Below are 115,343 nucleotides of genomic sequence, written 5' to 3'. Positions count from 1 at the left end.
GATCGAAACGCTGCACATCGCCACGCTGGGCACCATCCTGTCCGTGGTGATGGCGGTGCCGGTGGGCCTGCTGGCGGCCAACAACCTCACGCCCAGCAAGACCGTCAACATGCTGGCCAGGCTGATCCTGGTGTCCAGCCGTTCGGTCAATTCGCTGGTGTGGGCGCTGCTGTTCATCGCCATCTTCGGGCCCGGCGCGCTGGCCGGCACGCTGGCCATTGCGTTCCGCTCCATCGGCTTCGTCGGCAAGCTGGTGGGCGAAGCCATCGAGGAAGCGCAGCGCGGCCCGATCGAGGCCGTCACCGCCACCGGCGCCAGCAAGGCATCCGTGATCTGGTACGCCTACTGGCCGCAGATCCGCCCCGCCTTCTGGTCCATCGTGCTGCTGCGCTGGGACATCAACGTGCGCGAATCGGCGGTACTTGGCCTGGTGGGCGCCGGCGGCATCGGCATGGCACTGGACACGGCTCTGAACCTGTTCCAGTGGGACCGCGTGGCGCTGGTGCTGGCTGCCATCTTCGCGGTGGTGGTCGTGGCCGAAATCATCATCACCCAGGTCCGCAAACGCATCCTCTGACGCGTCCGCGGATCCCTACAGCGTTCCTTTGCTCCGCCCGGAAACGGGCGGTTTTTTTTCGCCCACATATCAGAACCGCACGCTCACCCCTGCCCTGACGCCGTGATCTTGCGCCCCGCTGGCGAGCTGTCCTTGGTAGGACAGATCGAACGACACCTTGCGCGACACCTGCACGTCCAGCCCCGCTTCCAGCACCGCGCTGTTCTTCGCGATGGGCACGCCGGCCACGGTAAAGGCATCGCCCGCCGCGAAAGCCTGGGTGGCGGTGGGCTTCAAGTCGCCAAAGGCGTAGCGCCAGCCCAGCGATCCGCGAGCCGTGGCTTGCGCGCCGCCCAGTTCGAAGCTGGACATGAGCCGCGAACCCAGTGTCGTGTACGTGGTCTCGGTGGTCTGGCTGTTCGCGCGCAGCGCCGCCGCGCCGCCGCTCTCGCTGTAGCCGTCGGTCTTGAGGTTGACGTAGGCCAGGTTGGCGAACGGCTCCAGCGCAGCGATGCGCGTGTCGATGCGATAGCTGAGGTCGGCAAACGCCTGGACGGTGCGGCCGTCGTAGTTGGCCTTGAGGCTGTCGGAGTAGCCGGGCATGGATACCGAGCGCCGAGTCGCGATGTCGTGCCAGCTGTAGGCCAGCCCGCCGCGCAGGCCCACCGCGCCCCACTGGCCGCCGCCGTAGGCCCCGAGATGGTAGTTGTCGCTGTCGCCCGATGACGCGCGATCGCGCACGTCGAAATCCGTGCGGGTGTAGCCCGCCATCAGGCCCAGCCGCCAGGCATCGGACACCGGCGCATCCACGCCCAGCAGAAAGCCGCCGGTCGAGCTCTTGACCTGGGCAGCATTGCCGTCGCCGTCGGTCTGGCGCCAGGAACCCAGGCCCTGTATCCAGCTGGCGGGCCCCATCGCCGTTGCCGGAGCCAGGCGGGCGCCGCCCCCTGCGGACGCCAGCACCGGCGTCGCCGACGCGCCGACCGCGCCCGCGGCCGAGCGCAGGCGCTCGCTGGCGGCGTCGCGCACATAGCGGCTGTCTTCGAGCAGCACGGTCTTGGCCGACGCGTGGATTTCGCCGGATAGCTGGTCGAAGCTGGAACGCAGCAAGCCCTTGTCGTCCGGTAGCACGGCGAACGCGTCGTAAAGCCCATTGCCCGCCGCCATGCCGATGCTGTCGATGGCGCCCGCCGCCGCGCGCTGGTTGCGCGTGTCGGCGGCCGTGGCCATCGCGGTGCCGTTGCGCGCCAATTCCAGCGACACTCGGCCCGCGCCGTAGTCGTAGCCGAGTTTCGGCGTCAGGAAGGCATAGTCGGACGTCACCGTATCGAACCGGCCGGACAAGGCGCCGTCGGCCGCCAGTATCGTGTAGACGGAACGCAGCCCGTAGTCGCCGTCGATACCGATATGCGCGACCGAGCCGCCATTGATCGTGGCATTGCCCGTGACATGGATAAGGTCGGCATCGGCGCCCTGCGGATTGGTTTCCACGGCGTAGCGCGCGCCGCTCTCGATGACGAGATCGCCGTCGACGGTCAGCGTGCCGATGGAATTCCCTGGCGCCAGCGTGCCGCCGGCCGCCACGGTCACCACCGAGCCAGCGCCCGAGCCCACTGTGCCGCGGCCTCCGAGCACGCCGCCCTGGCCGATATTGAGCGCGCCGCCAAGTTTGCCGTTCAAGGCCAGCCGGCCGCCCTGAATCGTGGTGCTGCCGGTAAAGCCCGAGCTGTCACCGCTCAGCGCCAGCGTCCCCGCGCCGCTCTTGACCAGCGCGCCGCCACCGGAGATGGCGCCGCCGAACGTTGCGTTCGCGCCTTGTTCGAACACCAAGGAGCCATTGTTGTCGACATTGCCCCGGATCGACCCGACATCGCCGATCAGCGTGCCTTCCCGGATGACGGTATTGCCGTAGGCGTTGCCCGCGTTGTCCAGTCGTAGCGTGCCGGCTCCGGTCTTGATCAGGTCGGCGTTGCCCAAGACTGTGCCGACCAGCCCCAGCGTTGCGCCGCCAGCCACCTCGAAGCGCCCGGCCTGGGTCAGCGTCATGGCACGCGCGGTATCGAAGGACGCCGATGCCGCCAGCGTGCCGCCATTGAATGCCACGCCGCCAGAAGCCGCGCCCAGGTTCGCATCGCTTGCAACCTGCAACGTGCCCCCGGCTATCGTGGTGCCGCCGCTATAGGTGTTGTTGCCGCTCAGGACCAACGTGCCGGCGCCGGCCTTGAGCAGCGATCGTCCGCTCCAGGCCGTCGCGGCGTTGGCCGCCTGGTCTGCCAGATCCGCGCCGACTACGAACCGGTTGGCGGCATCGCTCAACGTGAACGTGCCGTGCGCCAGATTGTTGTTGGCGGTCCAGCTCAGGTCGTAGCTGGCGAGATATTGCAGGCCGTCGGCCGACTTGCGCGTGTTGACCGTGAGGTAGTCCACCGCGCCGCTGAAGCCGCCCACGCGCACCGATCCGAAGTCGCCGCGAATGCCGCCGCGGGTGTCGATCAGCACCTTGTCGAGCTGGCTGGCGTTGCCTATGCCGCTGAGGGTGAAGGCGACGCCCTCGCCCAGCGTCAGCCCGCCCGCCTTCAAGGACGGGCCGCCCGCGCCGGCTGCGATATCCAGGGCTGTGCCATCCGCCAGATTGACATTGCCCGCCACCGCCAGCGACGCCGGCCCCTGCACCGACAAGGCGCTGCCCGCTGCGCCGACGTTCAAGTCCCCTGTCAGACTATTGGCTGCGCCGGCTGCGCCGTCGCCATATTGCAGGACGCCGCCCGTGACTTCGGCCGAGCCGCCCAGCGAACCTTGCACCACGAGCCTTCCGCCGGACACCGTGGTCTTGCCGAAGTAGGAGGAACTGTTGCCAGCCAGGCTCAGCGTGCCCGCGCCCTTCTTTACGAGCGCGCCGTCGCCCGAGATGGCGCCGGCAAAGCGCGCATCGGCGGTCTGCTCGAACACCAGCCTGCCGATGCTGTTGATGTCGACGTTGCCCGAGATCGAACCGGCATGGCCGACCAGCGTGCCAGCGCGCACCCAGGTATTGCCGTAGGCGTTGGCCCCGTTGTCCAGACGCAGCGTGCCGGCGCCGGACATGAACAGATCGCCGCTGCCCGTGACGGCGCCGACCAGCCCCAGCGTCGTGCCGGCGGCCACGTCAAAACTGTTTGCCTGCGTCAGCGCGACCGCCCGCGCGGTATCGAAGCTGCCCATGGTCGCCAAGGCGCCGCCGTTCAAACTCAGGCCGCCGGACGCGGCGCCGAGATTCGCATCGCTCGACACCTGCAAGCGGCCGCCCGAAATCTGCGTGCCGCCGCCATAGCTGTTGTTGCCGCTCAAGACCAGCGTGCCGCCGCCGCTCTTGGCCAGCGCGCCTGCGCCCGACACCGAGCCGGCCAGGCCCAGCGTGGCGCCCGTGGTCACCTCGAATCGCCCCGACTGCGCCAGGGCGACCCCGCGCGCGATGTCGAAGGTGGTCGTCACCGCAAGCGTGCCGTCACCGAAGGCCAGGCCGCCAGCCGTCGCCCCCAGGTTGGCATCGCGGTCGATCTGCAGCGTGCCGCTGGCGATCATCGTCCCCCCGCCGTGGCTATTGCTGCCGCTCAACACCATCGTGCCCGCGCCGCTCTTGACCAGGGCTCCCGCACCCGACACCGCGCCGGTCAGGCCCAGCGTGGTGTCTGCCGCCACGTCGAAACGTCCGCTCTGCGCCAGCGTGACGGCGCGCGCGGTGTCGAAGCTGGCGGTGGTCGCCAGCGTACCGTCGCCAAACCGCAGTCCCCCGGCGGCAGCGCCCAGGTTGGCATCGCTATCGACCTGCAACGTGCCGCCCAGGATGGCCGTGCCGCCGCTGTACGTGTTGGCGCCTTGCAGCACCAGCGTGCCCGCGCCGGCCTTGGTCAAGCTCTTGCCGTCCCAACCGGCGGCGGCATTGGCGGCCTGGTCGGAAAGCGGCACCCCCAGCGTGAACCGGTTCGACGCATCGGCCAGCGTGAAAGTGCCATGGGCCAGGTTGTTGTTGGCGGTCCAGCTCAGGCCGTAGGTGGCGAGGTACTGCTTGTTGTCCGCGGACTTGCGTGTGTTGACGGTGAGATAGTCGACCTCTCCGGTAAAGCCGCCCACGTTGACGGCGCCGAAATCACCGTCGATGCCGCCTGTGGGCGCCTCGATCAACACGGTATCGAGCGCGTTCTTGTCGCCGATGCCGCTCAGCCTGAACACCACGCCATCGCCCAGCGTGACCTTGTTTGCCTGCAACAGCGGGCTGCCCGTGCCGGCCATCAAGTCCAGCACGGTGTCATCGGCCATTTCCATGTCGCCCGTGACCGCCAGCGTGGCGCCCCGATGCACCGCCAGCGTGCTGCCGGTGCCTGAGACATTCAGGTTGCCGCTCAGGGTGTTGGCCGCGCCCGTGGCGCCGTCTCCGTACTGCAAGACCCCGCCCGTGACGGCGGCCGAACCTCCCAACTGGCCCAGCACCACCAGCTTGCCGCCCGACACCGTGGTCCTGCCCTTGAATGCGCTATTCGCGCCCGTCAGCAAGGTGGTGCCGGCGATCTGGTTCAGACTATGTGAACCGGCGCCTGTGCTCAACAGCGGCGTCGAAAACGTGTAGGCGGACTCGGTATGGTTGAAGTTCACGGTGGCAATGCCGGCGCCGAACTGGATCGCGCTGGCGTTGAGCGTGCCGGCGCCCACGGCCGGCTGCCCCGCCGCCGCGCCGATATTGATCGTGCCGGTGGTGGGAAAGAAAAGAAACCGGTCCTGCGCCAGGGACACGGCCCCTCCGCCGCTCGCGCCAACGCTCACTGTGCCGCCTTGCGCGATCGTCAGGCTGCCCGCCCCCGTTCCCACGCCAAATCCCAGGGTCATCGCGCCGCTGTTGTCCCAGATGGAGCCGGCGCCGCGGACAACAACGTTGCCGCTACCGCTCATGCTGCCCACATAGCTGTCTTTGTTCGAGACGAAGCCCCCCGATTCGATGGTCAGTGTGCCCTGACCGGACACATCGCCCACCCTGAGCTCGCCGTTATTGATCCAGGTTGAACCGCGCCCCGACACCAGGAAGGCGCCATTGCCGTTCTGGATGCGCCCGACAACGCCATCGACGCTGGTCGCATATCCCCCCGCCAGGATCGACACGCTGCCCCTCCCGCCTTCCGAACCAACCAGCAGCACCGCGCGATTGCTCCAGAGCGACCCGACATCGGAAACCGTCACTTTCGCCGCGTCGTTCTGCCGGGCATCCACCGTCGCAAACTGGTTCGAGACCGTGCCGCTACTGAAGATGCTCAGCTCTCCGGGTCCGGCGCCGCCGACAAAAAGGTTGTCCGTCAGTGCCCAGGTCGAGCCGGGGCTGAACACGCTGACCCGGGCCGTGGCGCCGGGAGCTTGCCCGGCATCGATACGTCCTTCCGCGGTACCCAGAACGTTGAGGATCTGCAGGTTCCCGCCCGTGACGGTGGTGTTGCCGACGAAGCCTGAACTATTACCGGACAGCCGCGTGGAGCCGGCATAGTGATTGAGCTGGTGCGTGCCCGCCGCGCTGCTGACCAGCGCCGCGCCGAAGTCGTAGAGGTTGTTGGTGTTGAAATTCAGCGTGCCGGTACCCGCGCCGAACGCGAGTCGCTGCGTTACCAGGAAACCAGCGCCCGCGGGCGCGGCGCCGGGAGCCGCGCCGATGTTGATCGTGCCGTCCGCCGAGGCCGAGTCGGCCAGAGACACTGTGTTGCCGAGCGACATCAACAGCTCGCCGCCATCGGCGATAGTCACTGTTCCCACGCCGAATATACCCACGGAGAGCGGGACGAAGACCGTAATCTTCGGGCTTGACATGGATCCGACCGTGGTATCGCCCGTGAAGGAGACCAGCGGCCCCGCTTGTGTTTCGCTGGCCGTGCCCAGGGCAACCAGCAACATCGCCATCAACGGCAGGCTTCCGCGCGCGGATCGCCCCCTGCGGCAACCGCCCTTGCCCTGCCCGCGAGCATGTTCACTTACCACTTTCCACAAGCCTGCGCTGCGGTTGAAGACGATGCGATACGTATGATTCATTGGGCTCTTATGTAATCGGGGCCCGCACGAACAGTTGCCGGGCAGACGCGGGTAGAAGCCGGGGCCGCGAAGCGCGTTACCCGCCAATTACAATTAGAAAAGCGATTCGTAACATTGCATATCACTGAAACTTGGTAATTGAACGAAGCCGGCCAACGCTTCGGCATGCGGCTGCCAGCGTCTCCCCCTGGCTTGCGGGCAAGGCTGCTCACCCGGTTGTTGATGCGCCGCAAACACGTTTATGCTCCATGTGAAATAAATATGACCGGTCATCAAATCGCCCGCCCCGTTTGATTAAGATCTCGGCTTTTGCCGTTGGACGCCCGCCGCCATGTCGGAACAGGAATTGAAACTGCACGTGCCTGCGGCCTCGCGCCAGGCGGTGCTCCGAGAGGTCAAGCAGCGCGAGGCGACCCGCATCCGCCTGCACGCCATGTATTTCGATACGCCGGAACGCGAACTTGCGCGGGCGCGCATCGCCATCCGGCTGCGCCAGGAAGGCCGCGACTGGGTGCAGACGCTGAAGATGCCTGGCATCAATGCCATCACGCGCATCGAACTCAATCACCCGCGGCCGGGCCCGGTGCTGGACCTGTCGGTGTATGCCGGCACCGAGGTCGAAGCCGCGCTGGCAGCCATCAAGGGCGAACTGGGCCTGCGTTATGAAACCGATGTGCAGCGGCTCCTGCGCAAGGTCCGCACGCGCTACGGCACGGTGGAACTGGCCTATGACACCGGCATCCTGCGCGCCGGCGCGCTGGAGCTGCCCATCTCCGAACTGGAATTCGAACTGGTGTCGGGCCGCCCCGCCGCTATCTTCGCGGCGGCTCGCGGCTGGCAGCAGCGCCACAGCCTGGTGCTGGACCCGCGCAGCAAGTCCGAACGCGGCGATGCGCTGGCCCAGTTGGCTCAGCGCCTGGCAGATGCAGACGCCATTCCGGGCGATGACCTCGAAGCCCGCCGCGCCCAAGCCATCGCCCAGTTCTGGGCGCCGCGCGGCGCCGCATCGGTCAAGCTGCGCGAAGACATGACGGCGCCCCAGGCCATGGCGCGCATCGCGGCGGAATGCCTGGACCAGATCGCGCGCAACGCCTCGGTGCTGGCCGAGGTCGACACCGAGGGCGTCTACCGCGCCGGCAACTCCGAACACGTGCATCAGCTGCGCGTGGGCGTGCGCCGGCTGCGTTCGGCCTGGAAGCTGTTCGACGGCTGGATCGCGCCGATTCCAGACACTCTGCTGCAAGGCGTGCGCACGCACTTCGCCGCCTTCGGCGCCAACCGCGACCAGGACGTGCTGAACGAAACCGTGGCGCCCGCGCTGATGCGCGCAGGCATGCCGGTCATCCCTATGGAAGCCGCGCCCCCGGAACAGGACGCGCGCAGCATCGCCGGCGGCAAGGCCTTCCAGGCCTGGATGCTGGAGCTGCTGGAATGGAGCCTGGACGTGCCGCCGGCCCTGCCGTCCGCGGAAGGCCAGACGATAGCCAACGGCACCCCCAGCGACGCCGCGCCCGAGCCCGCCATCCGGCTGGAAGGCGGCGTGGCGGCGCCCAGCGTCAAACCCACCATCATTCCGATGCTGGCGCCCGAACCCGATCCGCAGCGCCTGCACAAGCAGCTTGCGCGGCGCCTGCACCGCTGGCATAGCAAGGTGGCTGACCAGGGCACGCAATTCGCGACGCTCGACATTCCCACGCGCCACGAACTGCGCAAGCGCGGCAAACGGCTGCGGTACAGCCTGGCATTCGCCGAATCGCTGCTGCCCGCGGGCAAACTGCGCGGCTATCGCAAGCTGCTGTCGCGCGTGCAGGACGTGCTGGGCGAAATCAACGACCTGGCAGTGGCCAAGGACTACTACGAGTCGTGTACCGCCACCCATCCGCAAGCCTGGTTCGCCCTGGGCTGGATCAGCGCGCGCCTGGAAGAACTGGCGGACGACGCGCAGCAAGCGTTCGACGATCTGGCCGCCAGCAAGCCATTCTGGAAGTGACGCGGGCTTGAACGCAAAAGGGACGGCATGCGCCGTCCCTTTGTTTTTTCCGGCGCATGCGCGCCGGACCCACGGACCTCAATCCGCCAGCAAAGCCCCGGCGAACTCGTCGGCCACGAAAGGCTGCAGGTCTTCCAGGCTTTCGCCCACGCCGATCCAGTACACCGGGATCGGGCGCACGCCCTGGCTGCCCGCGGCCACGGCTGCCAGCGTGCCGCCCTTGGCGGTGCCGTCCAGCTTGGTCACGACCAGGCCGGTCAGATTGATGGCGGCATCGAAGGCGCGGATCTGCGCCAGGGCGTTCTGGCCGGTATTGCCGTCCACCACCAGCAGCACTTCGTGCGGCGCGGCGGCGTCCGCCTTGCCGATGACGCGGCGGATCTTCTTCAGCTCTTCCATCAGGTGCAGCTGCGTGGGCAGGCGGCCCGCGGTATCCACCATCACCACGCCCATGCCGCGCGCGCGGCCGGCGTTGACCGCATCGAACGCCACAGCCGCCGGATCGCCGCCGTCCTGCGAGATCACCGTCACGTTGTTGCGGCTGCCCCATTCGATGAGCTGCTCGCGCGCGGCGGCGCGGAACGTGTCGCCCGCAGCCAGCAGCACGCTGGCGCCCTGGCGCTGGAAGGTGTGGGCCAGCTTGCCGATGGAAGTGGTCTTGCCGGCGCCGTTGACGCCGGCGATCATGACGACCAGGGGTTGCGTGCGCTTCAGGTCGAAGGCGCGCTCCAGCGGGCGCAGGTGGTCGGCCAGCAGTTGGCGCAAGGCCGCCTTGACCTTGGCGGGGTCCTCGATGCGTTCCTTCTTGACCCGCGCGCGCAGCGCCGTCAGGAGCTTTTCCGTGGCCTCCAGGCCCGCATCGGCCATAATGAGCGCCGATTCGAGTTCCTCGAATAGGTTCTCGTCGACCTTCACGCCGATGAAGATCCCGCCGATGCTCTGGCCCGTACGCGACAGGCCTTGCTTCAAGCGGGACAGCCAGGAAGCCTTCTTGGGGGCTTCAGCGGCGGGCTCGGGGGCTGGGGCTGGCGCCGCAGCCGCAGCCACCGGAGCCGCAACCGGCGCGGGAGCGGCGATCGGAGCTTGCGTTGCCACCACCGGCGCGGGCGCCGCGACAGGAGCGGGGGCCAATGCCGGGGCCGGCGCTGGCGCCGGAACAGGCGCTGGCGCCGATACCGTAGCGGGTGCCGGCGCAACCGGCGCGGGCGTCACGGCCGGCGCCTCATGCGGCGCAGCAACAGGCGCCACAACGGGCGGTGCCGCCGGTGCGGCGACGCCCGGGTCAATGCTCGGTTCGCGGCGCGGTTCGGCGGCCACAGGCGCCGGCGGCGCGGGAGTGACCGGGACGGCGGCGGGCTCGGCAGGCGCGGCTACGGCGTCTGCAGCCTCCGGCGGCGGCGCGGGTTGAACCGGCGCGGCGGGCGGAGGGGATTTTTTCTTGAAGAAGCGGCTAAACATGGGTAACAAGTATATTCGTATCGTCGGGGGCCAATACAGACGCACCCCCATTGCCGTGCCCGACGTGGAGACGCTGCGCCCCACGCCCGACCGGGTGCGCGAGACGCTGTTCAACTGGCTCAATCACCTGTGGGGCGGCGAGTTCGCCGACAAGCAGGTGCTGGATCTATTCGCCGGCAGCGGCGCCTTGGGCTTCGAGGCGGCCTCGCGCGGCGTGGCGCATGTACAGATGGTCGAGCGGGACAAGACCGCCGCGTCCGCGCTGCGGACACTGCGCGACAAGCTCAAAGCCGACATGATACGCATCCACGTGGGCGACGCCATGCAGGTCGCCGAGCGCATGGATGCGTCCCGATTTGACCTGATCCTGCTGGATCCGCCTTTCGGCCAGGGCTGGCTGCCGCGCCTGTGGCCGATTCTGCCAGGCATTCTGACCGAGCATGGGCTAGTCTACGTAGAGGCGGAAAGCCCCATCGAAGCCCCCGAGGGATTCACGATCTTGCGGCAGGACAAGGCAGGCGCGGTCCACTACCACCTGCTGGAATTTGCTGCATTGCGCAAATAGGTCAATAATCCGAGCTTCGGAGGATGGTGTAAACCACAAATAACGGTACGGAGCTCGTATGATCACCGCTGTATATCCCGGCACTTTCGACCCGCTGACCAGAGGCCACGAGGATCTGGTCCGCCGTGCCGCCACGCTTTTCGACAAAGTCGTGGTCGGGATCGCCATTAGCCGCAACAAGAAGCCCTTCTTCAGCATCGACGAGCGCGTGGAAATCGCGCGCGAAGTGCTGGGACACTATCCCAACGTGGAAGTGCAAAGCTTCGGCGGCCTGCTCAAGGACTTTGTGCGCGACCAGGGCGGGCGCGTGATCGTGCGCGGCCTGCGCGCCGTGTCCGACTTCGAGTACGAATTCCAGATGGCCGGCATGAACCGCCATCTGCTGCCCGACGTCGAAACGCTCTTCATGACGCCCTCGGACCAGTACCAATTCATCTCCGGCACCATCGTGCGCGAGATCGCGCAGTTGGGCGGCGACGTGAGCAAGTTCGTGTTCCCGTCCGTCGAGCGCTGGCTCCAGGAAAAAGCCAAGGAACGCCGCGAACAGTCCTGGCCGGGCTGAGCCCCGCCGCAGGTATTGCTCCACCCTCGAAGGGCGCGCAAAGCGCCCTTCTTGCGCTGCGCGGCCCGGGCGCGCGGCGGCGGTACAATGCGCTTAGCCCTACCCGCCCCATACCGCAGCCCGCCATGGCCCTGACCATCACCGAAGAATGCATCAATTGCGACGTTTGCGAGCCCCAGTGCCCGAACGAAGCAATCTCCATGGGCGAGGACTATTACGTCATCGACCCTGACCGGTGCACCGAATGCGTGGGCCATCACGACGAGCCGCAATGCAAGGTCGTGTGCCCCGTGGAGTGCATCGAGCTGCACCCGCAATGGAATGAAGGCCAGGAACAGCTCATGGCCAAATACCGTCGCCTGACCGGTGCCGCATGAGCGACGCCGCGCAGTCCAGCATCAACCTCCCTCCTTCCCGCCACCACGCCCGCCGCGACCTGTCCGCATCGGCCATCGCCGCCGGCCTCGTCGCCGTGCTGGTCAGTTTCGGCGGCACCGCCGTGCTGATGGTGCAGGCAGGCCATACCGCGGGCCTGGATTCGGCGCACATCGGCTCCTGGATCGGCTCGCTCAGCCTGGCGTTCGGTCTGGGCGGCGCCTTGTACAGCCTGCGCACGGGCCTGCCCATCGTCATGGCCTGGTCCACGCCTGGCGCGGCGCTGCTGGTCACCGCGCTGGCCGGCGTTCCCTTCAATGAGGCAATCGGCGCCTTCATCCTGGCCGCCGCGCTGACGTTGGCCTGCGGCCTGTTCGGCTGGATCGATCCCATCCTGCGCCGCATCCCCGGCGAAATCGCCGCGGCCATGCTGGCGGGCGTGCTGCTCAACTTCGGCATGGGCGTCTTCAGCAACATCAAGCAGCAGCCCGCGCTGGTGCTGGCGATGTGCGTCGCCTATCTGCTGTGCCGGCGCTGGGCGCCGCGCTACGCGGTGCTGGTCGTCATGCTGGTGGCCATCGCCATCGCCTTCGGCCTGAACCTGATCCAGCTGGACCTGCTGGACTGGCGCCTCACCGAATTCGTCTGGACCACGCCCGCCTTCAGCGCGCAGGCCGCGGTCAGCCTGGGCATTCCGCTTTTCGTGGTCGCGATGGCCTCGCAGAACCTTCCCGGCCTGGCCATCCTGCAAGCGGCGGGCTACCAGCCGCCCGCCTCGCGCCTGGTGGCGGCCACCGGCCTGCTGGGCCTGCTGGCCGCGCCCTTCGGCGCGCACAGCGTCACGATGGGCGCCATCAGCGCGGCCATCTGCACCGGTCCCGAAGCGCATCCGGACCCGTCCAAGCGCTACATCGCCGCGGCCACCTACGGCCTGGGCTACGTCGTGCTGAGCGTCGTAGCCGGCGCCGTGGCCGTGTTCTTCCAGGCCTTGCCCGCCGCCCTGCTGGCCGCGCTGGCCGGGCTGGCGCTGCTGGGCACCATCATGGGCGGCATGGCCGCGGCCATGGCCAACCCGCAACGCCGCGAAGCCGCGCTCATCACGCTGCTGGCCACGGCATCTGGCTTCAGTTTCTGGGGTATCGGATCGGCCTTCTGGGGCCTTCTGGCAGGCCTGCTGGCCCACGCGGCTTTCGAATTCAAGCGCTCTGGCGCTCAGGCTTGAACGGCCCTTGCGCCCGGCCCGCTCAGGCCGGCCAGGCGGCCACGGGCGTATCGGGATGCACCTTCATGATGCGGCAAGGCACCTGGACGAAGTTGGAAATCCAGGCCGCGGCCAGTTCCCCTTCGTCGATCACGTCCACCACCTGCTCGCCCACCTTCATGCTGTAGCGCACGCTGTCGTCGTCTTCGATGACGTCCAGCGGAATGTCCATGCGCAGCATGCCAGGCGCCTTCAGCACCAGGTAGCCCAGCCGCAGCTCGACCGAAACGTCGGCCAGCCGCGGACACAGGGCGCGGTTCAGCCACTGCCCGGAATCGTTGGCGACCAGCCATTGCCGGTGATAGCCCGCGGCCTCGGCCTGCGTGGTGACGCCGCACTCGGCCACGGGTTGGAAGTTCTCGGCGTTCATTTGCCCAGCAGTCCCTTCAAAGCTTTGTCGACGGCAGCGCCGCCCTTGCCCTTGCCCGTCACCGCTTCGCGAAGCTTGTTTTCCAGGCTGCGCTGGAGAATGCCGCCGATGGCGTCCTTCCAGAGCACGGTATAGGTCGGCTTGTCGAACGGTCCCTTGACGTGCACGGGGATGGTCACGTCCTTCAGGTCTAGCAGTTCCTTGCCTTCCGGATCGGCTGCCGGATTGACGACGCGGGCTCGCGCCACCAGGTCCAATTCGCTCTTGACGAAGTCAATGGTGGCCGGATCGCCCTGCGTCACGCGCAACAGGGGCGACACCACGTTCAGGCGCTTGACCGCGGCCACGCCCTTGGTGAAGGCCAGGTCGGCGTCCATCTCGGAGAATTCCGTCTGCTTGCTGGTGTCGGACGCGACGGTTTCGTTCTGCGATTCCGGTTTGAAGGCGGCCTTCAGTTCGCGCAGCGTCTGCGTCAGGTTGATGCCCTTGACCGCGCCATCGCGCAGGCGCAATTGCATGGTGCCGCCCAGGCCGCTCTTCATGGCGTAGGCATTGGCGCCGGCTGTCTTCAGGTCCAGCGCAAGGCTGCCCGTACCGCTCAGCACGTTCTGGCGCGCCAGGTCCATCAGGAACGGTTCGATGGCGATACCGGCCAGCGACATCTTGGTGGCCAGCTGGTTACCCTGCGCGGCGTCCACCGACAAAGTGCCCGCCAGCTTGCCGCCGTACAGGCCGGCAGTCAGGCTGGAGATATCCAGCTTGCCCTTGTCCAGCTTGACCGCGGCGCCGACGTCGTCGGCCTTCAGGCCGCGCACGACCAGCTTGCCAACCTTGATCGTGCCATTGACGCTGGGACCGATCAGCGCAGACAGGTCGATCGTGTCGTCGGCAGGTTTGGCAGGCGCCGCAGGGGCTGCAGGCTGCGCGGGCTTGCCGTCTTCCTTCTTGGCTTCGGCCGGCTGCTTGGGCGCCGGCTGCGCGGGCGTTGCCGCAACCGGCGGCACCAGCTTGTCCAGGTCCAGCGTATCCACCACCAGCGCGAAATTCACCTTGGGCGCATCGCTCAGCTTGGTAATGTCCGCGCTCAAATCGAACTTGCCGCCTTCCAGCACGGCGTTGATCTTGCTCGTGGCCTGATCCTTCAGCAGATCCGCGGTCACGCTGCCGATCACGGGGATCTGCAGGCTGCCCTTGGGCAGTCCGGGATCGGTGATGTTGACGTCGCCCCGCAAGCCAGACAGGCCGCCGCTGCGCTGCAACAGGTTCAAGGACAGCGGCGAGGCGAAGTTCAGCTTGACGATCCGTTCGCCATTCTTGGACGTGCTGTCCAGCTTGGCTTCCTTGATCTCCAGCTCACCGGCGTTGCCGCTGATGCCGTTCAAGCCGAAACTCGCGTCCAGGCCGCTGATGCGCACGCGGCCCGTCAGCGCCTCACCCGTGGCCGACGCCGGAGAGATATTGAGCGCGGGCGCGTCCACGGCGAATTCGAAGGGACCATCGGCCACGCCGCCCTTGGCGCGTATCGCCAGTTTCTCGATCTGCAGCTGGCTCTTATGCGGGTCGATCGCCAGCTTGGGGATGGCCACGCTGGCATCCACATTGGTCGCGCGCGCAGCGGGATCGGTGACGTCGCCCTGGAACACGACTTCCAGGCCGGCGATGTCCAACGCCGACTTCTGGCCGTTGAAGGCCAGATTGCCGCGCATGGCCAGGCTCTTGGCTTCGGCCCCCGGCAGCTTGCCGTCCATGCGCAGGTCCAGCTTCTGCGCAGCGTAGCGCTTGGCCGACGGATCCAGCGTAAGCAGGGCCTGGCCGGTCAAATTGGCGTCCACGCGCGGATCGCCACCCTCGACGCGTGCGGTCATGCGCACATCGAACGGTTGATTGAAGGTGACGCGGCCGGTGTTGGCGTTGATCTTGGTGACCGCCACCGCCATGCCCGTGATCTCGTCCTGCAGCTGCACCTGGCCGTCCTTCAGGTCCAGCCCGGCGATGTCGATCTGCATGTTGTTGCGCGGCTGCGGCAGGTTGCCGTTGGCGATGGCCTGCACCGCGCTCTGCGCCGCGCCCGCCAAGGCTTCAGCCGGATTGGCCGGCGCCGCCGTGATCGGCGCGGTGCCGCCCACGAGATTGCTGAAATTGAAATGGCCCTGCTTGTCCCGCACCACACGGGCCTTGAAACCGGTGATCGCGACGTGGTCCACCACGAAGCTGTTGGACAGCAGCGGCCACACCGCGACCGCCAGACGGGTGCTATCGATGGAGGCGAAGGTTTCGGAGCTGTCCGGCTCGGACAGCGACACGCCCTGCACCGACAGCCCGATGCGCGGGAAGAGCGACAGCTCGATCTCGCCGTCTATCGTCAGCGTGCGTTGGTAGCGTTGCTGGACAAGCTCTTCCAGCTTGTACTTGTACGCGTTGGGGTCGAATGTCAGCAAGAAGATGGCCAGGCCAACGACGGCCACGACAACCAACACTACCAGGCCTATCAAAATGCGCTTGAACCACGTTTTCATTGCTGCCCCGTCGGTACCTCGACTGGAAATCCTTGAATGCCGTCCGCTGCGCCGGGCGCGCGGAAGGTGCTTTAGCTGCGGAAAAACCGCCAGGCCCATGTAGCCACGGCCTTTCAGGGCGTGCCCGCTCTCTTGCCGAGCCTGGGGCTGCGGCGCCGAAAATGGAATCTGCCAAGGAAAGCCTGATGAAGACGCCAGCCGAGCCAGCGTACAGATAGCGCTATCGTAACAAATCGGGCCGACTTCGCGCGGATGGCCGGGCGCGGCCGCGCAAAATCAACACTATCGGTATCGATGCGGAGTCTCGAAATCCGGCCTCGGACCTGACAACTTTCTGTCTCGCGGATTGTAGGGCTAGAATGATTGATACATCAATCATTGATAGATCCAACAATGTCCGCCCCCGCTACAGGCACCCCGCACTCGCCCGGCCAAGTGCTTCCTTTCCGCCAAACCCTGCTTGCCATGCTGGGCATGTGCTTCGTCATGATGATGGTCGCCATCGATCAGACCGTGGTCGGCACCGCGCTGCCGACCATTGTGGCCGAACTCAAAGGCTTCGAACTGTATGCATGGGTAGCGACGTCTTACCTGCTTACCTCCGTCATCACCGTGCCTATCTTCGGCCGCCTGGGCGACTACTACGGGCGCAAGCCGTTCGTAGTGGCAGCCATCGTATTGTTCACCCTGGCCTCGGCGCTATGCGGCGCGGCCGACAGCATGTTCACGCTGGTCCTGGCGCGGGCGCTGCAAGGCATAGGCGGCGGCATGCTGGTAGGCACGGCGTTCGCGTCCATCCCCGACCTGTTTCCCGATCCCCACGTGCGGTTGCGGTGGCAAGTCATGCTCAGTTCCGCCTTCGGCATCGCCAACGCCATCGGCCCGACCCTGGGCGGCGCGCTGACCGAGCACTATGGCTGGCGCTCGGTGTTCTACGTCAACCTGCCCATTGGCCTCCTCGGACTCTGGTTCGTCGCCCGCTATCTGCCGCATCTGCGCAACCACACGACCGGCCGCGTGCGGCTGGACTGGCAGGGTGCGCTGCTCATCGCCGTGGCGCTGGGCAGCCTGCAACTGCTGGTCGAACTGTTGCCCAAGGAAGGGCTTAGCGCATCCATCCTGCTGCTGGGCGCGGGCAGCGCGGTAGCCTTCGCCCTGCTGTTCTGGTGGGAACGGCGCTGCCCCCACCCGCTGCTGCCGCTGGACATGTTCCGCAACCGCGGCCTCGCCATGCTCTTCACGCTGGCCCTGCTGGTGGGCGTGACCATGTACTCGCTGCTGTTCTACGCGCCGCTGCTGCTGCAAGGCGGCTTCGGGCTGTCGCCCCAGGACGCCGGCCTGCTGATCACGCCAATGGTGGTTTTCATCACGGTGGGCAGCATCGTCAACGGCCGCATCATCACCCGCATCCGCAATCCCAACCGCATGCTGTATGCGGGCTTCATCCTGATGGCGCTCTCGTGCCTGGGCATTGTTACCACCCATAGCTATACGTCACATGCGCTCATAGCCGCATACATGCTGATGGCCGGGCTGGGCATGGGTTTCATCATGCCCAACCTGACGGTCTTCGCGCAGCAGACCGCCGGCCGCAGCCACCTGGGCATCGCCACGGCGCTGCTGCAATCCCTGCGCATGATCGGCGGCATGTTGGGCACGGCGATCGTCGGCACCATGATCAACCACAGCTATTTCAGCGGCGTCGAATCCACGCTGCGCGGCGCTTCCGCCCGCTGGCTGCCAGAGCTGAATGATCCCCAGATGCTCGTCAATCCCGAGGCCCAGACGCAGTTCCTGGCACAATTGGCGCATCAAGGCCAGGACGGAACCTCGCTGATCGAGATCGCGCGCGTCGCGCTCGTTGGCGCCATCCACGAAGGGCAACTCATAGCCCTGGCGGTCGCGGTGTTCGCGCTCTGGTGCGTGCGGCGCGTGCCGCCGGTCCAGTTGATCCGCCCTTCCACACCAGAGCCGGCCGGCGTCGGAGAATAGCTTTTGCCCAAACAACAACAAGGCTTGCAGGTCATCCAGCACATGGGACAGGCCTACCGCGGCATGCAGAGCGCGTTCAGCAGCACCGTCGGCCACGCCCTGCCCCGTTGGCGCATTTTGCTGGCGCTGCATGAGTGCGGCCAATGTTCGCAGAAGCATCTGGCCGAACGCTGCCGGCTCGATCCCGCGTCGCTCACACGGCAGCTGCAGGCCATGGAAAAAATGGGCTGGATCGCGCGCGCAGTGGATTCGCAGGACAACCGCCTGACCAACGCCAGTCTCACGCCGGCCGGCCAGGCCGTGGTGGATGAAGCCCTGCCCAAGCGGGCGGCGTTCTTCGAGGAGTCGCTCAAGGGGTTGTCGGCCGCGGATATCGACACTTTGAATCGCGTGCTGAGCGTGCTGGAAGCGAATTTCCTGCGGGCGGCGGACAAGGCGCCAAGCTAGCACAGGCTCCGCCGCCATAAGAAGTACGGTATCGGCCCATAGCAAAACACGATTCGCGAGCCATAAGGATCATCCAGAATACAAACCGACTCCCCCACATAAGAACAAAGAGGCGGCAATGGATTCGGTGTATTTGGTGGTGACGCTGGGCGCGGTCATCGCGGGCTTCGTGCAGGGCCTGTCAGGCTTTGCCTTCGGCCTGGTGGCGATGTCGTTCTGGGCCTGGGTGCTGGACCCGCGCCTGGCCGCGACGCTCGCGGTCTTCGGCGCCCTGGTCGGGCAGATCCTCGCCGCCATCACCGTGCGCCGCGGCTTCGATCTGCGGCGATTGCTGCCCTTCGTGATCGGCGGCCTGTTCGGCATTCCGCTGGGCGTGGCGCTGCTGCCGCGCCTGGACATGGACTGGTTCAAGACCATACTCGGCATCCTGCTTGTGATCTGGTGTCCCGCCATGTTGTTGGCCAAGAACCTGCCGAAGATCGCCGCAGGCGGGCGCGCCGCCGATGCGGCCGTCGGCATGGCCGGCGGCGTGCTGGGCGGCATAGGCGGCTTCACAGGCACGCTGCCCACCTTGTGGTGCACCCTGCGCGGATTCGACAAGGACGCGCAACGCGCCATCATCCAGAACTTCAACCTGTCCATGCTGCTGGTGACCATGGGCACATATCTGGCCAGCGGCATCGTCACCCGCGCCATGCTGCCCATGTTCGCCATCGTCGCCGCCGCCATGCTGGTGCCGGTATTGCTGGGCGCGAAGCTTTACATAGGCATCAGCGAGGCGCGCTTCCGGCAGATCGTGCTGGGGCTGCTGACGGCTTCCGGAGTCGCGTTGCTGGCCTCGGCGGTGCCGAGGCTGCTGGAGCGCATGGCATAGTTCCGTCCGTGACCGCAATACGGACAATCAATGCCCATGAATTCCGACCGCCGCTACCTCGTCATCCAGGCCCACGCCAGCGAGTTCCCCGAACCCATGCTGGTGCGCAAGGGAGATCGCGTCACCGTCGGCGAACGGTACGATGGCCCCGAGGGCTGGCCCGACTGGTATCTGTGCACGCCAGCAGGCCAACAAGCCGGCTTCGTCCCGGCGCAATTCCTGGACCGCCACGCCGACGGCAGCGCCACGATGCTGGAGGCTTTCACCAACAAGGAGCTGGATGTCGCGCAAGGCGAAATGCTGCGCGGAGAGCGCGAACTGAATGGGTGGGTGTGGGCGGTCAGGCTTGCGGATGGAGAGACGGGCTGGGTGCCGCTTGAAAACCTGCGTCTGTGCGATCACACCATCTGCTGATGCGGTCCAACCCGGCCGCTGCCAGTCATCCCGCTATTCGCCGCAACCGATTGTTTCTCATCCCTCATACCGTTCTCGCAAAGCCCTTCCTGGAGCGGCGCGCATCGCTGTTGACGCCTCACCAAAAAAAACACCCCAAAGATCGGACACAGGTCTGATCTTTGGGGTGCTTCGGGGGATATGCTGTTTCGCTTAGACGTTGAACAAGAAGTTCATCACGTCCCCATCCTGCACGATGTATTCCTTGCCTTCCGCGCGCATCTTGCCCGCTTCCTTGGCGCCCTGCTCACCCTTGTAGGTGATGTAGTCGTCATAGGAGATGGTCTGGGCGCGGATGAAGCCGCGTTCGAAGTCGGTGTGGATGACGCCAGCGGCCTGGGGCGCGGTGGCACCGATCGGCACGGTCCAGGCGCGCACTTCCTTAACGCCGGCGGTGAAGTAGGTCTGCAGGCCCAGCAGCTTGAAGGCGGCGCGGATCAGGCGGTTCAGGCCGGGCTCTTCCATGCCCATGTCCGACAGGAAAGCCTGGCGGTCGGCGTCGTCGAGGTCGACGATCTCGGATTCAATGGCGGCGCAGATGGCGACCACGGGCGCGTTGCGCGCGGCGGCGAATTCGGTCAGGCGGTCGAGCAGCGGATTGTTGGTGAAGCCGTCGTCCGCCACGTTGCCCACGTACATCGCGCGCTTGGCGGTGATGAAGCAGAGCTGGGCGATGTCGGCCTTTTCCTCGGTGGAGAGGTCCAGCGCACGGATCGGCTTGGCTTCGTTCAGCTGGGCCACGCACTTTTCCAGCACGGCCACGATGCGCTGCGATTCCTTGTCGCCCGAACGCGCGGTCTTCTGGTGGCGTTGCAGGGCCTTTTCAGCGGTCTGCAGGTCGGCCAGGGCCAGTTCGGTTTCGATGACTTCGATGTCGGCGATGGGATCGACCTTGCCGGCCACGTGGATCACGTTGGGATCTTCGAAGCAGCGCACCACGTTGACGATGGCGTCGGTTTCGCGGATGTGCGAGAGGAACTGGTTGCCCAGGCCTTCGCCCTTGCTCGCGCCGGCGACCAGGCCCGCGATGTCGACGAATTCGACGGTGGCGGAAAGGATGCGTTCGGGCTTGACGATTTCAGCCAGCTTCTGCAGACGCTGATCCGGCACTTCGACCACACCGACGTTGGGTTCGATGGTGCAGAACGGATAGTTCTCGGCGGCGATGCCGGCGCGGGTCAGAGCGTTGAAGAGGGTCGATTTGCCTACGTTGGGCAGGCCGACGATGCCGCATTGCAGAGCCATGGGAATCCTGTGTAAGTACGGTATTGATCGTTAACGTTCTAGTTTACCCCGGCTGGGCGCTCAGGCCCCGCCGGCCGGGCCGCCGTTGCGGCCCCGGTCAGGCTGCGGCGGCGGGAACCCAGCGCATGATGATCCAGATCATCAAAATGGGGCCAGCGTTGAAAGCGGAATGCAGCAATATGGCTGCGCCGATTCCGCGACGCACGCGCATCCAGCCCAGCACGAGGCCCGTGAGCCATTGCGGCAGCACCAGCAGGGGCAGCAGCCAGTATGGCGTCTTGCCGTAGACGAAGTTGGTCAGGTGCACCGCGGCAAAGGTCAGCGCGACCAGGTGGAACACCAGGCCGAAATGCTGCAAGTAATAGCGCCGCCAGGTGGTGTCCCAGCCTCGTAGCGGTTCGGGGCGCTGGCGCGCGCCCCAGCAGGCCAGGATGACGAATGCAGCCAGCAGCAGGCCGGTCCAGACCTTGGGCCCCCACAGCACCACGGGCACCATCGCCGGGATCAGCCATAGCGCCTGTCTTGGACGGCGCAGGCCATAGCGGAACAGTATCTCTTCCACCAGCGGCGCCCAGATGACGGCGGTCAGCCAGGGGATGTTGGCGGGATCGAGCCGATGCGTAACGCCGCCGAGCCCGGCGGCGGCCACCGCCACCGGCCCCAGTGCGAACAGGTTCACGGCCCACAGCAGCGCGGCCCAGGCCAGCAGGCGTCCAGGCCCCAGGCCCGGCCACCAGTCGGCCACCAGCCCGCTCGCGGACGCGCGGCCCGGCAGGCGCGAAGCCGGATGCGGGTGCCGGATGAAGCGCCAGAAATCCGCAACTTCGCTGCGAAAGCGAAGTTTTCCGCCAGATAGCGAAGCCGATTGCCGCTGGTCCGTCATCAGGCCTCGTTGCCGCTGTGGAGCTGGCGTGTCGCCAGGGGAAAATCTCCGGCCAGCATCGCCGGCACGACCGCGCGACACCGGTCGATCACCGCTTCGATCTCTTTCTGTTCCTCGCGGCGCGGCGGATGCAGCACGAAGTCCGCCACCTGCTGGGCCAGGCCCAGCGTGCGGGGATGGCCGATGCCGATGCGCAGGCGCCAGAAGTTGGGGCTGCCCAAGGCCGCCTGGATGTCCTTCAAGCCATTGTGGCCGGCGTGCCCGCCGCCCTGCTTCAGTTTCACCTGACCGGGCATCAGGTCCAACTCGTCGTGCAGCACCAGCACCTGCTCGGGCACAAGCTTGTAGAAACGAGCCAACGCGCCCACCGCCTGGCCGGAACGATTCATGTAGGTATTGGGCTTCAACAGCAGCACGTTGTCGGCGCCCAGACGGGACTTGGCCACCATTCCGAAAAAGGACTTCTCCAGCGCAAAAGAAGCGCGCAAGTCGTCCGCCAGATGGTCGGCCAGCCAGAAGCCGGCGTTATGCCGGGTCGTTTCGTAGTCAGGGCCGGGATTACCCAGTCCGACGATGAGGCGTATAGGAGTAGACATGATGGGGGTGTTTAAACCAAAAAACCCTGCGCATGCAAATGCACACGCAGGGTTTCGGGTACCAGCCGTGGAAAGCCCGAGGACTTTCCGGCAGAACTTAGGCGGCCGGAGCTTCGGCAGCGCCTTCGTCGGCGGCAGCGCCGCCCTTGACCACGGCCGTGGCGGCCAGCAGCGGGTTGGCGTCACCGCCGTGGGGCACGTACGTCACGCCCTTGGGCAGCTTGATGTCGGCCAGGTGGACCGAAGCGCCAGGCAGCAGGTCCTTCAGGTCCACTTCGATGAACTGGGGCAGCGCTGCCGGCAGGCAGGTGATTTCCAGTTCGGTCAGGACGTGGCTGATGATGGCGCCGCCCAGCTTCACGGCCGGCGAGACTTCAGCGTTGATGAAGTGGAACGGGACCTTGGTGTGCAGGGCCTGGTTGGCGTCCACGCGCTGGAAGTCCACGTGCAGGACTTGCGGCTTGTAGGCGTGCCATTGAACCGAACGCAGCAGGACTTGCTCTTCCTTGGCTGCGCCTTCCAGCGCCATTTGCAGGATCGACGCGTGGAATTCTTCCTTGCGCAGGGCGTGGTAGATCTCGTTGTGGTCGAGTTCGATGTTCAGGGGGGCAGCCGTACCGCCATAAACGATGGCGGGAACGCGGCCCGCGCGGCGCAGGCGGCGGCTCGCACTCGAACCCTGGACGCTACGCGCAGTGGCATTGAATTTCATGGAAAACTCCAAAAACAATAAATGGCGAAGAGACTTCGCCGATTAGTGCACGGCACGCGAAATGCGCGCCGTGTTTGTTGCGCCTTGCCGCGACCAGCAAGGCGCAAAACTCTGTATCCGGACTACCCGTCCGAGGGCCGCTACGTCTTAATCGACGAACAGCGAGCTGACCGATTCCGCGTTCGAGATACGCAGGATGGTCTCGCCCAGCAGCGCGGCGCACGACAGCTGGCGGATCTTGCCGCTGGCCTGGCCTTGCTCGGAGAGCGGAATGGTGTCGGTGACGACCAGTTCGTCCAGTTCCGACGCTTCGATGCGGTCGATGGCGCCGCCCGACAGCACGGGGTGCGTGCAATAGGCGTAAACGGCGCCGGCGCCGCGGTCCTTCAGGGCCTGGGCCGCCTTGCACAGCGTGCCGGCGGTGTCGACCATGTCGTCCATGATGATGCAGGTGCGGCCGTCGACTTCACCGATGATGTTCATCACTTCCGACACGTTGGCGCGCGGACGGCGCTTGTCGATGATGGCCAGATCGGCTTCCAGCTGTTTGGCCAGCGCGCGGGCCCGCACCACGCCGCCGATGTCCGGGGACACGACGACCAGGTTCGAGAAATTGCGGCGCCAGATGTCGCCCAGCAGGATCGGACCCGCGTAGATGTTGTCCACGGGGATATCGAAGAAACCCTGGATCTGGTCGGCGTGCAGGTCCATCGTCAGGACGCGGTCGACGCCAGCCACTTGCAGCATGTTGGCCACGACCTTCGCCGAGATGGCCACGCGCGCCGAGCGCGGGCGGCGGTCCTGGCGGGCATAGCCGAAATAGGGAATGGCGGCGGTGATGCGGCCAGCGGAAGCGCGGCGCAAGGCATCGACCATCACCATGATTTCCATCAGGTTGTCGTTGGTGGGGGCACAGGTGGGCTGCAGGACGAAGACGTCCTTGCCGCGCACATTCTCGTTGATCTCGACCATCACTTCGCCGTCCGAGAAGCGACCGACGGTCATCTTGCCCAGGGACATATCGAGGTGGTTGACTACGTCCACGGCCAGCCGAGTATTGGCGGTGCCCGTGAAAATCATGAAGCTATCGTTTGCCATGATGGATGATGCGATGGTCGTTTTAAGACACTAACGAGATGATGCGAGGTAATGCACCAGCGGACCCGGAAAATAAAAAAGCTGCTGAACCCGGGCCAGTGTCTTACAGGCGTGTTCAACAGCTTTTTTATGTATTCGGTTGGCTGGGGAGGAAGGATTCGAACCTTCGCATGCCGGAATCAAAATCCGGTGCCTTAACCAGCTTGGCGACTCCCCAACTATCTTGCAATCCAATTCCGCAACGGATGTTCAGCTAACCCAGTACATGCCTGCACTAACCGAAACCGTGGATGCGTTTGGCTGAATGTTTTATCAGCGCCGCGCATTATAGCGGATATTTCTGCTTCTGCCAAAACGGCTTCGGAGAGTTCGGAAAATTCGGCGAATAAACACGCGCCAGATCCCGACATGCGAACTGGAGTTCCACGAAGGACCTCCTGCTCAGCAAGCCACCGCGATGCCCCAAGCACTTCTGGGTAAAGGCGGTAGACCACCGGCTCCAAATCATTCCTGCCGAAGCGGGAAGTAGGCGAAGCAAGAAAGACCGCTATTGTGATGGAAGAAGAATCTCTTGTCAAATCAGGTGCGGAAAATATTTGTGGCGTGGGCACGCTGGCGTCCGGCTGCGCCACCAGATATGCACGATCCGGCAGCGTCACCGCCGTCAGGTCTTCGCCTACACCCTGGGCGAATGCGGATTGACCGAAGACAAACACGGGCACATCGGCGCCCAGAGGCAAGGCCAGCTCCATGAGTTCGCGCCGCGACAGCCCGGTATTCCACAACTTGTTCAGCGCGATCAGCACGGATGCCGCATCGCTGGAGCCGCCGCCCAGGCCGCCGCCTTGCGGGATGCGCTTTTCCAGGCCGATCTGCACGCCCTGCTTCGTACCCGTGGCCCGCTGCAGCGCATGCGCCGCGCGCAGGGTCAGGTCCTGCTCTTCGGGCACGCCAGGCAGCTCCGTGGCGCGGCTGATGACGCCGTCGGCGCGCACATCGAAATGCAAGGTGTCGCACAGGTCGATAAAGCGGAAGGCGGTTTGCAGCAGGTGATAGCCGTCGGCGCGCCGGCCTACGACGTGCAGGAACAGATTGAGCTTGGCGGGAGCGGGTACGTCGTAGAGAGTCACGGCTGAACAAACAAAAAAAAGCGGTCGCCCGATTTTACCGGGCGACCACTGATTCCGGGCCAAGACGGCCCGCCATTCAAGGCTGATTGACGACCAGACGCAGCATGATGCGCCGGCCCGGCTCCTGGCGTTCCAACACCAGCAACTGGGGACCTAGCGTGTCGTAACGTGAGAGCCGCGCGCGCCAGCCGCCCTGCTCAAAAGCCGCCAGGCGACCCAGTTCGTCGCGCGACACTTCGGTCGCTTCGGGCGTGGCCGCCAGCTTGCCACGCAGCCAGTCACGCAGCCCGGACACGGGCATGCTGCTGCCCAGCGCTTCCGCGGCCAGGGCATCGGGATTGTCGGCGACCAGGCGGGTGCCGTCGGCCTTGGTCAGGCTGGCCGCGCCGGGCCGTCCTTCCACCCGAGCCTCGGTCGAACCCAGCGGGTTGGTCAGGTCCAGCACATAGTGGCGGCCATCGTCCGACCACGAGAAGCCGCCCTGCACGGCGTTCTGCTTGCCGCTTTCCTCGTTGACGGTAATGGCGAAGCGGCCGATGCGCGAGAACGCGTCGGCGCTGGCGCCTTCGATCGGTTTGGGCGTGGTGCAGGCCGCCAGCGTCGCCGCCAGCATTGCCATCAGGAACCAGCGCAGCGGCGCGGCGGCGCCGAGCGCACGTTGAAACACTGCGGTCACAGGCTGATCCCCAGGCGCTTGGCCACGTCCTGAACGGTCTTGTTCTTGGGATCCTTGGCCACCGCGGCGCGCAGCAACTCGACGGCCTGGTCGCGCTTGCCCTGGGTCCAGAGAACCTCGGCCAGGTGGGCTGCGATATCTGCTTCCGGACGCACGCTGTAGGCGCGCCGCAGGTAGTCGGCGGCAGCTGCGGAATCGCCCATGCGGTACTTGACCCAGCCCATGCTGTCGAGGATGAACGGATCGTTGGGCGCGAGCTCCAGCGCTTGCGTGATCAGATCCAGGGCCTCGGGCAGGCGCTGGTTGTGATCGGCCAGCGTGTAGCCCAGCGCGTTGTAGGCATGCGCATGATCAGGGTCCAGCGCGATGACCTGGCGCAGCATGCGTTCGAGGTCGGCCAGACGGTTCTGGCGTTCGTACAGCATGGCCAGTTCGTACTTGATCTCGACCGTGTCGGGCAGCGCCTGATCGGCCGCTTCCAATACCGACACCGCCTGCTGCACGCGGTCGGCGTCGCGCAGGATTTGGGCCTTGGTCAATACGCCCAGCGTACGCTCTTCCTCGTCCTGCGGGCCGGCGGCGTCGATCATGGCCAGCGCGTCGTCAATGCGACCGCTCTTGGCGCGCAAGGCGGCCTGGCGCATGCGCACCGAGTAGCGCAGCGTCGGATCGTCGATACGGCCCAGTTCAGCAATGGCGTCGTCGTAATGGCCCTGGTCTTCGGCGATGCGGGCCAGCAAGACATGGGCGTCGGCCGCGGCGGCGCCGGCATCGGTTGCGCCCGGGACGGTCGCGCGCTGGCGTTGCTGCTGCACGTCCAGATACTGTTGCAACAGGCTCTTGGCCTGCGGCAATTGCCCGGCCTTGTAGGCCAGTTGCGCCTGCATGAACAGAAGGTCGAAATCTTCCGGCGAACGGCGCGACATGGCCTGCAATTCAGCCAGCGCGCCGTTGTAGTCGCCGCTGTCGGCCAACTGGCCGGCCAGCATCAGGCGCACCTTGCGGGCGTTGGGATTGCGGGCGATATAGGCGCGCGCCTCGGTCTGCGCGCGCTGCGGGTCCACTTTGTAGCCGTATTCCAGCACGCGCAGGGCCGCGGGTTCCGACTTGGGATCCGCCGCCAGGGCCGCGCGCGACTCCTGCGCGGCACGGGTGTAGTCGCCCGAGGCGGAAGCCACGTCAGCCAGCGCCAGGTGCGCTGCCGGCAGCTTGCGCACGCTGTCGCTCAGGGATTCGTCGAGGATGCGCAGGGCCAGGCGGCGGTCGTTCAGGCGGCTCAGCACGGCCAGGGCCTGGCCGATGGCGGCCGGCTTGTCGCGCGAGGAATCGATGCGGTTGCGCAGGGCCTGCGACAGGCCCTTGGTCTGGCCGTTGGCGGCGGCCAGCGCCAGCTCGGTGGAACTGGCCTCGACGTCGTTGGGAGACAGGCGCGCCCAGACCCGCGCGGCGTCCAGGGCGCCGGGCAGGTTGCCGCCGGCCAGTTGGAATTCGAGGGCGCGGCGAGCCAGGCGTGGATCGCCGGTATCCCGCGCCAGGCCCAGCATGGTGGTAGCCGCGGAACCGTACATGCCGCGCTGCGCGGCGATCTCGGAGGCGAGCACGCGATAAAAAATGTCCGCGGTCAGCGAGACATAGGGCAACTGCCCGGGGCGCAGCCGTATGACTTCGGTTTCAGGGTGGCGGCTCTGGGGCGCCATCCTGGGCCCGGTCGCATCGCGCGTCCGGCTGTCGGCGGCCTGGGCCGGCGGGGTCAGTATTGCTGCCAGCGCAAGCGCTAGCGCGGCGATCCCGATGTTTATAGGTTTGAAAGACGACTTCACGCGGCCCGTCCGGTTGATGGCACAATCTTCGTACACGCAATTAATGATCTTACACTGGCTCATGCCGGAACTGCCTGAAGTCGAAACCACGCGTCGGGGAATCGACGCCGTCATCACCGGCCGGACGCTCACGCGCCTGGTCATCCACGAATCCCGCATGCGCTGGCCGATCCCGCAGGATCTGCCGTCGCTGGTCGCTGGCCGCGCCGTGCTGGAATGCGCGCGCCGCGGCAAGTACCTGCTGCTGCGATTCGAACACGGCACCCAGATCGTGCATCTGGGCATGTCGGGGTCGCTGCGCAGCGTCGCGCCTGGTGAATTCCTGCGCAAGCACGACCATGTCGAATGGATCTTCGAACAGGCCGTGCTGCGCCTGCATGACCCGCGGCGCTTTGGCGCGGTGCTGTGGCACCCCGAATCCGACGGCCCCATCGAAGCCCACCCCCTGCTGGCCAAGCTGGGCATCGAACCCTTCGATCCACGGTTCGACGGCGCCTGGCTGCACCGCCATTTCAAGAACCACAGCGCCGCCATCAAGCAGGTGCTGCTGGCCGGCATGGCGGTGGTGGGCGTGGGCAATATCTATGCGTCGGAAAGCCTGTTCCGCGCCCGCATCAATCCCAAGACGCCAGCCAACAAACTGTCGCCCGCCCGCTGCGAGCGCCTGGCCGACATGGTGCGCGCCACCCTGGCCGATGCCCTGACCTCCGGCGGCAGCACGCTGCGGGACTACGTCGGAGCCACCGGCGAACCAGGCGCCTACTTCGAGATCCACGCCGCCGTCTACGAACGCGAGGGTCTGCCCTGCCGCGTCTGCGCCACCCCGATACGGCGCATCGTCCAAGGCCAGCGCGCCACCTACTATTGCCCGAAATGCCAAAGGAATTGACCACTGCCGCCCCGGAAATCCGCGGGAAATCCCTGTAAAAACAAGACCATTTGTTTATAGCAAACGTATTGCACGAAAACTAACGTCAAGCTATATTCCTTCCACACACCCTATTCCTATAAAAGTGGAAGGAGCCTCCATGAGCAAGCAATTCGCCTCGCACGCCGACCTGGACGACAAGGTCGTCTCGTTCGAAAAACTGTCCGACAACGCCTATGCCTACACGGCCGAAGGCGATCCCAATACGGGCGTGATCATCGGCGACGAGGCCGTCATGGTGGTCGACACCCAGGCCACCCCTGTCATGGCACAGGACGTGATCCGCCGCATCCGCGAAGTCACGGACAAGCCCATCAAGTACATCCTGCTGTCGCATTACCACGCCGTGCGCGTGTTCGGCGCGTCGGCCTATAACGCCCAGGAAATCCTGGCCAGCCGCGACACCTACGACCTGATCGCCGAACGCGGCGAACAGGACAAGGCCAGCGAAATCGGCCGTTTCCCCCGCCTGTTCCGCAACGCCGAATCGATTCCGCCGGGCCTGGTCTGGCCGACGATGACGTTCAAGGGCGAAATGACGGTCAACCTGGGCAACCTGGAAGTCAAGCTGCTGCAAGTGGGCCGCGGCCACACCAAGGGCGACACCATCGCCTGGTTGCCCGAGCAGAAGATCCTGTTCGCTGGCGACCTGGTCGAATACCAGTCCACCCCCTACTGCGGCGACGCCTACTTCCGCGACTGGCCCAGCACGCTGGACGCGCTGTCTGGCTTCGAAGCCGAAAAAATGGTCCCGGGCCGCGGCCCCGCGCTGAAGAACGCCACCGAAGTCCGCCAGGGCCTGGCCGGCACGCGCGCCTTCCTGACCGACCTGTACGGCGCGGTGAACCGCGGCGTGGCCGAGGGCAAGGACCTGAAGACCATCTACCGCGAGGTCTACGACTTCATGAAGCCGCGCTACAGCGACTGGGTGATCTTCGACCACTGCATGCCGTTCGACGTGTCGCGCGCCTATGACGAGGCCACCGGCTACACCCACCCGCGCATCTGGACCGACAAGCGCGATCTGGAGATGTGGGCGCAGCTGGAAGGCTGATCCCGGCGGGCCGCCAACGGCCCATCCGAGCACCAACCGGAATCGCGCGCCGCAAGGCGGCGCGCGGCTTCGTGACATAAAAACAATATGACCCACACAGGAGACAACCGTGGGAGACATCGACTTTCAGGCGATGGAATTCGCCTATGAAAAACACGCCGACCAGGCCGCCAGCGAGCTGGCGCGCCATCAGGTGGTGGTGGTGGGAGCCGGCCCGGTCGGTCTGACCACGGCGCTGGACCTGGCGCGCCAGGGCGTGCGCGTGGTGGTGCTGGACGACGACTTCCGCCTGTCGACCGGCTCCCGCGCCATCTGTTTCTCCAAGCGCACGCTGGAGATCTGGGACCGCCTGGGCGTGGGTCAACGCATGATCGACAAGGGCGTGTCCTGGAACGTGGGCAAGGTCTTCTTCCGTGAGCAGGAAGTCTGGCGCTTCGACCTGCTGCCCGAACCCGGCCATCGCCGCCCGGCCTTCATCAACCTGCAGCAGTACTACGCCGAAGGCTATCTGTACGAGCAGGCGCGCCAGGAGCCCAACATCGATCTGCGCTGGAAGAACAAAGTTGTCGGCCTGGAGCAGCGCGATGACGGCGTGGTCCTGAACGTGGAAACCCCGGACGGCGCGTATGCCTTGCATGCCGACTGGCTGATCGCCTGCGACGGCGCGCGTTCGCCGGTGCGCAAGCTGATCGGCCAGGAAAGCCACGGCCGCATCTTCCGCGACCGCTTCCTCATCGCCGACGTCAAGATGCAGGCGGACTTCCCGACCGAGCGCTGGTTCTGGTTCGACCCGCCCTTCCATCCCAACCAGTCCGTGCTCTTGCACCGCCAGCCCGACAATGTCTGGCGCATCGACTTCCAGCTGGGCTGGAACGCCGACCCGGTCGAGGCCGTCAAGCCTGAAAACGTGCTGCCGCGCATCCGCGCACTGCTGGGCCCCGACGCTCGCTTCGAGCTGGAATGGGTCAGCGTCTATACCTTCGCGTGCGAACGCATGGACAAGTTCCGCCACGGCCGCGTCGTCTTCGCCGGCGACTCCGCGCACCGCGTATCGCCGTTCGGCGCCCGCGGCGCCAACAGCGGCGTGCAGGACGCGGAGAACCTGGCCTGGAAACTGAAGCTGGTGCTGGCCGGCCAGGCGCCCGAGACACTGATCGACAGTTACGCCGTCGAACGCGAATACGCCGCCGACGAGAACATCCTGAATTCATCGCGCGCCACCGACTTCATCACGCCCAAGAGCGACATCAGCCGCAATTTCCGCAACGCGGTGCTGAACCTGGCCAAGACCCATCCGTTCGCGCGCTCGCTGGTCAACAGCGGCCGCCTGTCGCTGCCCGCGACCTACGCCGGTTCGCCGCTGAACACGCCGGACACCGACGCCTTCAGCGGCCGCATGGTGCCGGGCGCGGTGGCGCTGGACGCGCCGGTGAACGCGCAGGATTGGTGGCTGGCGCAATTGGACGGTGAATTCGTGCTGGCGTTCTTCTGTGGCGACGCCCTGCCCGACCGCAACACGCTGCTTGCCCTCCAGGCGCTGCGCATGGCGCCTGTGCCGGTCAAGGCCGTGCTGGTCGCCAGCCCGCAATGCGATCTGTCCGCGCTGCCCAAGGAGCTGGCGTCCGTCACGGACCGCGAAGGCTGCCTGGGCAAGCGCTATGACGCGCAAGCCGGCACGGCCTACCTGATCCGCCCCGACCAGCACATTACCGCCCGCTGGCGCGCCTTCGACGCCGGCGCCGTCACCGCGGCCGTCAGCCGCGCCACGGGCCGGGCCTGAACTTCGAGATCACTCCATCATGCTGATTACCGAAACCAACCTGGTCTCGCCTGACGACTTCTACGAAGCGCTGATCGAGACCCACCGCGACCTCACCAACGAGCAAAGCCAGGAGCTCAACGCGGCGCTGATCCTGTTGCTGGCCAACCACTTGGGCGACATGGAAGTGCTGCGCGAGGCGCTGCGGCAAGCGCGGGCGTCCGTGGCGCCGTAGTTCCCTTCACGCCCCGACCGCGAACGCATTGACGATCAACGCGCGCAGCCATTGGTTGCCGCTGTCGCGGTCCACCCGGCGCTGCCAGTACATGTTGGTCTGCAGCGCCGGCACTCTTATCGGCGGCGTCATGTAGCGCAGGCCGAATGGCGGCGCGGCGCTGGCGGCAAGTTTTTCGGGCACGGTGGCCAGCAGGTCGGTCGCGCTGACGATGTAGGGCACGGCCGAAAAATGCGGCACGCTGAAATGCTCGGCCAGATCGACGCCGGCGCGTTCCATGGACTGGTTGACCTGCCCATAGGGCGCCGCGCGCGACACGATGAGGTGGCGCTCGGCCCGGAAGGCCTTGAGGCTCATGCCGGCGTGCGCCGTCGGATGCGCCTGCCGGAACAGGGTCGCATAGCCCTGGCGGAACAGCATGCGCTGTAGCGTACCCGCCCCCATTTCATCGAATGCGCCGATCGCCAGATCCACCCGCCCCGCCTCCATTTCCCGAGGCAGATCCGGTCCCTGCACCCGCACCGAATCGATGCGCACCTGCGGCGCCACCTGCACGCAGACTTCCATCAGGCGCGGCATGAAGTGGATCTCGCCCACGTCCGTCATCGCCACCCGGAAGCGGCGGGTGCTGGTGGCGGCATCGAAGACGTCCTGGTCTTTCAGGGCCTGCGACAACATGGTCAACGCCTCGCTGACTGGGCCCGCCAGGCGCTGCGCGCGCGGCGTGGGCAGCATGCCCTGCGCCGTGCGCACGAACAGATCGTCGCCGAATGCTTCGCGCAGGCGGCGCAGCGCGTTGCTGACCGCGGGTTGCGACAGGTCCATGCGCCGCGCCACGGCCGACAGATTGCGGTCCTCCAGCAGATGCTGGAACAACAGCAGCAGATTCAGATCGACATCGCGCAGCTCGGCCATACGCCCCCTACTATTCACAAAATTTATAGTCTCTATTTTTGCATTCCCATAGCCGTAGCGGGGATTTTTTCCGACAATGCCATATGGGCTCCGGAAACCTTCCGCACGAGCCACCCGCACCAGGCCGCGCGGCCAAGCACCGCGCCGCCGCTCAGGAGGAATCCATGGAACTGCAATACCAGACCGGCTTCGGCAACAGTTGCGCTACCGAAGCCCTGCCCGGCGCGCTGCCGCTGGGCCGCAATTCGCCGCAGCAATGCCCCTACGGCCTGTACGCCGAGCAGTTGTCCGGCACCGCCTTCACCGCGCCGCGCAGCGAAAACCGCCGCTCCTGGCTCTACCGCATCCGTCCCGGCGCGCAGCACAAGCCGTTCGAGGCCTTTGACGGCGCCGCCGGCTGGCAAAGCACCTTCGGCCAAGGTCCCGTCACGCCCAATCAGTTGCGCTGGAGCCCGTTGCCCATCCCCGCCGCCCCCACCGACTTCCTGGAAGGCGTGAAGACCTGGGGCGGCAACGGCGGCCCCGACGAACTCAGCGGCGTAGGCATCCACCTGTATGCGGCCAACCGTTCGATGCAAGGGCGCTACTTCTACAACGCCGACGGCGAACTGCTGCTGGTGCCGCAGGAAGGCCGCCTGCGCCTGGCCACGGAGCTGGGCCTGATCGACCTGGAACCGCTGGAAATCGCCGTCATCCCGCGCGGTGTGCGCTTCCGCGTTGAACTGCTGGACGGCAACGCGCGCGGCTACATGCTGGAAAACTTCGGCGCGGCCATGCGCCTGCCGGAGCTGGGCCCCATCGGCTCGAACTGCCTGGCCAATGCCCGCGACTTCAAGACCCCGGTGGCCTGGTACGAAGACCTCGAAGGCGACTTCGAACTCATCGCCAAGTTCACGGGCGGCTTCTGGCGCGCTTCCATCGACCATTCGCCGTTGAACGTGGTGGCCTGGCACGGCACGCACGCGCCGTACAAGTACGACCTGCGCAACTTCAACACCGTCGGCTCCATCAGCTACGACCATCCGGATCCCTCGATCTTCACGGTGCTGACCGCGCCGTCGGACACCCCGGGAACGGCCAACATGGATTTTGCGATCTTCCCGCCGCGCATCCTGGCCATGGAGAACACCTTCCGTCCGCCCTGGTTCCACCGCAACATCGCCAGCGAATTCATGGGTCTGATCCAAGGCGTCTACGACGCCAAGGCCGACGGTTTCGCGCCGGGCGGCGCCAGCCTGCACAACTGCATGAGCGGCCACGGCCCCGACGCCGAGACTTTCGAAAAGGCCTCGCACGCCGATACCAGCAAGGCCCACTACATCCGCGACACGATGGCCTTCATGTTCGAGACGCGGCGCGTCATCCGCCCCACGGAGCAGGCGCTGGCCTCGGTAGAATTGCAAGGCGACTACTACCGGTGCTGGCAGGGCATCGCCAAGCATTTCGACCCCAGCAAGGCGTGACGCGCAGGCCTTCTGCCATCCACGCCCGCGGCGATGAGCGCAAGCTCATCGCCGTTTGGCATTTGTAATTTCCGGCGCCTGACGCCCGGCCACCGCATAACCACACTGAAAGAGACACGCAGCCATGACCACCATCAACGAAACCCACGACCCGTCCCTGAAGAGCTGGATCGCCAGCGCCAACACCGGCGAGTCGGATTTCCCGGTGCAGAACCTGCCCTATGCCACCTTCCGCCGCAAGGGTTCGACGGAGTCGTTCCGCCCCGGCGTGGCCATCGGCGACCAGATCCTGGACCTGGCCGCGCTGGCCGCCAAACAGCCCTTCGAGGGCCTGGCAGCAGAAGCCCTGGCCGCGTGCGCCACGGACAGCCTGAACGCCCTGATGGCCCTGGGCCAGGCCCACTGGAGCGCCCTGCGCCTGGCGCTGTCGCGCGCATTGCGCGAAGGCGCTGCCCTGCGCGGCACGGTCGAGCCCCTGCTCGTCGCGCAAGCCGACGCCGAATACACCACGCCCGCCCGCATCGGCGACTACACCGACTTCTACATCTCGGTGCACCACGCCACCGCCGTGGGCAAGCAATTCCGCCCCGACAATCCCCTGTTGCCGAACTACAAGTGGGTGCCCATCGGCTACCACGGCCGCGCCTCCAGCATCGGCGTGGACCAGAAGTTCCCCCGCCCCGTCGGCCAGACCCGTCCCGCCAATGAAGGCGAAGCGCCGCAGTTCGGCCCCTGCGCCCGCCTGGATTACGAACTGGAACTGGGCATCTTCGTCGGCACCGGCAACGCCCAGGGCGACCGCATCCCCCTGGCCGACGCCGAATCGCACGTATTCGGCCTGTGCATCCTGAACGACTGGTCGGCACGCGACATCCAGGCCTGGGAATACCAGCCCCTGGGCCCCTTCCTGGCCAAGAACTTCGCCTCCACGATCTCGCCCTGGGTCGTCACCATGGAAGCGCTGGAACCGTTCCGCACGCAGTGGATGCGCGGCCCGTCCGAACCGCAGCCCCTGCCCTACCTGGCATCCGATGCGAACCGCGCCAAGGGCGCCTTCGACGTGCAGATGGAAGTCCTGTTGACCACCGAAAAGTCGCGCGCCGACAAGCAGCCGCCGGCCTTCCTGTCGCGCAGCAACTTCCGCGATGCCTACTGGAACGTGGCGCAGCTGATCACCCACCACACCGTCAACGGCTGCAACCTGCAACCCGGCGACATGCTGGGCACCGGCACCCTGTCCGGCCCGCAACCTTCGGAAGCCGGCTCGCTGCTGGAACTGTGCAACGGCGGCAAGAATCCCATCGACCTGCCTTGGGGCGAAAAGCGCACCTTCCTGCAGGATGGCGACCAGGTCATCATCCGCGCCGAATGCGTGAAGGCAGGCTATCCGCGCATAGGCTTCGGCGCCTGCTCCGGCACCGTGCTGCCCGCCCGCGCCTGATCCGCGCCTAGTCCGCGCCGGCGCCCGCCCTGGCGGGCGCCGTCAACGCCTCGATCTCATCGTCCTTGGCCTGCCACTGCTGGCCCAGCCAGTGGTGAAAGGTCGTACGGAACGTCTTGTCGCCGGAATAGTTGCCTTCGCAAAACTCCGGCGGCACCGGCAACTGCCGCATGCGCACCAGCACCTGCCCCGCACGACCGCAGGCCAGATCCCAGAAGCTGGGCGCACCATCCGGATAGACGATCGTCACGTCTATCATCGAACGAAACCGCTTGCCCATCGCATTCAACGCCACCGCCAGTCCGCCCGCCTTGGGCTTGAGCAGATGCCGATACGGCGATCCTTGCGCATCGCGCTTGGCAGGACTGAAACGCGTCCCTTCAGCAAATACCATCACGCTGGTCGGCACCAGCGAGAACTTCGCGCAGGCCCGCCGCGCAGTCTCCTGGTCCTGCCGCCCCAAATCCGGATTGCGGCGCAACGCCGCCTTGCCGTGGCGCTTCATGAACGGAAAATCCAGCGCCCACCACGCCAGCCCGATCACCGGCACATAGATCAGCTGCTGCTTCAGGAAGAACTTCAGCAACGGAATACGCCGGTTCAGCGACTGCTGCAACACGAAGATATCCACCCAGGACTGGTGATTGCAGTTCACCAGATACCAGTCCGCATAGCGCAGGCCGTCATTGCCCTGCACATCCCAGGGCACATCCTGGATCCGCGCCAGCCATCCGGCGTTGCAGGACACCCAGGCCGTGGCAATGCCGTTGAGCACGGGATCGACACCCCGCCTGACCGCCGCGAATGGCAGCAGCAGCTTCAACAAGGCCAGCGGGAACAGCAGCAGGCACCAGAACACCGTGTTGAGCGCCAGCCAGACGGTGCTGATAACGCCCGTCATCCAGGCGAAACGTCCGCGCGGCAATGGCAGCACGCGACGGCGCGCAGGCGCGCGAGCACTGGATTTGTTTGATTGGGCAGGCGCAGCGCGGCCAGCCCCGGAAGACGATTCAGGAAAAGTCATGCGCCAGTTTCCTACCTTCAGCAAAAACTCGACTTGCGCAGAATCAAGCCACGATCAGCGCGCAGCGCACAGCGCACAGGGCCACCACCCACGGCAACACAGCGCAAGACACCGCGTATGCTCGATCAGGCCGCCCGGGCGGCCTGATCGAGCGGGCACCGCAAAATCTTCCACCGCCCCGCCGCCCGCGGCAAGCACGCCAAGCAAACCACCCACCCCCGCGACGGTAAAGTTTCAAAAACCGAAGCTTGGGGCGTTGGGGGCCTGGGGCGCGCGGGGCGTCGATAAGCCCGAGGGAATCTGAAGGAAAGGCCGAAGGCCTTGACGAAGATGACGACGGGGAAGTCCGGAGCGAAGGCTCCGGACCGCAATCGTTGCCCCGCGCGCCCCAGGCCCCCAACGCCCCAAGCGTCTTAAGAACCAACAACACCACAAAAGAACTCAAGGCAACCGATACCGCTCTTCCCGATAAGCCCAACTAGCCCACAAAGCATGCGCCAAAGCCTCTTCCGAGAGCCGAGGATCCAAAGGTTCCACCGGCGCATAAACCTCATCCCGCCCCACAGGCGCAGCCTCATACCTGAACTGCCGCGGCGCCTTCGAAGGCTCCAACACCAGCAGCTGATCCCCCCGCAGATACCCGAAATTATCCGCGTACTGCATCATCGCCCGATCAGGATCTCGCTGCGTCAGGTCCACGCCCAGCATCGGATTCACGTTGTCCAGGCCCATCAAGGACAGCATGGTAGGCGCCATATCGATCTGGCTGACCAACCGTTCATCCTGCCGAGGCGCAATCCCCGCCCCCAGAATCAGCGCAGGAATCTGGAAATGCCGCACCGGCACCGGAATGGAACCGTAAACACGCGAATCGTGATCTGCAATCACCAGGAACACCGTGTTGTCCCAGTACGGCGCCTTGCGCGCCTTGTCGAAGAACTGCCCCAGCGCCCAGTCCGCATAGCGCACAGTGTTATCCACCGTCGCCGGATCGCCCACCGGCTTGATGCGCCCTTCCGGATACTCCCACGGCGAATGGTTCGTCACCGAGAATGCCAGCGTGAACACCGGCTTGTCGCCATCCGCGCGCAGCAGCCGGTCCACCTGATTGAACATGTCCTCGTCCGACGCTCCCCACGACCCCTCGAACACCGGATTCACGAACTTGGGACGATCCACGATTTCGTCGAAACCGTTGCCCAGGAAAAAGGCCCGCATATTGTCGAAGTGCGACTCGCCCCCGTACACGAAACGCGAATGGTAGCCATGCTTGCCCAACACCTGCGCCAGCGTGAAGAAACCCGTCTGCGAACGCGGCAGCTTCACCACCGCGTCGGCCACGCTGGGCAGGAACCCCGCCGTCACCGCCTCGATGCCCCGCACCGAACGCGTGCCCGTCGCATAGGCACGGTGGAACATCCAGCCTTCCTTGCCCAGCCGGTCGATATTGGGCGTCAGGTCACGCCCGCCCAGGCTGCCCACATACTGCGCGCCCAGGCTTTCCTGCAGGATGATGACCAGATTCAGCGGCTTGTCCCGGCGCACCGTCGCCTTCTGCTCATGCAGGCTGGGATAGCGCGCATCCAGCGGCGCCCCCGTCAGTCCCGCCTTCTCACGCACAATGGCATTCATTTCGTCCACAGCCATCCTGGGATACATCGCGGCCGAGGAACGCTCATCGCGCATGCGGTAGGCGGCATCGAACACGCTATACAGCGAATTCAGCGCCAGCGCGTTGACCATGGCGTCCGAACTGTAGGCAACCTTGGCCGGATTGATCGGACGATGCTCCAGCGTGCCGCGCGCGCCCAGGAACACCAGCGCCAGGATCACGAATGAAGCCACCGGCCGTTTCCACCACGACATGAAGGGATCGCGCGTGCGGGTCGGAAACAGGCGGACCGACAGCCAGGCCGCCAGCACCAGCACCACAAAGGCCGCCAGCAGCACGCCCTTGTAGCCCTGCCACAGCATCGAACCGACTTCCTTCGGATTGAGCAGATAGATGAAATAAAGCCGGTTTGGCCGCGTATCGTATTCCGCGATGAACTGCGGCGTGGAAACCTCCAGCAGCACGAACAGCATCCACCAGGCGCGGAACCACCAGGCGGTGATGCGGGCGGCCAGCGGCCGATGCCCGAACCAGGGCGAAAACACCGCCGGCAGCGCGATCACCATGGACATCAGGCAGACGTCGATGCGCAGGCCGCCCAGCAGCAGCGGCCCCAGCCCCCCTGCCGCCTCCACCCGGTCCCACATCCAGAAGGCCAGCCCCAGCCGCGACAGCGTCAGCAGCGCCAGGACCGCAATGATGAACCGCAGAGTCAGACGGCGCATGCGAGCACCTCCCCCTGGCGCCGCAACGCCTGCTCAGATGAAAGAATGCCGCTGTATATGCCGAGCAGAGCCATGCCGCCTCGTGGTTCGAAATTGGAAAACGCGCAAAGGTTAACGCGGTTTGGGACGATCCCGCGGCCGCTCTTACTGGGCGCGCCGCAGCCGCTCGCGGCTGTTGCTCAGATGCGTGCGCATGGCTGCGCGCGCGGCCTCCGCGTCCTGGCGCTGGATCGCACTGTAGATGTCTTCGTGCTCGAGGTTCACTCGCGCCAGGTAGGCGGCGCGGTCCTCGTGTGCGAACTTCGCCGAATTGATCCGCGTGCGTGGAATGATGGCCGAACCCAGATGCGACATCAGATCCGCGAAATAGCGGTTGTCCGTGGCTTGCGCGACCAGCAGATGGAACTGGAAGTCCGGCGTGACGGTGTCCCCGTCGTTTTCCAGCGCGCTCTTGAAGGCCTCCAGCGCGCGCCGCATCTCATGCAACTGCTCCGGGCTGCGCCTGGCCGCAGCCAGGCCGGCAGCCTCGCTTTCCAGGCAGATGCGCAGCTCCAACAGCACCAGCACATCGCGCACCGTGGCGATGTCGGCAGGATCCACGCGGAAATCCCCGCCGCCGCTGGGCTCCAGCGCATATGTCCCCACGCCGTGATGCGTCTCTACCAGGCCCGAAGCCTGCAGTCGCGACAGGGCTTCGCGCACCACCGTACGGCTGACGCCGAACTGGCGCATGATCTCGGATTCCGTCGGCAATTTTTCGCCGGGCCGGATGTCCCCGCCACGGATACGTTCCGTGATGCTCTCGACCAGCCCCTGAGCCAGGTTCCGGGGACGACGCCGCGGCGTGACGGGAGTATCGGCGGGAACATTCATTGGCTAGGATCCGAAAACAGTTGAGCGCGGCCGGGGACCGAGCGTCGCCGCTCATTGTACTTTGGGCTGGTAGCGAGTCCGCGCTCCAGAATGGCGCCGGCGACGCGCAGCATGCCGCCGTTTCGCCCGGAGCAACCGTCCCGGGAGTCCCACGGCTAATGGTTCAAGCCCGAGACGGCTGGACGCGCAACGATGAGGGGATAGAAAAACAGGGCCGCCAGGAACCACATCAAGGTAGCGGACCAGAGCGTCTGACTGAGAAAATGGGCGCCCTGCAAGATACGCACCGTGGAAAAACCCACTCCTCCCGCGATACCCGCTGCCAGCCCCCACCAGCGCCATGCCGGACGCCCCAGCGCCCAGCCCAGGAAATACAGGGTCAACATCGAATAGCCCGCGCCCGCATGACCGCTGGGCAAAGCGCCGCCCCCTCCTGCCCGCACCCACGTCCACCAGTAAGACGGATAAGGGGTGTAGCCGCCCAGGGAGTCCAGATCATAGGGACGGGGCAGCGTCGTGTAGTGCTTCAGTTGGTTCACCAGCACCTGCCCGGTCAGGCAAGTTGCCGCCAGCACCAGCGCCGGTCCGCGCCACGGCCGCCAGGCCGGAATGCGATAGCTTGCCGCCGCCACGCCCACCGCGGCCAGTCCTATCCCGATAGGCAGGGCCAACACCATGCGATGCCCGATCAGATCCAGCCAACGGTTCAGACGCAGCGGAAAATCGTCCAGCGCCGGATCGAACAGCGCTCGGGCGATGCGCATATCCAATCCTGAGACATTGGCCCACCAAGCCAGGCAGGCCAGCGCAAGCGTGATCGCAAAAACATGGATCGACAGATACGATGCCGGCGTCGGCTTGCGCAACGCGGGCGGCGATAAAGGCGGCATGGTGGCGACAGGATGTCCGTCAGGCAAACGGGCAGCTTAGGCCGCCGACAGTCAAACTTTCGTCAAATTTGACCTTGCGCCCCGCCGGCCGCCGCCATCGCATGCCCCTCAGCGGCCTCAAAACGCAGCGTGAAGCAGGTGCCGCGCTGCTCGCCCTGGCGCGAAGAATCGACCGTCAGCGACCAGCCCTGCATATCGCAGACGCGCTTGGCGATCGCCAGTCCCAGACCGCGCGCCGTCTCGTCGGGGCCGCCCGCGCCCGAATCCCGCATGCGGCCGCTGTAATAGCGGCGGAACAGGAAGGGCAGATCGTCGGCGGCAATGCCTTTGCCATCGTCGCGCAGCTCCAGCGCGCCGTCGGCCGCCATGCTGGCGGTCAGCGTCGCGGGCGCGGCGTGTTCCACCGCGTTGCGGATCAGGTTGCGCAACACGGTCAACAAGGCATAGCGATCCAGCATGCGAACCTGACCGGCGGCGATCCGGTTTTCGAAACCGAGCCCGGTCAACCCCGCCTGGGTTTCGTACCCGCGCCAGGCGTTGTCCATGCATTCGCCGAGATCGACGGACTCCGCCGGGCGCAGTTCGTCCCGCGCCATGGAGCGTGCGCTCTCCAGCGACACGATCACATCGTCCACGTTGTCCACCACGCGAGTCAGCCGCTGGCGTTGGTCCGGAGTCAATACCTGGGTCAGCAGCATCAACTCGCTGTCCGAGCGGATCGCGGCCAAGGGCGTGCGCACCTCGTGGCTGAGATTGCCCGCGAACTCGCGCTCGCGCGCAATCGACCTGTCCACCTGGTTCTGCACCCGGTTGAAGGCCTCTATCAGCCGGCCCGCCTCGTCGTCGCGCGTCACTGCCATATCGGGCGACCCCGGCGCCCAGGTGGCCAGCCGGTCGGTCAGGTCCAGCAACGGACCGACCGCGATGGCCGCCACGCGCCGTGACAACGCATAGGCGCCCACCACGCAAATGGCGCCCACGCCCAGCACGATCAGGCCGAAGTCATGCACCCGCCCTTCGTTCTCGGTGGCGTCGTACAGCAGGTACACCTTGGCCCGTCCTGTTTCGGCCACCATCACGTGCCAGGTGTAGGCGCCCGGCTCCACCAAATGCAGGCCGCTATCCAGAGACTCGATTTCCGGCGGCATGTCGGCGGGCCGATTGCCGTCCAAGCTGACCCAGGCGCGCATCGAACCGCCCAGTTCGCGCACACCTTCGCGCGGCAGGAAACCGTCGCTGACCCGGGCGTGCTGCACCAGCCGGTCCATTTCGGTGTTGAGGATGTCGTTGACCAGATCGTCTTCCATCTGATCGAAGGTCAGGTAGGCCAGCAGGGCCAGCGCCGTCACGAACAACGCCACGGTTCCGGTCAACGCCCAGACCACGCGCTGGGTCAGCGTACCCCCCGCAGACGCCGACGAAATGCCGCTCATCTTGTCGCCCCGGCTTCCAGCGTGAGGCGCCAGCCGGTGCCGTGAATGGTTTCGATACCGTCGAAACCGGCATCGGCCAGCGCACGCCGCAACAAGTGGACCTGGCTGCGCAAAGCATCGGACGAAGGCGGCTCGTTGCCCCACAGCGTGGACTCCAGCTCCTCGCGCGACACCACCCTGCCGGGATCGCGCAGCAGCGCCTCGATGATGAGGCTGGCCTTGCGTGTGAGGTGCACGGGGCTGCCGTTGACCGACACCGCACGGTTGCGGGTATCGTAGGACAGGGGGCCAAAGGCCCGCACCGAGTCCACTGTCGCGCCCTTTGCGCGCTGGATAAGCGCCACCAGGCGCGCTTCCACTTCCAGCAGCGCGAAAGGCTTGGTCAGGTAGTCGTCCGCGCCATGCGAGAACCCGGCCAGCTTGTCTTCCAGGCTGTCGCGCGCCGTCAGCATCAGCACCGGAACATCCGCGCGCATGTCGTTTCGCAGCGTGTGCAGCACTGCGTTTCCGTCCATGCCCGGCAGGCCGATATCCAGGATCAGGGCGTCGAAGCGCTGCTCCTTCAGCCGCTCCAGCGCGGCCGGCCCCGAGTAGGCGGCATCGGGCAGAAAGCCGCGCGCTTCCAGGAAGGTGTACAGATTGCCCGAGATGACCGGATCATCCTCGACGATCAATACCCTGTAATTCGCGCCCGCCGCGGGACTGGTTGCCATGGTTGCGATTCCCTTTCGTGCGCGCCACCTCAGGCCCGCAGTACCTTGCCCGGATTCATCAGCCCTTGCGGGTCCAACGCTCGCTTTATTCTGCGCATCAGATCCAGTTCGATGGCGCTCTTGTAGCGCGGCAGTTCGTCGATCTTGAGCTGCCCGACGCCATGTTCCGCGCTGATCGAACCATGGTGCGCGTGCACGCTGTCGTGCACCACGCCGTAGATGTCGCCTTGCAGCGCCAGCAGCTCGGCCTCGGTCTGCCCCGGCGCATGGGCCACGTTGTAGTGCAGATTGCCGTCGCCCAGGTGCCCGAAGATCACATGGCGCACGCCAGGAAATCGCGCCTGCAGCAAGGCGTTGGTCTTGTGCACGAAGCCGGCGATGGCCGAGATCGGGATCGACACGTCATGCTTGACCGACTTGCCCAGCTCCGCTTCGGCCAGCGGAATACTTTCACGCAAGTGCCACAGCGCCTTGCTTTGCGCCACATTCGCGGCAATGGCTGCATCGTTCACGAGCCCGCTTTCGATGGCCTCGCCTAATACGGTCTCGAAGCGTTCGCGCGCGTGCGCCTCGCTTTCGCTGTCGGACAGCTCAAGCAGGGCGAACCATGGCGATGCGGCGGAATCTCCCTCGAAGGGCAGGCGCTGCTGCGGGAATAGTCGAACGACCGACTGCAGGCAGGCACCGCTCATCAGTTCAAAGCCGGTCAGCGCCGCGCCAAAGCCCGCCCGGGCGCGCGACAGCAGCTCGACGGCCTGATCGATGCCGTCCAGGGTCAGCAATGCCGTGCATGAAGCCACGGGCCTGGGAAACAGTTTCAGCGTGGCTGCGGTGATGATGCCCAGCGTGCCTTCGCTGCCGATGTACAGGTCGCGCAAATCGTAGCCGGTGTTGTCCTTGCGCAGGCCGCGCAGGCCGTGCCAGATCTCGCCTTCGGCGGTCACGACCTCCAGGCCAAGAGTCAGTTCACGCGTGTTGCCGTAGCGCAGCACCTGGGTGCCGCCGGCATTGGTCGCCAGATTGCCGCCTATGGTGCAGCTGCCTTCGGCGGCCAGGCTCAGCGGAAACAGCCGGCCCGCCGCGGCTGCGGCCTCCTGTACGGCCTGCAGCACGCAGCCCGCTTCCACGGTGATCGTGTCGTTGTCGGTATCCAGTGCGCGCACCGCTGTCAGGCGGGTAGTGGACAGGATCACCGCGCTGCCGGACAGGTCAGGCGTGGCGCCTCCGCACAGGCCCGTGTTGCCGCCTTGCGGCACCACCGGCACCCCATGGGTAGCGCACAGTTTCACGGCCGCCGCCACTTCCCCGGTCGAGCCGGGACGGATAACCGCCAGCGCGGCGCCTCGATAACGGCGGCGCCAATCCAGCACATACGTGTCGGCGTCCGTGCCCGTCAGCACGTGGGATGCGCCCAGAAGGGACTGTAGATCGCTCAGCAAGGTCATAGCGCGGCACAAGTAGCGCCTGGGGCGAGCCCAGGCTGGGAGTGTGCGGTCTATTGTAGGGGGTGAGCGCCCGGGTGACAGCACGGCGGGCATGCCGCACCCGCCGGCAGAGCCTTTCAGCCGACGGCCTGATCCAGCCGCGTACCCGTCAGGCCCGAACAATAGGCCCGCGAGGCGATGCGGTTCATCAGGAAGGCCCGGTCCACGCCCGCGGGGCCGGGCATTTCCGACAGCGCGCGGTAGGCGCGGCGCAGGACCTCGCCCCGGGTCGCGCCGCACACCAGCAGCCGCGTGCACGGCAGGCGGCGGTCCACGCAACCATCGATGCGCAGTTCCAGCGCATGGGCGGCGACCGGTTCGCAGTCATGCACGGCCGTGCCCGCATGTGCCTGCGCCTGGGCGTCGATCACGCGGAACACGCCGCTGCGATCGTCCAGCGCGAAAGCGACAGTGCCCATGCCCTGCCAGCCGCGATCTCGCGCCACGTCGGCGGCGACGGCGCGCAACGCGCTTTCCACGGAGGCCGGCAGATGAGGCGCCGGACACTCGGCGATCAGCACGCGGGCGTCGCGCCATACGCAGCGTTCCCAGGCCCGGCCCGTGGCCAGGCCGCCCGCCTCGGAAACGAACACGTGAATGTCGAGCCGGCGCTCGCGGCCTGCGGCCGGCCCGGCGTGATCCGTGGGCGGGCCCCGCCGGTTTGAGGCGCCCCTGGATGACATGACAGTAGAAACTTTGGCGCCCATGGCCCCTCCCGGTCTTTCTGCTTGCATAGCAAGCGTATCACCTTCGGAGGACGAGCAAGTTTTGTGCCATGCCCAGCCCACTGGGCAAACCCCGTAGCGCGGCCTGCCGCCGCACCGGAAACACGCGTGGGAGCCCGTGGGCGCACCAGATCAGGGCGGACGTCCCGCCACGGTGCAAGAAGGGAAAAAGCCCTACGCCGTCTGCCGGATGAAGGGGGAGCGCCAATGGGGGATAATTCCGGTTTAATCCCTAGCCAGGCGCGTTTTGATATGCGGGTTTACCAGAATCGCTTCAGAACCCGAGCTGGAACCCAACATCCAAGGAACCGTCGTGGGCAACAACACGCAATTTCCGGGCTCGGTCTTCAAGGCCTATGACATCCGTGGCACCGTGCCCGACCTGATCGACGCCCGCTTCGCCCGCGCCTTGGGCGTGGCGCTGGCAGCCCGCGCGCGCGAACAAGGCGTGCAGACCCTGGTCGTCGGCCGCGACGGCCGCCTGAGCAGCGAGATGCTGTCGGTGGCGGTGCAGGAAGGCATGCTGGAAGGCGGAGTGGACACGCTGGACATCGGCATGGTGCCCACGCCGCTGGTCTATTTCGCCGCCAACGTCATGCAAACGGGATCGGGCGTCGCCATCACCGGCAGCCACAACCCGCCCAAGTACAACGGCTTCAAGATGATGATGGGTGGCCGCGCGCTCTACGGCGAGGACGTTCAGGCGCTGGCTGCCCGCATGAACGGCCCTGCCAGCGCCCCGGCGGCCCGGCCCGGCGTGCGCCGCCAGCTGGACTTGGTGGCGTCCTACATCGCGCGCGTCGCGTCCGGCATCAAGCTGGCGCGGCCCATGAAAATCGCCATCGACTGCGGCAACGGCGTGGCCGGCGCGGTCGCCCCGGCGCTGTTCCGCGCCCTGGGCTGCGAGGTCACCGAGCTGTTCTGCGAAGTGGACGGCACTTTCCCCAACCACCACCCCGATCCCGCCGAACCCAAGAACCTGCAGGACCTGATCAAGTGCGTGGCCGAGACCGACTGCGAACTGGGCCTGGCTTTTGACGGCGACGGCGACCGCCTGGGCGTGGTGACGAAATCGGGCCAGATTGTCTGGCCGGACCGCCAACTGGTGCTGTTCGCCCGCGACGTGCTGGACCGCAATCCGGGCGCCACCATCATCTATGACGTGAAGTGCAGCCGCCACGTGGGCCTGTCGGTCGAAGCCGCCGGCGGCGTGCCGCTGATGTGGAAGACCGGCCATTCGCTGGTGAAGGCGAAGCTGGCCGAGACCGGCGCCCCGCTGGCCGGCGAGATGAGCGGCCACATCTTCTTCAAGGAGCGCTGGTACGGCTTCGATGACGGGCTCTATACCGGCGCTCGCCTGCTCGAGATCGTGTCGCGCGACGCCGATCCCTGCGCCGTGCTGGAAGCCCTGCCGCAAGACGTTTCCACCCCCGAACTGAAGCTGGAAATGGAGGAAGGCCAGCCCTTCACCCTGGTCCAGGCCTTGCAGGAGCAAGGGCAATTCCCCGGCGCGAATCGCGTGATCACGATTGATGGCGTGCGTGCGGAATATCCTGATGGCTTCGGCCTGGCGCGCCCCTCGAACACTACGCCGGTGGTCGTGCTGCGTTTCGAAGCGCAAACGCCCGCCGCGCTGGAACGCATACAAGCCGACTTCCGCCGCGAACTGAGCAAACTCGCGCCGCAAGCCGATCTGCCTTTCTAGTTTTGCCTATGTCCTTATCGAACAGCCCAGCCTGGCAACAGTTCCTCGCGGCCACACACGCCGCGCCGCGCAGCGGCGAACAATTGCGTGTCCTCAATGCCCCCGGCCTACGCCTGGACCTGAGCGCGCAGGCGTATTCACCGGACCTGCAAAAGGCCGAGGCAGCCCTACTTGAACAACAGGGTTTCGACGCTGCCCGGTCCTGCCTGTTCGACGGCGGCAACGCAAACTGGACCGAACAACGCGCCGCCTGGCACACCGCGCTACGCGCCCCCCAGCCGCCCGCCAGGGTGGCCAAGTCCGTCCTCGGCGAACGCGAGCGCATGCGTGAATTCGTGCGCCAGGCCGACGCGGCCGGGCGCTATGGCAGCGTGCTGCACCTGGGCATAGGCGGCAGCGACTGGGGGCCCCGGCTGGTCACGCGCGCCCTGCGCCACGGCGGCGCGCGGCGCGAAGTGCGTTTCGCCTCCAACGTGGATTCGCATTCGGTCGCGGACGCGATGAGCCGCCTGGATCCGCACGACACCTTGGTCATTGTCGCCTCCAAGTCGTTCACCACCACTGAGCCGCTGGCCAATGCCGAGGTCGCCATGAACTGGCTGCGCGATGCCGGCGTGGCGGATCCGATCAGACAGGTCGTGGCGGTCACCGCCAACGTCGAGGCGGCCTTGAACCTGGGCATCCTGCCCGATCACATTTTCCAGATCTGGGATTGGGTGGGCGGACGCTATTCGCTATGGTCGGCGATCAGCCTGCCGGTCGCACTGGCGCTGGGCACAGACTCCTTTGACCAACTACTGGCGGGCGCCGCCGCCATGGACGAGCATTTCCGCACCGCGCCCATCGAGGAAAATGCGCCCGTCCAGCTGGCGCTGGCCGGCGTCGTAAACCGCAGCGTGCTGGGCTACGATTCACTGGTGATTGCACCCTACGATTCGCGGCTCTATCACATCGTACCCTGGGCCCAGCAGTTGGAAATGGAATCGCTGGGCAAGGTCGCCACCGCCGACGGCAGCCCGGCCGGCGTGCCCACCGGCCCGGCCGTCTGGGGCATGTCGGGCACCGATTGCCAGCACACCTTCTTCCAGTGGCTGCACCAGGACACCCGGGGCGCTCCCGTCGACTTCATCCTGTGCGAAAAACCCGACCACGCCTACGCGCGCCACCACGAGCTGCTGATCGCCAACTGCCTGGCACAGCGTTCCGCGCTGCTACGCGGCAAGTCCTTCGAGGAAGCGCTGGCCGAAACCTCGGCGATTGAAAGCGATCCCGACCGCGCGCGGCTGCTGGCGCAGCACCGCGTCCATCCGGGCGGACGGCCCTCCTCGCTCATCGTGCTGCCCCACCTGGAGGCCTATACCCTGGGCGCGCTGCTGGCGCTGTACGAACACAAGGTGTTCACCCAGGGCGTGGTATGGGGCATCAATCCCTTCGACCAATGGGGCGTTGAATTCGGCAAGGCCTTGGCCAAGGGCATCATGCACGAGTTGAATTCGCAGCAAGCCAGCCAGCAGGATCCCTCCACCCGCTACTGGATCGACGCGATCACGCGCCGTCCTTAAGCGCGAACCGGCGCCTTGCCGGCGCCAGCGCTTCCATTTCAGGCGCTGAGCGCGTCGTAGATTTCCACGTGGATGCGCGCCACGCGATCGATGTTGAACTCGCGCTCGGCCAGCGCCCTGCCGGCGGCGCCCATGGACTGCCGCAAGGCCGGATCCTCGGCCAGACGGGCAATGGCGTCCGCCAGCGCCTGCGCATCGCGCACCGGCACCAGCAGTCCGGTTTCGCCCGGTTCGATCGCATCGCGGCAACCCGGCACGTCGGTGGTCACGACCGCGCGCGCGCAGGCCGCGGCCTCGATCAGCGACTTGGGCAGGCCTTCGCGATAGGAAGGCAGCACGGCGATATGCGAGGCGGCGTACAACGCGGCCACGTCGGAACGTTCGCCTAGTGCGCGCACGCAGCCTTCCTGCTGCCAGGCGTCCACGTCGTCCTGCGTCGCCGAGGCCGGATTGCCTGCGTCCACGCCGCCGACCAGTTGCATCGTGACAGGCAAGCCGCGCTCGCGCAGCAGCCTTGCAGCCTGCACGAATTCCTGCACGCCCTTGTCGCGCAGCAATCGGGCCACCATGGTGACCACGACCGGCGGCGCCGGCGGTTCGGGTTGGGCCCGATACTCATTCAGGTCCACGCCCGCGCCCCGGATCATGACGACCTGGGCGTCGCGCACCGCTCCCAGCGACTTGAGCAAATCGCGGTCGCTGGCGTTCTGGAAGATCACGCGGCTATTGGGATGGCCCAGCGCCAGCCGATACAGGCGCGCCACCACGGCGCGCACCAGCTTCATCTTCAGCGAATTGGAAAGGAACACGAAGCCCAGGCCGGAAATCGCCGCGACCATGCCCGGCACGCGCGTCAGACGGGCAGCGATGCCGCCATAGAGCACGGGCTTGATCGTGACCAGATGCACGATCTGCGGCCGCAGATGCCGGAACAGCCGTATCAGGGCCAGCAGCGTACCCAACTCCTGCAAGGGATGCTTGCCGCTGCGCGTCATCGGTATGGCGTGATGCGTCATGTCCAACGCCTGGATGTCGGCCACGGCCGGACCGTCCATGGTGGCGACATGCACCTCGTAGCCCGCCTGTTGCGCGGCCAGCGCCACGGGCACGCGGTGCGACATGAAGAAGGCCGGATTGTTGACGACAAACAGCAGGCGGCGCCCTGCGCTCATGCTTTGACTCCCGAGATGCGGCGCCACACCGCGATATAGCTTTGCACCATGCGAGCCAGGTCGAAATTTTCCAGCACGCGGGCGCGGCCCGCTTCGCCCGCGCGCATGCGGCCGCGCGAGGCCACTTCGCACAGGGCCGTCTCAATGCCGCGGGCCAGCGCCTCGGGCTGCTCCGGCGGCACAACCACGCCGGCGTCGCCCACGATAAAGGCCGCGTCGCCCACGTCCGTCACGACGCAGTAGACGCCGCAGGCCATGGCTTCGGCCACCACGTTGGGAAAGCCTTCCGCGCAGCTGGACAGGACATGCAGGTCCAGCCCGTTCATTGCGGCGGGCACATCATCGCTGGGTCCCGCCAGCACCAGCCGGTCCCGCAGGCCCAACCTGTCGATCAAGGACGCCAGCTCGGTGTTTGCGGGATCCATGCCGCGGCCGATCAGCACGCAGCGCAGTCCCGCATCGCGTCCGTCGCGCACCAACGCGGCGACGGCGCGCAGCAGGTTGGCGTGGTCCTTGAGCGGATCCCAGCGGGCCACGCAACCGATGGCCGGCACGTCCTGAGGCAAACCCCAGTGCGCGCGCACCTGCTGCCGGGCTTCATCATTCGGCGCATAGCGCGATAAGTCATAGCCATTGGCGATGACCACCATGCGTTCGCGGTCATAGCCTTTGTCGGCATGACGCTGCGCCGACTTCTGGGCGGCGCACACGATGGCCTTCGGTATGCGGCCCGACAGCAGCGCGCAGGCCCGCAGCACCAGGCGAGCCGAGCGGCTGCTGCGCTCCAGGTGTTCGCCCGAATTGCGGATGCCCCAGGCGATGGCGCGCACGCCCGCCAGGCGCGCCGCCAGGCCGCCGATCAAATCGGCGTGGTACATCCAGGTCTGCACCGCATCGGGACGCGTCGTCGCGATCAGCGAGCGCAGCGCCAGGAAGCCGCCCAGGCTGACTCGTCCGCGCTTCATGGCCAGCGTATGCACGGCGACGCCTGCCGCGCGCAGACGCTCGCCATAGATGCCTTCGTCCGTCAGCGACACGACGACATGCTCCACGTCAGCCCCGGGATAGGTCGCCAGGCGGAACAGCACGGATTCGGCCCCGCCCTGCCCCAGGCCGGTGATGATGTGCAGGACACGCAGCCGCCGGGCGCTCATCGTCCCTCCCGCACGCCATCGAATAATTCATCCCATTCCGCCAGGACGCTGGCCAGCGCATAACGCTGGCGCACCGCGGCAGCGCCGCGCATGCCCAGTTGCTGACGCAGGGAGGCATCGCCCAACAAGCGGCGCAAGGCCTCGCGCAGGGCATCGCGATTGCCGGCGGGCACCAACAGGGCATCCTCGCCGTTGCGCGTCATCTCGCGCGGTCCGCTGGGACAATCGAACGCCACGCAGGGCAGGCCCAACGACATGGCTTCCAGCAGCACATTGGGGAAGCCTTCCACCAGCGAGCTCAGCACGAATGCCTGACCGCGCGCAAGTTCCTCCCAAGGCGCCTCGGTGCGGCCGGGCAGGCTGATGCGCGACTGCAGGCCCAGGCGTGCGACCTGCTCTTCCAGCGCGCCGCGTTCAGGGCCTTCGCCCCAGATGCGCAGATTCCAATCCGGAAAGTCCGGCGCCAATTGTGCGAACACGTCGATCAACAGGTCGAATTGCTTATCAGTGACCAGGCGTCCCATTGCCAACAGTTCGCGTGGACCACCGTCTTCTCGTTGCGGCACCAGCGGCGCATCCAGCAAGGGCGCGGGCAAAGGATTGGGAATCACGGCCAGACGCTTGATGCCCGGCACCTGCCGCGCGAACGGGCCGGCGGTATCCTCCGCCTGCACCGTCACCATGTCGGCGCGGGGATACAGGATGCGGCGCAGCTTGCGCCACACCGTTCCCGTCGTGGTTTCGGCCACCGGATTGGTGCGCTCGCAAACGATGAGCGGCGCCTTCAATCCCAGGGAAGCCAGTATGGCGGCCACATTGACGTTGGTCAGGAAGGACACCACCACGTCCGGTTTTGAATCGCGGATGTGTTTGCGCAGCGCGAGCAGACGCTTGAATGCGGCCATGGCTCCCGACGCACGCGTGCCTGCCAGATCCGCAAGCCAGGCCAGTTCGACCTTGTCCGACAGCGGATAGAAGCAGCTGCCCTTGGACGAGTAGGTGGGTGTCAGAATGACGGAATCCCCGCGTTCGGCCCATGCGTTGACCAGCGTGGCGGCGACCCGTTCGGCGCCGCCCGCGTGCATGGAACTGACCAGCATCAAGATTTTCATGCGTCAAAGACTCCCAACCGATCCTCCCTGTTCCTTGCCGCCGCGGTAGCGGTCAAGCCAGGCCTGCATCATCAACACGCCCCACAGATGGCTGTCCCAATTGCGATGGCCCGAGCTGTGCTCGCGCCATTTGCGCAGGATGGGCTCGGGCTCGAACCAGCCCTCCTGGCGCAGGCGCGCCGGGTCCAGCAGCGCATCGGCCCATTCACGCAGCGGGCCGCGCAACCACGCGGCCAGCGGCACGGCGAAGCCGCGCTTGGGACGGTCCACCAGCGCTTGCGGCACATGACGGTGCAGCACCTGGCGCAGCAGCCACTTGCCCGTGTTGCCGCGCACCTTGTATTGGTGCGGCAGGCTCCAGGCGAACTCATACACCCGGTGATCGATCAGCGGCACGCGCGTTTCCAGGCTGACGGCCATGGCGGCGCGGTCCACCTTGACCAGGATGTCGTCCGGCAGGTAGGTCACCGTGTCCAGCTTCATCATGGCTTCGAAAGTGGAACCCTGCATCGCCCGGGCGAATTCGGACACCGGCTCCACCCCGCCCTTCACCACGCTGGAAGGATCGGCCCAGTACGACACGAAATGGCGGTAGAACTCGCCGCGCGTATCGGTGCGCAGCAGCTCGCCCAGCTTGCCGACCTTGCCGCGCCAGGCGCCGCGCCCGGGCAGATGGGTGGACGCACTCAACAACGCGCCGGCGGGCTTGCGCAGCAGCGCCGGGACGCGTTCGCATTGCTGCCACCAGTTGTTCACACGGAAATAGCGCGAATAGCCGCCGAAGAGTTCATCGCCGCCATCGCCGGACAGCGCCACGGTGACGTGCTGGCGCGCCATGCGGGTGACCAGCGAGGTCGGGATCTGCGACGAATCCGCGAACGGCTCGTCGTACATGTCGGCCAGCGTGGGCACCACGGCCAGCGCGTCCTCTGCCGTCACGTACAGTTCGGTGTGGTCGGTGCCAAGATGCGTGGCCACCGCCTTGGCATGCTGCGCCTCGTCGTAGCCCTTCTCGTGAAAGCCGATGGCAAAAGTGCGCACGGGCTGCGAGCTTTGCGCCTGCATCAGAGCCACGATGGTGGACGAGTCGATGCCGCCGGACAGGAAGGCGCCCAGGCTCACGTCCGACAGCATCTGGCCGCCGACCGCCTTGGACAGCACGCCTTCCAGCGCGTCAGTGGCCTGCGCGTCGGATTCGAAAGACAGTAGCGATTGCGCGGAAGTGTCCGCGGCTTCGCGGGCCGACCAGTACACACGCGGCTCGGGCATGCGGCGGCTGCGGGTGTCATCGGCCGTAAATTCGACCCAGGTGCCCGGGGGCAACTTGGCGATACCCTGGTAAATCGACTGCGGCGCTGGAATGTAGTTGTGCCGCATGAACGACGCCAGCGCGTTGCGGTTGAGCTCGCGGCCGAAGCCCGGAATCGGCATCAGGCCCTTGAGTTCGGACGCGAACACCAGCTCGGCGCCTGAATAGCCGTAGTACAGCGGCTTTTCACCCATGCGGTCGCGCGCCAGCATCAGCTTGCGCGAGGCGCGGTCCCACAACGCGATGGCGAACATGCCCACCGCGGCCTGCAAGGTGGCCTCGATGCCCAGGGCGGTAAAGCCCGCCAGCAGCGTTTCCGTATCGGAATGGCCGCGCCACGACGGCGCCAGCGCCGATTGTTCGAGCTGCTTGCGGATGTCGAGGTGGTTGTAGATTTCGCCGTTGAACACCATGACATAGCGGCCGCAGGCCGACGTCATGGGTTGGTGGCCGGCCTCGGTCAGGTCGAGGATCGCCAGGCGCACATGCGCCAGCGCCAGCTCGGCCTCGGGATCCTCCCAGAAACCATTGCTGTCCGGCCCGCGGTGGCGGATGCGGCGGCAGCTTTCCGCCAACACCCGCTCCTTGTTCCCGACAGGGCCCCAAATCCCGACTATTCCGCACATGATGAAGTTCTCGTTGTCACTGTAGCAACGGCGCGACGCGCGGCCTCAACGGCCGGTTCCGCGCACACCGTCAAAAAGTTCTTGCCATTTCTGCAGCACGCGAGCGGCCGAAAAACGGTCGCGCACGTCGGTCGCGGCCTGCGCCATGCGTACACGGTCCGCGTCATTGCGCATGACGGCGTCCAGCGCCTTGCATAGCGCGGGCACGTCGCCATTGGGGCGCACCAGCACGCCGTCCACGCCCTCGCGGATGATCTCGCGCGGCCCCGTGTCGCAATCGAACGACACGGCGGCCAGCCCGCTTGCCATGGATTCGAGCAGGGTATTGGACAGCCCTTCGAAGCGCGACGTCAGTACGTACAGATCGGCGCTGTCATACCAGTCGCCGACGTTGCCTGCGCGCCCCGGCATGAAAATCCGCGACGCCAGGCCGGCCTCGCGGACCTGCGCCTCCAAGGCGCGGCGCTCGTCGCCCTCGCCCAGGATAACCAGATCCCAGCCAGGATGCGACGCCGCCAATTTCGCGTAGGCCTGGATCAGCAGGTCGAAACCCTTGTCGGCGTGCAGGCGCCCCACCGCCAGCAGGCGCTTGCGGCCGTCGCCCGACACCGGCGTCAAGACCGGTTCAGCGCGAGGCAGGGGAAAGTGTACAGGGTTGGGAATGACGGCCAGCTTGCTGCCCGGCACGTGCTGCGCCAGCCAGTCGGCGGTGCCGCGGGTCAGCGCCACCACGCTGCCTGCGCGCGGATATGTGAGGCGGCGCAGGCGCTGCCAGAAGCCCGACAGGGTCTGCGAAGGCGGATGGGTATGCTCGGTGGCGATCACCCGGCAGGACAGGCCCGCGCAGGCCAGTACCGACAGTACCGACGCCGTCGTCATCATGCCCAGCACGATGTCCGGGCGGAACGACTTGACCACGCGGCGCAAGGCGCGCACCCGTTGCACATTGCTCCAGATGCCGCGCAGGCCACCGCCCTCGCCCGCCGTATGCAGGACCTCGCGGCGCACCTTGGGGTGCAGCGTGTAGACGTCGCCCTCGGCGCTGGCCTGCGTCACGACCATGACCTCGCGGCCCATGCCCGCCCAGTGCGCGCTCAGGTCCGCGGCCACGCGCTCCGCGCCGCCGCCATGCAGGGAGTGGATGAACAGCAGGACGCGCGGCGCCGGGCCGGTATCGGTCACGGGCATTCAATCGGCCTCTTTGGGTTCAGGCTTGCGCATTGCCACCAGCAGGTAGCACGCGAAGGACAACAGATACATGAGGCTGGTCGCCAGCATGATGCCGGCCGCTCCCATCCTGGGCGCCAGCACGGTATTCAACACCGCCTTCAGGGCGAAATTGGCGACGGCAATGGCCGCCATCACGCGGTAGCGGTTCTGGCTGGCCAGCAATTGCACCAGGATCAGCACGCCGAAGTAGAACGGCAGTTGCAGCAGCCCCCAGCGAAACACATGCGCCACGGCCTGGGTATTCTCGGCGGTGAAGGCGCCACGCTGGAAAAGCACGGAAACGCCCCACGGCGCCAGTATCCAACCCACGGCGACGGCGGCAGCGCCTGCGGCCACCATCAGCACCGACCATTTAAGCGCCATGCCTCGCGCACGAGCGGTATCGCCGCGCGCCTGCACATCGGCCAGCACCGGCAAGGCCGCGCGCCCCACCGACACGGCGCCAATCCCCAGCACCAGCGACAGCAGCCGGCTGGCATAGCCCAGCGTGGCGTTGGCGTTCGCGCCCAGATTGGCGGCGGCGTACTGGTCCAGCGGACCGACGAAACTCATGGCCACCTGGCCGATCAGCATCACGCCCGCGGCGCCCAGCAGTTCGGGCCAGTGCGGCGATTGCAGCGTCAGCCGGGGCGCGCCCCAGAAGCCGCCATCGGCGCGCGCAGCCAGCCACGCGAGCCAGACGGTCTGGATCGCATAACCCACCAGCGTGCCCCACAGCAGCGGCCCGACGCCGTCGGCGCTGGCGGCCAGCATCACCCAGGCCAGCGTCGCCACGGCCGGCACGCTGTCCAGCAGGGTATTGACGTGTCTTTCCTGCGCCCGCAGCCGCGCGGCGCTGATGCCGGCAACCAGCAGCAGCGCCGACACCGGCGCGAAGGCGACAAGCAGCTGGCCCGTCATGTCGCCCACGTGGGCCGACAAACCCTGGCCCAGCACGCCGACGACCTGCGGCCAGGCGAACCAGGTCAGCAGCGCCAGCGCAATGCCCGCGGCGGCCACCCAGCCCTGCAGCTCGCGGATGAACAGATTTCTTTCGGCGACATCGGCGCGGCGCAGCCGCACCAGCACCGGGATCAGGACCACCGACAGCACGCCCACGATGGTGACCGGCAGCCAGGTGGCCATGGTCATCGTGAACTGGTAGGCGTCCACGGCGTCGCTGACGCCGTAGCGGTACGCCACCGCCATCTCCTTGATGGCGCCGGCGGCCTTGCCCAGCAGCAGGAACACCGCCACCCGGAAGGCGCCCTTGAAGATGCGCTGGTGGTCCGGATGGATGCTGCCGAGTTTTCTGACGAGTGCTTTCAAATCAACGCAGGAATTGCGTGTACCAGGGCATGGCCACTTCCAGGCCTTGCAGCACGGTGTGCGTAGGCTCGTAGCCCAGCAACCGGCCCGCCTTGCTGACGTCCGCCTGCGAATGGCGCACGTCGCCCGCGCGGAAGTCGGCGTAGACCGGCTTCTTGCCATAAACCACGTTTTGGTTGCCCAGGGCTTGCACCAGGAAGCCGAACAGCTGGTTCAAGGTGCTGCGGCCGCTGACCGCCACGTTGTAGACCTGGTTGCGGCCTTCCGGCGCGGCCATGGCCGCGAGGATGTTGGCCTGCACGGCATTTTCCACGAAGCAGAAATCGCGGCTGGTCTCGCCGTCGCCGTTGATGGTGACGTCCTCGTTCTGGATCATCGCGGCCGTCCACTTGGGGATCACGGCCGCGTAAGCGCCATTGGGGTTCTGACGCTTGCCGAATACGTTGAAGTAGCGCAGGCCCACCGTTTCGAAGCCATAGCAGCGCGCAAACACGTCGGCATAAAGCTCGTTGACGTACTTGGTAACCGCGTAGGGAGACAGGGGCTTGCCGATGTTTTCCTCGACCTTGGGCAACGCCGGATGGTCGCCGTAGGTCGAGCTGGATGCTGCGTAGACAAAGGATTTGACCTCCGCATCTCGCGCCGCCACCAGCATATTCAAGAAGCCGCCGATGTTCACTTCGTTGGACGTGATCGGATCCTTCAGCGAGCGCGGCACAGAGCCCAGCGCAGCCTGGTGCAGCACTAGCTCCACGCCTTGCATCGCACGGCGGCATGCTTCCAGGTCGCGGATATCGCCTTCGATGAAGGTGAAGCGGGCCCACTGCTCGGGCGTGACGGAATTGCGCACTTCGTCCAGGTTGTGCTGAAAACCCGTCGCGAAGTTGTCCATGCCGGTCACGGTCTGGCCCAGCTTCAGCAGGGTTTCCAGCAGGTTCGAACCGATGAAGCCGGCGCAGCCGGTCACCAGCCACTTGCGCGGCGCGGCCGACAGTTCCTTTTTGATGGTCTCAAAGCGGGTGGTCATGGGCAGTCCTTACAGGCGCAGATCGGATTCGGAAGGCGAAAGCACGTACTTCAGGTCATACAGGATGTGCTGCGGCTTGCCGAGCTTGCGGATGCCTTCCGCACCCAACGCCTTGAACTGGTTGTGCGCCACGCCCAGGATCACGGCGTCATACTTGCCTTCCTCGGGCTTGGCCACCGGGGTCAGGCCGTATTCGTGCATGGCTTCTTCGGAATCGACCCACGGGTCGTACACGTCGACATCGACGTTGTAGTCGCCCAGTTCCTTCACGATGTCCACGATGCGGGTGTTGCGCAGGTCGGGGCAGTTTTCCTTGAAGGCCAGGCCCATGACCAGCACACGGGCGCCCTGCACGTGGATGCGGCGCTTGGTCATGGCCTTGACCAGTTGCGACACCACGTAGCTGCCCATCGAGTCGTTCAGGCGGCGGCCCGCCAGGATGATCTCGGGGTGATAGCCGATGGATTGCGCCTTGTGAGTCAGGTAATAGGGATCAACGCCGATGCAGTGGCCGCCGACCAGGCCCGGACGGAACGGCAGGAAGTTCCATTTGGTGCCGGCCGCCTGCAGTACGGCTTCGGTGTCGATGCCCATCTTGTTGAAGATCAGGGCCAGCTCGTTGATCAACGCGATGTTCACGTCGCGCTGCGTGTTTTCGATGACCTTGGCGGCCTCGGCCACGCGAATGCTGGAGGCCTTGTGGGTGCCAGCGGTGATGATCTGCTTGTAAAGCTGGTCGACCAGTTCGGCCACTTCGGGCGTCGAACCGGAGGTCACCTTCTTGATCGTGCTGACGCGGTGGTCCTTGTCGCCCGGATTGATGCGCTCGGGGCTGTAGCCGGCAAAGAAGTCCACGTTGAACTTCAGGCCCGACACGCGCTCCAGCACCGGCACGCAGTCTTCTTCCGTGGCGCCAGGGTAGACGGTGGATTCGTAGATGACGATGTCGCCACGCTTGAGCACGGCGCCGATGGTCTCGCTGGCCTTGACCAGCGGGGTCAGGTCCGGCTGCTTGTACTCGTCGATGGGGGTCGGCACGGTCACGATGAACACGTTGGCCTGGCCAAGCACGGCGCGGTCCGCCGTGTAGCTCAACTGGGTTGCTTCCTTCAGCTCTTCATCGCTGACTTCCAGCGTATGGTCGTGGCCCGCCTTGAGCGCGTCGATGCGGCGCGTATTGATATCGAACCCGATGACCGAACGCTTCTTGCCGAACTCCACAGCCAGCGGCAGGCCGACATAGCCCAGGCCGACAACAGCGAGTTTCACATCCTGAATTCGCAACATAACTCTCCCTTCACCGTAGAACGATTACGGCATTTCAAATATGGTCGGGTAATTAGAAAAAGATTACCGAGCCCCCGGCGGCAGCCGCCGGGGCGCCCAAAACTAATCGGAAGCCCGTAAAACGGATGGCAGCAGCAGCCAGCCCGGACGACGCCAGGACACAAGCCGCGAATACAGCCAGATATAGACGGCGGCGAACACCACAAGGCTGACGCACAGCGCCCAGGCGTTGTCCCACCAGATGGTCGCGGGCACCAGGCCGATCAGGGCCAGCACCCACATGTAAGGCGAGGCCAGCGCATTGCACAGTGCCGGCACCGCATGCCGCCGGCCGCGGCTGAACGTGACACGCACCAGACGGCGGAACACCAGCTGGTGCAGGTGCAGCGCATCCGGCTGGTCCACCGGCACGCCGCGCTTGAAGCGGCGGCGCCAGATCGAAAAACCGGTTTCGAAGACGGGATAGAACAACACCGCCAGCGCGTAGAACGGCGACACCGAAGGATTGCGCACCACCAGCAGCACGGCCAGCTCGGCCAGCATGAAGCCCAGGAAGTACGCGCCCCCGTCGCCCAGGAACACGCGCCCGAACGGGAAGTTCCAGACCAGGAAGCCCAGCGTGGCCGAGGCCAGCGCCGCCGCCACCAGGAAAATCGGCACGTCGCCCACTTGCAGCGCCACCAGGCTGATCGAGACGGCCATCAGCGTGGCCACCATGCCGGCCAGGCCGTTCATGCCGTCGACGATATTCAGCGCGTGCGTACAGCCGCCCACCGCGAACATGGTGAACAGCAGCGACACCGGCCAGAAGGAAAGCACGTAATCCACCGGCGCCATGCCCACGCGGCTGACGCCGCCCAGCAGCCACCAGGCGATCGCGGCCGACAGGAAGGCCGCCAGCAGGCGCTTGCTGGCGCCGATGTCCTTGGTGATGTCTTCCAGCAGGCCGGCCACGAACACGGGCAGCGCCGCGACGAATAGCGCGGGCCACAGCCAGGTCAGCGTCATGTTGCTGGGTCCAAGAACCAGCAGGCCCGCCAGCGTGCCCGCGAGCACTGCCAGCCCGCCGACGCGGGGCGTGGCGCGGGAATGGTTGGCTTGGGGCTTGTTGAGGTCGCTGTCGCCGGTGAAGGCGCCATGCCAGCGCTCCGACGCCACGATGAGTCCCCCCACCATGAATGCGACCACGCAAATGTACAGCCAGGTCACCGAGTCACCTCTGGTTGGTCTATCGAGACAGGCCCGCCATTATCGGAGGCAGGTGTAACGCCCATATATGGGAGGAATAAGGAAGTGCAATTCACCGGCACAGAACGTAACGCATTGCGCCATGCCGGCAGCACCAGGTTGGAACTGCCATTTGGCTCGATCGCCAAGGCGAAACCGCGCAGGCGCGGAAATAGGGATTTCATGGAACGATTGTAGAACTTTCCGCCCTGGCGCACGCGAAATATCCAAGGGAAAACGCGCAGACCGCCCCCTGGCATAAGTGCCATGAAGGGCTACGGTCGATGCTCTGTTCCAGTTAAATGGGGACACATTTAAAACATCGAAAAAAAAGCCCGAGATCGTGAGATCTCGGGCTAAATCCACCAAAGGAGGAGGGTGGAGGAGACAACCGTGGCATGTTGGGAGCTGGCCTTCTGCTCGCTACGCTTTCGGGGTTTTGCACCGCGCCGACTGCGTTTCAACATCCGATGAATGAATAGTACCGAGGTTTTTTGTGCGATGCAAGAATTTTTTTAGTCTGCCGCACAAGAGATTTTTTGCGTTGCAAATTTGCCGCAACACCCCAGGCATCCCTCTGGAAACCCGCGCCAATCAATGCCTGTTCCAAAAACAGGGTTTTTGCCGAATGGGTAAACCCACCCGGGGCTTACCCTAGCCATCATCGGGTTATCCCGCTCTGGATTTCGCACCAGAACGGTGCGCCTGGCACCAAGTTGCAGCTATTTTTGCGCATTGCAACATTTCGCTTTCCAACTGCTTCAGACCCAGTAAGCGGTAGTCGTCATGACCTTGGACATCGCCCGCATCGCGGCCTTCACTGGCGCCGGCAAGGGCACTCCACCCGCCGCTTCCGCGCTGGCGCGATGCTGCGCCTCGTCCTCTTTCATCTTCTGCACGATCTGGCGCGACCGCTCGTCTTGCACCGGCAAGGTGCGCAGATGTTCTTCCAGATGCGCTTCGACCTGTTTTTCGGTTTCCGCCATGAAACCCAGATTGCGCGGCACGCCGGCGTAGCTGGCCAGCACGCCGAGCGCAAACGAACCCGCGTACCAAACCGGATTCAGCAGGCTGGGGCGGCTGCCCAGTTCCGTCAGCCTTTGATTGCACCAGGCCAGATGATCCACTTCCTCGGAAGCCGCGTTCAGCAGCAATGCCCGCGGCGCGGGTTCGCGGCATACCGAAGCCTGGCCCCGGTACAGCGCCTGGGCGCAGACCTCGCCGACATGATTCACCCGCATCAAGCCGGCCGCGTGGCGCTTTTCCTGGGCCGACAGGGCTTGCGGCGCCTCATCGGCGGTGGCCGGATACGGACGGCCGGCCGTGGCGCTGCCGGACAGCACCCGCAACGCGCGGTCGGCCTCGGCCAGCAGGGCATCCACGGGGCTGATGCGGCGCAGGAAGGAAACGGGGCTGGGGCGTGACAGAGCGGTGGACATAGGGCAACTCCTCGGCAAGGCTGGCGCACACACCCCTGATGCGGGGCGGGGCTCTCATGCCCGGAATTGTACGCAACAGGTATCATCAGCCATTGACAGCGCTCAAGCTCAAGGACACGACAATATGGAATGCACGATCGACTGGGGCGGCCCGAACGGCATGCTCTTCACCGCCAGCACCGGCAGCGGCCACGTGGCCGTGATGGACGGCGCCGTGGACGGCGGCGGGCACAATCTGGCCCCCCGTCCCATGGAAATGCTGCTGGCCGGCACCGGCGGCTGCACCGCCTATGACGTGGTACTGATCCTCAAGCGCGGGCGCCATGCCGTCAGCGGCTGCAGCGTCAAGCTCCAGGCCGACCGCGCCGATACCGACCCCAAGGTCTTCACCCGCATCCATTTCGCCTTCACCGTTACCGGCCACAACCTGCCGCGCGCCGCGGTCGAGCGCGCGGTGCAGCTGTCGCACGAAAAATACTGCTCGGCCTCGGCCATGCTGGAGAAGACTGCGGCGCTGACCTTCTCGGTCGAGATCGTCGACACGCAGGAAACGCCGGCCGCCGCCTGAACCGCGCCCGCGTGGTGTAATTCATCTATTCCTAACTTATAAGAGCCGCCGCGATCCGTTCGCGGCGGCTGTCTGCGTCACCCGCCGGGCGAGCGTGCGCAAGGACCGCCATGAAACAATACCTGGACCTCGTTCAATCCATCCTGGACACCGGCGCGTGGCAGGAGAACCGCACGGGCATACGCACCCTGAGCATGCCGGGCGCATCGCTGCGCTTCGACCTGCAAAAAGGGTTCCCCGCAGTGACCACGAAGAAGTTGGCCTTCAAGTCCGCCATCGGCGAAATGGTGGGTTTTCTGCGCGCCTCGCGCAGCGCAGCGGAATTCCGCGAGCTTGGCTGCAAGGTCTGGGACCAGAATGCCAACGAGAACAGCCAGTGGCTGGCCAACCCGTACCGGGAAGGACCCGACGACCTGGGCCCGGTCTACGGCGTGCAATGGCGCCAGTGGCCGGCCTACAAGATGCTGGACGCCAGCCGCTCGGCGCAGATCGCCGACGCCCTGTCGCGCGGCTACGCCAAGGTCTCCGATCTGGAGGAAGGCGGCGTGCCCAAGGTGCTGCTCTACAAGGCGGTGGACCAGCTGCGGCAATGCCTGGACACCATTCATGAGCGGCCCGGCGACCGCCGCATCCTGTTCCACGGCTGGAACTGGGCGCAGATCGAGGAAATGGCGCTGCCCCCGTGTCACCTGCTCTACCAATTCCTGCCGAACGCGACGACCCGCGAGATATCGCTGTGCCTGTACATCCGTTCCAACGACGTCGGTTTGGGCACGCCATTCAATCTCACCGAAGGTGCGGCCCTGCTGCATCTGGTCGGCCGACTGACTGGCTACACGCCGCGCTGGTTCACCTATTTCATCGGCGACGCGCACATTTACGAAAACCACCTGCCGATGCTGCGTGAGCAACTCACGCGCGAGCCCTACGAAGCGCCCACGCTGGTGCTGTCGGACCGCATTCCCGATTTCGCGGTCACCGGACGCTATGAGCCCGAATGGCTGGAGAAGGTGGAACCCAGCGACTTTTCATTGTCGGGCTACACCCACCACGCCCCCCTCACCGCCGCCATGGCCGTATAGACCGTGGCAGCCTGCGTGCTCATGGCCGCAGGTGAAGATTGGTGAGCATCTGGAAGCGTGTTTTCGGTATAACCCATCCCTTAGCCATGGACGCGCGTCCAGAAATGCCCGCGCGCCATTGCTTCCGACCGGCACCTGCCGCGCCGTGCCTGTCGCTCGCCGCGACCCGGGCAGTCCGCCCGGCAGCGCCGTCCGCAGGCGTTGCTCAGCCGCACTCCCCTTCCCAAAAAGAGAGCACGTGTATCACCAGCGTCGACCGCCGAATTCTGTCTTGCGACCGACTTGCAACCATAGACTACCAATTGAATTGATATGAAGCCCGCGCGGCGGCAGCATGCGCCAAGGACAGGACCCTACAAATGCTCGTCGGAACTTATAACCCTTCGCTCGTCCTCGTATCTCTAGGAGTCGCCATCCTGGCGTCGTACACGGCGTTGGGCATGGCCAACCGCGTCAGGGCCTCGCACGGGTTGCCCAGCGCGCGCTACTGGTTGGCGGGCGGCGCGTTCGCGATGGGCGTGGGCATCTGGTCCATGCACTTCGTGGGCATGCTGGCCTTCAGCCTGCCCATTGCCATGGGTTATGACCTGCCCCTGACCGTCCTGTCGCTGGTCATTGCCATCGGCTGCTCCGCCTTCGCGCTATGGACCGTAAGCAAGGATGAGCTGCCGCGGCGACGGCTGATGATCGGCGCCCTGCTCATGGGAGCCGGCATCGCGGCGATGCACTACCTCGGCATGGCCGCCATGCTCATGGAACCCGGCATCGTCTACGACGCCAAATGGTTCGCGCTGTCCATCGTGATTGCCGTGGCCGCCTCCGGCGCGGCGCTGTGGATCACCTACCGGCTGCGCCACGGCGGCCCCCGCGTGGTCTGGTCGCGGCCGCTGGCGGCAGTGATCATGGGCATCGCCATCGTCGGCATGCACTACACCGGCATGGCCGCCGCCGGATTCCCCGCAGGTAGTATCTGCATGGCAGCCAACAGCGGCATTTCGGCCGGCTGGCTGGCCATCGCCGTGACCGCGGTGACCCTGAGCGTGCTGGCCATCGCCCTGCTGGTCGCGGTGCTGGACAACCGGCTGGAGGCGCGCACCTCGGCCCTGGCTTCTTCGTTGGCCGAGGCCAACGAAGAACTGGTGCAACTGGCGCTGCACGACACGCTGACCAAGCTGCCCAACCGCATTCTGCTGGAAGACCGGCTGGAGCAGGCGATCGAAAGCGCCAGCCGCCGCAAGGGCTACTTCGCGGTCCTGTTCTTCGACCTGGACGGCTTCAAGGCGGTCAATGACGCCTACGGACACCACACCGGCGACGCTTTGCTGATCGACCTGGCGCAGCGCATCCGCCAGGCCCTGCGCACGCAGGACACCGTGGCGCGCCTGGGCGGCGACGAGTTCATCGTGCTGAGCGAAGTGATCGAACCCACCGACGCAGCCAACGTCGCTGACCGCCTCATCGACGCCATCGCACGACCCGTCACTGTCTACGGGCATGAGGTGATGGTGACCTCGAGCGTGGGCATCGCCATCTATCCCAACGACGGCCAGGACACCCACGCCCTGCTGACCAACGCCGATGCGGCGATGTACCACGCCAAGCGCCTGGGCGGCACTGGCTACAGCTTCTTCGAACCGTCCATGAATGCGGACGCGCACGAGCAGATCGAACTGCTGCACGACCTGCGCCTGGCGCAGGAGCGCAACCAGCTCGTCCTGCACTACCAACCCAAGTACGAAGCGCCCGCCGGCCCCATCATCGGCGCCGAGGCGCTGCTGCGCTGGAACCACCCGACCCGCGGCCTGGTGGGCCCGGACCAGTTCATCCCCACGGCGGAAAAGACCGGCCTGATCCTGTCCATCGGCGAATGGGTGATCAACGAGGCCTGCCGCCAGATGCGGGAATGGATCAACGCCGGCCAGGGCCACTGGACCGTCGCCGTCAATATCTCGGCCCTGCAGTTCGCCCACGCCAGCCTGGTGGAAACGGTACGCTCGGCCCTGGACCGCCATGGCGTGCCGCCGGCCTGCCTGACCCTGGAAGTGACCGAGTCCACCGCCATGCGCGACGCCGAGGCCAGCCTGGCGGTGCTCAAGCGCCTGTCGAACCTGGGCGTGACGATTTCGATCGACGACTTCGGCACCGGCTATTCCAGCCTGCTCTATCTGAAGCGGCTGCCGGCCACCGAGCTGAAGATCGACCGCGGCTTCGTCAACCAGCTGGAAAACGACAACGAGGACGCCGCCATCGTGTCGGCCATCGTCGCGCTGGCGCAGCAACTCAACCTGCGCATCGTCGCCGAGGGCGTGGAAACGCCGGCGCAACAGAAGTTCCTGACGGGCCTGGGCTGCGATTCGCTGCAGGGCTTCCTGCTGGGCAAACCCATGCCCGCCACCGAATTCCTGGAACACGCGGTCGACTGAGCGGCCCGCGCGGCGCAAGCCGCCGCGCAAATTTGCTACGCTTGCCGTAGCCAACCGGCCGAACCCCTACCGTCCCGACCCCGCATGCCCGCCAGCCTTACCCTCATCGTCGCCTACTCCACCAATCGCGCCATCGGACGCGACAATGCCCTGCCCTGGAAACTGCCGGGCGATCTGGCGCATTTCAAGCGCAGCACCCTGGGCCACCCCATCATCATGGGCCGCAAGACCTGGGACTCGCTGGGTCGGCCGTTGCCCGGCCGCAGCAACATCGTGATCAGCCGCAACCCCGATTTCAGCGCTGCGGGCGCCATCGTGGTGCCGTCGCTCGAAGCAGCGATCCAGGCCTGCGGCGACATCGATGCGGCCTATGTGATCGGCGGCGCGCAGATCTACGCGCAAGCCCTGCCGCTGGCCCAGCGCGTGCTGGCCACTGAAGTCCGCGCCGAGGTTGAAGGCGACGCCTTCTTCCCCCTGCTGCCCGCCTTCCAATGGAAGGAAACGGCGCGCGAAGCGCAGCCGGCCGAAAACGGCTACGAATACGATTTCGTGACTTACGAGCGCCAGTGACTCAGGCCGCCGCCCCGGCATTTCGCATGAAGCGCCAGAGCGCTGGCGCCTCCGAGTAAGCGACGTTGAAACGCACCCAGGGCGTATCGGCCTCGTCCGCCTCGAAATAGGAACCGGGCGCCAGCCAGATCCCGTCCTTTAGCGCCAGTTCCGCGAGTCCGTTGGCGCCGCGTTCGCGCCACTGCCCGGCCACCTTGGCCCACAGGAAGAGGCCGCCTTGCGGCCTCCCATATATCTCGAAGCCATGCTGCGCCATCAGCTCGCCCACGCCGGCATGGGCCTCTGCCAGCCGTTCGCGGGTGCGGGCGATGTGGGCACGGTAGCGGCCTTCGCGGATGACCTGGTGGACGATGCGCTCCATGATCTCCGGCGAGGTCAGGCCCACCGCCATCTTGGTGCGCGCGATGTCGCGCGCCAGATCGCGATGCGCCACCACGTAGCCCACCCGCACCGATGGACTGATGACCTTGGAGTAGCCGCCCAGGTAGACCACGCGCCGCGCCCCGTCCAGGGCGGCCAGCATGGGCGTTACGCCGGGCGCAAGTTCGCGCGAGATATCGTCTTCCACCACCCACAGGCCATGCCGCTCGGCCGCCTGCAGGATGCGGAAGGCATTGGCCATGCTGATGCTGGCGCCCGACGGGTTCTGCAAGGCGGTGTTGACGACCAGCGCTCTCGGCCGGTGGCGAGCCACCACCGCTTCCAGCGCCTCGCAGTCCAGCCCGTCCGGCGTGCGGGGCACGGACACCGCCCGCAAGCCAGCCAGACGCAGCATCTGCAGCAGGTTGGCGTAGGCGGGCTGTTCCACCACCACCGTGTCGCCCGGCCGCAGCAGGGTGCGTATCACCATGTCCAGCCCGTGCGTCACGCCCTGGGTCAGCACGACCTGCGAGGCCTCGACCTCCATGCCCTGCGCGCTCAGGCTGGCCGCGATGGTCTCGCGCAGCGGCGCGTAGCCGTAGGGATGGCCGTAGTTCGCGATACGCATGGCCGGCACCCGCCCCATATGGCGCAGGGCCATGTGCAGCCCCTCTTCGTTCAACCATTCGCCCGGCAGCCAGCCGCAGCCCGATTTGATGGGGATGGAATGGTCCGCGAAGATATCCGACAGCAGCCAGCCGGCGTTCAGGCGCGGCGGCTCCCAGGATGGCGGCTGGGCGGGGCGCGCCGGCGCGTCCGGCGTCGCGACCCGATAGCCCGCGCCCGGCCGCGCCGCCAGCCAGCCCAGCGATACCAGCCGGCTGTAGGCGCTGGCCACCGTGAAGGTGCTGACGTCATACAGGCGAGCAAACTCCCGCACCGAGGGTAGGGACATACCCGGACGCAGTGTCTGTTCTTCGATGGCGCGCAGGATGGCGGCGACCAGCTGCTCGACCAGGGTCGGCGCCTGGCCGCGAGCGCGGTTGGGCTGGAAATCGATCACGGAGATAACTGTACAGTTGTGTCGTTCATAACTATACAGTTAGCCGCATTTGCGCGGATCGTATATTTTCATTCCTATCCGGACGCACCAGAATCGTTTCAATCCCGCTGGCTGCACAACCGTCGCCCAAGTCCAGCGCTTGTCCGTCCCCTGGAGCCGCCATGAACGCCCCCGACAAACTGCCCGACCTGTCCCACCTCTGGATGCCCTTCACTGCCAACAAGCAGTTCAAGGCACACCCGCGCATGCTGGCGACCGCCAAGGGCATGTATTACACCTCGACCGACGGCCGCCAGATCCTGGACGGCACGGCAGGCCTTTGGTGCGTCAACGCCGGCCACGGCCGCGAAGAAATCGTCGCCGCGATCTCCAAACAGGCAGGCGTGATGGACTACGCGCCGGGCTTCCAGCTGGGCCACCCGCTGGCCTTCGAGGCCGCGACCGCCGTCGCGAGCATGATGCCGCAGGGCCTGGACCGGGTTTTCTTCACGAACTCGGGCTCCGAATCCGTCGACACCTGCCTGAAGATCGCCCTGGCCTATCACCGCGCCCGCGGCGAAGGCCAGCGCACCCGCCTGATCGGCCGCGAGCGCGGCTACCACGGCGTAGGCTTCGGCGGCATCTCGGTCGGCGGCATCTCGACCAACCGCAAGACCTTCTCCGGCGCGCTGCTGCCCGCCGTGGATCATCTGCCGCACACCCACAACATCGAGCAGAACGCCTATTCCAAGGGCCAGCCGGCCTGGGGCGCGCACCTTGCCGACGAACTGGAGCGCATCGTCGCCCTGCACGACCCGTCCACCATCGCCGCGGTCATCGTCGAACCCATGGCGGGTTCGACCGGCGTGCTGATCCCGCCCAAGGGCTATCTGGAAAAGTTGCGCGAGATCACCTCCAAGCACGGCATCCTGCTGATATTCGACGAAGTCATCACCGCGTACGGCCGCCTGGGCGCCGCCACGGCCTCCGAGTTCTTCGGCGTCACGCCGGACATCATCGCCATGGCCAAGGGCGTGAGCAACGCCGCCGTGCCGGCTGGCGCGGTTGCGGTCAAGCGCGAAGTGCATGACGCCATCGTCAACGGCCCGGCCGGCGGCATCGAGTTCTTCCACGGCTACACCTATTCGGCGCACCCGCTGGCCGCCGCCGCCATCCTGGCCACGCTGGACATCTACCGCCGCGAAGACCTGTTCGGCCGCGCCCGCAAGCTGTCCGGCGCCTTCCAGGAAGCCGCCCACAGCCTGAAGGGCGCGCCGCACGTCATCGACGTGCGCAACCTGGGTCTGGTCTGCGGCATTGAGCTCGCGCCGCGCGCGGGCGCTCCCGGCGCGCGCGCCGCCGAAGTCTTCCAGAAGTGCTTCGACAGCGGCCTGATGGTGCGGTACACCGGCGACATCATCGCGATCTCGCCCCCGCTCATCATCGAAGAGGCGCAGATCGGCCAGATCTTCGAACAGATCGGCCGCATCCTGAAAGAAGTCGCCTGATCGTCCGCCGCCCCGCGAGGGGCGGTTTTTCGCCTGGGCGGCCGACGGCCGCCCTGTGGCATTTTTCAAAGCCCCAGATTCGAGCGTTCCCATGAAGAAGATCCCGCATTTCATCAATGGCCGGCACTACGACGGCCGCAGCAACCGCTACGCCGACGGCTTCAACCCCGCCACCGGCGAAGTTACCGCGTCCATTCCGCTGGCATCGAATGACGAAGTCGCGCTGGCCGTGGCCGCTGCCAAGGCCGCGTTTCCGGCCTGGTCCGAAACGCCCGCGCTCAAGCGCGCACGCATCCTGTTCAATTTCAAGGCGCTGCTGGACAAGCATCAGGACGAACTGGCAGAACTGATCACCCGCGAACATGGCAAGGTCTTCTCCGACGCCAAGGGCGAGGTCACGCGCGGCATCGAAATCGTCGAATTCGCCTGCGGCATTCCGCAGTTGATGAAGGGCCAGTACTCCGACCAGATCGGCGGCGGCATCGACAACTGGAGCATGCGCCAGGCCCTGGGCGTAGTGGCCGGCATCACGCCGTTCAACTTCCCCATGATGGTGCCGTGCTGGATGTTCCCGGTGGCCATCGCCTGCGGCAACACCTTCGTGCTCAAGCCTTCCGAGCGCGACCCGTCGGCATCCGTGCGCCTGGCCGAACTGCTGGCCGAAGCCGGCCTGCCCGAAGGCGTGTTCAACGTCGTGCACGGCGACAAGCAGGCGGTGGACGCGCTGATCGCGCATCCCGACGTCGAGGCCCTGTCCTTCGTCGGCTCGACGCCGATTGCCGAATACATCTACGCCGAAGGCACCCGCCGCGGCAAGCGCGTGCAGGCGCTGGGCGGCGCGAAGAACCACATGGTGGTCATGCCCGATGCCGACCTGGACCAGGTCACCGACGCGCTGATGGGCGCGGCCTATGGCTCGGCCGGCGAACGCTGCATGGCCATCTCGGTGGCGGTGGCGGTGGGCGACGTGGCCGACAAGGTGGTCGAACGCCTGACGCCGCGCGTCAAGGCGCTGGTGGTCAAGGACGGCATGCAAGGCGATGCGGAGATGGGCCCGCTCGTCACCTCGCAGCATCGCGGCAAGGTCGTGGGCTATATCGAAGACGGCATCGCCGCCGGCGCCACGCTGGTGGTCGACGGCCGCGGTTTGAAGGTACCTGGCAACGAAAAGGGCTTCTTCCTCGGCGGCACGCTGTTCGACAACGTCAAGCCTGCCATGAACATCTACCGCGAAGAAATCTTCGGGCCTGTGCTGTGCGTGGTGCGCGTGCCGGACTTCGCCTCGGCAGTCGAACTGATCAACGCCCATGAATTCGGCAATGGCGTGGCCTGCTTCACGTCCGACGGCGGCGTGGCGCGCGCCTTCGCGCGCCAGATCAAGGTCGGCATGGTCGGCATCAACGTGCCGATCCCGGTACCCATGGCCTGGCATTCGTTCGGCGGCTGGAAGCGCTCGCTGTTCGGCGACCATCACGCCTACGGCGAAGAAGGCATCCGCTTCTATTCGCGCTACAAGAGCGTGATGCAGCGCTGGCCTGACAGCATCGCCAAGGGCGCCGAGTTCACCATGCCTGTAGCGAAGTGAGCCCCCCCGGAGCGCTGCGCGCTTCCCCCTCAGGCGGCCCCCCCTCAAGGGGGCGTCGCTGCGGACCGGCAAAGCCGGATCCGCGCGACCCCGCTTGGGACGATCTTGCCAGTTAGTTGCGTTGTGCCCGTTTGCAGCGGGAACTGAAACGGGCGCGGCGTAGCCGCGCCTTCCTCATATCAAAAACGACAAGGGGAATCCTGATGCGCATCGGGATAGGCGGCTTTCAGCATGAGACCAATACGTTCGCGCCTTCGCGCGCGGCGTGGGAAGATTTTGCCGAGAAAGGCGGGGGCTGGCCCAAGCTGGTCAGCGGGCCCGCCATGTTCCAGGCGGTGGCGGGCGCCAACATACCGGTGGCGGGCTTCATCGAAGCCATGGGACGGCACACCTTGCTACCTACTACCTGGGCGGCGGCCAGCCCCTCGGGTCCGGTCACCAAGGATGCGTTCGAACGCATCAGCGCGATGATCCTGCAGGGGCTGTCGCAGGCGCTGCCGCTGGATGGCGTCTATCTGGACCTGCACGGCGCCATGGTCACGGAACACCTGGACGACGGCGAAGGCGAACTGCTCAAACGCGTGCGCGAGCTGGTGGGTCCGGACGTGCCTGTCGTGGCCAGCCTGGACCTGCATGCCAACGTCACCCGCGCCATGGTGCGCCACGCGGACGCGCTGGTCTGCTATCGCACCTATCCTCACATCGACATGGCCGAAACCGGGCAGCGCGCAGCCGAACTGCTGGCCGCGCGGCTGGCGGGCGCGCCGCGGCCCTGCGTGGCCCTGCGTGCGCTGCCCTACCTGATTTCGCTGTGCTGGCAGTCCACCGACATCGAACCCTCGCGCAGCCTGTACCAGATGGTGGGCGACATCGAAGCGCGTGGCGCCCTCAGCCTGTCGTTCGCCACGGGTTTTCCCGCAGCCGATTTCCCCGAGTGCGCGCCCACCGTTTGGGCTTATGGCGCCACCCAAGCCGACGCCGACGCCGCTGCCGACGAAATGGCGCGCGCCGTGCTCAACGCCGAACGCGACTTCGGCGGCAGGCTCTACACGCCCGACGAAGCCGTGCAGGAAGCCATGCGCCTGGCGCGCGACGCGCACAAACCCGTGGTCATCGCCGACGCGCAGGACAACCCGGGCGCGGGCGGCAGCTCGGACACCACCGGCGTCTTGCGCGCCCTGATCCGGCACGATGCGCGCGACACCGCCATCGGCCTCATCGTCGACCCCGCGGCCGCGCTGGCGGCCCATCGCGCGGGCGCTGGAAACAAGGTACGTATTGCATTGGGTGGACACTCGGGTATTCCCGATGATGAACCGCTGGACACCGAGTTCATCGTCGAGAAAACTTCAGATGGACGCTTCGATACGCACGGCGCCTTCTATCGCGGCTTCCATATGGACCTGGGCCCCAGCGCCTGCCTGCGCGTAGGCGGCGTACGCATCATCGTCGCCTCCAACAAGGTGCAGATGGCCGACCAGGAGATGTTCCGCTTCGCCGGCGTGGAACCGCAACGCGCAGCGATCCTGGTGGTCAAGAGCTCCGCCCACTTCCGCGCGGATTTCACCGGCATCGCGGAAAAGATCCTGGTATGCGCGGCCCCGGGTTCCATGCTGATGGATGCGGCAAAACAACCATGGACACGGTTGCGTCCCGGCATCAGAATGGCGCCTTGCGGACCTGTCTTTTCGGGCGGGCCCGCTACCGCCTGAAGCTCGCACGCCGCCACCGCGCGGCGGACCAACGACGCAGCGGCGCGATGGCGCCGCTCACCACGCATCAAGGGGAACATTCATGCTGAAGTACGTCCGAGCGGCCGCGCTGGCCGGCGCCACCATGATGATGGCTCACGGCGCCTACGCCGAGACCGTCATCAAGTCGGTGATGCACTCGCCTCTGCGCCTGACCGACCCGCATGCCACCACCGCGTACATCACGACGTGGCACGGCTACATGATTTACGACACCCTGCTGGCCACCGACGCCGACAACAAGATCCAGCCGCAGATGCTGGAAAAGTGGGAAGTCTCCCCCGACGGCAAGACCTACACCATGACCTTGCGCGACGGCCAGAAATGGCATGACGGCAAGCCGGTGACGTCCGAGGATTGCGTCGCTTCGATCAAGCGCTGGGCCGCCGGCGACGGCATGGGCCGCACGCTGCTGAAGTTCACCGACAAGATCGAAGTCATCGACGACAAGAATTTCCGCATCGTCATGAAGGAACCCACGGACCTGGCGCTGCGCGCCCTGTCCAAGCCCACCGGCACCGCGCCGTTCATGATGCCCAAGCGCATCGCCGAACAGGCCATCGGCCAGCCCATCACCGACATGACCGGCTCGGGTCCGTTCAAGGTCATCGAATTCAAGCCGGGCGTGAAGACCGTCTACGCCAAGAACGCCGACTACGTGCCGCGCAAGGAACCCGCAAGCGGCCTGGCCGGCGGCAAGGTCGTCAACGTCGACAAGGTCGAATGGGACGTCATGCCGGATGCGCTGACCACCGCCAACGCGCTGCTGGGCGGCGAGATCGACTTCGTCGAACAGTTCCCCTACGACCTGCTGCCGATGATCGAAGGCAACAAGGATCTGAAGGAAGAGTCGCTCAGCCCGGTCGGCTACTTCACGATGTACCGCTTCAACTTCAAGTACCCGCCCTTCAACAATAAGAAGGTGCGCCAGGCCGCGATGTACGCCATCGGCCAGGAAGACGTGATGAAGGCGCTGGTCGGCAATCCGAAGTACTGGAAGACCTGCGCCTCGCTGTGGGGTTGCGGCACGCCGCTGGAAAGCGACATCGGCAAGGACATGGTGGTGCCGTCCAACATCGAAAAGGCCAAGGCGCTGCTGAAGGAAGCGGGCTACGACAACACGCCCATCCTGGTCATGCACGCGACCGACGTCGGTACGCTGTCGGCGCAGCCGGTGGTGATGGCGCAGGCGCTGCGCAAGGCCGGCTTCAACGTCAACCTGGCCGCGATGGACTGGCAAAGCGTCGCAACGCGCCGCGCCTCGAAGGCTGCGCCCGCGGAAGGCGGCTGGAACATCCACAACACCAACTGGTACGCCACCGACGTGATGGACCCGGTCCGTTCCGCCCCGGCCGCGGCCAACGGCGACAACGCCTGGTTCGGCTGGCCCGACTTCCCGCAGATCGAAGAGCTGCGCACCAAGATGGCGCTGACCTCCGACCCCGCGGAACAGAAGAAGATCGCCGAGGAAGTGCAGCGCATCGGCATCGATGAAGGCCTGTACGTGCCGCTGGGCCAGATGTCCGTGCCCACCGTCTACTCGACCAAGCTCTCGGGCCTGGTGCACGCGCCGGTGTTCGCGTTCTGGAACGTCAAGAAAGCCCCTTGATGGGCAAGTAGTTCAGGGGGAAATACATGCTGGCATTTGTCTCACGCCGGCTCCTCGCGACCATCCCCGTTCTGGTGATGGTCGCGGTGGTGGTCTTCGCGATATTGCGTTTCAGCCCGGGAGATCCGGCCATCATCATGGCGGGCGACGGCGCCACGCCCGAGCGCATCGTCCAGATACGCCAGACGATGGGCCTGGACCAGCCGGTCATCAAGCAGTTCTTCATCTGGGGCGGCAAGCTCCTGCAAGGCGACCTGGGCACTTCGCTCATGTCGGGCGTGCCGGTCACCAAGCTGATCGGCCAGCGCCTGGAACCGTCGCTCAGCCTGGCGGTGCTGACCCTGGTGTTCACCCTGCTCGTCGCCATTCCGCTGGGCGTGCTGGCTGCATGGCGCCAAGGCAAGCTGCTGGACCGCGCCGTGATGGGCTTCTCGGTGCTGGGATTCTCGGTGCCGGTCTTCGTCACGGGCTACCTGCTGATCTGGCTCTTCGCCATCAAGCTGGGCTGGTTCAACGTGCAGGGCTACGCGCCGCTGGCCAAGGGCTTCTGGCCGTACCTGCACCGCCTCATCCTGCCGTCGCTGGCCCTGTCCACGGTCTACGTGGCGCTGATCGCGCGCATCACGCGCACCAGCGTCATCGAGGTCATGGGCGAGGACTTCATCCGCACGGCGCGCTCCAAGGGCCTGGGCGAAACCGGCGTGCTGCTGGGCCACGCCCTGCGCAACGCCGCCGTGCCCATCGCCACGGTGGTGGGCCTGGGCATCGCGCTGCTGATCAGCGGCGTGGTCGTGACCGAATCGGTGTTCAACATCCCCGGCCTGGGCCGGCTGGTGGTGGAAGCCGTGCTCGCGCGCGATTACCCCGTCATCCAGGGCCTGACGCTCTTCTTCGCGTTCGTCTACGTGTTCATCAATCTTGTTGTCGATTGCGCCTACACGGTGTTCGACCCTCGGATCAGGTACTAACACCATGCAAACGCCAACCGATGCCGCCGCGCAAGCGGCCGCAGATCTCCCCGGCGGCGGCACGCCCCAAGCCACCGCCTGGCGCCAGATCCGCCAGGGCCTCAAAAGCTGGCCCGTGATGCTGGCGCTGATCGTGCTGGTGGCCGTCGTCGCCATCGCGCTGTTCGCACCGCTGCTGGGTACCGTCGACCCCACCTCGATCAACCCCGGCGCACGCCTGAAGCCGCCCTTCTCCGATTACCTGCTGGGCACCGACGCCTTCGGCCGCGACGTCTGGTCGCGCGTGGCCTACGGCGCGCGCGTCTCGCTGATCGCGGGCCTGGGCGCGGCGCTGGTCAGCGTCGCCATCGGCCTGGTCATCGGCGTGATCGCGGGCTGGTTCCGTTCACTGGACGGGCTGATCATGCGCACCATGGACGCCATCATGGCCATCCCCGGCATCCTGCTGGCGATCGCCCTGGTGTCGGTCACTGGCGCCAGCATCACCACCGTTCTGGTCGCCATCACCATCCCCGAAATTCCACGCGTGGTGCGGCTGGTGCGCGGCCAGATCCTGACCGTGCGCGGCGAACCCTATGTCGAAGCCGCGCTGGCCCTGGGCACGCCGCTGCCGCTGCTGCTGTGGCGCCACATGGTGCCCAGCACCATCGCGCCGCTGACGGTACAGGGCACCTATGTGTTCGCGTCCGCCATGCTCACCGAAGCCATCCTGAGCTTCCTGGGCGCGGGCATCCCGCCCGAGATCGCCTCCTGGGGCAACATCATGTCCGAAGGACGCATGTACTTCCGCATGCTGCCCGGCCTGATCCTGTTCCCCGGCCTGTTCCTGTCGCTGACCGTGCTCAGCGTGAACATCCTGGGCGACGCCTTGCGCGACGCGCTGGACCCGAAAATGGTGCGCAGGATCTGATGCCGATGACCTATTCCCCCACTCCTCCCGCGGGCGATACTTCGACCGCCATCCTGGCCATCCGCAACCTCTCGGTGGAAGTCGCCGGCGCCGGCAACCGCGTCGTGCGCAACCTGAGCCTGGACGTGCATGCCGGCGAAACCGTGTGCGTGGTCGGCGAATCCGGCTCCGGCAAATCCGTCACCTCGCTGGCCGTCATGGGCCTGCTGCCTCCCGGCGTGCTGGGCGTCAGCGCGGGTTCGATCCGCGTGGAAGGCGAAGACGTGGTCACGGCCACGCAGCGCCGCCTGCGCGAGATGCGCGCCACGCGCATGGCCATGGTGTTCCAGGAACCCATGACCGCGCTGAACCCCGTGCACACCGTGGGCAAGCAGGTCGACGAAGTGCTGCGCCTGCACCGCAAGCAGATGTCGGCCGCGGAGCGCCGCGCCAAGGTGCTGGACATGTTCCGGTCGGTGCACCTGCCAGACGTCGAACGCATCTTCGAAGCCTATCCGCACCAGTTGTCGGGCGGCCAGCGCCAGCGCATCGTGATCGCCATGGCGCTGATCCTGGAGCCCAAGCTGCTGATCGCGGACGAGCCGACCACGGCGCTGGACGTCACCACGCAGAAGCAGATTTTGGCGCTCATCAAGGAACTGCAGGTCAAGCACCAGACCGCGGTGCTGTTCATCACCCACGACTTCGGCGTGGTGGCCGAGATCTCCGACCGCATCGTGGTGATGAACCGCGGCGACCTGATCGAAAGCGGCACGCGCAACGAGATCCTGGCCGAGCCCAAGCAGTCCTATACCCGTCGCCTGGTGTCGTCCGTACCCAGCCTGGTGCCCTCGCGCCGCGAGGCGCCGGCCGGCATGCCGGTGCTGCACGTCAAGGGCCTGGGCCGCACCTACGGCACCAAGAGTTCGCTGTTCTCGCGCCAGGCCGCGCGCAACGTGATCGCGGCCGCCGACGTCAACCTGACGCTGCGCAAGGGCGAGATCCTGGGCATCGTGGGCGAGTCCGGTTCAGGCAAGTCGACCGTGGCGCGCTGCATCGTGCGCCTGATCGAACCCACCGCCGGCCACATGATGATGGGCGGCGAAGACCTCAGCACCCTGTCCGGGTCGGCGCTGCGCCCGGTGCGCCGCCGCATCCAGATCGTGTTCCAGGATCCGTACCGTTCGCTGAATCCGCGACGCACCGTCGGTGAGTCCATCATCGAGGGCCTCTTGAACTTCGGCGTGGCCCGCGAGCAGGCATTGAAGCGCGCCGGCGAAACGCTGAGCGTGGTGGGCCTGAGTCCGGACGCAATGAACCGCTACCCGCACCAGTTCTCCGGCGGCCAGCGCCAGCGCATCTGCATCGCGCGCGCCCTGGTCATGGACCCCGAGGTCCTGGTGGCCGACGAAGCCGTGTCCGCATTGGACGTGTCGGTGCAGGCGCAGGTGCTGGAACTGCTGGAACAGGTGCGCCAGCGCACCGGCGTGGGCGTGCTGTTCATCACCCACGACCTGCGCGTGGCGGCACAGATCTGCGACACCATCATGGTCATGCAGCGAGGCAAGGTCGTCGAAACCGGCTCCGCCGAAACCGTGCTGACCGAACCGCGCCACGAATACACGCGGGCCCTGATCGACGCCGCCCCCGGACGCGACTGGGACTTCCGCAACTTCCGGCCGGTCGCCGCCGGCCTGGGCCACGCGGCCGTGCCCTGAAACTCGCAGCCTGTACACACACTGGAACCGAAATGCCGCAACCGCATGAACTGTCCGCCGTGGAGCTGCTCCAGGCCTACCGCGACAAGACGCTCTCGCCCGTCGAAGTCACCCGCTCGGTGCTGGAGCATATCGCCCGCTGGGAGCCCCAGCTGAAGGCCACTTACGCGCTGGATGCGGACGGCGCGCTGGCGCAGGCCCGCGCCTCCGAGGCTCGCTGGATGAAGGGCGAACCGCTGGCGACCGGCGGGCACACGCTGGACGGCGTGCCCGCCACCATCAAGGAAAACATCGCCACGCGCGGCGTGCCGGTGCCGCTGGGCACGGCAGCAACGGAATTGAAGCCTGCCGCCGCCGATGCACCGCCGGCCGCCCGCATGCGCGAGGCGGGCGCCGTGCTGCTGGGCAAGACCACCATGCCCGACTTCGGCATGCTGTCCTCGGGACTGTCCAGCTTCCATGAACTGACCCGCAATCCCTGGGACCTTTCCAAGAACCCCGGAGGCTCCAGCGCCGGCGCGGGCGCCGCGGCAGCCGCAGGCTACGGCCCGCTGCATATCGGCACCGACATCGGCGGTTCCGTGCGTCTGCCGGCGGCCTGGTGCGGCATTGCCACGCTCAAGCCCAGCCTGGGCCGCATCCCCATCGACCCGCCGTTCATGGGCCGCTGCGCCGGCCCCATGACGCGCACCGTCGCCGACTCGGCGCTCATGATGGGCGTGCTGTCGCAGCCCGACGCGCGCGACCACATGAGCCTGCCCTACCAGGACTTCGACTGGCTGGACCTGGAACTCGACCTGCGCGGCCTGCGCATCGGCTTGCTCATGGATGCGGGCTGCGGCCTGCCCCTGGACCCGGAAATCCGCGCCGCGGTCGAGGCCGCTGCCCGCGCCTTCGAGGCCGCCGGCGCCATCGTGACGCCGATGCAGCCCTGGATGACGCCCGACATGCTGGAGGGCGTGGACCGCTTCTGGCGCACGCGCTCGGCCATCGATCTGTCGGCCTTGCCGCAGGCCCGCCGCGACAAGATCCTGCCCTTCATCCGCACCTGGGCGGAAAGCGGCGGCGGCCAGTCCGGCGAAGCCGTATTCCGCAGCTACTACGAGACCATGAACGTGCGCGCCAAGACGGTCGCGGCCTGCGCGCCCTACGACTACGTGCTCTCGCCCGTGGCCCCGGTGGTCGCCTACAACGCCGAATGGCCGTCGCCCACCAACGAGGTCGCGACCACCATGCACCACATCGGATTCACGCTTCCGTACAACATGAGCGAGCAGCCCGCGGCGTCCGTCAATTGCGGCTACACCAAGGCCGGCCTGCCCATCGGCCTGCAGATCGCCGGCGCGCGCTTTGACGACCTGGGGGTGCTGCGCATGGCGCGCGCCTGGGAAGCCATGCGACCCGAACAACACCCCTGGCCCCAGCCGCCCCGGGCGGCCTGACCGATCCTCAACAGCAAACCCACAGGAATTCCCATGCGTTGGCTTTTGGCAATGATCAAGCACGAGACGAATACGTTTTCGCCCGTGCCTACCCCGCTTGAGCGCTTCTTTCGCGGCAACCCGGAGGTCCTGGCCGGCGACCGCGCCATCAAGGCCTACGAGAACACCGACAGCGGGCTGGGCGGCTATATCGAAGTGGCGCGCCGCGAAGGCGCCGAGATGGTCGTGCCCGTGGCGGCCGAATCCTGGCCCAGCGGCCCCGCCAGCGCCGAAACCCATGAACGGCTATGCAAGCTGGTCCTGGACGAGGTCCAGCGCGGCGGCTACGACGCCATCCTGCTCGACCTGCACGGCGCCATGGTCGCCGAAGGCGTGGAGGACGCCGAGGGCGACCTGCTGCGCCGCCTGCGCGAGATCGATCCGCACACGCCCGTGGCGGTGACGCTGGACATGCACGCCAATATCTACGACGACATCGTCAAGCATGCCACGGTCATCACCGGCTTCCATACCTATCCGCACGTGGACATCCGCGCGGCCGGCCTGCGCGCCGCGAACGTGATCGCGCGCACCCTGAAGGGCGAGATCAAGCCTGTCATGTCCTGGGCCAACAAGCCCATGCTGCCGCACATCATGTGCCAAGGCACCCACGCGGCGCCCAACAAGCCGCTGCAGGAACGCTGCAAGGAACTGGAAGCCGGCGGCGTCCTGGCCGCCTCCGTCTTCGTGGGATTCCCCCACGCCGACATCCGCGAAGCCGGCCTGAGCGCCGTGGTCTGTACCGACGGCAATCTGGCCCAGGCGCAGCGCCACCGCGACGAGCTGCTGGACCAGGCCTGGAACGGCCGCGCCGACTGGGTATTCCACCCGGAGCCGCTGGCGCCCACCATAGCCCGCGCCAAGGCCATCGAACAAGGCCCGGTCGTGCTGCTGGACCATTACGACAATACCGGTTCCGGCGGCACCATGGACACCACCGCCGTGCTGGCCGAGGTGCTGCGCCAGGAACTGGAGAACGTGGTCTTCTATGCCATTTGCGACCCGCAGGCCGCACTCGACGCGGCCGCGGCAGGCGTGGGCCAGACAATCACGATCCAGCTCGGCGGCAAGCTCGCCATGCCCGCCATCAAGGAGCCCAGCGAGCCGCTGGAGGTTACCGGCCGCGTCAAGCTGGTGTTCGACGGCGTCTACCTGAACCGCGGCCCCATGTACCGCGGCGTGCGCAACGACACCGGCCTGACGGTCGTGATCGACACAGGCCGCGTGGAAATCGTGGTGGTGTCCCGTCACCAGGAGCCGTTCGACATCAACTGCCTGCTGTCGGCCGGCATCGATCCGCTGCAAAAACGCTATGTCGTGCTCAAGAGCCGCGTGCATTGGCGCGCGGGCTTTTCCGACATGGCAACGCAGGTCATCGAATGCACCGGCGTGGGGGTGACCACCTCGGACTACGGCCAGCTTGATTTCAAGCACGTGCGCCGCCCCATCTATCCCCTCGATCCGATGTAAACCGGACCGCCGTCGCTGTACCCCGGAAAGCCGGCGCAACTGCGCCGGCTTTCATTTTGAAATCTTCTGTAACGGCGAGCGCCCTCAGATGACCATCGGCCTCGGTATACTCGCCGCGGGCCTTACAGGCCGATGAATACGCGTATTCCGATGGCGGGCGTCAGTAACGGCGTCCGGCGGCCAGAAGCAGCCGCCGTTCACCGGATATGACTCGATAATCAACGATACAAGCAGAACGATGAAAAAGAGCGTAGCGATCACCCTGGGCGTGGTCATAGTGGGAGCGGGAAGCTGGGTCGGGGCCACGTGGTACACCGGCAAGCGCATCGAGGAAAGCTCGCAGCGCCACCTGGCGGAAGCCAATGAAAAGCTGGCCAAGATCACGCCCCTGTTCGGTCTGCGCATCGATCAGCTGAAGTACGAGCGTGGCCTGTTCTCGACGCAGGCGCGCTACGGCGTGTCGCTGGTCAAGGGCGACAAGGTCGCCGAAGACATGCCCAAGGGCATGATCGAGTTCGATGCGTCCATCGAACACGGCCCCTTCCCCAAGAGCGCCCTGGCGCGCGGCGCCATCGCACCCAAGCTGGCGTTCACGCACGCCGAGCTCGCCAAGACCGACAACATCAAGGAACTGTTCGAGCTGACCAAGGGCGTCGCGCCCCTGAGCGCCGACACGGTCATCAGTTTCGGCGGCTTCGCCACCTCCACCGCCAATATTGCCCCCGTGCAGATCACGCACGAAGGCAACGCCGTCAATTTCAGCGGCATGGCGATCAACGGCACCTTCGACCGCGCGCTGCAGGCCGTCACGGCGCACGCCCTGGTCGAAACGCTGTCGGTGGACGGCGAAAAGTCGGATGATCCCGTCAAGATGCTGATGTCCGGCCTGACCATGGACGTCGACAGCCGCATGGGCAAGTTCGGCCTCTCCATCGGAGATTCCAGCGTCAAGCTCAAGCGCCTCGACGTGACCCGCGCCGGCGACGACATCAAGGTCTCGGTGGACAATCTGGGCTACGGCGTCAAGCTGGCCGAAGACGACAAGAACGTCAACGTCGAAGCCACCTACCAGACCGGCACCATCACGCTCAACGACGTGGCGCTGGGCAACGGCCAGGCCGTGATCAAGCTCGCCAAGCTGGACGGCGCCGCCATCAAGCAGCTGTCGGACACCTACAACCAGATCGTGCGCCAGTACATGTTGGGCGCCAGCGACGAAGGCCTGAAGGACGAGCAGTTCGACGCCGTGCTGGAAAACGCCGGCAAGCTGCTCAACGGCAACCCCACGTTCAGCATCGACCCGATCAGCTGGAAGACCGACAAGGGCGAAAGCAAGCTGACCTTCGCGCTGGACCTGACCAATCCGCCCAACGTCAAGGACCTGACGCCGCAGGAGATCATGGTCAAGGCCATCAAGCAGATCGATGCGACGCTGGTCATCTCCAAGCCCATGGTGCGCGAACTGATCGTCCAGTACGCCGTCAAGAAGCAGGGCTTGACCGCGGAAAAGGCGGCCGAGGAAGCCGACGACCAGATGCGCTCGATGTCCGGCATGGCTGAAATGCTCAACGTCGGCAAGAACGACGGCGACAACATCATCGGCAAGTTCCACTACGCCGATGGCATGGGCGACCTGAACGGCCAGAAGATCCCCGCCGACGAACTGTTCTCGGGCCTGCTGGGCGCGACCGGAATGGACGACGACATGGATGACATGGACGGCATGGAAGAGGAAGGCGAACCGGCCGAAGGCGCGGAACTTGCCGCGCCCTCCGACACCGCGTCCGTGGCCGGCTACATGCAGGACTTCGACCTGGACACCGTGACGACCATGCTGGACGACATGGTCTACAACCCCCGCAAGCAAGACGGCGACGAAGGTCCCGTCCTGATCCTGGATCCCCGCGACACCGGCGCCAGCGAGCTGCGCGTCGACTTCCTGTGCAACGACTTCACCGAGAAGTGCCATGACCTCGTCGTGACCGCGACCTACAGCAGCAAGAAGCCGGTCTCGCTCAAGGCCATCAACGCCTGGAACCAGGAATACCGCTGGACCCGCGCCTACCTGGACGACAAGAACCGGGCCGTGCTGCAGATGGACATGAACTCGGAAGGCGGCATCGGCAAGGAAAACCTGCAGATCATGCTCAACACGTTCTTCAGCATCGCGGAAGACTTCTCGGTGGCCAGCAAGGCCGCGCCGGCGAAGTAAACCTCGGCTGACGCGAGACAAAAAAATCCCCCATCTTTCGGATGGGGGATTTTTTTTGCCTTGGGCCCGGCTCGCGCCGGGCCTCCCGGCCCGCATTTATGCGTAGGCTTCGATCGGCAAGCAGGCGCACACCAGGTTGCGGTCGCCATAGGCGTTGTCCACGCGGGCAACCGGCGGCCAGTACTTGGCGTCGCGCAGCGAGGCCACCGGGTAGGCGGCCTGCTGGCGCGGGTACGCGTGCAGCCATTCCTCGGCCAGCAGCATCTGCGCGGTGTGCGGCGCGTTCTTCAGGACGTTGTCCTCGGCATCGCGCTCGCCGCGCTCGACCTGGGCGATTTCTTCGCGGATCGAGATCATCGCGTCGATGAAGCGGTCCAGTTCGGCAACGCCTTCCGATTCGGTCGGCTCGACCATCAGCGTGCCGGCCACCGGGAAGCTCATGGTGGGCGCATGGAAGCCGTAGTCCATCAGGCGCTTGGCGATGTCTTCGGCGCTGATGCCGCTGGTTTCCTTGAGCGGACGCACATCGAGGATGCACTCGTGCGCCACGCGGCCGTTGCGGCCCGCGTACAGGACCGGATAGTGGTCACGCAGGCGGGTGGCGATGTAATTGGCGTTCAGGATGGCGACTTCGGTGGCGCGGCGCAGGCCGTCGGCGCCCATCAGCGAGATGTACACGAACGGAATCGGCAGGATGCCCGCGGAACCGAACGGCGCGGCCGACACCGGACCGACCTTGGCGTCGCCAGGCAGCTTGCCCTGCTCGTTCACCACGCCCGGCAGGTACGGAGCCAGGTGCGCGCGCACCGCCACGGGGCCCACGCCGGGGCCGCCGCCGCCGTGCGGAATGCAGAAGGTCTTGTGCAGGTTCAGGTGGGACACGTCCGAACCGAACTTGCCCGGCTGGGCCACGCCCACCATCGCGTTCATGTTGGCGCCGTCCAGGTAGACCTGGCCGCCGGCCTGGTGCACCAGATCGCAGATCTCGGTGACGGCTTCCTCGAACACGCCGTGGGTCGACGGATACGTGATCATCAAAGCGGCCAGCTTGTCGCCGACCTGTTCGATCTTGGCGCGCAGGTCGGCCAGATCGACGTTGCCGTTGGCATCCGACGCCACCACCACCACGTCCATGCCGGCCAGTTGCGCCGAGGCCGGGTTGGTGCCGTGCGCCGACGACGGGATCAGGCAGATGTTGCGCTGATGCTGGCCGTTGGCCTGATGGTAGCCGCGGATGGCCAGGAGGCCTGCGTACTCGCCCTGCGCGCCCGAGTTGGGCTGCAGGCTGATGTTGTCGTAGCCGGTGATCTCGCACAGCGCGGCCGACAGGCGGTCGATCAGTTCGTTGTAGCCCTGGCTTTGCGAAGCCGGCGCAAATGGGTGGATCAGCGCGAACTCGGGCCAGGTGATGGGGATCATCTCGGCGGTCGCGTTGAGCTTCATGGTGCACGAGCCCAGCGGAATCATGGTGCGGTCCAGCGCCAGATCCTTGTCGGCCAGCTTGCGCAGGTAGCGCAGCATGTCGGTTTCCGACTGCACGCTGGAGAACACCGGGTGCGTCAGGATCGCGCTTTCGCGCGCCACGCCGGCGGGAATGCCGCTGGCGGCGGCCGCGTCCAGCGCGTCGATGTCGAGTTCGACGTCATCGCGTTCCAGGCCGGCGGCGAAGACGTTGACCAGCGCCTGCAGGTCAGCCACGGTCACGGTCTCGTCCAGCGACACCGCCAGGCGGGCGCCATCGACGCGGCGCAGGTTGATGTGCGCGCAATCGGCGGCGGTCAGGATGGCCGGCGTGGCCACGCCGGTTTCCAGCAACAGCGTGTCGAAGAAGGTGTCGTTGACGACCTTCACGCCCAATTTGACCAGCTCGGCGCGCAGGATGGCGGTGCTGCGCTGCACGCGTTCGGCGATGCGGCGGATGCCGGCCGGGCCGTGCCAAACGGCATACATGCCAGCCATCACGGCCAGCAGCACTTGCGCGGTGCAGATGTTGGAAGTGGCCTTTTCGCGGCGGATGTGCTGTTCGCGCGTCTGCAGCGCCAGGCGCATGGCCGGGTTGCCCTGCGCGTCCTTGGACACGCCGACCAGGCGGCCAGCCATGTTGCGCTTGAAGGCGTCCTTGCAGGCCATGAATCCGGCATGCGGGCCGCCGAAACCGAACGGCACGCCGAAGCGCTGGGCCGAACCGATGGCGATATCCGCGCCCCATTCGCCGGGCGCGGCCAGCAGGGCCAGCGCCAGCAGGTCAGTCGCGACGGCCACGATGGCGCCTTGCGCATGCGCGGCTTCGGCCAGCTTGCGGTAGTCGGCGACGGAGCCGGTGCTGTGCGGGTACTGCAGCAGCACGCCGAAGCACTCGGGCAGGCCTTCGGCCTCGTCGCCGATGGTGATTTCGATGTCCAGGCCTTCGGCGCGCGTGCGCACGACTTCGATGGTCTGGGGATGCACGTGGCGCGAAATGAAGAACACCGGGCTCTTCGACTTGGCGCTGCGACGCGCCAGCGTCATGGCTTCGGCGGCGGCGGTGCTTTCGTCCAGCAGCGAGGCGTTGGAGATGTCCAGCCCGGTCAGGTCGGCGACCATGGTCTGGTAGTTCAGCAGGGCTTCGAGGCGGCCCTGCGAGATCTCGGGCTGGTAAGGCGTGTAGGCCGTGTACCAGGCGGGATTCTCAAGAATGTTGCGCAACACCACGTTGGGCGTCTGCGTGCCGTAGTACCCCTGGCCGATGTAGCTGCGGTAGACCTTGTTGCGGCCGGCGATCTGCTTCAGTTCGGCCAGCACGTCGGTTTCGCTGCGCGAGGCGGGCAGCGCGAGCGGGGCCTGGCTGCGGATCTTGGGCGGCACGACTTCTTCGATCAGGGCGTCCAGGCTGGCGCTGCCGATGACGGCAAGCATGGCGGCCTGGTCGGCGTCGGAAGGGCCGATGTGGCGGGGAATGAAGTCGGTGTGGGTGTCTAGGGCGCGCGACATGGAGAGGTCTCGGGATAGCGGGTGTCGTCGGAGGACGGACGGTATTGCATCTTGCGGAACAGGCGCGTGGCGGGTGCCCTGCGCCCGTTCCAGCCAGGCGGCTTAGCCGTTGGCGACGGCTTCGTAGCCGGCGGCGTCGAGCAGCTTGTCGGCGTCGGCGGCGTTGACCGGCTTGATCTTGAAGATCCAGGCGGTGAAGGCCGATTCGTTGATCAGGTTGGGATTGTTTTCCAGCTCTTCGTTGAACGCGACGATCTCGCCAGCCACGGGAGCGTAGATGTCCGAAGCGGCCTTGACCGATTCGACCACGCCAGCGGTTTCACCGGCGTTCAGCTTGGCGCCGACCTTCACGTCGCCAACGAAGACCAGGTCGCCCAATTGATCCTGGGCGGTATCTGTGATGCCGACGACGAACACATCGCCTTCGGCTTTGACCCATTCATGGGACTCGGTGTACTTGCGATCGGTGGGCAGACTCATGGGAACTCCTGAGGGAATGCGGGTAGATGAATGGTGTTGCGCGCCTCGCGCGGGCGGCCGTCGCCCCAGGGGCCGGCGGCTCGCGCGAAGCTTCGAGTTTACGAGTGTTCGACCGCTTTGCCGTTACGCACGAACGGCAATTTGCAGGCCAGGGCGGGCACCCACTTACCGCGGATGTCGACCTCGACCGTGTCGCCCGGCTTGACGCCTTGAGGCAGACGGGCAAAGCCGATCGACACGCCCAGCGTGGGCGACATGGTGCCGCTGGTGAGCTCGCCCGTGCCTTCCTTGGTGCGCACGGCCATGTGCGCGCGCATCACGCCGCGTTCTTGCAGCTTCAGGCCGATGAAGGTGGCGGGGGTGGCGAATTGTTCCAGCGCGTCGCGGCCGATGAAGCGGCGCTCGGCGTTCTTCAGGGACACGGTCCAGGTCAGGCCGGCCTGGTCGGGCTGGGTCAGCTCGTCCATGTCCTGGCCGTACAGATTCATGCCGGCTTCCAGACGCAGCGTGTCACGCGCGCCCAGGCCGCAGGGACGCACGCCCTGGGCGACCAGGTCGCGCCACAGCTGCACGACTTCGGCGGCCGGCAGCACGATTTCAAAGCCGTCCTCGCCGGTGTAGCCGGTACGGGCCACCAGGGTGTCGTCGCCCACGCGGGCGGCCACGAAGGGGGTCAGCGGCTCGCTGGCGGCCTGCCAGGCCGGGCGCGCGGCCCAGACCTTGGCGCGGGCGTTGGGGCCTTGCACGGCCACCATGGCCAGATCGCGGCGCGGCGTGATGGCAACGTCGAACTGGCCAGCCTGCTTGACGCGCTGCATCCAGGCGACGTCCTTGTCGGCCGTGCCTGCGTTGACCACGACGCGCCATTCGTCGGCGGCGAAGAAATAGATGATCAGGTCGTCGATCACGCCGCCTTGCGGGTTCAGCATGCAGCTGTACAACGCCTTGCCGGGCACGGTCAGCTTGGACACGTCGTTGGCGACCAGGCGCTGCAGGAAGGCGAACGCGTCGGGACCGGCCACGTCGACGTTCAGCATGTGCGACACATCGAACATGCCGGCGTCCTGGCGCACGGCGTGGTGCTCTTCCAGCTGCGAACCGTAGGCCAGCGGCATGTCCCAGCCGCCGAAGTCGACCATGCGGGCGCCAGAGGCGATGTGTTCTTCGGCCAGCGGGGTGCGTTTGAGGGTTGCGGACATGCGCGGAAACTCCGGGGCGGCAGTGTTGCCAGGGTTACGGAATGCCAGTGGTGCCAAGCGGGGTGCGCTTGTACAACGGCTGAATCTTCCGCCCCTCTGTCCTTTTGCCTGAGAGTTGCCCCGCATGGCGGGTTTGCACCTTCGGCGCCTGGGCTGCTCGCTATGTCCCTAGTTCAGGGTCGGCGCCAGGTCTCTCCAGAGTACTGTTTTGCCGCGTCCGCACGGTGAGAAAACCGGGACAGGGCAAGCATGGGCGGTATGGGTTACCTGAGCGATTCCGGGCGAATTGCGCCTTCGGCGGCGGCCGGACGTACAGGCCGCTCTCTCCCGCAACATGCGTGACAGCGGCGCAAGCATACAACGAAAGCCGCGGCCAGGGAATGCCCGCGGCGGCTCAGCCCAGCGCCGTGTCCAGCAGCATCATCAGCACGAAACCCAGCATCAGGCCGCAGGTCGCGTAGACCTCATGCCCCTTGCGGTGCGATTCGGGGATGATCTCGTGGCTGATCACGAACAGCATGGCGCCTGCGGCAAAACCCAGGCCCCAGGGCAGAAGCGGCTCGGACCAGCCGACCACTGCGGCGCCGAGCACCGCGCCCAGCGGCTCGACCAGGCCGGACAGCATGCCCAGCGCCACCGCGAAGGCGCGCTGATAGCCCGCCGCCAGCAGCGCCACCGCCACCACCAGCCCTTCGGGAATGTCCTGGATCGCAATGCCGGTGGCCAGCGCGGTGCCGCGCATGGCGTCGTTGCCCGCGTAGCCCACGCCTATGGCCAGGCCTTCCGGCAGGTTATGCAGGGTGATGGCGAAGACGAACAGCCAAGTGCGGCGCAGGCGGTGCGCCTCGATGCCTTCCCGGCCCTTGATGAAATGTTCGTGCGGCAGGGTACGGTCCATGAGCAGCAGCACCGCCGCCCCCAGCAGTACGGCCGCGCCCACCGTCAAGCCGGCGCCCCAGGGGCCATAGCCCAGGTCGCGGCCCGCGGCGATGCCCGGCGCCACCAGCGAGAAGGCGCTGGCGGCCAGCATCACGCCGGCGCCGAAGCCGAACATGCTGTCCTGCATTTTCTGGGGGATGGTCCGAGCAAACAGGATGGGCAAAGTACCCAGGGCAGTAGCGCCCGCGGCCACCAGCCCGCCCAGGAGGGCATCGGCCACGTGCGGCGCGCGCACGTCCAGATAGGCCCACAACTGGTGCAGGCCCAGGCATGCCACCAATACGGCCAGGGTCCACACGCTGATGCTGGTGGCCGCCGGCCGCACGCGATGACGGCTGAAGGTATTCATGTGCCGCTGCCCTCCTTGCGAGAGATGCGCTCAGCGCTGGGCTGCCGCGTAGCGGCGCGCCACTTCAGGCCAATTCACGACATTGTAAAAGGCGCCGATGTACTCGGGCCTGCGGTTCTGGTACTTCAGGTAGTAGGCGTGCTCCCACACGTCCAGTCCCAGGATGGGCGTGTTGCCGTGCATCAGGGGGCTGTCCTGGTTGGCGCTGCTTTCCACCGCAAGCTTGCCGGCCGGCGTGACCGAGAGCCAGGCCCAGCCGCTGCCGAAGCGGGTCAGCGCAGCCTTGGTGAACGCGTCGCGGAAGGCGGCCTGCCCGCCCAGTTCGGACTCGATGGCCGCTGCCAATGCGCCGTCCGGCTCACCCCCGCCCTCGGGCGACATGACCGACCAGAACAGGCTGTGGTTGGCGTGGCCCCCGCCGTGGTTGCGCACGGCGCCGCGGATGGCTTCGGGCAACTGCTCCAGCCGCGCCACCAGGGACTCGACCGGCTCGTTGGTGACGATGCCCGCGCCTTCCAGCGCAGCGTTCAGGCTGTTGACGTAGGTCTGATGGTGCTTGCTGTAGTGGATCTCCATCGTCATCGCGTCGATGTGAGGTTCCAGGGCGTCGTAGGCATACGGCAGGGGCGGAAGAGTGTAGGCCATGCATGTCTCCGTTGGATCCGCCCCCCGATTCAGGGCTTGGATCAATATCGAAAACATAAATGATAAGTATTTTTATTTGATATAACAATGGCAGGCTTCCAATACCTGCCATAGCGCCGGCCTATCGGCGCCCTGTCCCGCCAGAGGACGCTACAGCGCCTTGCCGCAGGCCACGCCCGAAGCCCAGGCCCACTGGAAGTTGTAGCCGCCCAGCCAGCCCGTGACGTCCACGGCTTCGCCGATGAAATAGAGGCCGGCGACGGTCTTGGCCTGCATGGACTTCTGGTCCAGCCCGCGCGTGTCCACGCCGCCGCGCATGACTTCGGCCTTCTTGTAGCCGGCCGTGCCGCTGGGCACCAGGCTCCATTGATGGATGTCCTGGGCCAGCGTGCGCAAGGTCTTGTCCGGCGCGTCGGCCAGGCGCAGCGCCGCCAGGCCCGGCTTGCCGCCCTGCTCCGCCAGGTGCAGCCAGCGGTCGGCCAGGCGCTTGGGCCAGAGGCCCGCCAGGACGGTATGCAGCTGCTGCCGGTTGCCCGACTTCGACGCCAGCAGTTCTTCCGCCAGATCGCGGCCAGGCGCCAGATCGATCACGATGGGCTCGCCAGGTTTCCAGTAGCTGGAGATCTGCAGAATGGCAGGTCCGGACAGGCCGCGATGGGTAAAGAGCAGGTCCTCGAGGAACTCGCCGCGCGCCTTGCCCTGCCCCGTGTGCAGATTGACCTCCAGCGCCACGCCGGACAATTCGGAAAGGGACTGCCACTGCTCGGCATCGAAGGTCAGCGGCACCAGGGCGGGACGCGGTTCCACGACCTTCAGGCCGAACTGCCGCGCGATCTTCAGGCCGAAATCGGTGGCGCCCAGTTGGGGAATGGCCATGCCGCCGGTCGCGATCACCAGTTTCGCGGCGCGGATCGTGCCCTGGCTGGTGTGCAGCTCGTAACCCTGCTCGCCATGGCCGATCTCGACCACCGAGCATCCCATGCGCCACTGCACCCTGCCCGCGTCGCACTCCGCGCGCAGCATTTCGATGATGGATTCGCTGGAATCGTCGCAGAACAGCTGGCCGCGATGCTTCTCATGCCAGGCGATGTGGTGGCGTTTCATCAGCGCCAGGAAATCCTGCGGCGTGTAACCGGCCAAGGCCGAACGGCAGAAATGCGGATTGTCGGAGAGGAAGTTGGCGGGGCCGGCGCCGATATTGGTGAAGTTGCAGCGGCCGCCGCCGGAAATGCGGATCTTCTCTGCCAGGCGCTCGGCGTGGTCGACCAGCACCACGCGCAAGCCGCGCTGGCCGGCGACCGCGGCACACATCATGCCCGCGGCGCCGGCGCCGAGTACTGCTACATCGAACATCAGTCTTCGATCAGGCAGTCGACGTAGTAGCGCTTTTCGCCATCCGGACCCACTTCGTCGGCCAGGCCGTGGATGTAGGTTTCGAAGCCCGGGAAGCGCTGGTTGAACTCGCGCGCGAACTGCAGGTACTGGACGATGGTGCGGTTGAAGCGTTCGCCCGGGATCAAGAGCGGGATGCCCGGAGGATACGGGGTCAGCAGCACGCCGGTGACGCGGCCTTCGAGCTTGTCGATGTCGACGCGCTCGACCTCGCGGTGCGCCATGCGGGCGAAGGCATCCGACGGCTTGAGGGCCGGCACCATGTCGCTCAGGTACATCTCGGTAGTCAGGCGGGCCACGTCACGCGCGCGATAGGCTTCGTGGATCTCCTGGCACAGGTCGCGCAGGCCCATGCGCTCGTAGCGGCGATGGTCGCGGCAGAATTCCGGCAGGATGCGCCAAAGCGGCTGGTTGCGGTCGTAGTCGTCCTTGAATTGCTGCAAGGCGGTCAGCAGCGTGTTCCAGCGGCCCTTGGTGATGCCGATGGTGAACAGGATGAAGAACGAATACAGGCCGGTCTTCTCGACCACCACGCCGTGCTCGGTCAGGTACTTGGAGACCAGCGCGGCGGGAATGCCGGTTTCGCCGAAGCTGCCCGACATGTCCAGGCCCGGGGTGATGATGGTGGCCTTAATCGGGTCCAGCATGTTGAAGCCTTCGGCCATTTCGCCGAAGCCATGCCAGTGGTCGTTGGACTCCAGGATCCATTCGTCGCGATTGCCGATGCCTTCCGAAACCAGGCGGTTCGGCCCCCAAACCTTGAACCACCAGTCGTTCTTGCCGAATTCGGATTCCACCTTGCGCATGGCGCGACGGAAGTCCAGGGCTTCGCGGATGCTTTCCTCGACCAGCGCGGTGCCTCCCGGCGGCTCCATCATGGCGGCGGCCACGTCGCAGGACGCGATGATCGCGTACTGGGGCGAGGTGGACGTGTGCATCAGGTAGGCTTCGTTGAAGACGTTGCGGTCCAGCTTGCGGGTCTCGGACTCCTGCACGATGATCTGCGAGGCCTGCGAAATGCCGGCCAGCAGCTTGTGCGTGGAGTGGGTGGCGAACACCATCGCGTCCTGGCTGCGCGGACGGTCCTGGCCGATGGCGTGCATGTCCTGGTAGTACTCGTGGAACGACGCGTGCGGCAGCCAGGCTTCGTCGAAGTGCAGCGTGTCGACGTAGCTCCCCAGCTGCTTCTTGATCATTTCGACGTTGTAGATGACGCCGTCGTAGGTGCTCTGCGTCAGCGTCAGGATGCGCGGGTTCTTGTTCACCGCTTCGCGCGCGAAGGGGTTGGCCTCGATCTTCTTGCGGATGCTGTCCGGGTGGAATTCTTCCAGCGGAATCGGACCGATGATGCCCAGGTGGTTGCGCGTGGGGCGCAGGAACACCGGAATCGCGCCCGTCATCGTGATGGCGTGCAGGATCGACTTGTGGCAGTTGCGGTCCACCACCACCACGTCGCCCGCGGCCACGTTGGCATGCCACACCACCTTGTTGGAGGTGGAGGTGCCGTTGGTCACGAAGAAACAGTGGTCGGCGTGGAAGATGCGCGCGGCGTTCAGTTCGGATTCGGCCACGGGACCGGTGTGGTCCAGCAGCTGGCCCAGTTCGTCCACGGCGTTGCAGACGTCTGCGCGCAGCATGTTCTCGCCGAAGAACTGGTGGAACATCTGGCCCACCGGGCTCTTCAGGAACGCCACGCCGCCGGAGTGGCCGGGGCAGTGCCAGGAGTACGAGCCGTCCTGCGCGTACTTGACCAGTTCACGAAAGAACGGCGGCGGCAGGCTGTCGACGTAGCTGCGGGCTTCGCGGATGATGTGGCGCGCCACGAATTCGGGGGTGTCCTCGAACATGTGGATGAAGCCGTGCAGCTCGCGCAGGATGTCGTTGGGGATGTGCTCGGACGTGCGCGTCTCGCCGTACAGGTAGATGGGGATGTCGGCATTGCGGAAACGCAGCTCGCCGATGAAGGCGCGCAGGTTCTTGATGGCGCTGGCCACGTCCTCGGGCGAATCCACGTCGAATTCTTCGTCGTCGATCGACAGGATGAAGGCGCTGGCCCGGCTCTGCTGCTGGGCGAACGAGCTCAGGTCGCCGTAACTGGTCACCCCGATCACCTCGACGCCTTCGGCCTCGATCGCCGCGGACAAGGCGCGGATACCCAGACCGGACGCGTTCTCGGAACGGTAGTCTTCGTCGATGATGAAAATGGGGAAGCGGAATTTCATGCAGGCGCTCCTGGGGGCAAGGCGGGTTCGGACGCGTAACGCGGCGCGAGTGTACTTCTAGTAAAAATCCGCCTGATGACAGACGGCGCGAGCACCCGCCAGGGCGGCGGGAATGGCCGAATTGTAGGGCTGTTTTTCTTACAGCCCTAAGGGAAATCCCGGAATGGCCCGGACGGCCGTTGTCATCGCGCCAAAAGCGGACGTTTTCAGCACAGAGAGCCGGGCCGCACGGGGAAGCAAACCGGGCGCCCGAAGCGCCGGGACGCTAGCGGATGGTGCGGGCCTCGCCCGCCTGCAAGGCCATCAGGAACTGTTCGAAATAAGGTGGGATGGCCTCGGCGGAGCCGTAACGGATGCGCCTTTCGACCTTGGCGATGGCGCCGAAGCAGACCTCGGAATCGGGCTCGCCGCAGACCAGCACCACTGGGTCCTCGTCATCGCACACTTCGTAGAGGCCGCCATACGCGCGGCGTCCCACCTCGTAGAGGTAGGCGGCGGCGCCGACGGTCTGCATGGGAGTGAGAGGCAAGGTCCCGAGATGGGCGGCCTCCAGCGCTTCGTCCAGCGCATGGACGCTGGATGGCGTGTAATCCAGCACGGCGCCAGCCGAGCCGGCTGCCTGGACGAAGTCCTGCGCAGCACCCGCCACGCGCGCCACGAACTCTTCCTGGACTTCGTCGCGCTTGGCGTCCTGGTTTGTCTTGAGGAAACCGAACATCATTGGCTCCTTTGTGAAAACCGCAAGCGGCGTTAGGACCATTATAGGCAGCGCGTCCCCCTATACTGGCGAATCCACCGCCGAACGTTCCCTATTCCCAACACTTGCCGACCATGTCCCCGATCACCGTCCGACGCCTTGTTCCCGCCGACGCGGCGCCGCTGCGCCAATTGCGCCTGGACGCCCTGGTGGAAACCCCTGAATCGTTCGGATCGAGTTACGAAGAGGAACACACGCTGACATTGGAGGATATCCGCGGCTGGATCCAGCCTTCGGACGACAGCGCAATGTTTGGCGCGTTCTGCGGCGGGGTCCTGGCCGGCATGGTCGGCGTGGGCCGACAGCGCAAACTGAAGATGCGCCACAAAGCGCACATCTGGAGCATGTACGTGGCGCCGGCGCAGCGCGGTCAGGGCCTGGCCCGGCAACTGATGCAGGCGGCGATCGCCCATGCCTCGGGCATGCGCGGCATCCGCCAGGTGCAGCTGAGCGTGACCGCCAACAATCAGGCGGCCACCGCGCTGTATCTAAGCCTGGGCTTTGCCGAATACGGGCGCGAGCGCGAAGCGCTATGCGTGAACGGCGAACTCTACGACGAAGCGCTGATGGCGCTGCCGCTGGCCGGCAAGTAGCGGCGCGGCATCAGGCCGCGCCAGTCCGGCGCCGCGTGCTGAACGCCCGCACCAGATTGCGGCCTTCGTCCTTGGCTTTGTAGAGCGCCTGATCCGCCGCCTTGATCACCGCGTCGGGCGCGCGCAGGGAGTCGCTGCGTTCGGCTACGCCTATGCTGACCGTCACCCGCAGCGGCCGCGCATTGCGCGCGTCGCGCCCGCCGCGGCGGCGCAGGCCGATCTGGTCGGCCTTGGGGCGCACCGGCTTGTCGCGCAGGCGCATCTGGTAGGCCTCGATGGAGCGCCTGACGCTTTCCAGGTGCGGCATGCTTTCCGCCGCGGTCTTGCCCGGGAACACCAGCGTGAATTCCTCGCCGCCGTAGCGGTAGGCCCGGCCGCCGCCCGGCACGCGCCGCAACTGCGCCGCCACCATGCGCAGGACCTGGTCGCCTACGTCATGCCCGTGGGTGTCGTTGAAAGCCTTGAAGTTGTCGACGTCGGCCATCGCCAGCGTATAGACGCGCCCCATGCGCTGCAGACGCTCGTTCAGCGCGCGCCGGCCCGGCAGGCCGGTCAGCTCGTCGCGAAACGCCATGTGGAAACCTTCGTGGGCCAGCGAGATGCACAGGGCCGTCAGCGCGGCGGTAGACATCAGCGCCAGTTCGACGGGATGCTCCGCCCCGCGCGGCAAGGCCCACGCCATGCACACGAATCCTAGCCACTGCCCCGCCTGCTGCGGACGCCCATAGCGCAGCAACAGCAGGGTCAGCGTCAGGCCCGTGGCCAGCAAGGCGATCAATCCTTCGATCGGCACGCTCAGGTGGGCCAACCTACCCTGCACGGAGAGCATGCCAAGCAGATCGTTCACGCCGTCCTTGCCGGCCAGCGCAATCGCCGCCGCGCCGGCGGCGATCATGCCGATGCGGGCGGCCAGGTCCAGCAACATGCTGGAGCGCTCGGACCACAGGGCGTTGATGGTGTAGGCCAGGGACCACCACGCCAGCGCCGGTCCGACGGCCCAGGGCGCTTCCGTGGCCAGCGCCGGCCAGGCCGCCGTGGCGGCCAGCACGCTGAGCATCAGCACCATGGTCTGTGCGCGCTGGTACATCAGGCACACGGCAACGCCGATCAGCGCCATCACCCAAGGCACGAACGGCACGATCTGCGTCAAGGCCGGCGGCCATTCGCGCCACAGCAGCAGCCCCACCGCAGCGGCCACCGGCAGCGCAGGATAGAACAACAAAGGCAGCCAGGGGATATGGGGGTAACGCACGGGTCGGGGCTTTTTTACGCTTGCGGAGATGACGTCGCCAAATCGGCAAACACATGTACTGTCATTTACGGACGCGGCCGCGATGTTCTTTAGCGGATTTGCAAGTAACACCGCGCGCCGCGGCCATGATATGTTTTTTTCTTCACTCAGCAGACGGCCCCCCAATGCACATCCTGGTCAACATCGACGTGCCCGATCTCGAACACGCCATCGACTTCTATCAACGCGCGTTCGGCCTGACGCTGCGACGCCGGATAGGACCGACGGTGGCCGAGATGGCAGGGGCCGAGGCGCCCATCTATCTGCTGGAAAAGGCGGCGGGTACGCCTGCCGCCGGCGCCACGCGCCAGCCGCGCGACTATGCGCGGCACTGGACGCCGGTGCATCTGGACGTGGTGGTGGAGGACGCGGACCGCGCGGTCGCACAGGCGGTGGCCGCTGGCGCGCGCCTGGAAGACCCGGCCGTCTCGCACACCTGGGGCCGCATCGCCCACCTGAGCGATCCCTACGGTCACGGTATCTGCATCCTGCAGTTCCTGGGCCGGGGCTACGATGAGCTGTCCACGCCGCAGCTGCAATACGCCCCGGTCTCGGAAGCGGATTTCGAAGACCTGCTGGCGCTGCGCATCGAAGCCATGCGCGAAAGCCTGGAGCGCCTGGGGCGCTTCGATCCTGAACGCGCGCGCTCGCGGCTGCGCAGCACATTCCGGCCGGAACACACCTGGTCCATCGAGCAAGATGGCCAGCGGATCGGGTTTTACGCGCTGCGCCCGGAGGGTGACGGCTTGCGCCTGGATCATCTGTACATCCGCCCCGCCGCGCAGGGTTCGGGGCTGGGCGGACAGGTCATGCGCAAGATCCTGCAGGAGGCCGACCGCCTGGGGCTGGCGGTAAGCCTGGGCGCGCTGCGCGACAGCGATTCCAACCGCTTCTACCGCCGGCACGGGTTCGTGCAGACGGGCGAAAGCGAGTGGGATATCGACTACCTGCGTCCGGCGCCGCGGCGCGCGGACTGAGACTTCAGGTGCGCGGCAGGGTCACGCCGCGCTGGCCCTGGTACTTGCCGCCGCGATCGCGATAAGAGGTCTCGCAGACTTCGTCGCTTTCCAGGAACAGCATCTGCGCGCAGCCTTCGCCCGCGTAGATCTTGGCCGGCAGCGGCGTGGTGTTCGAGAACTCCAGCGTCACGTGGCCTTCCCATTCGGGTTCCAGCGGCGTGACGTTGACGATGATGCCGCAGCGCGCATAGGTGCTTTTGCCCAGGCAAACCGTCAGGACGCTGCGCGGGATGCGGAAGTACTCGACCGTGCGGGCCAGCGCGAAGGAATTGGGCGGGATGATGCAGACGTCGCCCTTGAAATCCACGAACGAGCCTTCGTCGAAGTTCTTCGGATCGACGATGGTGGAATTGATGTTGGTGAAGATCTTGAACTCGTCCGCGCAGCGCACGTCGTAGCCGTAGCTGCTGGTGCCGTAGCTGACGATACGCCCGCCATTGGCCGTGCGGACCTGCCCTGCTTCGAAGGGTTCGATCATGCCGGCTTCGGCCTGGCGGCGGATCCAGCGGTCGCTTTTGATGCTCATGGTGGGAATGGTGCTAGGGAATGGAATGGACGCCATTTTATCCCGAGTGCGGATGCGCCACCGGCGAGGGGCCGGGCGGGACCGTGCCGCCCGGTTCCGCCTCAGTTCCCCCAGAAGGTCCGGTAGACCAGCGCGATGCCGTTGACCGCCCCGCCCTTCAGGTCCACCGACAAGCCGCGCGCCAGCCTGTAGCTGGCGCGGCCGACGGTATCGCTTCCCGCCAGCGCCTGTTCCACGCTCAGGGTGATGCCGTTGGCGAAGGTCTTGCTGGCCACCAGGAATTGCGTCGCCAGCTGGCTGTCGCTGTCCCGGTTGACGTCGCCAGCCACCGTGCGGTCCGGCAGGATGCTGCCGGAGCTGCCGATGTTGCCCGTCTTGATGCTGACGTCGTCCAGGCCGAACTGCTTGTAGAACGGCTGCCCGCCGCCCAGCAGCGCGGTACCCACCGACATCAGCAGCGCCGCGTCGCCGCCGCTTTCGTCGGGGCCGCGGCCGAGCAGCAGCCAGGACAGCTTTTCCACGTCGCTGACGTCCGGGTACGACACCAGGTCGATGCGCGGCCGCTGCGCCGTGCCGACCACCTTGACGCCCGCCTCGACCTGTTCGCCCGTGCGCAGCGCCTCGATATCCAGCAAGGGGTTGTCCAGACGGCCCTGGAAGGTCAGCGTGCCGCGGCTCAGGCGCAGCTTCTGGCCGTAGGCTTCGATGCCGCCGCCACGGGTGCGCAGCGCGCCCACGCCGGTCAGGCGTCCATCGTTCAGCATGATCTGAATGGAGCCCAGCAGGCCGGCGTCCAGTCCCATGCCGGTGATGTAGAAGCGCGGCCCCATGTCGAACTTCAGGTTCATGCTGGTCTGCAGCGGCGTGGAGACGGTGCCAGGGTCATCGCCGGGCCGGCGCACCTTGACGTCATCGTCCAGCGACGGCACGCCCTGCAGAATTTCCAGGCTGAACCAGCCGGCGTCCGCCTTCAGGTCGCCCACGATGTCGATGCGCGGCATGGCCGCCTTCACGTCGATGACCCCGGACACCATGGCGTAGCGGTCCGAACGCTGCAGCGCCGGGAAGCGGTACAGGGTCAGCCGGATATCGCCGCCGCCATCGATGAAATTCCACTGCCCCTTGGCTTCGGCGTAGCCGCCCTTTGCCTCGGGATTGGTGGTGATCCATTCCTTGGTGCGCCATTCGGCCGGCATCACCCGCAACGAGGCCGGGAAGCGCAGGCTTTCCAGCACCACCCGGTCGCCGTCCAGGCGCGCGGACAAGGTGCCGTCGATCAGCCGCACGCCGTCGTCGATGCGCACCACGCGCAGCTTGTCGCCGCGGATGCTGCCGCTGGCCGACCATTTGCCCGCCAGGGTGCCCTGGGCTTCCAGATTGGCCTTGACCGTGCCGCCGACTTCCATCGAGTCGCCCACGAACAGGCCAACCCAGGCCAGGTCGGCGATATCCGCGTCCAGCTTGGCGCGCAGCGGCTGGCGCGGGTCCAGCGCCATGCCGCCCTTGGCGTCCACCACCAACACGGCGGTGCCGGTGCCGTTGATGAGGCCCATCTTGTCGGTGGCCAGATTGACCTTGGCGTCCAGGCGGCTGGCGTTGGCGGAGGTCGGCGTGGCGGTCAGGTCCAGCACCAGCGCCTTCAGTCCCAGCGGGATGGGAGGATCGCCCGGTATCAGCAGGTCGCCCTCGCGGCGCGCGATGCGCGCGCGGCCGCCCAGCCGGCCGTCGAACTTCAGGTCCCACAAGACGTCCAGCGCGATGCGGCGCTGGCCCTCGGGCACCATCGCGTTCACGCGGCCGGGCCGCTTGCCCAGCTTGGCCGCGGCCTCGGGATCGAAGGCGCCTATCACCTGGCGCGCCATGGCGGCCGTGATCACCAGGTTGTCGGCCTTGCCCGCCGTTTCCCAACGCTTGCCGCCCCCCCGCGAACCCTGGTGCGCCAGGACCACGCGCTCCTTGCCAGGCAGGGTCAGGCTCAGCGCCGTCTGCCCCACCTGCCACTGCCATTGCGGTTCCACGGCGGAAGGCACGAAAGCCAGCGTGACCGGACGGTCCACGGCCACGGTGAAGCCGGCGGTCTCTGCCGTCAGCCTCGAGAACGTGCCGCGCCATCCCGGCAGGGCTGCGTCGGGCGTGCCGGCTGGCCCCTTGCCCCAGGAACCGGCAAAGACGATGTTGGCCTTGGCGGGCGCCTCGCCCAGCACGCCCGCGCGCGGCTTGGGCGGCGTGTAGCCGGCAGCAAGCTCGCCGCGGTGCGCAGCCAGCGTGCCCGCCAGCTTGCCTTTCAACTCCGCGCCGCCGGGGATGCCCGGCCAGAACGCGTCGAGCTGGGGCGCTTGGGCGTCCAGCGACAGCGCGCCGTCCTTGGCGTCCAGCTCGCCCCTGGCCTGGACCCGGTTGCGGCCCAGCTTCAGGTCCACGTCCAGGCCGTGGATGCGCAGCCCGGCCAGAGGATCGGCCTCGGGCGAGGCGGCACCGTTCGGCACGGCGGCGGATTCCGCGCTATTGGTCGCTGCGGCGATATCCACCTGGGCCTTGAGCGCGCCAGTCAGGGGCTGCTTGTTCCAGCGCGTGCCCTCTTCGAAGCGCAGATCGACCGCGGCGTGGCGTAGCTGGCTCAGGTTCTCGATGTCGGCTTGCACGTCGCCGCGCACGGTCAGGACCGCAGGCGGAACATCCTTGCCCAGCCAGGGCGACAAATCCAGGCGCTGGGCGCTTATCGTGCCCGCGATGCGGTCGCGGCCCGTCCCTTGCGTACTATCGGATTGCAGGTCTAGCTGCGCGGCCAGGGTCGATTTGTCAGGCAGTTGCGCCTGCGCCCGGGCGCTGCGCAGCACCAGCGCCGTGCGCGGCGCAAGGTCGGCGGTCAGGTCCAGCAGCAGGCCGGAGCCCTCGCCCTCCAGCTTGGCCTGGATACCATCCAGGGAACCGGCGACATCGGCGCGCAGCACCACCTGGCAGGCGGGCCGGGGCGGCTCGGAAGGCGTCGCCTTGGGATCTGTCCTGGCCCCGGCTTTGGATTCATCCTTGGGGTCGGCCTTGGCGCCAGGCTTGGGCTCGGGCTTCTTGGCAGCGCCCGCCTGACGCTCATACACGCCACTCAGCTTGTCGGCTTCGCACAGCGGGGAATCGGAGCCGGTCCCGCGCGCGGTCACGTCCAGGCGAGCGGCGAACGGCCAGGGATCGGCCATGCCTTGCAGTTCGGCCTGCCCGGAGATGTCCGCCTGCGCAGCCTCGTGGCCCACCCGCAGGCTGGCGATGCGCAACTGCGCGCCCTGCTTGCCCGCGGCGAAGGTGGCGTCCAGATTGCCCAGGGTCACGGGCAAGGGTTCGCCGTCCTGGTCCAACTGGAAGTCGCCCAGCGCCACCCGGTCGATAGCGATGTCCACCGGCAGTTCGGGCAAGGAGAAAGGCTCGCCGTCGTCCTCGGCAGGCGCCGTCTCGGGCGTTGCGGTCAGGCCGATGTAAACCGAGCCCGCCGATACATCGCGCACGTGCAGCAGACGGTCGCCCAGGGCGCGCCAGTTCACGTCCAGGTGCAGGTCCGTGATGTCGACGCGGGTGCCGCTGACGTCCAGGTCCAGCTTGCCCACGGAGACGCCGCGCAACAGCGAGCCGCTCACGTCCAGCGCCTGGCCATTCAATTGCTGGGCGGCGGTGGTCAGGAGCAGCCGCGTGCCGTTCTGCGAACCGACCAGCCAGAACAGGAAGCCGCCCGCCAGCACGGCCAGCATGGCCAGGCCCGGCAACCACCACACCAGCACATGGCGCAGGAATTTGCGCAAGGCCTTCAAAACGCGATCCCCAAGGAAAAGTGCAGGCGCAGGTCGCGGTCGCGCTGGCCGTAGGCCACGTCCAGGAACAAGGGCCCGGCCGGCGTGCGCACGCGGGCGCCTACGCCGTAGCCCACCGCCATCGACATGTCGCCGAACGATTCCGCGGCGTCGCCCGCGTCCACGAACACGCCCATGCCCCAGCGCTCATTGAAATAGTGGTCGTACTCGATGCTGCCGACCAGCAGCGTGGGCGCGCCCACCACAGCGTCGTCTTGCTTCACGCCTATGCTCTGGTACTTGTAGCCGCGGATCGAACGCGCGCCGCCGGTGCGGAAACCGAAATCGTCCGGCACGCGCACCTTGCTGTTGGACCAGACCCGGCCGACTTCGCCGCGCACGGTCAGCACGTCCAGCTTGCCGATGGGCCACCATTTCTGGGCCCGCAGCCGGGCGCGGGTGTAGGGTTCGCCGGAGTCCAGCGTCACGCCCACGCCGCCGCCCACCGCGATCAGGTTGCCTTCGCGCGGGTCGTACTTGTTATCGACATCGCGGCGCAGCCATTCGGCCGTGGCGGTCAGGGTCGGCAGTTTGTACTGGTCGCCGCCGTCGATCTTCACGTGATCCTCCGCCAGCAGCAGGCCCCAGCGGGTCTCGTATTCGACCCGGCTATCGCCCGCGCCCTTGCGCTCCTGCAGGCGCGTAGCGCCCAGCGCGTAACGCGTCACGTCCAGCCCCTGGATGTCGGAGTGGTCGTACAGGACCCCGAAGGAATCCTTGTAGCCGCGCTGGTTCGGCGGCAACAGGAAGTCCGCGTAGGCGCGCTGCTGCAGCCGGTCCACGCTGAAGCCCGTCTCCAGGGTGACCGGCTGGCCAAAGACCACGTTCTGCCGGTACAGCGACTCCACGCGCAGGCCGGCCTCGTCGTCCACGCCTATCGATCCGGTGAACCGCTTGGGCGGCGCTTCCACCACCCGTACCTGCACCGGCAAGGTCACTTCGCCGTTCGAGTCGTAGGCGGGCGCAGGCGGCGGCATGCCGCCGGACACGGAAGGATCTCCCGCCGGCGTGGCAGCCGCCAGATCGGTCGAGCCTGGCGCGCGTGCGCGGTCGGCATTGGGCGCAGGAGTCGGCTGCGCCTGGCCCGGCTGCTCCAGCGACACGAACGCGCCGCGGAAGAACGCAGTGGATTGCAGGTCCTGCTGCCAGGTGTCCAGCTTGTTCTGGTCATAGGCGGCGCCCGGCGAGTAGCGCACATAGCGCTCCACCAGCTTCTCGGGCACCCGTTTCAGGCCTTCCGTGGTGAGCTCGCCCATGCGCACCTGGGGGCCGCTGTCTATTGTGACGCGCAGGGCGGCCGATGCCGTATCGGCCTCGATTTCCGCCTGCGACGCGGTCATGCGCGCCAGCATGAAGTCACGCGAGGACACCGCGTCCAGCAGGTTCGACTTGGCCTTGTTCCAGTCGCTGTTGATGAAGGGCTGGCCCGTCTTGAGCTGCCAGTCGTCGCGCAGTTTCTGCACCCGCGCCGCGAACTCGGGCCGGGTGATGCGGCCGGTGAAGCTCAGGTCCACGGACGTAACGGTGGTGCGCTCGCCCGAAACGATACTGATGTCCCAGGTTTCTCCGCCGATATCGGTGCCGGCTTCGAGCTTCACCGTGGGCGAGAAATAGCCCTGGGTGGCCAGGGCCGCCAGCGTCGCGTCGCGCGCACGCCGACGCAGGCGGTTGATTTCACCGCCGTCCTGGTCTTCCGCCAGCCGCGCGATCGCATCGACGGCTTCGGTAATCGCCTGCAGGGCGGCCGGCGGCACGCCGCCGGGGTCCACAATGATTTCCGGGCGCTTGGCCAACGCCTCGCCCGTCATCACAACAAGTCCTGCCAAGAAGGCGCGGGCTGCCCACCGCATGCGTCAGGTCGGTTGCTGCACGACGATGGACGGGAACTTCCCGGCCATGTCGCGGGGAAGCGCCGCCACGCCAGCTGCCAGCTTGCGGGCGATGCCGCGATACAGCGCCGCGGCTTCGCTGCCCGGATCCGACACCACGGTCGGCGAACCGGCATCGGTCTGCTCGCGGATCGCCAGCGTCAGCGGCAGGCTGCCCAGCCAGGGCGTCTGGTATTGCTCCGCCATGCGCTGGCCGCCGCCCTCGCCGAAGATATGCTCGGCATGGCCGCATTGCGAGCAGATGTGGATGGCCATGTTCTCGACCACGCCCAGGATCGGCACATCAACCTTCTGGAACATGCGCAAGCCCTTGCGCGCGTCCAGCAGCGCCACGTCCTGCGGCGTGGTGACGATGACGGCGCCCACCACCGGCACCTTCTGCGCCAGGGTCAGCGCCACGTCGCCCGTGCCGGGAGGCATGTCGACGATGAGGTAATCAAGATCGCGCCAATTGGTCTGGCGCAGCAGTTGCTCCAGCGCCTGCGTCACCATTGGGCCGCGCCAGATGGCGGGCGAGTCGGCGTCGATCAGGAAGCCGATGGAGTTGGCCTGCAGGCCGTGGCCCGTGAGCGGCTCCATGCTCTTGTTGTCCAGGCTTTCGGGACGGCCCGAGATGCCCAGCATGGTCGGCACGCTGGGGCCGTAGATGTCGGCGTCCAGCACGCCCACCTTGGCGCCTTCCGCCGCCAGGGCCAGGGCCAGGTTCACGGCCGTGGTGCTCTTGCCCACGCCGCCCTTGCCGGACGCCACCGCAATAATGTTGCGCACATTGGGCAAGGGCTTCAGCCCTTTCTGCACGGCATGGGCGGCGACCTTCCAGCTCACCTCGACCTGGGCGTCGGCCACGCCGGCCGCGGCCAGCGCCGCCACGGCGATATCGCGGACCTGGGCGCGCGCGGCATCGGCCGGATACCCCAGCTCGAGCGCCAGCGAAACCCGTCCGCCTTCCAGCTTGATGTCACGATCTTTTACAGAAACGCCCAAATCCATACCGGTATTCGGGTCCTGCGCGGCGCGCAGCGCGGCGCGAATTTGTTCTATCGTTATACTCATGTCACTATGGTTCCGTAGGCAGCGCGGCTTCTGCGGCCCGCCATCCCCTAAAGGATAGCGGATACCCGGGAACCTTTCCCTGCGTTTTGCATCCGATCTTCATGACCAACACACTTATCCGCTTCTTTCGTGCCGTCCTATTCGCCGCCCTGGCCTTGATCGGCATGGCGATGGCGCTGGTGTTCATGCTTTCCACGGCGATCGCCGTGGCGATCCTGTACGTGGTCGCCAAGGTGCGCGGCAAACCTTTCGGCGTACGCGCCTATTGGAGCCAGCGCCAGGGCGCCCGCCCGGGACCGTTCCAGTCCGCCACCGCCCCCTTCGCCACGCAGCCGCGCGGCGACGTGATCGACGTCGAAGCCCGCGAAATCCGCTGACGGCGGCTTTCCAGCATGCTTGCGCCGCCCGCGGCGCAAGCGGACCGTGGGCTTGTGCGTCCGCGCGGCGGAATTGCCGTGTATTCGCGCCCATCCCCGCATTCTTTCGCAACCCGCCTGATTCGCCTGCCGCGAAGGGCGGGTTGAGCCATTGACGGGCCGCTGTCCGGCAAGTCTGCGCGCTTGCCCTAAAATGGCCGGCCTACCCCTTTTTTCCCTCAACCTCCAAAGACAACCATGTCTCGCACCCTTTTTGTCACCACAGCGCTGCCCTACGCCAACGGATCTTTCCACATCGGCCACATCATGGAGTACATCCAGGCCGATATCTGGGTTCGTTCGATGCGAATGGCGGGCCACACGGTGCACTTCGTGGGTGCGGACGACGCGCACGGCGCGCCGATCATGCTGAAGGCGGAAAAGGAAGGCATCACGCCGCAGGCCCTGGTGGCGCGCTACGCCGCCGAGCGCCCGCAGTACCTGAACGGCTTCCACATCCGCTTCGACCACTGGCACTCGACCGATTCAGCCGAGAACGTCGCGCTATCGCAGGACATCTACCGCGCGCTCAAGGCCCAGGACCTGATCGAAACCCGCTCCATCGAGCAGTTCTACGATCCGGTCAAAGGCATGTTCCTGGCCGACCGCTACATCAAGGGCGAATGCCCCAAGTGCCACGCCAAGGACCAGTACGGCGATTCCTGCGAAGTCTGCGGCGCGGTCTACGCGCCCACCGAGCTGATCAACCCGTACTCGGCCCTGACCGGCGCCACGCCGGTGCTGAAGTCCTCGGACCACTTCTTCTTCAAGCTGTCCGATCCGCGCTGCGTGGAATTCCTGCAGCAATGGACCACCGGCTCCAACGCCGCTGGCGGCAAGCATCTGCAGCCTGAAATGCTGGCCAAGACGCGCGAGTGGCTGGGTTCGGACGATGGCGAGGCCAAGCTGGGCGACTGGGACATCTCCCGCGACGCGCCCTACTTCGGCATCGAGATCCCGGACGCGCCGGGCAAGTATTTCTACGTCTGGCTGGACGCGCCCGTGGGCTACCTGGCCTCGCTGAAGTCGTATTGCGCGGTCAAGGGCATGGACTTCGATGCGCTGCTCGATCCTGCCGGCCCCACCGAACAGGTCCACTTCATCGGCAAGGACATCGTGTATTTCCACGCGCTGTTCTGGCCCGCGATGCTGAAGTTCGCCGGCCGCAAGACGCCTGACGCCGTGAATGTGCACGGCTTCATCACCGTCAGCGGCGAAAAGATGTCCAAGAGCCGCGGCACCGGCATTTCGCCGCTGCGTTACCTGGAACTCGGCATGAACGCCGAATGGATGCGCTACTACATCGCCGCCAAGCTGAACGCCCGGGTCGAAGACATGGACTTCAACCCCGAGGACTTCATCGCCCGCGTCAACAGCGACCTGATCGGCAAGTACGTCAACATCGCCAGCCGCGCCGCCAGCTTCATCACCAAGCATTTCGATGGCGTCCTCGGCTATTCGGGCGACACCTCGGCGCTGGCCGCGGAGTACGCCGAACAGGCGGAGTCCATCCGCGCCGCGTTCGAGGCGCGCGAATACAACCGCGCCATCCGCGAAATCATGGCCTACGCCGATCGCATCAACCAGGCGTTCGACACGGCCCAGCCCTGGGTGCTGGCCAAGGGCATCGCCACCGCCGATGACGCTCAGAAGGCCGCCCTGCAGGACATCTGCTCGCGCTCGCTGGCCGGCTTCAAGGCCTTGTCCGTGATGCTGGCGCCGGTGCTGCCGGCGCTGTCCGAACGCGTGGCGCTGGAACTGTTCGGCGCGCAGGCGCCTTTCACCTGGGCCGATGCCTCGGTGCTGCCGCAGCGTGTGGCGCCCTTCAAGCACCTGATGCAGCGCGTCGAACCGCAGATGCTGGAAGACCTGTTCGAGCCGCCGGCCGCCCCCGTGGTGGTGCCTGGCGGCGAGCCCATCGCCGAGACCATCTCCATCGACGACTTCGCGCGCGTCGATCTGCGCATTGCGCAGATCGTCAACTGCGAACACGTGGAAGGCTCGACCAAGCTGCTGCGCCTGACGCTGGACGCGGGCGAAGGCCGTCACCGCAACGTGTTCTCGGGCATCAAGTCGGCCTACAAGCCGGAAGACCTGATCGGCAAGCTGACCGTCCTGGTGGCCAACCTGGCTCCGCGCAAGATGAAGTTCGGCATATCCGAAGGAATGGTGCTGGCCGCCAGCCATGCGGATGAGTCCGTGGACGCCGGCATCTACGTGCTGGAACCCTTCCCCGGCGCCAAGCCCGGCATGCGCGTGCGCTGATCCCGCGCCCCCGCTGAATGCAAAAAGCCCGCCAGTTCAAATCGGCGGGCTTTTTGTTATTAAGCGCGGTACATCAGGCCTTGCTGGGCGCCAGCGCCGGGTCCAGCGAAACACGTTCGTCGAAGACGAAGCATTTGCCGTCATAGCCGGGACCGCCGGTTTCCTCGAAGTACTTGAGGATGCCGCCATCGAGTTGGTAGACGTGCTCGATCCCGGCCTCGTTCATGTAGATCGCGGCCTTTTCGCAGCGGATCCCGCCGGTGCAGAAACTGACCACGGTCTTGCCTTCCAGTTCGGCCCGGTGCGCCTGCACCGCCGCAGGAAATTGCGTGAAGCGTTCAATGCGCCAATCGATGGCGTTCCTGAAGGTGCCTTCGTCGACCTCGAAGGCGTTGCGCGTGTCCAGCATGACCACGGGCCGTCCGGCGTCGTCCATGCCGGCCTCGAGCCAGCGCGCCAGCGTCTTCGCATCCACGCCGGGCGCGCGTCCCGCCTCCGGGCGGATCGCCGGATGATTCATGCGGATGATCTCGCGCTTGATCTTCACCAACAGCTTGCGGAACGGCACCGCCGCGCTATGGCTGAACTTCACTTCCAGGTCGGCGAAGCGCGGATCGGCGCGCAGGGTGCGCAGAAACGCGTCGATGCCATCCGCTGAACCCGCCAGGAACAGGTTGATGCCCTCTTCGGCCAGCAGGATGGTGCCCTTGAGCGCGGCCAGGCCTGCCTCGTCCAGAAGGCGGGCGCGCAACTCGGGCAGAGCATCCAGCGAAACGAATTTGTAAGCGGCGATATTGACGACGGAAGTCATGGAAAAGCGGAAAAAAGCGGGCGGCGAAAGGCGTAATAGTAATCGCTGGGCGGTTTTCCCCGCCCGCCGCTCCGTTTGATCCGGCTCAACGATTGACGATTTCCTGCTCGACCACCGCGTCCAGCACCCACTGCAACGTCGACGCATCGGCCGGCGGATTCGGGTTGCGGACCTCGACCACGCGCAAGCGGTAACGCACGCCAGGCTGGAAGTTGAACCCCGTGATTTCGCCGTACCAGAGCTGCCAGGGCTGTCCGGCGCTGTCGCGCACCTGGTAGCACATGGCGCGGCCCGCGCCGGCGGTGCAAGGCACGCGCTCCGAATTCACGTAGACCAGCTTGGTCGGTCCCTGCTGGCCGCCTGCGATGGGATCGGTGCGGCGTCCGAAGTCCAGCCTGTCGCCAGAGCTGAGCACCCAGGTCATGCGCTGCGGATTGTTGGCGTTGTCCACCGACGTGGCGGTGATGCTGGTCAGCGCAGCCAGGAAATCCTGCTCCAGCTTCATGTTCTGCGGCGCGCAGGCCATCATGGTCGACACCGGGCGCCCCTGCACGATCAGCAGGCCATTGGCAACGGTATAGGAGCCGTTGTACTGGTTGCAGCCGGAGAAACCGGAAATGCGCGGCGCCCCCTGGTCATGGACGAAGCTCGCCGTAAGCGGGCGCGAATTGGAAGAGGGATGCGGAATCTGCCGCAAGCCGCCGCCGGGCAAGGTCCAGCGCGCCAGATCCCAGCTGGTCTGCGCCAGCATGTCGGAAGCGGAAGCGGGCTGAAAGCGCGGATCCTGGCCATCCGCGGCACGCTTGGGCGGCGCCGAGCAGGCGGCCAGGCCGATGGACAACAGGCAAGGCGCCAGCCAGCGCAAAGACGCGGGAAGGGGCATGAGGGTCTCCGAAAAAGCAAGGAATGCAGCGCCCGCGCAAGGCGGCGGGCCGGACCACGCCATTGTAGGCGCGGCCTGGCGCCGTTATTCGCGGCTTAACACTCTTTGATACGCGGTCCGCTGGCTACGTCAGGGGGTGGGCGGATCCTGGCGCCGCGCGAACTCCAGCACGTCGCCGCCGCGCAGATTGAAGGTCAGGTGCCGCGGCGCGCCGCCGTTGTCCAGCGTGAACGTGTCGATGGACGCCAGGCCGCGCAGATAGTCCGCTTCGAGGCGGGCGCGTTCCGGCGCGGGGCAGGCCATGCGCGTGGCGGCGGGCGCGTCGATGTAGAGCTTGCCGCCTTCGAGCTTGTAGGTGCCCATGTAGCGGTTGCAGCCGGAAAAGCCATTGACGCGATATTGCTTGCCTTGCGCCAGGAAGGTCAGGCGTACCGGTTCGCCGTTGTCGCCATGGGGAATGTCGCGCAGTGCGCCGCCCGCCTGCGTCCAGCGCACCAGTTCCCAACTGGTCTGGGCCAGCGAATCCGCGCTGCTCGCGGCGTTGGCCGCAGCTGCGCCTTGCGGGCGCGCGCCGCCAGTCGATCCGGCGCAACCGGCCAGGGCCGCGGCCAGCAGTGCCGGAGCAATCAAGCGGCAACGCGTGGACAAGAGCTTGAACATGTACGGGACTCCATCAATTACACATCCCTCGACTGTAACCGCCCTTTCGGTCCAGCACGCGTGTTCTAAGCCCATAAGCGGTATCCAAAAGCAGCACGGCAAATGCATGGCCACGCTCCAATTGCATGGCCTTGCTGCATCGAACGCCCCATGGCGGCGGCACACATCGACGCGCAGAATCAGTACAGATCGTCATCCGTGCCTGGCCGGCATGCAAGGCGCGGCAGCCGATCGCAACGACCGCAGGCGCAGGTGTCCGGCTCCTCACGGGGGCCAAAAATAAGATCAATCCGGGGGAGACACGGCGATGGGCTTTTTGAGAACCTTGTTGGCATTGTCGGTGGTGCTGGACCATCTGGGCGCAGGCGCCACCGATCATCTGGTGGGCGGCCGTCTCGCGGTACAGCTGTTCTACGTCATTTCGGGCTTCCTGATTTCCTATGTGCTCACCGCCACCGACCACTATCAAGGCGCGGTGGGCAAGTTCTATGCAAACCGCTTCCTGCGGCTGTTCCCGATCTATCTGGCCGTTGCGGCGCTGACGCTGGCCGCGCACGTGATGAGCGGCGGCGCATTCTTCCGCATCTACGACGCGCTGCCCTTCAGCGCCGAACTGTTCCTGGTGCTCTCCAACATTTTCATCATGGGCCAGGACTGGCTGATGTTCTTCGGCATCGAACATTCCGCGCTCAAGTTCACTGGCAACTTCGCGCACAGCGAAGTCCCGCTTTACGAAGGGCTGCTGGTGCCGCAGGCCTGGACGCTGGGCGTGGAGATGAGCTTCTACCTGGTCGCTCCCTTCATCCTGCATTCGCCGCGCCGGCTGCTCGCATTGCTGGCCGCATCGCTGGCGTTGCGCGGCGTGCTGATCGCCACCGGCATAGGCTTGGGCGACCCGTGGACGTATCGGTTCTTTCCGACCGAACTCGCCCTGTTCCTGCTCGGTTCGCTGTCGCACCAGGTGCTGTTGCCGCGCTATAAGGCCTGGACGCAACGGATCAAGCGCCTGCCGGAAATCGGCACGGCCGTGCTGGCGGTCTACTGTGTGCTGCATTTCTCGATCGCCATGAACCAGACCGTGCGCGACGGCCTGGCCGTGCTGCTGTTCGGGGCGCTGCTGCCGCTGGCCTTCCTGTTCCAGTCGCGCCACAGGCTCGACAAGGCGATCGGCGAGTTGAGCTACCCGATCTACATCTGCCATTCGCTGGTGATCATGTTCTTCAAGTGGCTGCTTGAAGAAGCGCATCTGGACCAGCCGCTGCTCTTCATGGCGCTGGTGATCACGAGCACCATCGCATTCTCGGCCCTGCTCAACAGCGTGATTGCGGATCCCATCGAGCGTCTGCGCAGCCGCCTGCGCACCGACGACCGCGATCCCGCGCCCGCGTCCGACACCCGGCGGCGCCCCGCTGGCGCGCCCGCGCAGCCCCTCGGGTCTATTCGCCGCGTGCCTTGATGTAGGCGGCCAGCACTTGTTCGATCTGCCGTTTTTCCTGGGAGCTCAGGCGCGCATAGGTGGCATAGGAGATGGATTCGAACGGCCAGGCGGCAGGGAGCGCCACACGCTCCGCGCCCGCCTGGATGACGCCCGGCTCCGGGTTCAGCATCGGCCCCTCGCCGGTGCTGAGCCACATGGGATTGACGCATAGCGCGCGGGTCAGCTTGATGAGCGCGTCGCTGGATGGCCGCCGGCGCTGCCCGCTCTCGTAGTTGCCGATAGCGCTCTGCGACAGGTTGCTTGCGACCGCCAAGTCCTTTTGAGTCCATCCCTGAAGCATTCTTGCGTTGCGCAGACGATGGCTAAACGTGTCCAATCGATCAACCTGAGACATTAATAAGAATTTATTTATTTGATTAAAACATCTCAATACTGGCGCCAAATAAACGGATTACACCCGAATTGCGGGGCTAATCCGTAAATCGCGCCACGTAGCCGACTGCGCGCGCTTCAAGCCTGTTCCAGGCGCCTCGAAGCGCGTCGATGCGCCATCAAAAAGACCATATCTATCATTGGCTTGCATTTGCCACATCGGTATTGCCGCGCAGCTGCATCCCCTGTCATGCAAGCGTGCCGCGGCGGCAAGAGCGTGGCGAGTTTAGGGCGTTTCACGTATTCAAAATCGAAAATAATGTATCGGCGATACATAATGCGTTAACACCCGCTTCCCAAAACAAACAGTATTTCAAGCGTTTCCATAGCGCTGCCCCTGCGCTTTCTGTTACTGTCAGAAACTACAGAAACGTATCTTCACAAAAAAACACGCCCGTGTTTAAATGAAACACGGGCGTGACTTCCAAGCAGCATCGAAGCATGGGCGGCCATCGGCGTAAGCACGAAACCAGGGGCAATCCCCCCGGCCTCGCGCCCATCCGAACAACACCGCCCGGCGCTCTCGCGCCTCGGCGCGCAGCACAGGGAGACGGGTATGACACGCAGCGCCCCGCCTAGGCATCAGGCACAGCCGCCCAGGCCTGTCTCCTCATTGGAAGCATCAATGAACAACACGCTGGATGTCATATTTCTGGGCCACGACGACGCCAGGCATGCCGGACTCATCGAAGCCCTTTCGCACCTGGGTTTCAATGTGCGCCGCTGCCATGACCTGGCCGACGTCTACGACAGATACTCGCGCCGCCCCTGCCCGCTGGTGGTGCTGAAAGCGCCCCTGCCCGACATCCACAATGCCGCCGTCCGGCTGCGCGCCGTGGACCGAGGCCTGGGCATTGTCGCCATTGCCGCATTCGCCGATGCCGAAAGCCGCATCCGTACGCTGCTCTGCGGCGCGGATGCCTGCCTGCCGCCGGACGTATCCGGGCTGGAGCTGGCGGCGGCGCTGCAGGCGCTGGTGCGCCGCGCCGTGGGCCTGGACGGCGCGGACGCCGCATCCGACGGACACACGCTGGATGAATCCATGCACGACACCTGGCGCCTTGCGAACAAGGGTTGGACCCTGATCAGCCCCACGGGCCGCACGCTGGGGCTGACCACCGGCGAGCGCGACTTCCTGTCACGGCTGGTCAACGCGCCCGACCGCAAGGTCAGCCGCGACGCCTTCTACGCGGACGGCGCGGACGAGGCCGACAGCGGCATCTCGCGGCGCCGCTTCGTGGACGTCATGATCAGCCGCTTGCGGCGCAAAGCGGCGGCCAACGAGATGACGCTGCCGATCCGCGCCGTGCATGGCTGGGGCTACATGTTCGCAGCGGACATCACGCTGGACCTGGAATTTCGGGTATCTGGGGAAGAAAGCCGCCTGGAGGCCCAGGGCGACTGGCGCCGAGAAACGGCGGACGCGAACGCGTCCATTTGAGGTCCGGCCCGCAACGGGCCAGGACGAAAAAAACGCGGCGCTGCCTCGAAAGGTAAGACGCCGCGCTAAAACAACACGTGAGCCTGGAGTCATCAGCCGGCACTGATGCCTACTACCTGGATCACGCGATTCCAACATTCGTGCCTCATACTGCTCACGTACGGCCAGACCGTGAACCTGGGCGGGGTCTCTAGTCCCTGCACAGGCTGCAACGTGATCAACGCCAGGCGATTCGTCCGTTTGCTAAAACAGCGGCCGTCCCGCCCTTATCAGCGGCGTTCCTCATGGATAGCCGCTTGATGCACGAAGTTTAGGACCTCGGGCAGGTTTGCAGTAATTCTTTGTTGATAGCCTTCCATACATATCTGGTATAGCGCGGCACGCCCCCTACAATGCCGCCAAAGGACTTGGGATCCGTTCCCGCCAAAGCCATGCCCACACTACCCGTTCCCCTCAAGCACCGCTTGCGCAAGCTGCTGGCGCTGTTTCCGCCCAACTGGTGCCTGGCCATCCTGGTGGCGCTGGACGGGTACGCCTTCATGCATCCGGTGCTGCGCGAGGTGCGGGCGCGCGAATACGGATTCTGGCTCGCCATCGACAACTGGCATGAGGTCATGCGCGTGGTGGGCCTGCTGGAGATACCGCGCCTGGTGTTAGGCGTGGGGCTGCAGGTCATCGCGCTGGGACTGATCCTCAAGGCGCGCATCGCCTGGGCGTTCTCGCTGGTGCTGCTGATCGGCGTGGGCACCTTCGCCATCATGGGAGACAGCGGCCGCGCCGGCCTGGGCATCTATACGCTGGTCCTGGTCATCGCGCTGATCGCCTACTGGCGCCGTTTCGACCGCGCCAGCGTGACCGCCGGCTCGCTGTTCGCCCTGGTCAGCATGCTGTCGCTGCTGATCTACGCGGTCTTCGGCACGCTCTATCTGGGCAACGAATTCAATCCGCCCATCACGGACGCCACCACCGCGCTCTACTTCTCCATCGTATCCATGTCCACGGTCGGTTATGGCGACATCACGCCGCACACCGGAACCGCGCGGCTGTTCACCGCGTCGATTATCATCCTGGGCATCACCATCTTCGCCACCTCCATCAGCGCGATCGCCGGGCCGGTGATCGGCGGCAATCTGAAACGGCTGGTCAAAGGCAGGTTCTCCACCGCCATGCGCAAAAATCACATCATCATCGCGGGCGCGACGCCCCTGGCCATGAGCGTTTACGACGGCCTGCGGCGCCGCGGCGACGAAGTCACCGTCATCGTGCCTCCTGGCGTGCCGCAGGAATATCCGGCGGCCACGGACCTGATCGAAGGCGACCCGTCCAGCGTGGATGTGCTGCACAACGCGGGCGTGACCCGCGCGCGCTACGTGCTGGCGCTGCGCGACGACGACGCCGAGAACGCCTTCATCGTGCTGGCCGCGAAAGAAGCTTGCGGCGAAAACGGCGCCAAGACGGTCGCGCTGGTCAACACCAGCAAGCACCTGGAGAAGATCCGCCGGGTGAATCCCGACCTGGTGTTCTCCGTGCAACTGCTGGGCGCCGAGCTGCTGGCCCGCGCCATCAACGGCGAGCCCATGGACAGCCAGAGCATCACCGACCTGTTCTTCGCCAAGGCCGCCCCCAACGGCAAAGCCGCCTGAAGACTACGCGTCGCCGGGCGGTTCATGCCCGGCGTACCAGCGCACGAACTCGGCCGAGGGCATCGGCCGCGCAAACAGATAGCCCTGGATGAACGCCACGCCGCGCGCCTTCAGATAGTCGAACTGATATGGCGTTTCCACGCCTTCCGCCACGACCGACAGCCCCAGACGGTGCGCCAGCGTGATGATGGCGTCCAGCACTGGCGCTTCCTCGCCCGCGGGCCCGATGGCCTGCACGAAGCCCTGGTCGACTTTCAGGTAGTCCACCGGAAATTTCTGCAGGTACGACAACGAACAGTGGCCGGTGCCGAAGTCGTCGATCGCCACGCGCAGGCCCTGGGCGCGCAAGGCATCGATGTTGCGCCGTGCCTGCCCGTTGTCCATGATCAGGCTGCGCTCGGTGATCTCCAGCACCACCAGCGGATGCCGCGCCGCGATCTTGGCCGCGAAGGCCTGGACGTCGGGCAGCAGCTCCACGCTGGATAAGTGTTCGGCCGCGATGTTCACGCCGATGTGGAAATCCGGCGGCGTGGGCCAGGTCCGCATGTCACGTTCGATCAGCGTGAGCAGATGCTGGGTCAGCGGAATGATCATGCCTTCGGCCTCGGCCTCGGCGATGAAGACGTCCGGGCGCACCGGCCCGATGCCCGGCCTCTCCCAGCGCATCAGCGCCTCCACGCCCTCGCAGCGGCCCGTGGCCTGCCCGTACACGGGCTGGTAGTGCACCAGGAACTCGCCAGCCCGCATGGCGCGGCGCAGGCGTTCCTTGAACGAACGCCTGCTGACCTGCAGCCGGTGCGTGGCCACGGCCAGGCCCAGCCCGAGCAGCAGCGCCACCGGCAGATACGTCGCCATGGACCGGGACCACGCGCGCACCAGGGTCTCTGGCGGCGCCAGGACGTTGACTCTCAGGCCCGTCGCGGTGGCATCGTCCTCGTCGCGCAGCGGCACCGCGCGCGCCGCCGCGCCGCCCCAGGAATCGCTGCGTATCGGCGCGCCGTTCCTGCCGACGACCAATTCCAGCTGCAGGTCGTCCATGGTGGCCACGGCATTCACCAGGTCCTGCACGTAGCGGCCATCCACCACCACGATGCCGCCATGGCCGTCGGCGCCGGACTTGCCTATGAGGATGGCCGGCCGCTCCGGCGCCAAGGGCGTGCCGGCCACCGAGATCTGCCAGTGGTCCGACACGATGTTGATTTTCCACTTGCTGAAATCGTCGAGCGAGGCGTCCACGGCGCCTACCGCCGATGAGCAGTAGACGCGCTGGTTACGTACCAGGACCAGGGAACGAAAATACGGATTCAAGGTGCCCCAGCGCTGCAGCATGGGCAGCACCTCGTCACAAGGCTTGCCCGCCTGTTCCGCCACCCGCCCCAGCATGTCCTGGGATTGGATGAGGATGCTCTCGGCCTGGGCGCGCACGATGCGCGCGGCGGTCTCGCCTTCGAGCCGCTGTGCGTTGTGCGCTTGCAGCCATGTCCAGCCAACACAGGCCAGGATGGGAAGCACCAAAGCCAGGGCCACTGGCAGATAACGCCAGGACGGTGTGTCGCCAGTCACTCCCGATGTCGCCATGTCACCTCGCCGCGTAGGTCGTGCATGGCCGCCGCGCGACCAACTCTGGATAGGACACCAAGCCGGGCGCAGCGTCAAGGAACTCCGGGGCCCTCCGTCACGCAGGGCTCTGGCGCAGAAGCTCGCAGATCAGCGCCACATGCGCCTGCCGCCGCTCGGGCAGGTCGATGCGCTCGTCAGGTCCCATCAGCGCAGACATGACCAGGGTATGAACGATGGGCGACAGCAGCAGCCAGGGATGCTTGAGCGCGACGCAATCGGCGCACAGGCCGCGGTCGCGCGCGCGCTCCAGCAGCCGCGCGATGTCGGTTTGATGCGCCTGCGCGGTCT

At 66.2% G+C, this 115,343-nt stretch carries 90 protein-coding genes, 1 tRNA gene, 1 pseudogene and 2 riboswitches (2 of these 94 only partly in view); of the genes and pseudogenes, 39 read left to right on the top strand and 53 right to left on the bottom strand.

Annotated features, from left to right (window positions below):
• Positions 1–577, top strand: partial view of a phosphonate ABC transporter, permease protein PhnE gene (gene phnE / locus IB268_RS05200; RefSeq protein ID WP_119449618.1) — the 3' portion only. Its footprint begins 248 nt before the window's first position; 577 of the gene's 825 nt are visible here — the last part of the coding sequence; its start codon lies off the left edge, out of view; the stop codon is at positions 575–577.
• A gap of 69 nt (positions 578–646) precedes the next feature.
• On the opposite strand, the gene IB268_RS31025 is transcribed toward phnE, so the two are convergent.
• The gene (locus IB268_RS31025; protein ID WP_370540009.1) at positions 647–6,316 is read right to left on the bottom strand and encodes an autotransporter domain-containing protein; all 5,670 of its coding nucleotides are present in this window, start codon (positions 6,314–6,316) and stop codon (positions 647–649) included.
• Positions 6,317–6,469: 153 nt separating this feature from the next.
• Positions 6,470–6,598 (bottom strand): annotated as a pseudogene (locus IB268_RS31310) (ESPR domain-containing protein); the annotation flags it as partial.
• A 331-nt stretch (positions 6,599–6,929) separates the two neighbouring features.
• Here IB268_RS31310 and IB268_RS05155 point away from each other — a divergent pair.
• Positions 6,930–8,588, top strand: a complete 1,659-nt coding sequence (locus tag IB268_RS05155) for a CYTH and CHAD domain-containing protein (RefSeq protein WP_119449619.1) — start codon at positions 6,930–6,932, stop codon at positions 8,586–8,588.
• Positions 8,589–8,666: 78 nt separating this feature from the next.
• Here the strand turns inward: IB268_RS05155 and ftsY are convergent, their stop codons facing one another.
• Positions 8,667–10,046 carry a signal recognition particle-docking protein FtsY gene (gene ftsY, locus IB268_RS05150; protein WP_175180623.1) on the bottom strand — a complete coding sequence of 460 codons (1,380 nt, stop codon included), beginning with the start codon at positions 10,044–10,046 and terminating at the stop codon, positions 8,667–8,669.
• On the opposite strand from ftsY, the gene rsmD reads away from it, so the two are divergent.
• From rsmD to IB268_RS05130, 4 genes are all read left to right on the top strand, one after another.
• The gene (gene rsmD, locus IB268_RS05145; RefSeq protein WP_054451938.1) at positions 10,045–10,611 is read left to right on the top strand and encodes a 16S rRNA (guanine(966)-N(2))-methyltransferase RsmD; all 567 of its coding nucleotides are present in this window, start codon (positions 10,045–10,047) and stop codon (positions 10,609–10,611) included. The genes ftsY and rsmD overlap by 2 nt on opposite strands.
• A gap of 58 nt (positions 10,612–10,669) precedes the next feature.
• Positions 10,670–11,173 (top strand): pantetheine-phosphate adenylyltransferase, encoded by a 504-nt coding sequence (gene coaD, locus IB268_RS05140; RefSeq protein ID WP_013396175.1) that lies wholly within the window; start codon positions 10,670–10,672, stop codon positions 11,171–11,173.
• Positions 11,174–11,298: 125 nt separating this feature from the next.
• Complete coding sequence (locus tag IB268_RS05135; protein ID WP_042795127.1) at positions 11,299–11,550, top strand: YfhL family 4Fe-4S dicluster ferredoxin; 252 nt, start codon at positions 11,299–11,301, stop codon at positions 11,548–11,550.
• Positions 11,547–12,770 carry a benzoate/H(+) symporter BenE family transporter gene (locus tag IB268_RS05130; protein WP_175161370.1) on the top strand — a complete coding sequence of 408 codons (1,224 nt, stop codon included), beginning with the start codon at positions 11,547–11,549 and terminating at the stop codon, positions 12,768–12,770. The genes IB268_RS05135 and IB268_RS05130 overlap by 4 nt, the downstream gene beginning before the upstream one ends.
• A gap of 22 nt (positions 12,771–12,792) precedes the next feature.
• Here IB268_RS05130 and IB268_RS05125 read toward each other — a convergent pair whose 3' ends face one another.
• Positions 12,793–13,179 carry an MOSC N-terminal beta barrel domain-containing protein gene (locus IB268_RS05125; protein WP_119449620.1) on the bottom strand — a complete coding sequence of 129 codons (387 nt, stop codon included), beginning with the start codon at positions 13,177–13,179 and terminating at the stop codon, positions 12,793–12,795.
• Positions 13,176–15,695, bottom strand: a complete 2,520-nt coding sequence (locus IB268_RS05120) for an AsmA family protein (RefSeq protein WP_175161368.1) — start codon at positions 15,693–15,695, stop codon at positions 13,176–13,178. Before IB268_RS05120 ends, IB268_RS05125 begins: the two co-directional genes overlap by 4 nt.
• A gap of 393 nt (positions 15,696–16,088) precedes the next feature.
• On the opposite strand from IB268_RS05120, the gene IB268_RS05115 reads away from it, so the two are divergent.
• The 4 genes from IB268_RS05115 to IB268_RS05100 all read left to right on the top strand — a co-directional run bounded on the left by IB268_RS05115 (position 16,089) and on the right by IB268_RS05100 (position 19,422).
• Positions 16,089–17,687, top strand: a complete 1,599-nt coding sequence (locus IB268_RS05115) for an MDR family MFS transporter (protein WP_175161366.1) — start codon at positions 16,089–16,091, stop codon at positions 17,685–17,687.
• A 3-nt stretch (positions 17,688–17,690) separates the two neighbouring features.
• Complete coding sequence (locus IB268_RS05110) at positions 17,691–18,134, top strand: MarR family winged helix-turn-helix transcriptional regulator (RefSeq protein WP_192353922.1); 444 nt, start codon at positions 17,691–17,693, stop codon at positions 18,132–18,134.
• 118 nt (positions 18,135–18,252) lie between these two features.
• Complete coding sequence (locus IB268_RS05105) at positions 18,253–19,008, top strand: sulfite exporter TauE/SafE family protein (protein ID WP_175161364.1); 756 nt, start codon at positions 18,253–18,255, stop codon at positions 19,006–19,008.
• Between the two features lie 36 nt (positions 19,009–19,044).
• Positions 19,045–19,422, top strand: a complete 378-nt coding sequence (locus IB268_RS05100) for a ligand-binding protein SH3 (RefSeq protein ID WP_192353921.1) — start codon at positions 19,045–19,047, stop codon at positions 19,420–19,422.
• A gap of 192 nt (positions 19,423–19,614) precedes the next feature.
• Here IB268_RS05100 and ychF read toward each other — a convergent pair whose 3' ends face one another.
• The 9 genes from ychF to IB268_RS05055 form a co-directional block, all read right to left on the bottom strand.
• Entirely contained in the window at positions 19,615–20,706 is a 1,092-nt protein-coding gene (gene ychF / locus IB268_RS05095; RefSeq protein ID WP_054451948.1) for a redox-regulated ATPase YchF, read from the bottom strand.
• A gap of 97 nt (positions 20,707–20,803) precedes the next feature.
• Complete coding sequence (locus tag IB268_RS05090; protein WP_054451949.1) at positions 20,804–21,589, bottom strand: type II CAAX prenyl endopeptidase Rce1 family protein; 786 nt, start codon at positions 21,587–21,589, stop codon at positions 20,804–20,806.
• Positions 21,589–22,185: an aminoacyl-tRNA hydrolase gene (gene pth, locus IB268_RS05085; protein WP_054451950.1), complete on the bottom strand. Its 597-nt coding sequence runs from the start codon at positions 22,183–22,185 to the stop codon at positions 21,589–21,591. Before pth ends, IB268_RS05090 begins: the two co-directional genes overlap by 1 nt.
• Before the next feature lie 97 nt (positions 22,186–22,282).
• The gene (locus tag IB268_RS05080; protein ID WP_042797362.1) at positions 22,283–22,897 is read right to left on the bottom strand and encodes a 50S ribosomal protein L25/general stress protein Ctc; all 615 of its coding nucleotides are present in this window, start codon (positions 22,895–22,897) and stop codon (positions 22,283–22,285) included.
• Between the two features lie 147 nt (positions 22,898–23,044).
• Complete coding sequence (locus IB268_RS05075; protein ID WP_006227587.1) at positions 23,045–23,995, bottom strand: ribose-phosphate pyrophosphokinase; 951 nt, start codon at positions 23,993–23,995, stop codon at positions 23,045–23,047.
• Positions 23,996–24,135: 140 nt separating this feature from the next.
• Positions 24,136–24,212 (bottom strand) — tRNA-Gln (locus IB268_RS05070).
• Position 24,213: 1 nt separating this feature from the next.
• On the bottom strand, positions 24,214–25,125 hold the full coding sequence (gene ispE / locus IB268_RS05065; protein ID WP_082400801.1) for a 4-(cytidine 5'-diphospho)-2-C-methyl-D-erythritol kinase: 912 nt from the start codon (positions 25,123–25,125) through the stop codon (positions 24,214–24,216).
• 76 nt (positions 25,126–25,201) lie between these two features.
• Complete coding sequence (gene lolB, locus IB268_RS05060; protein WP_192352867.1) at positions 25,202–25,744, bottom strand: lipoprotein insertase outer membrane protein LolB; 543 nt, start codon at positions 25,742–25,744, stop codon at positions 25,202–25,204.
• A gap of 53 nt (positions 25,745–25,797) precedes the next feature.
• Entirely contained in the window at positions 25,798–27,684 is a 1,887-nt protein-coding gene (locus IB268_RS05055; protein WP_054451952.1) for a lipopolysaccharide assembly protein LapB, read from the bottom strand.
• Between IB268_RS05055 and mutM the strand changes: the two genes are divergently transcribed.
• The 4 genes from mutM to IB268_RS05035 all read left to right on the top strand — a co-directional run bounded on the left by mutM (position 27,683) and on the right by IB268_RS05035 (position 31,597).
• On the top strand, positions 27,683–28,510 hold the full coding sequence (gene mutM / locus IB268_RS05050; protein ID WP_054451953.1) for a bifunctional DNA-formamidopyrimidine glycosylase/DNA-(apurinic or apyrimidinic site) lyase: 828 nt from the start codon (positions 27,683–27,685) through the stop codon (positions 28,508–28,510). The two genes, IB268_RS05055 and mutM, sit on opposite strands and share 2 nt — an antisense overlap.
• A gap of 139 nt (positions 28,511–28,649) precedes the next feature.
• Positions 28,650–29,603 (top strand): MBL fold metallo-hydrolase, encoded by a 954-nt coding sequence (locus tag IB268_RS05045; RefSeq protein ID WP_119449627.1) that lies wholly within the window; start codon positions 28,650–28,652, stop codon positions 29,601–29,603.
• A 109-nt stretch (positions 29,604–29,712) separates the two neighbouring features.
• On the top strand, positions 29,713–31,383 hold the full coding sequence (locus IB268_RS05040; protein WP_192353920.1) for an FAD-dependent oxidoreductase: 1,671 nt from the start codon (positions 29,713–29,715) through the stop codon (positions 31,381–31,383).
• Between the two features lie 19 nt (positions 31,384–31,402).
• On the top strand, positions 31,403–31,597 hold the full coding sequence (locus IB268_RS05035; RefSeq protein WP_054451956.1) for a DUF2783 domain-containing protein: 195 nt from the start codon (positions 31,403–31,405) through the stop codon (positions 31,595–31,597).
• A gap of 6 nt (positions 31,598–31,603) precedes the next feature.
• Here the strand turns inward: IB268_RS05035 and IB268_RS05030 are convergent, their stop codons facing one another.
• On the bottom strand, positions 31,604–32,512 hold the full coding sequence (locus tag IB268_RS05030; protein WP_054451957.1) for a LysR family transcriptional regulator: 909 nt from the start codon (positions 32,510–32,512) through the stop codon (positions 31,604–31,606).
• Between the two features lie 164 nt (positions 32,513–32,676).
• Here IB268_RS05030 and hmgA point away from each other — a divergent pair, with 164 nt between their 5' ends.
• Entirely contained in the window at positions 32,677–33,975 is a 1,299-nt protein-coding gene (hmgA, locus tag IB268_RS05025) for a homogentisate 1,2-dioxygenase (RefSeq protein ID WP_054451958.1), read from the top strand.
• A 124-nt stretch (positions 33,976–34,099) separates the two neighbouring features.
• Positions 34,100–35,416, top strand: coding sequence for a fumarylacetoacetase (gene fahA, locus IB268_RS05020; RefSeq protein WP_125472697.1), 1,317 nt, complete (start codon positions 34,100–34,102; stop codon positions 35,414–35,416).
• Between the two features lie 7 nt (positions 35,417–35,423).
• Here fahA and IB268_RS05015 read toward each other — a convergent pair whose 3' ends face one another.
• From IB268_RS05015 to IB268_RS04980, 8 genes are all read right to left on the bottom strand, one after another.
• Positions 35,424–36,341, bottom strand: coding sequence for an acyltransferase (locus IB268_RS05015; RefSeq protein WP_225591330.1), 918 nt, complete (start codon positions 36,339–36,341; stop codon positions 35,424–35,426).
• Between the two features lie 540 nt (positions 36,342–36,881).
• A complete protein-coding gene (locus tag IB268_RS05010) occupies positions 36,882–38,777 on the bottom strand; it encodes an LTA synthase family protein (protein WP_119450302.1) in 1,896 nt (631 codons plus the stop codon).
• A gap of 144 nt (positions 38,778–38,921) precedes the next feature.
• On the bottom strand, positions 38,922–39,650 hold the full coding sequence (locus IB268_RS05005) for a FadR/GntR family transcriptional regulator (RefSeq protein WP_054451961.1): 729 nt from the start codon (positions 39,648–39,650) through the stop codon (positions 38,922–38,924).
• Between the two features lie 155 nt (positions 39,651–39,805).
• Positions 39,806–40,540, bottom strand: a complete 735-nt coding sequence (locus IB268_RS05000; RefSeq protein ID WP_119450303.1) for a phosphatase PAP2 family protein — start codon at positions 40,538–40,540, stop codon at positions 39,806–39,808.
• A gap of 62 nt (positions 40,541–40,602) precedes the next feature.
• Positions 40,603–41,973: a HAMP domain-containing sensor histidine kinase gene (locus IB268_RS04995; protein ID WP_175161351.1), complete on the bottom strand. Its 1,371-nt coding sequence runs from the start codon at positions 41,971–41,973 to the stop codon at positions 40,603–40,605.
• Positions 41,970–42,686 (bottom strand): response regulator transcription factor, encoded by a 717-nt coding sequence (locus IB268_RS04990; protein ID WP_119450305.1) that lies wholly within the window; start codon positions 42,684–42,686, stop codon positions 41,970–41,972. Before IB268_RS04990 ends, IB268_RS04995 begins: the two co-directional genes overlap by 4 nt.
• A gap of 29 nt (positions 42,687–42,715) precedes the next feature.
• On the bottom strand, positions 42,716–44,131 hold the full coding sequence (locus tag IB268_RS04985; RefSeq protein ID WP_125470097.1) for an FAD-binding oxidoreductase: 1,416 nt from the start codon (positions 44,129–44,131) through the stop codon (positions 42,716–42,718).
• 116 nt (positions 44,132–44,247) lie between these two features.
• Positions 44,248–44,877 (bottom strand): BPTD_3102 family carboxylase-like protein, encoded by a 630-nt coding sequence (locus IB268_RS04980; RefSeq protein ID WP_119450307.1) that lies wholly within the window; start codon positions 44,875–44,877, stop codon positions 44,248–44,250.
• 331 nt (positions 44,878–45,208) lie between these two features.
• Here IB268_RS04980 and IB268_RS04975 point away from each other — a divergent pair, with 331 nt between their 5' ends.
• Entirely contained in the window at positions 45,209–46,600 is a 1,392-nt protein-coding gene (locus IB268_RS04975) for a phosphomannomutase/phosphoglucomutase (protein ID WP_192353918.1), read from the top strand.
• 8 nt (positions 46,601–46,608) lie between these two features.
• Complete coding sequence (gene pgi, locus IB268_RS04970) at positions 46,609–48,162, top strand: glucose-6-phosphate isomerase (protein WP_175180601.1); 1,554 nt, start codon at positions 46,609–46,611, stop codon at positions 48,160–48,162.
• Between the two features lie 38 nt (positions 48,163–48,200).
• On the opposite strand, the gene IB268_RS04965 is transcribed toward pgi, so the two are convergent.
• From IB268_RS04965 to coq7, 10 genes are all read right to left on the bottom strand, one after another.
• The gene (locus IB268_RS04965) at positions 48,201–49,334 is read right to left on the bottom strand and encodes a glycosyltransferase family 4 protein (RefSeq protein WP_119450310.1); all 1,134 of its coding nucleotides are present in this window, start codon (positions 49,332–49,334) and stop codon (positions 48,201–48,203) included.
• Positions 49,331–50,488 (bottom strand): glycosyltransferase, encoded by a 1,158-nt coding sequence (locus IB268_RS04960; protein ID WP_175180599.1) that lies wholly within the window; start codon positions 50,486–50,488, stop codon positions 49,331–49,333. The genes IB268_RS04965 and IB268_RS04960 overlap by 4 nt, the downstream gene beginning before the upstream one ends.
• Positions 50,485–51,600 (bottom strand): glycosyltransferase family 4 protein, encoded by a 1,116-nt coding sequence (locus tag IB268_RS04955; RefSeq protein ID WP_192353917.1) that lies wholly within the window; start codon positions 51,598–51,600, stop codon positions 50,485–50,487. The genes IB268_RS04960 and IB268_RS04955 overlap by 4 nt, the downstream gene beginning before the upstream one ends.
• A 3-nt stretch (positions 51,601–51,603) precedes the next feature.
• Positions 51,604–53,535, bottom strand: a complete 1,932-nt coding sequence (asnB, locus tag IB268_RS04950) for an asparagine synthase (glutamine-hydrolyzing) (RefSeq protein WP_192329358.1) — start codon at positions 53,533–53,535, stop codon at positions 51,604–51,606.
• 45 nt (positions 53,536–53,580) lie between these two features.
• Positions 53,581–54,723 carry a glycosyltransferase family 4 protein gene (locus IB268_RS04945; RefSeq protein WP_192353916.1) on the bottom strand — a complete coding sequence of 381 codons (1,143 nt, stop codon included), beginning with the start codon at positions 54,721–54,723 and terminating at the stop codon, positions 53,581–53,583.
• Entirely contained in the window at positions 54,724–56,073 is a 1,350-nt protein-coding gene (murJ, locus tag IB268_RS04940) for a murein biosynthesis integral membrane protein MurJ (protein WP_192353915.1), read from the bottom strand. It lies immediately after the preceding gene.
• Position 56,074: 1 nt separating this feature from the next.
• Positions 56,075–57,100 (bottom strand): SDR family oxidoreductase, encoded by a 1,026-nt coding sequence (locus IB268_RS04935; RefSeq protein ID WP_125470104.1) that lies wholly within the window; start codon positions 57,098–57,100, stop codon positions 56,075–56,077.
• A 9-nt stretch (positions 57,101–57,109) separates the two neighbouring features.
• Positions 57,110–58,387 carry a Vi polysaccharide biosynthesis UDP-N-acetylglucosamine C-6 dehydrogenase TviB gene (gene tviB, locus IB268_RS04930; protein ID WP_054451976.1) on the bottom strand — a complete coding sequence of 426 codons (1,278 nt, stop codon included), beginning with the start codon at positions 58,385–58,387 and terminating at the stop codon, positions 57,110–57,112.
• A 102-nt stretch (positions 58,388–58,489) separates the two neighbouring features.
• On the bottom strand, positions 58,490–59,596 hold the full coding sequence (locus IB268_RS04925; RefSeq protein WP_125470105.1) for a glycosyltransferase: 1,107 nt from the start codon (positions 59,594–59,596) through the stop codon (positions 58,490–58,492).
• A 779-nt stretch (positions 59,597–60,375) separates the two neighbouring features.
• Positions 60,376–61,053, bottom strand: coding sequence for a 2-polyprenyl-3-methyl-6-methoxy-1,4-benzoquinone monooxygenase (gene coq7, locus IB268_RS04920; RefSeq protein WP_013396216.1), 678 nt, complete (start codon positions 61,051–61,053; stop codon positions 60,376–60,378).
• Positions 61,054–61,177: 124 nt separating this feature from the next.
• Between coq7 and IB268_RS04915 the strand changes: the two genes are divergently transcribed.
• From IB268_RS04915 to IB268_RS04900, 4 genes are all read left to right on the top strand, one after another.
• Positions 61,178–61,621: an OsmC family protein gene (locus IB268_RS04915; protein ID WP_119450316.1), complete on the top strand. Its 444-nt coding sequence runs from the start codon at positions 61,178–61,180 to the stop codon at positions 61,619–61,621.
• Positions 61,622–61,731: 110 nt separating this feature from the next.
• Entirely contained in the window at positions 61,732–62,703 is a 972-nt protein-coding gene (locus tag IB268_RS04910; protein WP_054451978.1) for a thymidylate synthase, read from the top strand.
• A gap of 359 nt (positions 62,704–63,062) precedes the next feature.
• On the top strand, positions 63,063–65,126 hold the full coding sequence (locus tag IB268_RS04905; protein ID WP_054451979.1) for a bifunctional diguanylate cyclase/phosphodiesterase: 2,064 nt from the start codon (positions 63,063–63,065) through the stop codon (positions 65,124–65,126).
• 84 nt (positions 65,127–65,210) lie between these two features.
• Positions 65,211–65,696, top strand: coding sequence for a dihydrofolate reductase (locus IB268_RS04900; protein WP_054451980.1), 486 nt, complete (start codon positions 65,211–65,213; stop codon positions 65,694–65,696).
• Between the two features lies 1 nt (position 65,697).
• Here the strand turns inward: IB268_RS04900 and IB268_RS04895 are convergent, their stop codons facing one another.
• Positions 65,698–67,119, bottom strand: a complete 1,422-nt coding sequence (locus IB268_RS04895; RefSeq protein WP_054451981.1) for a PLP-dependent aminotransferase family protein — start codon at positions 67,117–67,119, stop codon at positions 65,698–65,700.
• A gap of 161 nt (positions 67,120–67,280) precedes the next feature.
• Here IB268_RS04895 and IB268_RS04890 point away from each other — a divergent pair, with 161 nt between their 5' ends.
• From IB268_RS04890 to IB268_RS04845, 10 genes are all read left to right on the top strand, one after another.
• Positions 67,281–68,606 carry an aspartate aminotransferase family protein gene (locus tag IB268_RS04890; RefSeq protein WP_054451982.1) on the top strand — a complete coding sequence of 442 codons (1,326 nt, stop codon included), beginning with the start codon at positions 67,281–67,283 and terminating at the stop codon, positions 68,604–68,606.
• Positions 68,607–68,697: 91 nt separating this feature from the next.
• Positions 68,698–70,191 (top strand): CoA-acylating methylmalonate-semialdehyde dehydrogenase, encoded by a 1,494-nt coding sequence (locus IB268_RS04885; RefSeq protein ID WP_192353914.1) that lies wholly within the window; start codon positions 68,698–68,700, stop codon positions 70,189–70,191.
• A gap of 203 nt (positions 70,192–70,394) precedes the next feature.
• Complete coding sequence (locus tag IB268_RS04880) at positions 70,395–71,903, top strand: M81 family metallopeptidase (RefSeq protein WP_119450318.1); 1,509 nt, start codon at positions 70,395–70,397, stop codon at positions 71,901–71,903.
• Positions 71,904–71,985: 82 nt separating this feature from the next.
• A complete protein-coding gene (locus IB268_RS04875; protein ID WP_054451985.1) occupies positions 71,986–73,551 on the top strand; it encodes an ABC transporter substrate-binding protein in 1,566 nt (521 codons plus the stop codon).
• A 26-nt stretch (positions 73,552–73,577) separates the two neighbouring features.
• Positions 73,578–74,519, top strand: coding sequence for an ABC transporter permease (locus tag IB268_RS04870; RefSeq protein WP_054451986.1), 942 nt, complete (start codon positions 73,578–73,580; stop codon positions 74,517–74,519).
• A gap of 4 nt (positions 74,520–74,523) precedes the next feature.
• Positions 74,524–75,429, top strand: coding sequence for an ABC transporter permease (locus IB268_RS04865; protein WP_054451987.1), 906 nt, complete (start codon positions 74,524–74,526; stop codon positions 75,427–75,429).
• A gap of 5 nt (positions 75,430–75,434) precedes the next feature.
• Positions 75,435–77,126, top strand: coding sequence for an ABC transporter ATP-binding protein (locus IB268_RS04860; protein ID WP_192353913.1), 1,692 nt, complete (start codon positions 75,435–75,437; stop codon positions 77,124–77,126).
• A 32-nt stretch (positions 77,127–77,158) separates the two neighbouring features.
• A complete protein-coding gene (locus tag IB268_RS04855; RefSeq protein WP_054451989.1) occupies positions 77,159–78,568 on the top strand; it encodes an amidase in 1,410 nt (469 codons plus the stop codon).
• Positions 78,569–78,601: 33 nt separating this feature from the next.
• Positions 78,602–80,077, top strand: coding sequence for a M81 family metallopeptidase (locus tag IB268_RS04850; RefSeq protein WP_119450320.1), 1,476 nt, complete (start codon positions 78,602–78,604; stop codon positions 80,075–80,077).
• Between the two features lie 238 nt (positions 80,078–80,315).
• Positions 80,316–82,289: a DUF945 family protein gene (locus IB268_RS04845; protein ID WP_175180589.1), complete on the top strand. Its 1,974-nt coding sequence runs from the start codon at positions 80,316–80,318 to the stop codon at positions 82,287–82,289.
• Between the two features lie 96 nt (positions 82,290–82,385).
• Here the strand turns inward: IB268_RS04845 and gcvP are convergent, their stop codons facing one another.
• From gcvP to IB268_RS04805, 8 genes are all read right to left on the bottom strand, one after another.
• The gene (gene gcvP, locus IB268_RS04840; protein WP_192353912.1) at positions 82,386–85,259 is read right to left on the bottom strand and encodes an aminomethyl-transferring glycine dehydrogenase; all 2,874 of its coding nucleotides are present in this window, start codon (positions 85,257–85,259) and stop codon (positions 82,386–82,388) included.
• A gap of 102 nt (positions 85,260–85,361) precedes the next feature.
• The gene (gcvH, locus tag IB268_RS04835) at positions 85,362–85,739 is read right to left on the bottom strand and encodes a glycine cleavage system protein GcvH (RefSeq protein ID WP_042795177.1); all 378 of its coding nucleotides are present in this window, start codon (positions 85,737–85,739) and stop codon (positions 85,362–85,364) included.
• Positions 85,740–85,837: 98 nt separating this feature from the next.
• Complete coding sequence (gene gcvT, locus IB268_RS04830; RefSeq protein WP_119450323.1) at positions 85,838–86,938, bottom strand: glycine cleavage system aminomethyltransferase GcvT; 1,101 nt, start codon at positions 86,936–86,938, stop codon at positions 85,838–85,840.
• Positions 86,939–87,024: 86 nt separating this feature from the next.
• Positions 87,025–87,147: riboswitch (glycine riboswitch) on the bottom strand.
• Between the two features lie 35 nt (positions 87,148–87,182).
• Positions 87,183–87,278: riboswitch (glycine riboswitch) on the bottom strand.
• A gap of 54 nt (positions 87,279–87,332) precedes the next feature.
• Positions 87,333–88,226, bottom strand: a complete 894-nt coding sequence (locus IB268_RS04825) for a ZIP family metal transporter (protein ID WP_054451994.1) — start codon at positions 88,224–88,226, stop codon at positions 87,333–87,335.
• 30 nt (positions 88,227–88,256) lie between these two features.
• Positions 88,257–88,871: a superoxide dismutase gene (locus IB268_RS04820; protein ID WP_088154256.1), complete on the bottom strand. Its 615-nt coding sequence runs from the start codon at positions 88,869–88,871 to the stop codon at positions 88,257–88,259.
• 150 nt (positions 88,872–89,021) lie between these two features.
• The gene (locus tag IB268_RS04815; protein ID WP_192353911.1) at positions 89,022–90,224 is read right to left on the bottom strand and encodes an NAD(P)/FAD-dependent oxidoreductase; all 1,203 of its coding nucleotides are present in this window, start codon (positions 90,222–90,224) and stop codon (positions 89,022–89,024) included.
• Positions 90,224–92,485, bottom strand: coding sequence for an arginine/lysine/ornithine decarboxylase (locus IB268_RS04810; protein WP_192353910.1), 2,262 nt, complete (start codon positions 92,483–92,485; stop codon positions 90,224–90,226). The genes IB268_RS04815 and IB268_RS04810 overlap by 1 nt, the downstream gene beginning before the upstream one ends.
• A gap of 265 nt (positions 92,486–92,750) precedes the next feature.
• A complete protein-coding gene (locus IB268_RS04805; protein ID WP_054451998.1) occupies positions 92,751–93,203 on the bottom strand; it encodes a hypothetical protein in 453 nt (150 codons plus the stop codon).
• Positions 93,204–93,316: 113 nt separating this feature from the next.
• Between IB268_RS04805 and IB268_RS04800 the strand changes: the two genes are divergently transcribed.
• The gene (locus tag IB268_RS04800) at positions 93,317–93,835 is read left to right on the top strand and encodes a GNAT family N-acetyltransferase (protein WP_054452319.1); all 519 of its coding nucleotides are present in this window, start codon (positions 93,317–93,319) and stop codon (positions 93,833–93,835) included.
• Positions 93,836–93,845: 10 nt separating this feature from the next.
• Here IB268_RS04800 and IB268_RS04795 read toward each other — a convergent pair whose 3' ends face one another.
• Positions 93,846–95,087, bottom strand: a complete 1,242-nt coding sequence (locus tag IB268_RS04795) for a diguanylate cyclase (protein ID WP_175161315.1) — start codon at positions 95,085–95,087, stop codon at positions 93,846–93,848.
• Between the two features lie 164 nt (positions 95,088–95,251).
• On the opposite strand from IB268_RS04795, the gene IB268_RS04790 reads away from it, so the two are divergent.
• Positions 95,252–96,103, top strand: coding sequence for a GNAT family N-acetyltransferase (locus IB268_RS04790; protein WP_175212612.1), 852 nt, complete (start codon positions 95,252–95,254; stop codon positions 96,101–96,103).
• A 4-nt stretch (positions 96,104–96,107) separates the two neighbouring features.
• Here IB268_RS04790 and dcd read toward each other — a convergent pair whose 3' ends face one another.
• From dcd to apbC, 4 genes are all read right to left on the bottom strand, one after another.
• Complete coding sequence (dcd, locus tag IB268_RS04785; protein WP_041654363.1) at positions 96,108–96,671, bottom strand: dCTP deaminase; 564 nt, start codon at positions 96,669–96,671, stop codon at positions 96,108–96,110.
• A 101-nt stretch (positions 96,672–96,772) separates the two neighbouring features.
• Positions 96,773–100,465 carry a translocation/assembly module TamB domain-containing protein gene (locus IB268_RS04780; protein ID WP_370528704.1) on the bottom strand — a complete coding sequence of 1,231 codons (3,693 nt, stop codon included), beginning with the start codon at positions 100,463–100,465 and terminating at the stop codon, positions 96,773–96,775.
• Positions 100,462–102,354: an autotransporter assembly complex family protein gene (locus IB268_RS04775; protein ID WP_119450329.1), complete on the bottom strand. Its 1,893-nt coding sequence runs from the start codon at positions 102,352–102,354 to the stop codon at positions 100,462–100,464. The genes IB268_RS04780 and IB268_RS04775 overlap by 4 nt, the downstream gene beginning before the upstream one ends.
• Positions 102,355–102,357: 3 nt before the next feature.
• Entirely contained in the window at positions 102,358–103,446 is a 1,089-nt protein-coding gene (gene apbC / locus IB268_RS04770) for an iron-sulfur cluster carrier protein ApbC (protein WP_192352776.1), read from the bottom strand.
• A gap of 101 nt (positions 103,447–103,547) precedes the next feature.
• Between apbC and IB268_RS04765 the strand changes: the two genes are divergently transcribed.
• Both IB268_RS04765 and metG read left to right on the top strand, forming a co-directional pair.
• A complete protein-coding gene (locus tag IB268_RS04765; RefSeq protein ID WP_006226181.1) occupies positions 103,548–103,823 on the top strand; it encodes a hypothetical protein in 276 nt (91 codons plus the stop codon).
• A 237-nt stretch (positions 103,824–104,060) separates the two neighbouring features.
• A complete protein-coding gene (gene metG / locus IB268_RS04760; RefSeq protein WP_192353909.1) occupies positions 104,061–106,127 on the top strand; it encodes a methionine--tRNA ligase in 2,067 nt (688 codons plus the stop codon).
• A 73-nt stretch (positions 106,128–106,200) separates the two neighbouring features.
• Here metG and IB268_RS04755 read toward each other — a convergent pair whose 3' ends face one another.
• The 3 genes from IB268_RS04755 to IB268_RS04745 all read right to left on the bottom strand — a co-directional run bounded on the left by IB268_RS04755 (position 106,201) and on the right by IB268_RS04745 (position 108,481).
• The gene (locus tag IB268_RS04755) at positions 106,201–106,938 is read right to left on the bottom strand and encodes a sulfurtransferase (protein ID WP_175161310.1); all 738 of its coding nucleotides are present in this window, start codon (positions 106,936–106,938) and stop codon (positions 106,201–106,203) included.
• Positions 106,939–107,023: 85 nt separating this feature from the next.
• Complete coding sequence (locus IB268_RS04750) at positions 107,024–107,821, bottom strand: META and DUF4377 domain-containing protein (RefSeq protein ID WP_054452005.1); 798 nt, start codon at positions 107,819–107,821, stop codon at positions 107,024–107,026.
• 129 nt (positions 107,822–107,950) lie between these two features.
• Positions 107,951–108,481 carry an META domain-containing protein gene (locus IB268_RS04745; protein WP_192353908.1) on the bottom strand — a complete coding sequence of 177 codons (531 nt, stop codon included), beginning with the start codon at positions 108,479–108,481 and terminating at the stop codon, positions 107,951–107,953.
• A 307-nt stretch (positions 108,482–108,788) separates the two neighbouring features.
• On the opposite strand from IB268_RS04745, the gene IB268_RS04740 reads away from it, so the two are divergent.
• Positions 108,789–109,937 (top strand): acyltransferase, encoded by a 1,149-nt coding sequence (locus IB268_RS04740; RefSeq protein WP_119450331.1) that lies wholly within the window; start codon positions 108,789–108,791, stop codon positions 109,935–109,937.
• Here IB268_RS04740 and IB268_RS04735 read toward each other — a convergent pair.
• On the bottom strand, positions 109,918–110,313 hold the full coding sequence (locus IB268_RS04735) for a helix-turn-helix domain-containing protein (RefSeq protein ID WP_119450332.1): 396 nt from the start codon (positions 110,311–110,313) through the stop codon (positions 109,918–109,920). The genes IB268_RS04740 and IB268_RS04735 overlap by 20 nt on opposite strands.
• 663 nt (positions 110,314–110,976) lie before the next feature.
• Here IB268_RS04735 and IB268_RS04730 point away from each other — a divergent pair.
• A complete protein-coding gene (locus tag IB268_RS04730) occupies positions 110,977–111,792 on the top strand; it encodes a response regulator transcription factor (protein ID WP_119450333.1) in 816 nt (271 codons plus the stop codon).
• 431 nt (positions 111,793–112,223) lie between these two features.
• Entirely contained in the window at positions 112,224–113,435 is a 1,212-nt protein-coding gene (gene kch, locus IB268_RS04725) for a voltage-gated potassium channel protein (protein WP_054452010.1), read from the top strand.
• 3 nt (positions 113,436–113,438) lie between these two features.
• Here kch and IB268_RS04720 read toward each other — a convergent pair whose 3' ends face one another.
• Both IB268_RS04720 and IB268_RS04715 read right to left on the bottom strand, forming a co-directional pair.
• On the bottom strand, positions 113,439–115,013 hold the full coding sequence (locus IB268_RS04720) for a cyclic diguanylate phosphodiesterase (RefSeq protein WP_125470123.1): 1,575 nt from the start codon (positions 115,011–115,013) through the stop codon (positions 113,439–113,441).
• A gap of 97 nt (positions 115,014–115,110) precedes the next feature.
• Positions 115,111–115,343, bottom strand: the final stretch of a protein-coding gene (locus IB268_RS04715) for a TetR/AcrR family transcriptional regulator (protein WP_054452012.1). 385 nt of this gene lie beyond the right edge of the window; the window shows 233 of its 618 coding nt (coding positions 386–618); its start codon lies off the right edge, out of view; it ends in the stop codon at positions 115,111–115,113.

The organism is Achromobacter sp. ACM01 (assembly GCF_014851745.1).
In the GTDB taxonomy this organism is placed as follows: domain Bacteria; phylum Pseudomonadota; class Gammaproteobacteria; order Burkholderiales; family Burkholderiaceae_B; genus Achromobacter; species Achromobacter aegrifaciens.
The sequence above is the reverse complement of the archived record's forward strand: the minus strand, read 5'-3'. Positions and strand labels throughout refer to the sequence as shown.

Bases quoted from the DNA above. Each gene is read 5' to 3' on its own strand.
- IB268_RS05155 (WP_119449619.1), top strand. From the start codon at position 6,930: ATGTCGGAACAGGAATTGAAACTGCACGTGCCTGCGGCCTCGCGCCAG.
- rsmD (WP_054451938.1), top strand. From the start codon at position 10,045: ATGGGTAACAAGTATATTCGTATCGTCGGGGGCCAATACAGACGCACC.
- ftsY (WP_175180623.1), bottom strand. From the start codon at position 10,046: ATGTTTAGCCGCTTCTTCAAGAAAAAATCCCCTCCGCCCGCCGCGCCG.
- coaD (WP_013396175.1), top strand. From the start codon at position 10,670: ATGATCACCGCTGTATATCCCGGCACTTTCGACCCGCTGACCAGAGGC.
- IB268_RS05135 (WP_042795127.1), top strand. From the start codon at position 11,299: ATGGCCCTGACCATCACCGAAGAATGCATCAATTGCGACGTTTGCGAG.
- IB268_RS05130 (WP_175161370.1), top strand. From the start codon at position 11,547: ATGAGCGACGCCGCGCAGTCCAGCATCAACCTCCCTCCTTCCCGCCAC.
- IB268_RS05125 (WP_119449620.1), bottom strand. From the start codon at position 13,179: ATGAACGCCGAGAACTTCCAACCCGTGGCCGAGTGCGGCGTCACCACG.
- IB268_RS05120 (WP_175161368.1), bottom strand. From the start codon at position 15,695: ATGAAAACGTGGTTCAAGCGCATTTTGATAGGCCTGGTAGTGTTGGTT.
- IB268_RS05115 (WP_175161366.1), top strand. From the start codon at position 16,089: ATGTCCGCCCCCGCTACAGGCACCCCGCACTCGCCCGGCCAAGTGCTT.
- IB268_RS05105 (WP_175161364.1), top strand. From the start codon at position 18,253: ATGGATTCGGTGTATTTGGTGGTGACGCTGGGCGCGGTCATCGCGGGC.
- IB268_RS05100 (WP_192353921.1), top strand. From the start codon at position 19,045: ATGAATTCCGACCGCCGCTACCTCGTCATCCAGGCCCACGCCAGCGAG.
- ychF (WP_054451948.1), bottom strand. From the start codon at position 20,706: ATGGCTCTGCAATGCGGCATCGTCGGCCTGCCCAACGTAGGCAAATCG.
- IB268_RS05090 (WP_054451949.1), bottom strand. From the start codon at position 21,589: ATGACGGACCAGCGGCAATCGGCTTCGCTATCTGGCGGAAAACTTCGC.
- pth (WP_054451950.1), bottom strand. From the start codon at position 22,185: ATGTCTACTCCTATACGCCTCATCGTCGGACTGGGTAATCCCGGCCCT.
- IB268_RS05080 (WP_042797362.1), bottom strand. From the start codon at position 22,897: ATGAAATTCAATGCCACTGCGCGTAGCGTCCAGGGTTCGAGTGCGAGC.
- IB268_RS05075 (WP_006227587.1), bottom strand. From the start codon at position 23,995: ATGGCAAACGATAGCTTCATGATTTTCACGGGCACCGCCAATACTCGG.
- lolB (WP_192352867.1), bottom strand. From the start codon at position 25,744: ATGGCAATGCTGGCGGCGACGCTGGCGGCCTGCACCACGCCCAAACCG.
- mutM (WP_054451953.1), top strand. From the start codon at position 27,683: ATGCCGGAACTGCCTGAAGTCGAAACCACGCGTCGGGGAATCGACGCC.
- IB268_RS05055 (WP_054451952.1), bottom strand. From the start codon at position 27,684: ATGAGCCAGTGTAAGATCATTAATTGCGTGTACGAAGATTGTGCCATC.
- IB268_RS05045 (WP_119449627.1), top strand. From the start codon at position 28,650: ATGAGCAAGCAATTCGCCTCGCACGCCGACCTGGACGACAAGGTCGTC.
- IB268_RS05035 (WP_054451956.1), top strand. From the start codon at position 31,403: ATGCTGATTACCGAAACCAACCTGGTCTCGCCTGACGACTTCTACGAA.
- IB268_RS05030 (WP_054451957.1), bottom strand. From the start codon at position 32,512: ATGGCCGAGCTGCGCGATGTCGATCTGAATCTGCTGCTGTTGTTCCAG.
- hmgA (WP_054451958.1), top strand. From the start codon at position 32,677: ATGGAACTGCAATACCAGACCGGCTTCGGCAACAGTTGCGCTACCGAA.
- fahA (WP_125472697.1), top strand. From the start codon at position 34,100: ATGACCACCATCAACGAAACCCACGACCCGTCCCTGAAGAGCTGGATC.
- IB268_RS05010 (WP_119450302.1), bottom strand. From the start codon at position 38,777: ATGCGCCGTCTGACTCTGCGGTTCATCATTGCGGTCCTGGCGCTGCTG.
- IB268_RS05005 (WP_054451961.1), bottom strand. From the start codon at position 39,650: ATGAATGTTCCCGCCGATACTCCCGTCACGCCGCGGCGTCGTCCCCGG.
- IB268_RS05000 (WP_119450303.1), bottom strand. From the start codon at position 40,540: ATGCCGCCTTTATCGCCGCCCGCGTTGCGCAAGCCGACGCCGGCATCG.
- IB268_RS04995 (WP_175161351.1), bottom strand. From the start codon at position 41,973: ATGAGCGGCATTTCGTCGGCGTCTGCGGGGGGTACGCTGACCCAGCGC.
- IB268_RS04990 (WP_119450305.1), bottom strand. From the start codon at position 42,686: ATGGCAACCAGTCCCGCGGCGGGCGCGAATTACAGGGTATTGATCGTC.
- IB268_RS04985 (WP_125470097.1), bottom strand. From the start codon at position 44,131: ATGACCTTGCTGAGCGATCTACAGTCCCTTCTGGGCGCATCCCACGTG.
- IB268_RS04980 (WP_119450307.1), bottom strand. From the start codon at position 44,877: ATGGGCGCCAAAGTTTCTACTGTCATGTCATCCAGGGGCGCCTCAAAC.
- pgi (WP_175180601.1), top strand. From the start codon at position 46,609: ATGTCCTTATCGAACAGCCCAGCCTGGCAACAGTTCCTCGCGGCCACA.
- IB268_RS04965 (WP_119450310.1), bottom strand. From the start codon at position 49,334: ATGAGCGCAGGGCGCCGCCTGCTGTTTGTCGTCAACAATCCGGCCTTC.
- IB268_RS04960 (WP_175180599.1), bottom strand. From the start codon at position 50,488: ATGAGCGCCCGGCGGCTGCGTGTCCTGCACATCATCACCGGCCTGGGG.
- IB268_RS04955 (WP_192353917.1), bottom strand. From the start codon at position 51,600: ATGAAAATCTTGATGCTGGTCAGTTCCATGCACGCGGGCGGCGCCGAA.
- asnB (WP_192329358.1), bottom strand. From the start codon at position 53,535: ATGTGCGGAATAGTCGGGATTTGGGGCCCTGTCGGGAACAAGGAGCGG.
- IB268_RS04945 (WP_192353916.1), bottom strand. From the start codon at position 54,723: ATGCCCGTGACCGATACCGGCCCGGCGCCGCGCGTCCTGCTGTTCATC.
- IB268_RS04935 (WP_125470104.1), bottom strand. From the start codon at position 57,100: ATGACCACCCGCTTTGAGACCATCAAAAAGGAACTGTCGGCCGCGCCG.
- tviB (WP_054451976.1), bottom strand. From the start codon at position 58,387: ATGTTGCGAATTCAGGATGTGAAACTCGCTGTTGTCGGCCTGGGCTAT.
- coq7 (WP_013396216.1), bottom strand. From the start codon at position 61,053: ATGTCCACCGCTCTGTCACGCCCCAGCCCCGTTTCCTTCCTGCGCCGC.
- IB268_RS04915 (WP_119450316.1), top strand. From the start codon at position 61,178: ATGGAATGCACGATCGACTGGGGCGGCCCGAACGGCATGCTCTTCACC.
- IB268_RS04910 (WP_054451978.1), top strand. From the start codon at position 61,732: ATGAAACAATACCTGGACCTCGTTCAATCCATCCTGGACACCGGCGCG.
- IB268_RS04905 (WP_054451979.1), top strand. From the start codon at position 63,063: ATGCTCGTCGGAACTTATAACCCTTCGCTCGTCCTCGTATCTCTAGGA.
- IB268_RS04900 (WP_054451980.1), top strand. From the start codon at position 65,211: ATGCCCGCCAGCCTTACCCTCATCGTCGCCTACTCCACCAATCGCGCC.
- IB268_RS04890 (WP_054451982.1), top strand. From the start codon at position 67,281: ATGAACGCCCCCGACAAACTGCCCGACCTGTCCCACCTCTGGATGCCC.
- IB268_RS04885 (WP_192353914.1), top strand. From the start codon at position 68,698: ATGAAGAAGATCCCGCATTTCATCAATGGCCGGCACTACGACGGCCGC.
- IB268_RS04880 (WP_119450318.1), top strand. From the start codon at position 70,395: ATGCGCATCGGGATAGGCGGCTTTCAGCATGAGACCAATACGTTCGCG.
- IB268_RS04875 (WP_054451985.1), top strand. From the start codon at position 71,986: ATGCTGAAGTACGTCCGAGCGGCCGCGCTGGCCGGCGCCACCATGATG.
- IB268_RS04870 (WP_054451986.1), top strand. From the start codon at position 73,578: ATGCTGGCATTTGTCTCACGCCGGCTCCTCGCGACCATCCCCGTTCTG.
- IB268_RS04865 (WP_054451987.1), top strand. From the start codon at position 74,524: ATGCAAACGCCAACCGATGCCGCCGCGCAAGCGGCCGCAGATCTCCCC.
- IB268_RS04860 (WP_192353913.1), top strand. From the start codon at position 75,435: ATGACCTATTCCCCCACTCCTCCCGCGGGCGATACTTCGACCGCCATC.
- IB268_RS04855 (WP_054451989.1), top strand. From the start codon at position 77,159: ATGCCGCAACCGCATGAACTGTCCGCCGTGGAGCTGCTCCAGGCCTAC.
- IB268_RS04850 (WP_119450320.1), top strand. From the start codon at position 78,602: ATGCGTTGGCTTTTGGCAATGATCAAGCACGAGACGAATACGTTTTCG.
- IB268_RS04845 (WP_175180589.1), top strand. From the start codon at position 80,316: ATGAAAAAGAGCGTAGCGATCACCCTGGGCGTGGTCATAGTGGGAGCG.
- gcvP (WP_192353912.1), bottom strand. From the start codon at position 85,259: ATGTCGCGCGCCCTAGACACCCACACCGACTTCATTCCCCGCCACATC.
- gcvH (WP_042795177.1), bottom strand. From the start codon at position 85,739: ATGAGTCTGCCCACCGATCGCAAGTACACCGAGTCCCATGAATGGGTC.
- gcvT (WP_119450323.1), bottom strand. From the start codon at position 86,938: ATGTCCGCAACCCTCAAACGCACCCCGCTGGCCGAAGAACACATCGCC.
- IB268_RS04825 (WP_054451994.1), bottom strand. From the start codon at position 88,226: ATGAATACCTTCAGCCGTCATCGCGTGCGGCCGGCGGCCACCAGCATC.
- IB268_RS04820 (WP_088154256.1), bottom strand. From the start codon at position 88,871: ATGGCCTACACTCTTCCGCCCCTGCCGTATGCCTACGACGCCCTGGAA.
- IB268_RS04815 (WP_192353911.1), bottom strand. From the start codon at position 90,224: ATGTTCGATGTAGCAGTACTCGGCGCCGGCGCCGCGGGCATGATGTGT.
- IB268_RS04810 (WP_192353910.1), bottom strand. From the start codon at position 92,485: ATGAAATTCCGCTTCCCCATTTTCATCATCGACGAAGACTACCGTTCC.
- IB268_RS04805 (WP_054451998.1), bottom strand. From the start codon at position 93,203: ATGTTCGGTTTCCTCAAGACAAACCAGGACGCCAAGCGCGACGAAGTC.
- IB268_RS04800 (WP_054452319.1), top strand. From the start codon at position 93,317: ATGTCCCCGATCACCGTCCGACGCCTTGTTCCCGCCGACGCGGCGCCG.
- IB268_RS04790 (WP_175212612.1), top strand. From the start codon at position 95,252: ATGCACATCCTGGTCAACATCGACGTGCCCGATCTCGAACACGCCATC.
- dcd (WP_041654363.1), bottom strand. From the start codon at position 96,671: ATGAGCATCAAAAGCGACCGCTGGATCCGCCGCCAGGCCGAAGCCGGC.
- IB268_RS04775 (WP_119450329.1), bottom strand. From the start codon at position 102,354: ATGCGGTGGGCAGCCCGCGCCTTCTTGGCAGGACTTGTTGTGATGACG.
- apbC (WP_192352776.1), bottom strand. From the start codon at position 103,446: ATGAGTATAACGATAGAACAAATTCGCGCCGCGCTGCGCGCCGCGCAG.
- IB268_RS04765 (WP_006226181.1), top strand. From the start codon at position 103,548: ATGACCAACACACTTATCCGCTTCTTTCGTGCCGTCCTATTCGCCGCC.
- metG (WP_192353909.1), top strand. From the start codon at position 104,061: ATGTCTCGCACCCTTTTTGTCACCACAGCGCTGCCCTACGCCAACGGA.
- IB268_RS04755 (WP_175161310.1), bottom strand. From the start codon at position 106,938: ATGACTTCCGTCGTCAATATCGCCGCTTACAAATTCGTTTCGCTGGAT.
- IB268_RS04750 (WP_054452005.1), bottom strand. From the start codon at position 107,821: ATGCCCCTTCCCGCGTCTTTGCGCTGGCTGGCGCCTTGCCTGTTGTCC.
- IB268_RS04745 (WP_192353908.1), bottom strand. From the start codon at position 108,481: ATGTTCAAGCTCTTGTCCACGCGTTGCCGCTTGATTGCTCCGGCACTG.
- IB268_RS04740 (WP_119450331.1), top strand. From the start codon at position 108,789: ATGGGCTTTTTGAGAACCTTGTTGGCATTGTCGGTGGTGCTGGACCAT.
- IB268_RS04735 (WP_119450332.1), bottom strand. From the start codon at position 110,313: ATGTCTCAGGTTGATCGATTGGACACGTTTAGCCATCGTCTGCGCAAC.
- IB268_RS04730 (WP_119450333.1), top strand. From the start codon at position 110,977: ATGAACAACACGCTGGATGTCATATTTCTGGGCCACGACGACGCCAGG.
- kch (WP_054452010.1), top strand. From the start codon at position 112,224: ATGCCCACACTACCCGTTCCCCTCAAGCACCGCTTGCGCAAGCTGCTG.
- IB268_RS04720 (WP_125470123.1), bottom strand. From the start codon at position 115,013: ATGGCGACATCGGGAGTGACTGGCGACACACCGTCCTGGCGTTATCTG.